This window comes from Rhodoferax fermentans, from assembly GCF_002017865.1.
GTDB classification, from domain to species: Bacteria; Pseudomonadota; Gammaproteobacteria; order Burkholderiales; family Burkholderiaceae_C; genus Rhodoferax; species Rhodoferax fermentans.
The window spans coordinates 1,595,483-1,709,540 of record NZ_MTJN01000002.1; the positions used below are offsets into that span (position 1 = coordinate 1,595,483).

107 protein-coding genes (1 of these 107 only partly in view) are annotated in these 114,058 nt (G+C 59.0%); 41 read left to right on the plus strand and 66 right to left on the minus strand.

All coding sequences use genetic code 11. The features are described from left to right. Positions 1-28: 28 nt before the first annotated feature. Positions 29-454 (plus strand): acyl-CoA thioesterase, encoded by a 426-nt coding sequence (locus RF819_RS07625; protein WP_078364439.1) that lies wholly within the window; start codon positions 29-31, stop codon positions 452-454. A gap of 56 nt (positions 455-510) precedes the next feature. On the opposite strand, the gene RF819_RS07630 is transcribed toward RF819_RS07625, so the two are convergent. The 29 genes from RF819_RS07630 to RF819_RS07770 all read right to left on the minus strand — a co-directional run bounded on the left by RF819_RS07630 (position 511) and on the right by RF819_RS07770 (position 32,167). Further along, entirely contained in the window at positions 511-1,611 is a 1,101-nt protein-coding gene (locus RF819_RS07630) for an ABC transporter ATP-binding protein (RefSeq protein WP_078364440.1), read from the minus strand. Further along, positions 1,599-3,296 (minus strand): ABC transporter permease, encoded by a 1,698-nt coding sequence (locus RF819_RS07635; RefSeq protein ID WP_143541628.1) that lies wholly within the window; start codon positions 3,294-3,296, stop codon positions 1,599-1,601. The genes RF819_RS07630 and RF819_RS07635 overlap by 13 nt, the downstream gene beginning before the upstream one ends. Positions 3,297-3,327: 31 nt before the next feature. Beyond that, positions 3,328-4,344 carry an ABC transporter substrate-binding protein gene (locus RF819_RS07640; protein WP_078366830.1) on the minus strand — a complete coding sequence of 339 codons (1,017 nt, stop codon included), beginning with the start codon at positions 4,342-4,344 and terminating at the stop codon, positions 3,328-3,330. 126 nt (positions 4,345-4,470) lie between these two features. Then, positions 4,471-4,959, minus strand: coding sequence for a thioesterase family protein (locus RF819_RS07645; protein ID WP_078364442.1), 489 nt, complete (start codon positions 4,957-4,959; stop codon positions 4,471-4,473). A gap of 169 nt (positions 4,960-5,128) precedes the next feature. Beyond that, entirely contained in the window at positions 5,129-5,893 is a 765-nt protein-coding gene (locus RF819_RS07650; RefSeq protein WP_078364443.1) for an enoyl-CoA hydratase, read from the minus strand. Positions 5,894-6,317: 424 nt separating this feature from the next. After that, positions 6,318-7,514, minus strand: a complete 1,197-nt coding sequence (locus RF819_RS07655) for an acetyl-CoA C-acyltransferase (RefSeq protein ID WP_078364444.1) — start codon at positions 7,512-7,514, stop codon at positions 6,318-6,320. 35 nt (positions 7,515-7,549) lie between these two features. Beyond that, complete coding sequence (locus RF819_RS07660; protein WP_342351592.1) at positions 7,550-8,137, minus strand: endonuclease domain-containing protein; 588 nt, start codon at positions 8,135-8,137, stop codon at positions 7,550-7,552. Between the two features lie 15 nt (positions 8,138-8,152). Continuing rightward, the gene (locus RF819_RS07665) at positions 8,153-10,588 is read right to left on the minus strand and encodes a 3-hydroxyacyl-CoA dehydrogenase/enoyl-CoA hydratase family protein (protein WP_078366832.1); all 2,436 of its coding nucleotides are present in this window, start codon (positions 10,586-10,588) and stop codon (positions 8,153-8,155) included. A 16-nt stretch (positions 10,589-10,604) separates the two neighbouring features. Continuing rightward, positions 10,605-11,063 carry a DUF2147 domain-containing protein gene (locus tag RF819_RS07670; protein WP_078364445.1) on the minus strand — a complete coding sequence of 153 codons (459 nt, stop codon included), beginning with the start codon at positions 11,061-11,063 and terminating at the stop codon, positions 10,605-10,607. A gap of 50 nt (positions 11,064-11,113) precedes the next feature. Further along, positions 11,114-12,910: an acyl-CoA dehydrogenase C-terminal domain-containing protein gene (locus RF819_RS07675; protein ID WP_078364446.1), complete on the minus strand. Its 1,797-nt coding sequence runs from the start codon at positions 12,908-12,910 to the stop codon at positions 11,114-11,116. A 12-nt stretch (positions 12,911-12,922) separates the two neighbouring features. Further along, complete coding sequence (locus RF819_RS07680) at positions 12,923-13,606, minus strand: TetR/AcrR family transcriptional regulator (protein ID WP_078364447.1); 684 nt, start codon at positions 13,604-13,606, stop codon at positions 12,923-12,925. Between the two features lie 192 nt (positions 13,607-13,798). Then, complete coding sequence (gene argB / locus RF819_RS07685; protein ID WP_078366833.1) at positions 13,799-14,689, minus strand: acetylglutamate kinase; 891 nt, start codon at positions 14,687-14,689, stop codon at positions 13,799-13,801. Positions 14,690-14,757: 68 nt separating this feature from the next. Continuing rightward, on the minus strand, positions 14,758-16,632 hold the full coding sequence (locus tag RF819_RS07690; protein WP_078364448.1) for a polysaccharide biosynthesis protein: 1,875 nt from the start codon (positions 16,630-16,632) through the stop codon (positions 14,758-14,760). Between the two features lie 22 nt (positions 16,633-16,654). Further along, entirely contained in the window at positions 16,655-16,969 is a 315-nt protein-coding gene (locus RF819_RS07695) for an H-NS histone family protein (RefSeq protein ID WP_078364449.1), read from the minus strand. Positions 16,970-17,026: 57 nt separating this feature from the next. After that, positions 17,027-17,587, minus strand: a complete 561-nt coding sequence (locus RF819_RS07700; protein ID WP_078366834.1) for a sugar transferase — start codon at positions 17,585-17,587, stop codon at positions 17,027-17,029. Further along, positions 17,587-18,516, minus strand: a complete 930-nt coding sequence (locus tag RF819_RS07705) for a UDP-glucose 4-epimerase family protein (RefSeq protein ID WP_078364450.1) — start codon at positions 18,514-18,516, stop codon at positions 17,587-17,589. Before RF819_RS07705 ends, RF819_RS07700 begins: the two co-directional genes overlap by 1 nt. Beyond that, positions 18,513-19,262, minus strand: coding sequence for a glycosyltransferase family 2 protein (locus RF819_RS07710; protein WP_078364451.1), 750 nt, complete (start codon positions 19,260-19,262; stop codon positions 18,513-18,515). Before RF819_RS07710 ends, RF819_RS07705 begins: the two co-directional genes overlap by 4 nt. An 18-nt stretch (positions 19,263-19,280) precedes the next feature. Next, the gene (locus RF819_RS07715; protein WP_078364452.1) at positions 19,281-19,991 is read right to left on the minus strand and encodes a glycosyltransferase family 2 protein; all 711 of its coding nucleotides are present in this window, start codon (positions 19,989-19,991) and stop codon (positions 19,281-19,283) included. Positions 19,992-20,006: 15 nt separating this feature from the next. Beyond that, a complete protein-coding gene (locus tag RF819_RS07720) occupies positions 20,007-20,729 on the minus strand; it encodes a glycosyltransferase (protein WP_078364453.1) in 723 nt (240 codons plus the stop codon). Positions 20,730-20,985: 256 nt separating this feature from the next. Then, the gene (locus RF819_RS07725; RefSeq protein WP_078364454.1) at positions 20,986-22,272 is read right to left on the minus strand and encodes a glycosyltransferase; all 1,287 of its coding nucleotides are present in this window, start codon (positions 22,270-22,272) and stop codon (positions 20,986-20,988) included. A gap of 16 nt (positions 22,273-22,288) precedes the next feature. Next, positions 22,289-23,266 (minus strand): polysaccharide deacetylase family protein, encoded by a 978-nt coding sequence (locus tag RF819_RS07730; RefSeq protein ID WP_078364455.1) that lies wholly within the window; start codon positions 23,264-23,266, stop codon positions 22,289-22,291. Then, positions 23,266-23,895 carry a methyltransferase gene (locus RF819_RS07735; RefSeq protein WP_143541631.1) on the minus strand — a complete coding sequence of 210 codons (630 nt, stop codon included), beginning with the start codon at positions 23,893-23,895 and terminating at the stop codon, positions 23,266-23,268. The genes RF819_RS07730 and RF819_RS07735 overlap by 1 nt, the downstream gene beginning before the upstream one ends. A gap of 44 nt (positions 23,896-23,939) precedes the next feature. Continuing rightward, entirely contained in the window at positions 23,940-24,731 is a 792-nt protein-coding gene (locus tag RF819_RS07740; protein ID WP_078364457.1) for an FkbM family methyltransferase, read from the minus strand. Continuing rightward, positions 24,728-25,660, minus strand: coding sequence for a glycosyltransferase family protein (locus RF819_RS07745; protein WP_078364458.1), 933 nt, complete (start codon positions 25,658-25,660; stop codon positions 24,728-24,730). Before RF819_RS07745 ends, RF819_RS07740 begins: the two co-directional genes overlap by 4 nt. An 11-nt stretch (positions 25,661-25,671) precedes the next feature. After that, positions 25,672-26,367, minus strand: coding sequence for an FkbM family methyltransferase (locus RF819_RS07750; RefSeq protein ID WP_078366835.1), 696 nt, complete (start codon positions 26,365-26,367; stop codon positions 25,672-25,674). A 104-nt stretch (positions 26,368-26,471) separates the two neighbouring features. Next, a complete protein-coding gene (locus tag RF819_RS07755) occupies positions 26,472-27,869 on the minus strand; it encodes a flippase (RefSeq protein WP_078364459.1) in 1,398 nt (465 codons plus the stop codon). Positions 27,870-27,895: 26 nt separating this feature from the next. After that, positions 27,896-28,996 (minus strand): GDP-mannose 4,6-dehydratase, encoded by a 1,101-nt coding sequence (gene gmd, locus RF819_RS07760; protein WP_078364460.1) that lies wholly within the window; start codon positions 28,994-28,996, stop codon positions 27,896-27,898. A gap of 67 nt (positions 28,997-29,063) precedes the next feature. Then, the gene (fcl, locus tag RF819_RS07765) at positions 29,064-30,035 is read right to left on the minus strand and encodes a GDP-L-fucose synthase (RefSeq protein ID WP_078364461.1); all 972 of its coding nucleotides are present in this window, start codon (positions 30,033-30,035) and stop codon (positions 29,064-29,066) included. Between the two features lie 146 nt (positions 30,036-30,181). Beyond that, positions 30,182-32,167 (minus strand): SDR family oxidoreductase, encoded by a 1,986-nt coding sequence (locus tag RF819_RS07770; RefSeq protein ID WP_078364462.1) that lies wholly within the window; start codon positions 32,165-32,167, stop codon positions 30,182-30,184. Positions 32,168-32,375: 208 nt separating this feature from the next. On the opposite strand from RF819_RS07770, the gene RF819_RS07775 reads away from it, so the two are divergent. Genes RF819_RS07775 through RF819_RS07790 form a run of 4 tightly spaced genes read left to right on the plus strand, consistent with a single transcriptional unit; the run spans position 32,376 to position 35,733 of the window. After that, a complete protein-coding gene (locus RF819_RS07775; RefSeq protein ID WP_078364463.1) occupies positions 32,376-33,002 on the plus strand; it encodes a phasin family protein in 627 nt (208 codons plus the stop codon). A gap of 26 nt (positions 33,003-33,028) precedes the next feature. After that, on the plus strand, positions 33,029-34,279 hold the full coding sequence (locus RF819_RS07780) for a patatin-like phospholipase family protein (protein ID WP_078364464.1): 1,251 nt from the start codon (positions 33,029-33,031) through the stop codon (positions 34,277-34,279). Beyond that, a complete protein-coding gene (locus tag RF819_RS07785; RefSeq protein WP_078364465.1) occupies positions 34,273-34,929 on the plus strand; it encodes a TetR/AcrR family transcriptional regulator in 657 nt (218 codons plus the stop codon). The genes RF819_RS07780 and RF819_RS07785 overlap by 7 nt, the downstream gene beginning before the upstream one ends. Before the next feature lie 30 nt (positions 34,930-34,959). After that, the gene (locus RF819_RS07790; protein ID WP_078364466.1) at positions 34,960-35,733 is read left to right on the plus strand and encodes a tetratricopeptide repeat protein; all 774 of its coding nucleotides are present in this window, start codon (positions 34,960-34,962) and stop codon (positions 35,731-35,733) included. A 75-nt stretch (positions 35,734-35,808) separates the two neighbouring features. Here the strand turns inward: RF819_RS07790 and RF819_RS07795 are convergent, their stop codons facing one another. Further along, on the minus strand, positions 35,809-37,260 hold the full coding sequence (locus tag RF819_RS07795; protein ID WP_078366836.1) for a wax ester/triacylglycerol synthase family O-acyltransferase: 1,452 nt from the start codon (positions 37,258-37,260) through the stop codon (positions 35,809-35,811). Positions 37,261-37,408: 148 nt separating this feature from the next. Here RF819_RS07795 and RF819_RS07800 point away from each other — a divergent pair, with 148 nt between their 5' ends. Beyond that, on the plus strand, positions 37,409-37,663 hold the full coding sequence (locus RF819_RS07800) for an acyl-CoA-binding protein (RefSeq protein ID WP_078364467.1): 255 nt from the start codon (positions 37,409-37,411) through the stop codon (positions 37,661-37,663). Positions 37,664-37,725: 62 nt separating this feature from the next. Here RF819_RS07800 and RF819_RS07805 read toward each other — a convergent pair whose 3' ends face one another. Together RF819_RS07805 and RF819_RS07810 are read right to left on the minus strand one after the other, a co-directional pair. Beyond that, the gene (locus tag RF819_RS07805) at positions 37,726-38,049 is read right to left on the minus strand and encodes a polyhydroxyalkanoic acid system family protein (protein WP_078364468.1); all 324 of its coding nucleotides are present in this window, start codon (positions 38,047-38,049) and stop codon (positions 37,726-37,728) included. A 17-nt stretch (positions 38,050-38,066) separates the two neighbouring features. After that, positions 38,067-39,167, minus strand: coding sequence for an aminopeptidase (locus tag RF819_RS07810; RefSeq protein WP_078364469.1), 1,101 nt, complete (start codon positions 39,165-39,167; stop codon positions 38,067-38,069). A 93-nt stretch (positions 39,168-39,260) separates the two neighbouring features. Here RF819_RS07810 and RF819_RS07815 point away from each other — a divergent pair, with 93 nt between their 5' ends. Then, a complete protein-coding gene (locus RF819_RS07815; RefSeq protein WP_078364470.1) occupies positions 39,261-39,596 on the plus strand; it encodes a DUF1840 domain-containing protein in 336 nt (111 codons plus the stop codon). A gap of 16 nt (positions 39,597-39,612) precedes the next feature. On the opposite strand, the gene RF819_RS07820 is transcribed toward RF819_RS07815, so the two are convergent. The 7 genes from RF819_RS07820 to RF819_RS07850 all read right to left on the minus strand — a co-directional run bounded on the left by RF819_RS07820 (position 39,613) and on the right by RF819_RS07850 (position 48,514). Next, positions 39,613-40,869 carry a phenylacetate--CoA ligase family protein gene (locus RF819_RS07820; RefSeq protein ID WP_078364471.1) on the minus strand — a complete coding sequence of 419 codons (1,257 nt, stop codon included), beginning with the start codon at positions 40,867-40,869 and terminating at the stop codon, positions 39,613-39,615. Between the two features lie 224 nt (positions 40,870-41,093). Further along, positions 41,094-41,906, minus strand: a complete 813-nt coding sequence (locus RF819_RS07825; protein ID WP_078364472.1) for an ABC transporter ATP-binding protein — start codon at positions 41,904-41,906, stop codon at positions 41,094-41,096. Positions 41,907-42,107: 201 nt separating this feature from the next. Then, positions 42,108-43,418 carry an ABC transporter substrate-binding protein gene (locus tag RF819_RS07830; RefSeq protein ID WP_420853872.1) on the minus strand — a complete coding sequence of 437 codons (1,311 nt, stop codon included), beginning with the start codon at positions 43,416-43,418 and terminating at the stop codon, positions 42,108-42,110. Between the two features lie 85 nt (positions 43,419-43,503). After that, the gene (locus RF819_RS07835) at positions 43,504-44,580 is read right to left on the minus strand and encodes a branched-chain amino acid ABC transporter permease (RefSeq protein ID WP_078364474.1); all 1,077 of its coding nucleotides are present in this window, start codon (positions 44,578-44,580) and stop codon (positions 43,504-43,506) included. A 77-nt stretch (positions 44,581-44,657) separates the two neighbouring features. After that, entirely contained in the window at positions 44,658-45,587 is a 930-nt protein-coding gene (locus RF819_RS07840; RefSeq protein ID WP_078364475.1) for a branched-chain amino acid ABC transporter permease, read from the minus strand. Between the two features lie 162 nt (positions 45,588-45,749). After that, positions 45,750-46,535, minus strand: a complete 786-nt coding sequence (locus RF819_RS07845; protein ID WP_078364476.1) for an ABC transporter ATP-binding protein — start codon at positions 46,533-46,535, stop codon at positions 45,750-45,752. A 32-nt stretch (positions 46,536-46,567) separates the two neighbouring features. After that, positions 46,568-48,514 carry an AMP-dependent synthetase/ligase gene (locus RF819_RS07850; RefSeq protein WP_078364477.1) on the minus strand — a complete coding sequence of 649 codons (1,947 nt, stop codon included), beginning with the start codon at positions 48,512-48,514 and terminating at the stop codon, positions 46,568-46,570. A gap of 196 nt (positions 48,515-48,710) precedes the next feature. On the opposite strand from RF819_RS07850, the gene RF819_RS07855 reads away from it, so the two are divergent. The 7 genes from RF819_RS07855 to RF819_RS07885 all read left to right on the plus strand — a co-directional run bounded on the left by RF819_RS07855 (position 48,711) and on the right by RF819_RS07885 (position 54,585). Further along, positions 48,711-49,418, plus strand: coding sequence for a Crp/Fnr family transcriptional regulator (locus tag RF819_RS07855; protein WP_078364478.1), 708 nt, complete (start codon positions 48,711-48,713; stop codon positions 49,416-49,418). An 81-nt stretch (positions 49,419-49,499) separates the two neighbouring features. Continuing rightward, the gene (parS, locus tag RF819_RS07860; RefSeq protein ID WP_242472810.1) at positions 49,500-49,931 is read left to right on the plus strand and encodes a type II RES/Xre toxin-antitoxin system antitoxin; all 432 of its coding nucleotides are present in this window, start codon (positions 49,500-49,502) and stop codon (positions 49,929-49,931) included. Further along, a complete protein-coding gene (locus RF819_RS07865) occupies positions 49,931-50,404 on the plus strand; it encodes an RES family NAD+ phosphorylase (RefSeq protein ID WP_078364480.1) in 474 nt (157 codons plus the stop codon). Before parS ends, RF819_RS07865 begins: the two co-directional genes overlap by 1 nt. Before the next feature lie 70 nt (positions 50,405-50,474). Beyond that, positions 50,475-51,452 (plus strand): pseudouridine synthase, encoded by a 978-nt coding sequence (locus RF819_RS07870; protein ID WP_078364481.1) that lies wholly within the window; start codon positions 50,475-50,477, stop codon positions 51,450-51,452. A gap of 210 nt (positions 51,453-51,662) precedes the next feature. Next, on the plus strand, positions 51,663-52,190 hold the full coding sequence (locus tag RF819_RS07875) for a TRAP transporter small permease (RefSeq protein WP_078366837.1): 528 nt from the start codon (positions 51,663-51,665) through the stop codon (positions 52,188-52,190). A 28-nt stretch (positions 52,191-52,218) separates the two neighbouring features. After that, a complete protein-coding gene (locus tag RF819_RS07880) occupies positions 52,219-53,517 on the plus strand; it encodes a TRAP transporter large permease (RefSeq protein ID WP_078364482.1) in 1,299 nt (432 codons plus the stop codon). A 33-nt stretch (positions 53,518-53,550) separates the two neighbouring features. Then, positions 53,551-54,585, plus strand: coding sequence for a DctP family TRAP transporter solute-binding subunit (locus tag RF819_RS07885; protein ID WP_078366838.1), 1,035 nt, complete (start codon positions 53,551-53,553; stop codon positions 54,583-54,585). A gap of 248 nt (positions 54,586-54,833) precedes the next feature. On the opposite strand, the gene RF819_RS07890 is transcribed toward RF819_RS07885, so the two are convergent. After that, positions 54,834-55,349: a GFA family protein gene (locus RF819_RS07890; protein WP_078364483.1), complete on the minus strand. Its 516-nt coding sequence runs from the start codon at positions 55,347-55,349 to the stop codon at positions 54,834-54,836. A gap of 280 nt (positions 55,350-55,629) precedes the next feature. On the opposite strand from RF819_RS07890, the gene RF819_RS07895 reads away from it, so the two are divergent. Together RF819_RS07895 and RF819_RS07900 are read left to right on the plus strand one after the other, a co-directional pair. Next, positions 55,630-56,895, plus strand: a complete 1,266-nt coding sequence (locus RF819_RS07895; protein ID WP_078364484.1) for an esterase/lipase family protein — start codon at positions 55,630-55,632, stop codon at positions 56,893-56,895. A gap of 38 nt (positions 56,896-56,933) precedes the next feature. Continuing rightward, positions 56,934-57,560, plus strand: a complete 627-nt coding sequence (locus RF819_RS07900; RefSeq protein ID WP_158081246.1) for a copper homeostasis protein CutC — start codon at positions 56,934-56,936, stop codon at positions 57,558-57,560. A gap of 38 nt (positions 57,561-57,598) precedes the next feature. Here RF819_RS07900 and nagB read toward each other — a convergent pair whose 3' ends face one another. From nagB to RF819_RS20950, 3 genes are read right to left on the minus strand one after another with little or no spacing between them, the layout of a single operon-like run. After that, entirely contained in the window at positions 57,599-58,369 is a 771-nt protein-coding gene (gene nagB, locus RF819_RS07905) for a glucosamine-6-phosphate deaminase (RefSeq protein WP_078364486.1), read from the minus strand. A gap of 13 nt (positions 58,370-58,382) precedes the next feature. Then, positions 58,383-59,501, minus strand: coding sequence for an N-acetylglucosamine-6-phosphate deacetylase (nagA, locus tag RF819_RS07910; protein ID WP_078364487.1), 1,119 nt, complete (start codon positions 59,499-59,501; stop codon positions 58,383-58,385). A gap of 54 nt (positions 59,502-59,555) precedes the next feature. Continuing rightward, complete coding sequence (locus RF819_RS20950) at positions 59,556-59,765, minus strand: hypothetical protein (RefSeq protein ID WP_143541634.1); 210 nt, start codon at positions 59,763-59,765, stop codon at positions 59,556-59,558. Between RF819_RS20950 and ptsP the strand changes: the two genes are divergently transcribed. The 5 genes from ptsP to RF819_RS07935 all read left to right on the plus strand — a co-directional run bounded on the left by ptsP (position 59,764) and on the right by RF819_RS07935 (position 66,295). Further along, the gene (gene ptsP, locus RF819_RS07915) at positions 59,764-62,337 is read left to right on the plus strand and encodes a phosphoenolpyruvate--protein phosphotransferase (RefSeq protein WP_242472808.1); all 2,574 of its coding nucleotides are present in this window, start codon (positions 59,764-59,766) and stop codon (positions 62,335-62,337) included. The genes RF819_RS20950 and ptsP overlap by 2 nt on opposite strands. Before the next feature lie 65 nt (positions 62,338-62,402). Then, a complete protein-coding gene (gene nagE / locus RF819_RS07920) occupies positions 62,403-63,893 on the plus strand; it encodes an N-acetylglucosamine-specific PTS transporter subunit IIBC (RefSeq protein ID WP_078364488.1) in 1,491 nt (496 codons plus the stop codon). 275 nt (positions 63,894-64,168) lie between these two features. Then, on the plus strand, positions 64,169-64,948 hold the full coding sequence (locus tag RF819_RS07925; protein ID WP_078364489.1) for a GntR family transcriptional regulator: 780 nt from the start codon (positions 64,169-64,171) through the stop codon (positions 64,946-64,948). A 108-nt stretch (positions 64,949-65,056) separates the two neighbouring features. Continuing rightward, positions 65,057-65,545, plus strand: coding sequence for a nuclear transport factor 2 family protein (locus tag RF819_RS07930; protein ID WP_078366840.1), 489 nt, complete (start codon positions 65,057-65,059; stop codon positions 65,543-65,545). 6 nt (positions 65,546-65,551) lie between these two features. After that, positions 65,552-66,295, plus strand: a complete 744-nt coding sequence (locus tag RF819_RS07935; protein ID WP_242472805.1) for an SDR family NAD(P)-dependent oxidoreductase — start codon at positions 65,552-65,554, stop codon at positions 66,293-66,295. A gap of 50 nt (positions 66,296-66,345) precedes the next feature. Here the strand turns inward: RF819_RS07935 and RF819_RS07940 are convergent, their stop codons facing one another. From RF819_RS07940 to argS, 10 genes are all read right to left on the minus strand, one after another. Beyond that, a complete protein-coding gene (locus RF819_RS07940; RefSeq protein WP_078364491.1) occupies positions 66,346-67,149 on the minus strand; it encodes a YecA/YgfB family protein in 804 nt (267 codons plus the stop codon). A gap of 134 nt (positions 67,150-67,283) precedes the next feature. Further along, positions 67,284-67,463, minus strand: a complete 180-nt coding sequence (locus RF819_RS20955; protein ID WP_143541635.1) for a hypothetical protein — start codon at positions 67,461-67,463, stop codon at positions 67,284-67,286. Between the two features lie 277 nt (positions 67,464-67,740). After that, positions 67,741-68,193: a putative toxin-antitoxin system toxin component, PIN family gene (locus RF819_RS07945; RefSeq protein WP_078364492.1), complete on the minus strand. Its 453-nt coding sequence runs from the start codon at positions 68,191-68,193 to the stop codon at positions 67,741-67,743. Further along, entirely contained in the window at positions 68,190-69,566 is a 1,377-nt protein-coding gene (locus tag RF819_RS07950) for a THUMP domain-containing class I SAM-dependent RNA methyltransferase (RefSeq protein ID WP_078364493.1), read from the minus strand. The genes RF819_RS07945 and RF819_RS07950 overlap by 4 nt, the downstream gene beginning before the upstream one ends. An 84-nt stretch (positions 69,567-69,650) precedes the next feature. After that, entirely contained in the window at positions 69,651-71,249 is a 1,599-nt protein-coding gene (gene rpoN / locus RF819_RS07955) for an RNA polymerase factor sigma-54 (RefSeq protein ID WP_078364494.1), read from the minus strand. Between the two features lie 105 nt (positions 71,250-71,354). Further along, the gene (lptB, locus tag RF819_RS07960) at positions 71,355-72,161 is read right to left on the minus strand and encodes an LPS export ABC transporter ATP-binding protein (RefSeq protein WP_078366841.1); all 807 of its coding nucleotides are present in this window, start codon (positions 72,159-72,161) and stop codon (positions 71,355-71,357) included. 11 nt (positions 72,162-72,172) lie between these two features. After that, positions 72,173-72,799 (minus strand): lipopolysaccharide transport periplasmic protein LptA, encoded by a 627-nt coding sequence (gene lptA, locus RF819_RS07965; protein WP_078364495.1) that lies wholly within the window; start codon positions 72,797-72,799, stop codon positions 72,173-72,175. Between the two features lie 104 nt (positions 72,800-72,903). Continuing rightward, positions 72,904-73,554, minus strand: a complete 651-nt coding sequence (locus RF819_RS07970) for a thiol:disulfide interchange protein DsbA/DsbL (protein ID WP_078364496.1) — start codon at positions 73,552-73,554, stop codon at positions 72,904-72,906. A gap of 56 nt (positions 73,555-73,610) precedes the next feature. After that, on the minus strand, positions 73,611-74,219 hold the full coding sequence (locus tag RF819_RS07975; RefSeq protein WP_078364497.1) for an SPOR domain-containing protein: 609 nt from the start codon (positions 74,217-74,219) through the stop codon (positions 73,611-73,613). A gap of 33 nt (positions 74,220-74,252) precedes the next feature. After that, positions 74,253-75,950: an arginine--tRNA ligase gene (gene argS / locus RF819_RS07980; RefSeq protein WP_078364498.1), complete on the minus strand. Its 1,698-nt coding sequence runs from the start codon at positions 75,948-75,950 to the stop codon at positions 74,253-74,255. A gap of 142 nt (positions 75,951-76,092) precedes the next feature. Here argS and RF819_RS07985 point away from each other — a divergent pair, with 142 nt between their 5' ends. Then, positions 76,093-76,401, plus strand: coding sequence for a PsiF family protein (locus RF819_RS07985; RefSeq protein ID WP_078364499.1), 309 nt, complete (start codon positions 76,093-76,095; stop codon positions 76,399-76,401). 21 nt (positions 76,402-76,422) lie between these two features. On the opposite strand, the gene RF819_RS07990 is transcribed toward RF819_RS07985, so the two are convergent. Further along, complete coding sequence (locus tag RF819_RS07990; protein ID WP_078364500.1) at positions 76,423-77,118, minus strand: dienelactone hydrolase family protein; 696 nt, start codon at positions 77,116-77,118, stop codon at positions 76,423-76,425. A gap of 80 nt (positions 77,119-77,198) precedes the next feature. Between RF819_RS07990 and RF819_RS07995 the strand changes: the two genes are divergently transcribed. The 19 genes from RF819_RS07995 to RF819_RS08090 all read left to right on the plus strand — a co-directional run bounded on the left by RF819_RS07995 (position 77,199) and on the right by RF819_RS08090 (position 99,750). Beyond that, on the plus strand, positions 77,199-77,945 hold the full coding sequence (locus tag RF819_RS07995; protein WP_078366842.1) for an SDR family oxidoreductase: 747 nt from the start codon (positions 77,199-77,201) through the stop codon (positions 77,943-77,945). 33 nt (positions 77,946-77,978) lie between these two features. Beyond that, positions 77,979-78,599: a MarC family protein gene (locus RF819_RS08000; RefSeq protein ID WP_078364501.1), complete on the plus strand. Its 621-nt coding sequence runs from the start codon at positions 77,979-77,981 to the stop codon at positions 78,597-78,599. A gap of 202 nt (positions 78,600-78,801) precedes the next feature. Continuing rightward, a complete protein-coding gene (locus RF819_RS08005) occupies positions 78,802-79,803 on the plus strand; it encodes an FAD:protein FMN transferase (protein WP_078364502.1) in 1,002 nt (333 codons plus the stop codon). Positions 79,804-79,852: 49 nt separating this feature from the next. After that, positions 79,853-80,731, plus strand: coding sequence for an RnfABCDGE type electron transport complex subunit B (locus RF819_RS08010; RefSeq protein ID WP_078364503.1), 879 nt, complete (start codon positions 79,853-79,855; stop codon positions 80,729-80,731). A gap of 56 nt (positions 80,732-80,787) precedes the next feature. Then, complete coding sequence (locus RF819_RS08015; RefSeq protein ID WP_078364504.1) at positions 80,788-85,749, plus strand: 2-oxoacid:acceptor oxidoreductase family protein; 4,962 nt, start codon at positions 80,788-80,790, stop codon at positions 85,747-85,749. Positions 85,750-85,769: 20 nt separating this feature from the next. Beyond that, a complete protein-coding gene (gene rsxC / locus RF819_RS08020) occupies positions 85,770-87,143 on the plus strand; it encodes an electron transport complex subunit RsxC (RefSeq protein ID WP_078364505.1) in 1,374 nt (457 codons plus the stop codon). Beyond that, a complete protein-coding gene (locus RF819_RS08025; protein ID WP_078364506.1) occupies positions 87,140-88,285 on the plus strand; it encodes an RnfABCDGE type electron transport complex subunit D in 1,146 nt (381 codons plus the stop codon). Before rsxC ends, RF819_RS08025 begins: the two co-directional genes overlap by 4 nt. Next, positions 88,282-88,983, plus strand: a complete 702-nt coding sequence (locus RF819_RS08030; RefSeq protein ID WP_242472800.1) for an RnfABCDGE type electron transport complex subunit G — start codon at positions 88,282-88,284, stop codon at positions 88,981-88,983. The genes RF819_RS08025 and RF819_RS08030 overlap by 4 nt, the downstream gene beginning before the upstream one ends. Continuing rightward, a complete protein-coding gene (gene rsxE / locus RF819_RS08035; RefSeq protein WP_078364507.1) occupies positions 88,980-89,639 on the plus strand; it encodes an electron transport complex subunit RsxE in 660 nt (219 codons plus the stop codon). The genes RF819_RS08030 and rsxE overlap by 4 nt, the downstream gene beginning before the upstream one ends. A gap of 2 nt (positions 89,640-89,641) precedes the next feature. Then, positions 89,642-90,223 carry an electron transport complex protein RnfA gene (locus RF819_RS08040; protein WP_078364508.1) on the plus strand — a complete coding sequence of 194 codons (582 nt, stop codon included), beginning with the start codon at positions 89,642-89,644 and terminating at the stop codon, positions 90,221-90,223. Positions 90,224-90,475: 252 nt separating this feature from the next. Beyond that, complete coding sequence (locus tag RF819_RS08050) at positions 90,476-91,336, plus strand: FAD-binding oxidoreductase (protein WP_078364509.1); 861 nt, start codon at positions 90,476-90,478, stop codon at positions 91,334-91,336. Between the two features lie 299 nt (positions 91,337-91,635). Then, positions 91,636-92,865, plus strand: coding sequence for a tyrosine-type recombinase/integrase (locus RF819_RS08055; protein WP_078364510.1), 1,230 nt, complete (start codon positions 91,636-91,638; stop codon positions 92,863-92,865). Positions 92,866-93,132: 267 nt separating this feature from the next. Continuing rightward, positions 93,133-93,771: a helix-turn-helix transcriptional regulator gene (locus RF819_RS21665; protein ID WP_078364511.1), complete on the plus strand. Its 639-nt coding sequence runs from the start codon at positions 93,133-93,135 to the stop codon at positions 93,769-93,771. 46 nt (positions 93,772-93,817) lie between these two features. After that, positions 93,818-94,849, plus strand: coding sequence for a hypothetical protein (locus RF819_RS08065; protein ID WP_078364512.1), 1,032 nt, complete (start codon positions 93,818-93,820; stop codon positions 94,847-94,849). Positions 94,850-95,140: 291 nt separating this feature from the next. Further along, positions 95,141-96,400, plus strand: a complete 1,260-nt coding sequence (locus RF819_RS08070; protein WP_143541637.1) for a hypothetical protein — start codon at positions 95,141-95,143, stop codon at positions 96,398-96,400. Positions 96,401-96,464: 64 nt separating this feature from the next. Further along, positions 96,465-96,692, plus strand: a complete 228-nt coding sequence (locus RF819_RS08075) for an AbrB/MazE/SpoVT family DNA-binding domain-containing protein (RefSeq protein ID WP_143541638.1) — start codon at positions 96,465-96,467, stop codon at positions 96,690-96,692. A 240-nt stretch (positions 96,693-96,932) separates the two neighbouring features. Next, on the plus strand, positions 96,933-97,925 hold the full coding sequence (locus tag RF819_RS08080; protein WP_078364515.1) for a PD-(D/E)XK nuclease domain-containing protein: 993 nt from the start codon (positions 96,933-96,935) through the stop codon (positions 97,923-97,925). Continuing rightward, positions 97,925-99,055 carry a hypothetical protein gene (locus tag RF819_RS08085; RefSeq protein WP_078364516.1) on the plus strand — a complete coding sequence of 377 codons (1,131 nt, stop codon included), beginning with the start codon at positions 97,925-97,927 and terminating at the stop codon, positions 99,053-99,055. Before RF819_RS08080 ends, RF819_RS08085 begins: the two co-directional genes overlap by 1 nt. A 2-nt stretch (positions 99,056-99,057) precedes the next feature. Further along, entirely contained in the window at positions 99,058-99,750 is a 693-nt protein-coding gene (locus tag RF819_RS08090; RefSeq protein ID WP_207160730.1) for a hypothetical protein, read from the plus strand. 63 nt (positions 99,751-99,813) lie between these two features. Here the strand turns inward: RF819_RS08090 and RF819_RS08095 are convergent, their stop codons facing one another. From RF819_RS08095 to RF819_RS08145, 12 genes are all read right to left on the minus strand, one after another. Further along, positions 99,814-100,749, minus strand: a complete 936-nt coding sequence (locus RF819_RS08095; protein WP_078364518.1) for a site-specific integrase — start codon at positions 100,747-100,749, stop codon at positions 99,814-99,816. A gap of 134 nt (positions 100,750-100,883) precedes the next feature. Continuing rightward, the gene (locus tag RF819_RS08100) at positions 100,884-101,258 is read right to left on the minus strand and encodes a hypothetical protein (RefSeq protein WP_078364519.1); all 375 of its coding nucleotides are present in this window, start codon (positions 101,256-101,258) and stop codon (positions 100,884-100,886) included. Between the two features lie 2 nt (positions 101,259-101,260). Continuing rightward, the gene (locus RF819_RS08105) at positions 101,261-101,650 is read right to left on the minus strand and encodes a hypothetical protein (protein WP_078364520.1); all 390 of its coding nucleotides are present in this window, start codon (positions 101,648-101,650) and stop codon (positions 101,261-101,263) included. Between the two features lie 238 nt (positions 101,651-101,888). Next, complete coding sequence (locus RF819_RS08110; RefSeq protein ID WP_078364521.1) at positions 101,889-102,380, minus strand: hypothetical protein; 492 nt, start codon at positions 102,378-102,380, stop codon at positions 101,889-101,891. Further along, positions 102,377-105,145 carry a DEAD/DEAH box helicase gene (locus RF819_RS08115; RefSeq protein ID WP_078364522.1) on the minus strand — a complete coding sequence of 923 codons (2,769 nt, stop codon included), beginning with the start codon at positions 105,143-105,145 and terminating at the stop codon, positions 102,377-102,379. The genes RF819_RS08110 and RF819_RS08115 overlap by 4 nt, the downstream gene beginning before the upstream one ends. Next, complete coding sequence (locus RF819_RS08120; protein ID WP_078364523.1) at positions 105,142-107,937, minus strand: TrlF family AAA-like ATPase; 2,796 nt, start codon at positions 107,935-107,937, stop codon at positions 105,142-105,144. The genes RF819_RS08115 and RF819_RS08120 overlap by 4 nt, the downstream gene beginning before the upstream one ends. Then, positions 107,934-108,908, minus strand: coding sequence for a DNA methyltransferase (locus tag RF819_RS21670; RefSeq protein ID WP_244899880.1), 975 nt, complete (start codon positions 108,906-108,908; stop codon positions 107,934-107,936). The genes RF819_RS08120 and RF819_RS21670 overlap by 4 nt, the downstream gene beginning before the upstream one ends. Beyond that, the gene (locus RF819_RS21675) at positions 108,887-109,582 is read right to left on the minus strand and encodes a site-specific DNA-methyltransferase (RefSeq protein ID WP_244899881.1); all 696 of its coding nucleotides are present in this window, start codon (positions 109,580-109,582) and stop codon (positions 108,887-108,889) included. Before RF819_RS21675 ends, RF819_RS21670 begins: the two co-directional genes overlap by 22 nt. Then, on the minus strand, positions 109,579-110,850 hold the full coding sequence (locus RF819_RS08130; protein ID WP_078364524.1) for a three-Cys-motif partner protein TcmP: 1,272 nt from the start codon (positions 110,848-110,850) through the stop codon (positions 109,579-109,581). The genes RF819_RS21675 and RF819_RS08130 overlap by 4 nt, the downstream gene beginning before the upstream one ends. Before the next feature lie 8 nt (positions 110,851-110,858). Next, the gene (locus RF819_RS08135; protein WP_078364525.1) at positions 110,859-111,605 is read right to left on the minus strand and encodes a DUF5131 family protein; all 747 of its coding nucleotides are present in this window, start codon (positions 111,603-111,605) and stop codon (positions 110,859-110,861) included. A gap of 75 nt (positions 111,606-111,680) precedes the next feature. Continuing rightward, on the minus strand, positions 111,681-113,492 hold the full coding sequence (locus RF819_RS08140; protein ID WP_078364526.1) for an AIPR family protein: 1,812 nt from the start codon (positions 113,490-113,492) through the stop codon (positions 111,681-111,683). Further along, positions 113,492-114,058, minus strand: partial view of a KilA-N domain-containing protein gene (locus RF819_RS08145; RefSeq protein WP_078364527.1) — the 3' portion only. Its footprint extends 276 nt past the window's final position; only the last 567 of its 843 coding nucleotides appear in the window; the start codon falls outside the window, past its right edge; the stop codon is at positions 113,492-113,494. The genes RF819_RS08140 and RF819_RS08145 overlap by 1 nt, the downstream gene beginning before the upstream one ends.

The following is a 114,058-nucleotide window of genomic DNA, read 5'->3' on the forward strand; positions in this document are numbered from 1 at the left end:
CTTGTTTTTATCACCCTGGATTGTGCCCATGTCTGAAAACCCTCGCCCCGCCACTAACCCGGCGCAACTGCCCACCGACGAGAAGCTGGTGCTCAAGGTGATCCCAATGCCGCGGGATGTGAACGCCAATGGCGACATTTTTGGCGGCTGGGTGATGGCGCAGGTGGATATGGCCGGTGCGGTGATTGCCGCCACCTACAGCGCCGGGCGCATGGCCACGGTGGCGGTCAATGAGTTCATCTTCAAACAGCCGGTGCGGGTCGGCGACATCCTGAGCTTTTATGGCAAGCTGGTGCGTATCGGCCGCACCTCGATCACCGTCAAGGTCGAGGTCTACGCGGAACGTTTTCTGGAACAGGGCAGCTATACCAAGGTGACTGAGGCGTTGCTGACCTATGTGGCGCTTGATGAGAACGGCAAACCGCGCGAAGTGCCCAAGCCAGCGGACGTTTGACGCTACTATTAAAGCAGCAGTTAGCCCTTGATATATAAGGGCTAGAGGCCGATTTCTTATATAAGTTGGCTTGTACCACGCGCCTCGGGCATCACCCAGGCGTCGCGCACTTGCAGCCGCAACACATCGCCACGCCGGGGTTGTGCCTCAAACGGCAGCACCAGGCTCAGCGGCACGGCCAGGGCGCCTTGCAGCACCGCATCCACCGCGTACGAGCTGCCCTGAAAAAACACATGCTCGACCAACACGGACAGGCCTGGGGCGTTAGGCGCAGCCACCACAAAGGCAGTGGGTGCCAGACACAGCCGCAGCTCGGTCTGGGTGCTGCCCGCGCTGGTGTCGCGTGCGGCAAAGTGGTAGTCACCGAGCGCCACCTCGGCCAAACCACCCTGCGCTGCACTGATGCGCCGGGCCGGTAGCAGGTTGCCCGCGCCGACGAACCGGGCCACCATTTCGGTCTGCGGTTCGCGGCACAGACGAATGGGGGTGTCGACCTGCTCGATGCAGCCTTCACTCAGCACCACCACGCGGTCGGCCAGCGCCAGCGCTTCTTCCTGGTTGTGGGTGACATAAACCATGCTGCTCTGGGTGCTGCGCATCTGGTCGATGTGGCGCATCATGTCGCGGCGCAATTCCACATCCAGGCTGGCCAGCGGTTCATCAAACAAAATCACGCGCGGGCGCGCCACCATGGCCCGCGCCAGTGCCACACGCTGCTTCTGCCCGCCCGAGAGTTCACCGGGCGTGCGCCGGGCCAGCGCCTGCAAATCGACCTGGGCCAGCGCCTCCATCACACGCGGGCTGGCCTGTGCTGCGGACAGGCCGGACTCGCGCAGCGGGAACAACACGTTGTCAAACACCGTCATGTGCGGCCACAAAGCGTGGCTTTGGAACACCACACCGACGTTGCGCCGCTCTGGCAACACATGGCGTCCAGGCGCGGCCACCAGATCGTCACCAATCTGGATGCAACCACTGTTGATGCTCTCCAGCCCCGCGATCGCGCGTAACAGCGTGGTTTTGCCCGAGCCCGATGGCCCCAGCAAGGCGACAAACTCGCCCGAGTGCATCTCCAGCGACACGCCGCGCAGCGCATGGAAAGCATTGGCGCCACTGCCGTAGTGTTTGTGGATGTCTTGTAGTTTTATGCGCGCCACGGCAACACACCTTCAGGTAAACGGCGACCCAGCCGCGATGCCAGCAGCATGCACAGCAGCGTGATCACAATGGAAAGGATGCCCACGGCCGAGGCGGCTGCCGACTCGCCGCCCTGCTCCAGCCCGAACACCAGCACACCCAGCGTCTCGGTGCCTGTGGCCCACAACAGGGCAGAGACGGTGAGTTCGTTGAGCGACAGCAACATCACCAGCAGCGCCCCGGCGGTGACCGAGGGCAGGATCAGCGGCACCACGATGTGCCACATACGGCTCACAAACGAGCCGCCAAACACCTCGGCCGCCTCCAGCATCTCGCGCGGCATCTGCATAAAACCGCTGAGCACCGGTCGCAGCTGGATCGTCAGAAAACGCGCCAGGTAGGCAAAAAAGATGATCCAGAGTGTGTTGTAAAACGACCAACCCAAGAGCGGCAACGGCTTGAGGTAGAGCAGGATCATGGCGATGGCCAGCACCACGCCCGGAATCACATACGGCACCTCAATCCAGGGCATCAGCCGGCGCAGCAGCACGTTGCGGCGGTAGGCCATCTGGTAGGCCAGAAACAGCGACACCACCGCCAGCACCAGCGCGCTGCCAACGGACAGACTCACGCTGTTGACAAAGGCGCGCAGCGTAGCGTCGTTGTGCAACAGCACATAGCTGTAATGCTCCAACGAGAGGTTGGCCCAGGTGAGTGCAATGCCCAAGCCAGGCGACACCGACTTGGCCAGCAAGGCAAGCAGTGGCGCCAGCAGCAGCAGGCTGACCCACAACGTCAGGCCCATAGCCACCGGGGTTTGCCAGCGCCCCAGATGAAACGGCGGCACTTTCAGGCGCGTGGCAATCACCTCGCTGCTGCCACACCGCAAAAACACCCGTTGCACCCCCATGCCCAGTGCGGCCAGCACAGCCACCAGGGCCGACAACACCAGCGCACTCGGGATGGCGGCCGGGCCAAAGCCTGACAACTCGCGGTAGATCAGTGTGGGCAGCACCAGGTAGTCGCCCGGAATGCCCAAAAACGCCGGGATGCCGAAGTTACCGATACACGACACAAAGGCCAGCGCGCCACCGGCCACCAGCGCAGGCAGCACCAGCGGCAAGATCACCCGACGCAGGATGCTGCGTGGCGATGCGCCGCACACGCGGGCCGCCTCAATCACCTCGGGCGACAGGTTCAGCAAACCGGCACGCACCGTCAAAAACACCAGCGGCGCGTAGTGGATGCCCAGCAGCAGGATGATGCCTTCGCGCGACTGCAGCGGGTTGCTGATGGCCTGCCAGCTGTCCCAGCCCTGGGCGATCAGCGTGTTTTTGAGTGGCAGCCAGAGTTGTGTCCAGGCCAGCGCCACCACCTGCGGCGGCAGCAGCGCCTGCACCACAAACGCAAACACCAGCCACTGCCGTGGCCGCGCCGGGGTCAGTGACACAAACAATGCAAACACCAGGCCGTAGATCAGCGCCAGCGTTGCGCCGCCCAAGCCGACTTCCAGCGTGTGCTGGCTGGCACGCCAGGCATCGGGGGACATCAGCGTGGCCAGCACGGCCTGCCGCGTGGGGCCCAGCAGCGCCAAGCCCATCTGCAGCGCCAGATAAGCGGCTGGCAACAGGCTGAACACCGCCAGAAAGGCGAGCGCGAGCCAGAGCAACCAGCGCTCTTGCGCGGGCGCGCGTGACCCCGACATGCCTGACCGACCCACCAGAAAACTCAAATGTTTAACCGCCAAAAATGTCCGAGAAACGTTTGCGGTCAGCTTCGGCACCCTTCAGCAAGGCGTCCGCATCCATGGGCAAAAAGCGCAGGCTCTCGACCTTGGGGTAACCCGCCGGCGGTGTGATGTTGCCCTGCAACGGGAAGTACCCCAGCGTGGTGGAGAACTTCTGCCCCTGCGGTGACACCAGAAAACTCACAAAGGCCTGCGCTGCAGGCAAATTGCTGGCCGTGTTGAGGATGGCGGCGGGCTCGGTCACATAGGTCAAGCCCTCTTTGGGCGTGATGAACTCGACCGGCGAGCCTTTGGCTGCAGCGTTGAAGGCCATGAAGTCCACCAGCACACCGACCATCTTCTCACCCGTGGCCACCTGTTGTAACACCGCGCCATTGCCCTTGACCGCAATCGCCTTGTTGGCCTTGAGGCCCTCGATGAACGGCCAGCCCAGATCAGGCGTGCGGCTCCAGGCGCCCACGATGATGGCGGCCGCACCCGAGTACAGCGGGCTGGGCATGACGATCTGGCCTTTGAGCGCGGGGTTGAGCAGGTCTTTCCAGGACTTGGGTTTGAACGGCGCCTTGCTGTTCACCACCAAGCCGGTGCTGATTAACTTGGTGCCGATGTAGGTGCGCTCGTTGTCAAAATAACGCGCAGGAATCTGCTGGGTATTGAGGTGGGTCATGCGCAACAGGCGGCCGTCGGCCTTGAGCGCCTCCATCGAAATCGCATCGGCAATCAGCAACACATCAGCACGCGGACTGCCAGCGGCTATCTCGGTGCGCAGGCGGTTGAGCACCTCGGTGGTGCCAGAGCGAAACACATTGACCTTGACGTTGGGGTACAGCGCGTTAAACGCCTCAATGGTGCCGCGTGCATCACGCTCAGGCTGCGAGGTGTAGAGCGACAAATTACCCGACACCGCGGCCTGGGCGTGCAGCAGACCATGTGGCAACAAGGCCGCCAGACCGGCAGCAGGCGCCATGCCGAGGACGCGACGGCGGGAAGGAAAAAGGGTGGACATGCAGGAACTCCAAAACAAAAAAGGCGGTGGTTTGACGGCAAAGCGCAACTATGCACCGCAGAGCATGTCACCGTTATGACAAATGGCAGACATATTTCGGAAATTATCCGCCGGGCGCCGGGCCCATCAGGACACGATGTACGCCGCCGCTGCGGTCGACAGCAGCTTGCCGTCGGCACCCAGAAACTCCATGCGGGTCGAGGCCACGCGTGAGCCCAGGCGCATCACTTCAGCGCGCAGCTCAAACCACTCACCGATGCCCGGGCGCAGGTAGTCCACACGCAGGTCGATGGTGCCGAGTTTGGCAAAACGCTGCAGGCGCTGCGGCACCGGCTCGTCCATGTGGCGTGCACCAATCGCCACCATCACCGCCAGCCCACCCATGGCATCCAATCCGGCGCTGATGACACCGCCGTGGATGCGGTTGTAGGCGTAGTGGCCCACCAGCTCGTTGCGCATCTCAATGCGCGCCTTGACCTGGCTGGGCAACACCGAGGTGATCTTCAAGCCCAGCAGCTGGTTGAAGACAATTTTTTCTTCAAACACCTGTTTCACCCCGGTGATGAACTCGGGTTCAAACTGAATATCGGCAGCGGGGGGAGTGTGGTGGGGCATGGTCAAGGTGTGATGGAGACGGTCGGCACAAAGGCTTGTGCAGCAAAGGCATCAGTTGGGCGGACTCGGCGCTGTCAGCTCCGCGCCACCACCTTCTGCCGAGGCACCAAACACTATTAAAACAACAGCTACCAGCTCAAGCAACATAAGGGCTAGAGGCTGATTTGTCTTACAGGTTTGAAAAGTCAGGCTGGCGCTTGGCCATAAAGGCGCCAAAGGCCTCTTTGGCAGCGGGCTCGCCGAGCATGCGGCCAAAAATGACGGCTTCTTCGGCAATACGCTGGTCCACCGCGCTGGCCTGGCCAAGCTTCATCAGGCGTTTGGTGGCCAGTACCGAACTGCTGGGTTTGGCCGCCAGCCGCTGCGCCTGGCGCTGCGCCAACGCACTGGCCTCGGTCGGCGGCACGATGCGGCACACCAGCCCCATCTCGAGCGCAGCCTCGGCCAAAAATGGATCACCCAGCAGCAGCGCCTCGGCCGCGCGGCCGTAGCCCATGCGCTGCGGCGCCAGCAGGCTCGACGCCGCCTCGGGGCACAGGCCCAGGTTCACAAACGGCATGGAAAACGCGGCGTTGTCACCGGCATACACCAGGTCGCAGTGGAACAACAACGTGGTGCCAATGCCCACCGCCGGGCCACACACTGCCGCCACCACGGGTTTGCTGAAGCTGCTGATGGCGCGCAAAAAACGGAACACCGGCACTTCGGGCGACACCGGAGGTGCCTGCAAAAAATCGGCAATGTCGTTGCCCGCGCTGAATACCGTTTCATGGCCCTGGAACACCAGCACTCGCACGGCATCGTCGGCCTGCGCGCTGGTCAAGGCGTCGGCCATGGCAGCGTACATGGCGGCGGTGAACGAGTTTTTTTTGTCCACGCGGTTGAAGGTGATGGTCATCACCCGGTCGGTGGTGTCGATCAGAAGGTCGGTCATGGGCGGTCCTAGTTAAAGAGCTTGGAATTCTGGCACACGTGCTGTGGTCAGGGTGGCCAGGTTTTGGCGCTTGTCATTCTTATGCGAACGTTCTGGCTGTGACCCGCAAGACAGGCCCTTGGGGCGACTTCCTCATACTGGGGGTACCAGAAATCGTCAGCCGCCCCAAGGGCATGTCTCGCTGGCGATGGTGGCCAAGAAGAAGTCGAACAACCTAACCAGAGACGTCCCCGGCGCCGGTCTTCAAACCCAGCATCAGCGTCCACGTGATCCGCGCGGTAGCCGCTTGGGGTGGCCCCCGATTTCTGGTACCCCAGTATGAGGGGGACGCCCCAAGCGGCTACCGCGCAGCGACGTGCCAACAACGTCACGCAGATCACGCGACCACCTGCATGTCGTTGCAGCGAAGGCTACCCGGCAAACTTCAAACCCGCTCAAAAATCCCCGCCGCGCCCTGCCCCATGCCGATGCACATGCTGACCATGCCGTACTTGAGTTGTTTGCGTTGCAGGGCGTGGATGACGGTCGCGGCGCGGATGGCGCCGGTGGCGCCCAGCGGGTGGCCCAGCGCAATGGCGCCACCCATCGGGTTCACCTTGGCCGGGTCCAGCCCGAGGGTGTTGACCACGGCCAGAGACTGCGCGGCAAAAGCTTCATTGAGCTCGATCCAGTCAATGTCCGAGAGCGTCAGACCGGCGTTGCGCAAAGCCACCGGAATCGCCTCAATCGGGCCGATGCCCATGAACTGTGGCGGCACACCCTTGGCGGCAAAACTCACGAAGCGCGCCAGCGGTGTCAGACCGTATTGTTTGAGCGCTTTTTCGCAGACCAGGATCAATGCACCCGCACCGTCCGAGGTTTGGGAGCTGTTGCCCGCCGTGACCGAGCCACGCGCAGCAAACACCGTTTTGAGCTTGGCCAGACCTTCGAGCGAGGTGTCGGCACGCGCACCTTCGTCCAGGCTGACCACACGTTTTTTCTCGATGACCTCGCCGGTGTCGAGATTGGGCGCGCGGTCGATCACCTCAATCGGCGTGATCTCGGCGGCAAATTCACCAGCGGCCTGGGCGGCCAAGGCTCTGCGGTGCGACTCCACCGCAAACGCATCCTGCGCCTCGCGGCTGACCTTCCACTGGTTCGCCACCTTCTCGGCGGTCAGGCCCATGCCATAGGCAATGCCAATGTTCTCGTCGTTGCCAAACATGGCGGGCGACATGGACGGGGCGTTGCCCATCATCGGCACCATGCTCATACTCTCCACGCCAGCGGCGATCATCACGTCGGCCTCACCCACACGGATGCGGTCGGCCGCCATCTGGATCGCACTCAGGCCCGAGGCGCAAAAGCGGTTGACGGTGATGCCACCCACACTGACGGGCAGCCCGGCCAGCACCGCACCGATGCGCGCGATGTTCAGGCCCTGCTGGCCTTCGGGAATGGCGCAGCCGCAGACCACATCCTCAATGGCGTTGGCATCCAGCCCCGGCACTTGTGCCAGGGCCGACTGCAGCACCTTGACCAACAGGTCGTCCGGCCGGGTGTTGCGGAAAAACCCGCGGTGCGACTTGCCAATGGGCGAACGCGTGGCGGCAACGATGTAGGCGTCTTGAACTTGTTTCATGGTGATATTCCGATCTGAATAGTCGATACAAAGGTTTACCGCCTGCTGCGGCTCTTAAGAGGGTTGGGGTGAGGGCCATCCTGATGCACCGCAAGGCCGCTCACTCCCTCTCCTTCTGGGAGAGGGCCGGGGTGAGGGCAACGCTCACGCAACCCACACAAAATGCTCTCCAAAACCGCCTCCGTCTGCTGCAGTACATCGTGGTTCCAAAACCGCAGGACAAGATAGCCCTGGGAGGCCAAAGCCTCGCTGCGGCGCTCATCACTCAGCAGTCCTTCGGGCGTGGCATGTTGGCCACCATCAAGCTCCACCACCAAACGGGCTTCAATACAGGCAAAGTCTGCAAAATAAGGACCAATGGGATGCTGCCGCCGAAACTTGTAACCCGCTAACTGGCGGCTGCGAAGACGCTGCCAAAGCAAAGTCTCGGCGTCTGTGGCTTTGGCGCGGAGTTGCCTAGCCCTCACCCCGGCCCTCTCCCGTGGGGAGAGGGAGGAAACGGACTGGTGCAGCTTCACTGTGGCCCTCACCCCGGCCCTCTCCCGCTTGCGGGAGAGGGGGCCAAGACCCACTTCGTCCAGCCTCGTGGCGGAGGTACTTGGTGCGGCTTGTGACATTGTCATGGCGCTACCGCGAACTCAGTTGCGGACAGGTTTACCCGTGGACATCATGCCCATCACCCGTTCCTGAGTCTTGGGATGGTTCAGCAGCGAGCAGAAGGCTTGCCGCTCCAGCATCATCAAATACTCTTCGGTCACTTGGCTGCCCGCGTCGACATCGCCACCGCAGACCACGTTGGCGATCAGGCTGGCAATGTGGAAGTCATGCTGGCTGATGAAACCACCGTCGCGCATGTTGACCAGTGAACCCTTGATGGTGGCCACACCACTGCGGCCCAGCACCGCAAACGGGCGTTTGTGGGGCGGACGGTAACCGGCATTGGCCATCGCCTTCGCTTCCGACAGGGCCACGTAAAGCAGCTCGTCCTTGTGCGGCACGATCACGTCGCTGTCCAGCAAATAGCCGAGCTTGCGCGACTCGATGGCGCTGGTGCCCACCTTGGCCATGGCAGCGGCGGTGAAGCCTTCGGTCAGGAACGGCAGCAAATCCTTGCCGGTGGACGTTGCTGCGTTTTCTGCAGCACGCCGGGCAATGTAGGTGAGGCCTCCAGCCCCAGGAACCAAGCCCACGCCAACTTCCACCAGGCCGATGTAACTCTCCATCGCGGCGACACGTTTGGCACTGTAGATGGCCAGTTCACACCCACCACCGAGCGCCAGACCACGCACTGCGGACACCACCGGCACGCTGGCGTAACGGATCTTGAGCATGGCGTTTTGCATCTCGGCCTCGGCACCGTCAATGGCTTGGGCGCCGCCCATCATGAAGGCGGGCAACATGGCCTGCAGGTCGGCGCCAGCTGAGAACATCTCGTCGTTGGACCAGATCACCAGACCCTTGTAGCTGGCTTCGGCCAAGTCCACCGCCTGCACCAGGCCCTCGACCACGTCGGGGCTGATAGCGTGCATCTTGGTTTTGATGCTGGCAATGACGATCTCGCTGAACTCACCATCTGGCAGCGTCCACAGGCGCACGGCGTCGTCTTCAAACAGCGTCTTGCCAGCGGTCGCGGCCGACGGTGCCTGGGCGCCGAGCACACTCTCGGGGAAGTGTTGGCGCGCATAAACTGGCAGCGAACGCACCGGCACAAACTTGCGCGTGGTCGGGTTCCAGGAGCCTTGCGGCGTGTGCACACCACCGGCCTCGGCCACCGGGCCGGTGAACACCCAGTCGGGCAGCGGTGCGCTGCACAAGGCTTTGCCAGCATCGATGTCTTCCTTGACCATGTTGGCCACGGTCAGCCAGCCAGCCTCTTGCCAGAGCTCAAACGGGCCTTGTTTCATGCCAAAGCCCCAGCGCATACAAAAGTCCACATCACGCGCGTTGTCGGCCACCTCGGCCAAGTGCACCGCAGCGTAGTGGAAGGCGTTGCGCAGGATGGCCCACAAGAACTGGCCTTGCACACCTTCGCTGTTGCGCAGCAATTGCAGGCGCTCGGCGGCGGGTTTCTTGAGCATACGAGCGTAGACCTCGTCGGCCTTCTCACCAGCAGGCACATAGGATTTGCTGGCCAGATCAAAGCGCAGGATGTCGCGCCCGACCTTCTTGAAAAACCCAGCCTTGGTTTTCTGGCCCAGGTTGCCCATCTCGAGCAGGGTTTTCAATACCTCTGGGGTGGCAAAGCTGGCGTAGAACGGATCAAACTTGCCAGGCCCTGCGGCTGCGTCGCCGCTCAGCGTGTCTTGCAAGGTCTTGATGACGTGCGTCATGGTGTCCAGGCCCACCACGTCGGCGGTGCGGAAGGTGCCGGAGCTGGCGCGACCGAGCTTCTTACCGGTCAGATCGTCCACCACGTCGTAAGAGAGGCCAAAGTTCTCGACCTCTTTCATGGTGGCCAGCATGCCGGCCACACCCACGCGGTTGGCGATGAAGTTGGGCGTGTCTTTGGCTCGTACCACACCTTTGCCCAGGCTGCTGGTGACAAAGGCCTCCAGGTCGTCGAGGATCTGCGGCTGGGTGGTGGGGGTGGTAATCAGCTCCACCAGCAGCATGTAACGCGGCGGGTTGAAGAAGTGGATGCCGCAGAAGCGGGGCTTGATGGCTTCGGGCAGCACTTCGCTGAGTTTGGTGATCGACAGGCCCGAGGTGTTGGAGGCAACGATGGCGTGCGGCGCAATGTACGGCGCGATCTTTTTGTAGAGATCGAGCTTCCAGTCCATGCGCTCGGCAATCGCTTCGATGATCAGGTCGCAGTCACGCAGTTGCTCCAAGTGCTCTTCGTAATTGGCCTGGCCAATCAGCGTGGCATCTTCGGGCACACCCAGCGGTGCGGGCTTGAGTTTTTTGAGACCGTCCACCGCACGGCTGACAATACCGTTCTTGGACGGTGATTTGTTATCGGGCAGGTCAAACAGGATGACCGGCACCTTGACATTGACCAGATGCGAGGCGATTTGCGCACCCATGACCCCCGCGCCGAGCACGGCGACTTTTTTCACATTGAATCGAGACATGTTGGTTTCCCCGTAATTACTGAACACGTAGCCAGGTTTGGGTGCGGCTGATGAACAACACCGAACCCCGCACTTCGAGCTTTTTGCCGTCTTCAATCGGTGTCAGGCGCAGGGTGTAGCTCTTGCCGTTTTCGGGGTCCAGGATCTTGCCGTCTTCCCAGACGTCCTTGCCCTCGGCTTTCTTGACGCCGCGAATGATCTCCATGCCCAGCGTGCGCTGGTCTTTGCGGTCGTCAGTGCACTCTTTGCAGATGGCGTTCTGGTCGGCGTTTTTGCGCAGCAGCTTGTCGATGCGCCCGGTCAACACACCGTCTTTTTCAGTGATCACCACCAGGCTTTTGATCTCACCGGTCTTGTCGTCGATGCTGTACCAGCTGCCCACGGGTGTCATCTGGGCGGCAGCCAGGCCGCAGGAAGCTACGGTAACAATAGCTATCAACCCTTTATAAATAAGGGCTAGAGTGCGATTTTTCATAGATAGTCTCCGGTGCGAGTTAAAAATAGCGCTGGGGGCTTGGCCGGGTTTTAAGCCAGGGCCGCGTCAGTGTCCATCAAGACTTTGACACCGGTGCGTGCGGTGCGCATCAGGGTCGAGGTCTCGGGGAACAGCTTGGCAAAGTAGAAGCGTGCGGTCTGCAACTTGGCGGTGTAGAACGGGTCGGTGCTGCCTGCAGCGATCTGCTGCAAAGCCACCTGCGCCATACGCGCCCAGAAGTAACCAAACACCATGTGGCCAGCCACACGCAGGTAGTCCACCGCAGCGGCGCCCACCTCGTCGGGGTTCTGGAAACCTTTGAAGCCGATTTCGGTGGTGAACTTGGTCATCTGATCCCCCAGCATCGCAATAGGGTTGATGAACTCGGCCATCTTCTCGTTGACACCTTCCTCGGCCACCAGGGCGGCAATGAGTTTGCCGAATTTCTTGAGGGTGGCGCCCTGGTTGCCCAGCACCTTGCGGCCCAGCAGGTCCAGGCTCTGGATGGTGTTGGTGCCCTCGTAGATCATGTTGATGCGGTTGTCGCGCACAAACTGCTCCATGCCGTTGTCGCGGATGTAGCCGTGGCCGCCAAACACTTGCATGCAAGCGTTGGTGGCGATGTGACCGTTGTCGGTGATGAAGGCTTTGACGATCGGGGTCAGCAGCGCGAGCATCTCGGCGGCGTCTTTGCGGGTTTTCTCGTCGGGGTGGTTGTGCTCTTTTTCCAGCAGCATGGCACTGAAGCACAACAAGGCCCGGCCGCCTTCGGCATAGGCTTTGGCGGTGAGCAGCATCTTGCGTACATCGGGGTGCACGATGATCGGGTCGGCAGGCTGGCCCTTGGCTTTGGGGCCAGAGAGGCTGCGCATCTGGATGCGTTCCTTGGCGTAGGCCAGGGCGTTCTGGAACGCCACTTCAGTCAGGCCCAGCGATTGGTTGCCGACCCCCAGGCGCGCGGCGTTCATCATCACAAACATGCCGTGCATGCCCTTGTTGGGCTCACCCACCAGGGTGCCGATGGCGCCCTCCAACTCGATCTGGGCGGTGGCGCTGGCCTTGATGCCCATCTTGTGCTCCAGGCGCGAGGCAAAAACGCTGTTGCGTGCACCCAGGGAGCCGTCCGCATTCACCAGAAATTTGGGCACGATGAACAGGCTGACGCCTTTGATGCCGGGTGGCGCATCGGGCAGGCGCGCCAGCACCAGGTGGATGATGTTGTCGCTCAGGTCGTGTTCACCGGCGCTGATGAAAATCTTGGTGCCGGTGATCTTGTAGGTACCGTCACCCTGCGGCTCGGCCTTGCTGCGCATCAGGCCCAGGTCGGTGCCGCAATGCGGTTCGGTCAGGCACATGGTGCCGGTCCACTCGCCGCTGGTCATCTTGTGCAGGTAGGTTTCTTTTTGCTCCGGCGTGCCGTTGGTGTAGAGCGCGGCGTAGGCGCCGTGGGTCAGACCAGGGTACATCGCCCAGGCCTGGTTGGCCGAGTTCATCATCTCGTAGAAACATTGGTTCACCACCAGTGGCAGGCCCTGGCCGCCGTAGGCCGGGTCACACGCCAGCGCGGCCCAGCCACTTTCGATGTACTGCTTGTAGGCGGCCTTGAAACCGGTGGGGGTAGTGACCTCGTGGCTGACCGGGTCGAGTACACAGTGCTCTTCGTCACCGCTGCGGTTGATCGGCAGCAGCACCTCGGCGGCGAACTTGCCACCTTCTTCGAGCACCGCGTTGATGGTGTCGGCGTCCATGTCGGCATGCATCGGGATGGCCGCCAGATCGCGGGTGACATTGAGCACTTCGTGCATGACAAACTGCATGTCACGCAGGGGCGGGTTGTAGATGGTCATGGTGGTCTCCTGTTAAATCTGAGGGTTGGGGCTGGTGCGTTTGCCGTAGCGCAGCAGGATGTTTTCGAAGCCGATGTGGGCCCGCTCCAGGGCACCAGGATTCTTCAGAAAGCGTTCTTCGTAGTGCAAGGACAGAATCAGGCCGTGGATCTCAAAGGCCATCTGTTGCGCGTCAGCGTCGGGCACCAAGTGGCCCTCTTCACGTGCTTGCTCAATGGCGCGGGTCAGGGCATGGAGCCAGGTCTGCACCGCGCTGGCCAAGGCATCACGCACCGGGCCGGGCCGGTCATCAAAAGCCACCGCACCACTGATGAAGATACAACCGGACTGCAGCTCCACCGCAACACGGCTCATCCAGTTGGCAAACAGCGCCCGCATGCGCGGCAGGCCACGCGGCTCTTGCATGGCCGGGAAAAAGACCTCGTCAGAAAAGCGCTGGTAATACTCACGCACCACCGAGAGCTGCAACTCCTCACGCGAGCCAAAGTGGGCAAACACGCCCGACTTGCTCATGTGGGTGACCTCGGCCAGCACACCGATGCTCAGGCCCTCCAGGCCAATCTGGCCGGCCAGGCGCAAAGCCGCTTCGACGATGAGCTGTTTGGTTTGCTGGCCTTTTTGCAAGGCCCGGTCATGGCGTGATTTGCTGACAGACGGGCTGCTGTCAGGCGATAAAAGAGAGGTGGAACGGGTCATGGTGCATAAAAGAACGATCGTTCTATTTTGCAGCATTTCCCGAACCGCAGACAGCGCGAACCCGTGACAAAAGCGGGTTTCGGGTCGTTTCTAGGGAAAACCCCTAGTTTTGCTCAACTTCAGCTGATCTACATCAAAAGTGGCTCCAGCCCTTTATCCAAAAGGGCAGATAGCTACCATTTTGTTAGCAATTTAATGCGAGCGGATCATGGTGCCAAAAGCCTGGTCCGTGAGGATTTCAAGCAACAGCACATGCGGCACGCGGCCATCGACGATGTGGACTGCGTGCACACCACTCTTGGCCGCGTCCAGCGCACCCGCAATTTTGGGCAACATGCCTCCACTGATGGTGCCGTCGGCAAACAACTCATCAATGCGCCGCGCGGTCAGGTCGGTGAGCAACTCACCGGCCTTGTTGAGCACGCCACTGATGTTGGTGAGCATCAGCAGTTTTTCAGCCTTGAGCACCGTGGCGAGTTTGGCGGCCACCACGTCGGCGTTGATGTTGTAACTCTCGTTGGCTTCCCCAAAACCAATCGGGCTGATGACCGGGATGAACGCGTCGTCTTGCAGCGCCTTGACCACGCTCGGGTCGATGCTGACGATGTCTCCGACCTGGCCCACGTCGTGTTCCTTGGTGGGGTCGGCGTTGTCGAGCATCTTGAGCTTTTGGGCGCGGATCATGCCGCCGTCGCGCCCGGTCAGGCCCACGGCCTTGCCACCTGCCTGGTTGATCAGGCCAACGATGTCCTGTTGCACCTCGCCGCCCAGCACCCATTCGACCACTTCCATGGTCTCGGCATCGGTGACGCGCATGCCCTGGATGAATTCACCTTTTTTGCCCAGGCGCTTCAGGGCCGTCTCGATCTGCGGACCTCCGCCATGCACCACCACCGGGTTGATGCCCACCAGCTTCAGAAGCACCACGTCTTCGGCAAAGTCCTGCTGCAGGGCCGGATCGGTCATAGCGTTGCCGCCATATTTGATGACCATGGTCTTGCCGTGGTACTTGCGGATGTAAGGCAGGGCCTGTGCCAGGATTTCGGCTTTGTCGCGTGGCTGGATGTGGGTGACGTCGGTCATGGTGGGTTCGTGGTTCACTGAAGAAAGGAACAAAACAAGCTGCAAATTGTGCAGCAAGTCGACCCGACTCAGTCCAGAACCGCTGGCTGCGCCTGATAGCCCTGCACACAGGTCTGCAACACGGCCTTGATGGTTGCCACATCCCCCTCAAGCCCGGCCTGCTGCAAGGTCTGCAAATGGGGTTCAAGACGTGGCCAGTCCAGGTAATCCTCGTGCGCCTTCATGATGCGCGGGTGGCTGGTGGGCTCGGGGTTGTCACCAATCAGCAGCTCTTCATAGAGCTTTTCGCCGGGGCGCAGGCCGGTGATGGCGATCTCGATGTCGCCCCCCGGATGGGCCGCGTCGCGCACCCGCAGGCCCGAGAGTTCGACCATGCGGCGTGCCAGGTCAACAATCTTGACCGGCTGGCCCATGTCCAGCAAAAACACGTCGCCCCCCTGCCCCATGGCACCGGCCTGCAACACCAGCTGCGCGGCTTCGGGGATGGTCATGAAATAACGGGTGACCTCGGCATGGGTCACCGTGAGCGGCCCACCGGCGGCCAACTGTTTGCGAAACAGCGGCACCACACTGCCGCTGGAGCCCAACACATTGCCAAAACGCACCATACAAAAGGTGGTGCCGTGGGACTGGGCCGCCAGCGCCTGCAGCACCAGCTCAGCCATGCGTTTGGTGGCACCCATGACATTGGTAGGGCGCACCGCCTTGTCGGTGCTGATCAATACAAAACGCCGTGCACCATGCGTGGCCGCCGCCTGCGCCAGGTTCAGGGTGCCAAAGACGTTGTTACGCACACCTTCGCCAGGGTTGTCTTCGACCATCGGCACATGTTTGTACGCAGCCGCGTGGTAAACCGTAGCGGGTTGATAGGTGCTGAAAACAGCTTTCAAGCGATGCGGGTTGGCGATGCTACCGAGCAAGGGCACCAGTTCGACCGACAGCCCGGCTGCCAAACAGATCGCTTGCAACTCCTGATGAATGGCATACAGCCCAAACTCGTTGTGTTCGAACAGCAGCAATTGGCGCGGCCGCTGCTGCAGAATCTGGCGCGTGAGCTCACTGCCAATGCTGCCCCCAGCCCCAGTGACCAGCACCACCTGGCCCATCAGATCCTGTTCCAGTAGCTCAGCGTTCGGCGCAACCGGTGCGCGACCCAGCAAATCTTCAATGTCCAGCTCGTGAAAATCCTGCACGGTGACACGGCCGCTGGCCAGATCAGAGAGGCCCGGCAAGGTGCGGACGTGAACCGGCAAATCACGCAGACTTTCCAGAATGGCGTTGCGCCGCTCTCTGGAGGCACTGGGCATGGCCAGCAGAATGTCGGTGACGCCTTGGCTGGCGACGAGTGCACTGACGCGGGATGGTGGGTAAACCGGTATGCCATTCACACTGCGGTCAATCTTGGTGACATCATCGTCAATAAATCCGACCAATCCATATTGGCGGGAGATTTGCAGCGCCGCCGCCGTTTGGGCGCCGGCGGCACCCGCACCATAAATTAGCAATCGCCCACTCTGCATCACACTGGTGTGCCCCATGTCGGCCAACCATAACCGCGCCCAGGCCCGGCTGGCGCCCACCAGAACCAAAAAAATGAGGGGCTGCAGTACACCCAAGCTGCGCGGCACACCAGGCCAACGTGCCCACAGCAGCACAGCACTCAACAGCAGCGCATACAGCAATATGGCTTTGGCCGTCGCCTGCAAAGCGGCCTGCCCCGTGTAACGAAAAATGGCGCGATACAGGCCATTTTTCACAAAAATTGGAATGGCAAGAAGCGGCGCCAAGCCATACACCCACCACTGTCCCGCATAGGGCCAGTTCAGTTGCTCAAGCCTGAGTGTGAACGCCAGCCAGGTGGCAAAGAGGGCGAGGAAAATATCAACCGCAACAACGACCAAGCGTTTGACCGAGCGCGGCCAGTCCAATACCCTGCTTTGCATTCATCCACCTAAAAACTGCGGATTAGACCGCAAAGCTCTCCTTGGTCTGACCTTCTGCCACTTTGGCAGCCAACCAGCGCGGCATCAGGCCACGCCCGGTCCAGGTTTCACCATTTGGCCCACGGTATTTGACAGGGGCCGGATTGCCCGATTTGCCAGTAGCCACTGGTTTGCGAGAACGGCCCTTGGCACGGTCCAGATCTTCGACGGTGATACCAAAAGCTTCCATCTTGGCCAGAATATCGGCAATAGTCGCAGCCAATTCGGCGGCCTTGATTTCTTCGGCCTGCTTTTGCAACAGGGCAATCTGGTTCTGGATTTCGATGAGAGATGACATTTTTTATTACCTATTTGGAAGTGATTACAACACCCTGACCACACGTTAGTCGTGCTTTTAGTGGACAACATTATCTCTTACCAGAACCCTCCATGCCGTCATGAGAATAATTTTTACATCGAACACGAGAGATTTACAGTGCATATACTCAATATCCAGTGCGACTTTTTGCGAAATTGACAACTCATCGCGCCCGTTGATTTGCGCCCATCCTGTCAATCCTGGTGTGAGGCAATGTACCCCGGCAAGAGTCCGTAAATCCACAAGATCATGCTGATTAAACAAGGCGGGCCTCGGCCCCACAAAACTCATATCTCCCTTGAGAATGCTCCACAACTGCGGCAATTCATCCAAGCTTGATTTCCTCAAGAAGCTGCCGATCGGTGTCAGATACGAGTCTGGATTATTGAGTAAATGTGTCGCCACAATTGGTGTCCCTATTCGCATACTGCGAAATTTAGGCATCCTGAATATCTTGTTATTGGCACCTACGCGATCCGACCAATACAAAACAGGGCCTCTTGAAGTCAGGCGAATCAAACACACCACCAACACAATGGGCATCAATGCCATCAATCCAATGACAACCACCAAAGTCAGATCAAATGTTCTTTTGATCACAGCGCATTCCCGGTCATAGCCCGTCGCAAGCCTTCTTCTACAGTGATTTTTGGCATCCAGCCCAATAATTCTCTCGCTTTTTTGCTATCAATTTTCAAGCTTCCACACAAACGTTGGACGGCCCCCTCTTGACCTGTCAAACGACCAGCCCATTCCAGCAAACTCACAGGCACAGGCAGCAAACGCGCAGGCACTCCAGCAGCCTGTGCCATTGCGCGCACCAGTTCCGTCGTGGACAAATCTTGTCCATCGCTAATCAGAAATGTCTGGTTGGCCGCTTGAGGGTGGTTGACGCAGGTGATGATGAAATCGACCAGATTGTCGAGCGCGACCAGGCTGCGCTGGTTACGGATAGCGCCAAGGGGCAGGGGCCACCCCTTTTGAACAGCATGTATCAAGAACGCAAAATTAGCCTTTACGCCTGGGCCGTAGACCAGAGGCGGGCGAATGATGACCACTTCCATGCCCGTTTGCCTGGATATCTCGCACAGGCCCTGTTCCGCTTCCCACTTGGACAGCGCATAGGCGTCCGCGGGTCCCGCGATATCCGTGTCGCGGTAGCACGCACTGCCCCCCTCTCCATTGACTTTGATCGAACTCACAAACACAAAGCGACGAACCCCGAATGCCGCAGCTTGACGGCCCAGATTCAACGTTCCGTCAGCATTGACTCGTCGAAATTCGGCGATAGGACTCGATGCCGCGTCCTGCATATGGTGTACCCGAGCAGCGAGGTGGACTACTGCGCTGCATCCTTCTAGCGCCCCTCTCCAATCCGTGCCGCCACAAACATCTCCAACACTAAAAACGCCTGGCGCAACTGGGCTGCTACGAATGGCTGAAACAACAACTTCCCCACGCGTTTTGAGGTCAGCGCACAGTGCTTTCCCTACAAACCCGTAGGCTCCAGTTACAAGAATCTTCATTTGTGAAGGAACTCGAGTACTTTTGCTGGATATTTGGACAAAATTTTCCAGAGATTGGTTGGAATATCGTTTTCTCGACAAGCCTGCAAAACCTCACGATTGAGCAGGAGCGAATTTCGCCACCCTCCGGTGCTGACTCCGCCGGTGCGCATCCGCACAAGTACATCAGGTAAATACCTGTATTCAAGCGTCCCTGAATGGAACACCCGTGCAATCAGTTCAAAATCTCCGGCAATACGATAGTCGGTCTTGAACGCGCCAAAGCGCTCATACACATGGCGCCCCAAGAACAACGAGGGGTGCGCTGGCATCCAGCCCCACGCAATGAGTTCGGGGCGGAAACGCGCAGATCGATAAAGCCGCAAGGGTCGATTTGGTCGATCAGGACTGAAGAACTCTGCATCACCAAATATTGCATCGAGCTTGTCTTTTTCAATAATTGCAGACACTCGCTCCAATACCGTTGGCCCAGCATATACATCATCAGCATTGAGAAAACCGATAACCGATCCAGTTGCCATACCAAGCCCCTTATTCATGGCATCGTAAATGCCCCGATCCGGCTCAGAAATCGTCTGGGATACATGCTGACCTCGTTGTCTGATGATCTCCAGTGTGTCATCAGTCGATGCACCATCGACCACGATATGCTCAATGTCAGGATGCGTTTGACAAGCCACAGAGGCAAGCGTATCCGCAATGGTTCCGGCAGCATTGAACGTCACTGTGATAATGCTGATTTTCATATTGCAGCCTCCGTCCGGTCAGCGTAGATGCCGAAAAGGCTGTGTCAGAAGGTATAGCGCCATATCCAGTCGCCAGCGTAGCTGCATCATGAGCGAGGCCGTTGAGTGCATGGTCGCTTGACTGGCGTTACCTCCATGTCGTCGATACAGCGAAAGAGTCTCGTCGAGAAAATGTACTGCTCCCACGCGTTCAGCAACTAAGCCAATCCACCAATCGTGCATAGCGATATGTGCCGGAAAGGGCAACGCAGCATCTAGCACAGAACGACGCATTGCCATGCAGCAGCCCAGATAGCTATTTTTCCAAAGATTGCGCAGCAACCCTGGGCCAGAACGCCGTAGACTAAAAAAAGAAGGTGCTATTGTCGTCAACTCACTGTTCACAACAGCACAATCGGTGACGACTAGGACACACTCGGACAGCACTGCCAAGCAACGGTTAACTTTGTGAGGTAGCCACACGTCATCTTGATCACAGAGAAAGATCGTATCGCCACGCGCTGCCCGCAATACGCGTTCAAAATTGGGGATCACTCCGGTTTGACCGCTGTTTGTGAGTAGCCGCAACCGAGGATCGTTGAGCCTTGCGATTTCTGCAAGTGTGTTGTCGGTCGAACCATCGTCGGATACAACCACTTCGTCATCCGGCCCCAATTGCATCAATACTGAGTGCAGTTGCTCCCCTACATAACGGCCGCCGTTGTAGGTGGCAAGACAAACCGAGATCACGTGTCAAGTCTCCTGTCAGCGCTGCCCGAGCACATTGCACTTTACAAAACGGTACAGCGGGTGCAGCAACAAAATGGCTGCAACGGCAATGCGACTGCGGCGACCAAACAATAACTCAACAGCCATGCGTTGGTGAAAGTGGTTCGGTTGACCCGAAGCACCGGCTCTGTCGCAAATGGAAATCGGGTGCGCACAATAGACCCATTGTTTCCCAGCGATCGACAGAAAAAAGATGAAATCAGAAATCGTCACCCCCCTGCCGACCAGATACAGCCCATACACCTCGTGTAGCGACTTGCGGTACAGCACCGACTGATGGCGGACGTTCATCCGCGCAAGATCGGCTTTCGCCAGCTTGCGATCCTCTCGGTAAATCCAGTCTGAATAAACCACATCTACTTCCAACGCAGTTGCCGCAACCGCAGCTGACAGGGCTCCAACATCTGCAAATTCGTCTCCAGCATTCATGAACAGCAGCCACTCGCCATCTGCCATTGCTACGCCTTTGTTCATGGCGTGATAAATGCCAATATCCGTCTCACTGAGCCATAGGCTGATCCTTGACACGTTCTGGCGAAGCAATTCAAGTGTATTGTCGGTCGAAGCACCATCAATCACGATCAACTGGAAATTGCAGTAGTCCTGGGTCGCCACGCTGGCCATCGTACGCACAAACCCTATCGGGTCGTTTCTCACAACCATGATGACTGACACGCGGGGCGAATTTGACTGATTCATCTTTCAATAAAGATTATCAAAACAGGAGACAAAATGGCCAAATCCCACCCACAAGTCAACCAACGAGTTGTTCAAATATTTTGAGTATTGAGATCGGTTCGACAGCAACGATTGCCAGACCGTCGCTCGGTCAGGCACCAAGCTTACCAGCCAAATCAGCAGGGCTTACAGCCTCAGGAGGTCGCGGTCTGTTTTGATGTCGCCAAAACGTGGTGAACACGACGACGCCATTTCTCCCAACTCCGCATGACCAAGCTCATTGAGAACGGCGAGTTTTGACCCGCGCAACATCTTCGATCGCCAACTGGTACTGCTGGACATATTCGGGAACTACTACACGTGCATGCCAAAGACGGACTGCTCGGTCTCGCGCTGATCTACGCAACGACGAAAGTTGGCAAGAATTGTCGGTGACCCAGCGAATTCCCTGATAGAGATCACGTGCATCATAGGGATCGGCAAGGTATCCGGTTATCCTGTCGTCAACGACTTCCTTCAGGCCGGAAACGCGGAATGCCACAACAGGGCACCCACAAGCTTGGGCTTCAGTCGCAGTTTGTGGCAAATTTTCGATTCGGGACGGAACTACCATCACATCCGCCGCACTGTATATTCTTGCCAGAGTGGCCTCATGGTCGATATGTCCAAGCCAATGCGTCCTCACAGGCAATGATCGGTCAATTGTTGGTTCTTTTTGACCAAACACGACACACTCCACGTTAAAAGACTCCGCAAAAGTCTTGCAATGACCAAGCGCCTCCTTCAGCAAGTCGTAACCTTTATTGGGATCGGAACTACCTTGAATGGCTCCGAACAAAACGAGCACTTTGTCCTGTGGCAACCCTAGCTCAGATCGGCATTTGACACGATCAAGCGGGCAATAGCACTCTGTATCCAAAACATTTGGGATGACTGACACAGGTGACTCTGACATCAATGCACTGCGATTGACGCAATCGGCCATCCATTTGCTCGGTGCGATGATACGCATCGGCAATCTCCAAGCCTTTTTTTTGCGAAGCCAAACCCCCCGATCCAGATCCAGCCCCATGTCTTCGATTCGGCGATTATTGCGCGTATACCCTTGTGCCCAGCGCGTCTCATCCGGCTCCACATGCTCAGAACCACAAAATGCCCACATGTCATGTAGTGTCCAAACTATCGGTCGCTTAATTCTGGCAACGTCTTCAATCGACATGGTTTCGGCTCCTATCCAGTGAAGGTTCACCACATCCGGGGCAATGGATTCAATTCGACTCGCCCAGTCGGAAGGCAAAAAATTTCCCGATCTGGGTGCCCTGCGACTCGAACCTTGCAGTCGCATAACTGCCCGCCCAACGGGACTCCGAAGTTGACTGAGAGCCGCTCCGATTGGCGAGCGTGGACCAAATAGATATGGGGCTTTCGTTCTCACCTGCCTCAGCAGCATGGATGAATCAAACCCAGCGGCATCAAGGGCAAGGTGTAGTCGCAACGCGGCACGTGCGGCACCACCACCACTGTCAGAGTGGTTGATATGCAATATGCTTGGATCTGATGCCACAGACAGGCAGCCTGAACTAAAGGCCTGCGAAACGCCTGAGGCGTGACATTAGCTCGTCTGCCGACCAGTCCCGAACCAAAAAACGAGGGACTCGATAGGGATCGGTCCAGCTTCTGACGACTGCTGAGTGGTTGGCGGCAACCCGATCAAATCCAGCCCGCCGGCAAATGGCAACCGTCTCAGGTGTGTAGTCAGATTTAGCACCAAAAGGATAGGAGAACACTTGCACCGGTCTACCTGTCCACTCCTGCAATTGCGCACGGGAACACTCAATTTCCTCACGTTGATCCTCAATGCTCAAACTCGAGAGTGGTTGATGACATACTGTGTGAGCACCAACCGTTGCCATTGGACTCGCTGCGAGTTGAACAAGTTCCTGAGTGGCTAGCACCCGATGTGACGAACGTGGCTCAGGAATACCAATCACCAATCTCGCCAATTCGGCCATTGCGCCCTCCCGCTCCTTGACACTAAGCGTTTTCAACTGCGGATGTAGAAATTGGTATAAGGCTTCACGCTCTCGCACCTGACCACAGTCATATGTTCGATCCAAGTCGACCGCACCAACCCGGTTTAACGCTTGCCCACCAGAACTGCACAGCAGTATTCGCTCCAACTCATCCCACCAGAATTCGCGTTCGCCCCCAATGTAGCCAGTTGCGATGAAGAAAGTAGCCGGGATATCCAACTCCTCAAGTATTGGAAGGGCGAATTGAAAATTGTCGGCGTAGCCGTCGTCGAAGGTGATGACGACGGTCGGTCGCTGAACATCAGCCCAACATTGTTCAAATCGCAATATGTCAAAAGCTGCTTGCAACGCCTGCAATTGCTCCCGAAAACGGGTCGGGGGGACCGCCAACATTTGTGGATCTGAAGGCAACTCAATCACTCGGTGATAGATAAGCACCACCAAAGGCACAGAACCCAGATTGAGTAACATCTCGCGTCTTGAATAAGTCAACTCACGTAGCAATTTGATTTTTTGACGAAGCATCAAGCTTTCCTCGCCACGATACCTATGATGACCTGATAGTTTGGATCATGCTCGTCGAGTACAGAACGCGATGGCAGATCTTCGACCGAAAACCCGCGCAACAGCGCCACCGCAGCTGACAAATTGCCATAGGAGATAACAGTTACTTCGGAGAAATTGTCCGAAAACAGGCGCTCACATGCGGCCGAGCTCAAGCGCCAAAAATCCCCCCAGCGATCCATGTCAAAACGACTGATTTGCGAAACACCACCCACTGTCGCCAGCAGATAGCCGCCTTCATTAAGAAGATGACATGCACCCTTTACGGCTGCATCGAGCTCATAAATGAAGTTGAAGGTCTGCGTACAGATAAAGCAGTTAAAACGACCATTCGGCAGAGTTTCAGGGCGGGTCAAATCTCCAACCACGGCCGTTGCCAGCGCCGTAGGAGTTGTGTAAAGCTCGAAAGAGCGAGCTGCAGAATCGCCAAACTTGCGGGTGTATTCATTGGCAGCAACTTCAAGCACATCCCCGGTAATCAAATGCCGATGCTGCGCAATAAAGGCCTCGATGTAATAACGATCAATTGGCTGCCCGCGGTCGATACCAAAGATCTCCGAGGTCGGGCGCATTGCTCTTTGGTCAAACAACGAGCCCGCAGGTCGCAGTTTGCGCTCTATCCAGCGTCTTAGTCTCATGTGGGCTGTCTGTAGGCAAATATATTCACTTGGTTGTCAAAACGTCCGGGCTTGACAGGAGCAAAAGGACTGCGTACAAAATCAGCTGACTGCAAATGCAGACGAAAACCTGACGCCTGTAAAACCGAGAGAATACGAACAATCGACTGCGCCTGGTCCGGGGAAGAGTGATATTCAATGAAAATGCGCTCAATCCGATCAAAAGCAGGGACGCAGTGGGGCACAACCAACGCCTCAGCTCCCTCAATATCAATTTTCAGCAGCGCGATTTTCTCAAAACCCAGCAAGAAGTCGAGCAAGTCAATACTCGGAACGTTATACGAACTTTGCTCATTTGTCAGATGGCTAATCTGCCCCCCATCAGCCCCGTCGCAAGCAAAACCGATTGTCCCGTTTGCAATGTATGCGGCAGCGTTGACCAGATGAACATTGGCTCGTGGTGCGTAGCACTCAACGTTACGCTTGAGCTTTTTAAAAACTGTCGGATCGGCCTCAAAAGCATGGATTTCCGGCTCATCCAACGTGTCACAGAAATAAAGTACTGATACGCCAACGTTCGCCCCAACGTCAACTATCACCGGCTTGTGGCCAGAATTGGCAAGTTTGTATTCCTGCTCAACAAAAATGTCCCGGAACTGATATGCCACAGAAAGGGGGTCCGTCACCTCCAACTCGTATCGGAATGCCTTCAGCCTTCCTGCCTTGTAACGAGTTCTAAAACGATTTTTCAGCCAAACCATCAGCCAATGCCGATATGCCCTATCTTTGATGATACGTGCTGGGTTCATTCACACATCCTAGCTCGACTGCGATGCGGAAAACTGCCAAGTATTGTTTCGCACAACATCCGCGCCTTAACCCGAAATGATGTAACGCTGCGGAAATACGTCTTCAATCGCGTCAAGGCAAGATCGTTGCAGGAATACGTCTCACACCAATTTTCGACCCGACAGGAATTCAACACTACATCGAACACGCTCGACTGAGGCGTGTGTGTGCCGGAGTCATCATGACCAATGTTCTGAACGTAGGACTGACGCGGATGCAGACAAAGCCCTTTGCGCCGAAAAATGGAGGCGTACCAAAAAACTGCCCAGGTATTCATGCGCCCCTGTGCGTTCAGCATAACTTGGGTCCAAAACGGAAACGCTCCATCGAGATTGAATACCCGGCGCTGTCTAGCAGAGAAGACTCGCGCCAGTTCGCTTGGGTCTTTGCTGAAATGCTGCCATGCGCGCGCCCACGTCGCCCACCCCCAACATGAGGCAGGGGGCAAAAAAAACGTCTCGGGCAATCCATCCGTCCTCATCGGATAGTTATAGCCAGAGATATGCATGACATCATCGTTGTCACAATAGCGATCAAGTGCCTCATTCATAAAGGTCAGAAAAAGTGGTGATGTCACCATGTCGTCTTCAAGCACGATGACACGTTCGCTCTGGCGCAAAACCTCGCTGACACCCTCAATGATGTTGCGTGCCAACCCATAGTTTGTTGCTCTTTCGATCAGTAACACGCTACGAAACCCGGAAACGCCTCGAATCAGTTCACGCACTGCGTGCACGGCCTCTGAATCATGTTCACTGCGCGCAGCGTCAGCGTAGACGACCAGATCACTCTGGTCAGCAAGCGTATTAACACTGAGAGCGTTGAGCGTTTGCCGCACATGCTCGGGGCGAGAATAGGCAAATAGAACAATAGGTGCGAGAGATGGCATGGTGACTTGACTCAGCTTCGCTTTAGCAGGGCAACAACATTTTGGTAAGCGAAGATCTCACAAAAAACCGGGCTGTACTGGTCAAGTTTGACCATACCGTCCGGTAGCAATCGGTAGAAATCGTAATTTGGCAGTATGTCCCAAAAGTCCCGAAAAAAAACTCGACTCGCGACATTCATCTCATTGAACTCAAAATGGATGGCATCAATCGTTCCTTCGCAGAGATAGTCCCCCAAGCCTTTTAGAACATTCAGTTCGTTGCCTTCCGTATCGATTTTGAGCAGGTTTATGCGGGTGACATGGTTTTCATGCGCAAACTCTCCCAAAGTAACAACTTTGACCTTGTGATGCGTCGACGGAGCATGATGGATGCTTTCAATCACATCCTGATAAAGCGATGCATGGGACGAGCCATCATTGGCTGCATAGTCAAACAGATCGGCAATTCCGGCGCTTGCCCCCACGGCTGCATTGATGGCGGTGAAATTTAAATGCCGCACGCTCTTTTCGAGTGCCGAAAAGGTGTGTGGATGAGGCTCAAATGCGTAGACCGTCAACAATGGGTTGATCTGCAACACCCTGCTTGAGTACTTGCCCACGTTTGCGCCAACGTCAATAACAACACCACCTGTCCGGCCGGCAAGTATCTGCTTGAGAAAACGATGCTCGCCACTAACCTGATCATTTTCGAAATTCAGAACACCCATACCGCTCAAGCTACAGTGATACAGGAGCCTATTGAACCGATGAAAAATCCGCCTGGCGAAGATCAGACGATATATCTTGACTATCAGAATAGAAAACGGGGCCGTCATTTAAAGCTAACTCTATAAAAAGACACGAAGGATTTTGTTTTCATCCAAAAATGTTTTCGAGTCTTGGGATGGAACAAGTCAAATAGGTAGGCGGCTGACATTTGAGCAACAAGCGTTCCCATTGCGGCACCCAGAATGCCGAACGACGGGATCAGAATATAGTTGGCAAGCAGGTTCACAAAGGCACCCAGCAACGTCCGCCCCAAAGCCAGCATTTGCAGATGCTCGGTCAGATAACCACTGCCGCTTGCGACACCGAGAAACACAAACAAGGCGCTCCAGACATGAAGTGCCAACACCGGACCCGCTTCCGCGTAGGCACTGCCAAACAGCAAATTGACTACCCAGCCAGAAAAAAAAGTCATCGGCAGTGCAACACCCAGTGCCAATGTAACCATGGTGTTGTAGAGATTCTGCAAACGTTGGTGGTACAGCTGCTCGCTGAGCTTCCTGGTTGTCACGATCGACGGAAATACGGAGGCGACAATGGTCATCGGAATAAAGTACCAGACTTCGCTGATACGGACGGCTGCGGAGTAGATGCCCACTGACTCATCACCCAACATCTGCCCGAGCATGATCTGGTCAATGCGCATGTACACCATGATCGCCAAGCCCGAAAGAATCAATGGCCAACTGTCATTGAGCAGTTCCTTGGCGCGACCAAACCGAATCCGCCACGCGCCAAGCCCGCCCGCGCGCCAGACATAGACAACAAGCAACCCGACGGCAACCAGCGCGCTCTCGACAAAGGCTGCCCAGACAAATGCCATCAGTGGTGCCCCCATGAGGATGAGTGCGCCCTTGACAATTGCCAACACCAAAAATATGCCGTTCTCCATCCAAACAACATATTTGGATTGAACCTTGAATTCAAACCAGTACCTGACGACATCGGTGCACTTGAGCACTATGGCAAATCCAAGTACCGCAACCAGCAATTTAGTCATGCTGTCGTCGGGTCTTGCAAAATTGATGGCAAAGACAACCAGTCCGAATGACAGCCATCCGCCTAAAAACTGAAGCAGGAAGGTGGTTCCCAGTGTCTCGTTGGCACTTCCTGGGTTCGTGACCAGATCCCGGACCACAACTCCATTCAGCCCCAAACCTGCAAACACACCGAACAAGGCAACAAAAGCCATCGCGTAGTTCAGGATACCGAATTGCTCTGGTCCAAGGTATCGCGCCACCCATACACCAACAAGCAACCCCACGCCCATGCGCAACACCTTGTCACCAATTAGCCAAAACACATTGATAAGCGCTCTACGCAGATTGGGACGATGTACTATGCCAGTCAGCAACCTGGCATGCAGCCACTTGAGCCAAACGGGATTCACTTGTTTGGCTAGATCAAAGTAGGCGTCATGTGCGCCGAGTTCGAAGCAACGCATTTGGCGACACAGACGCACATTCTTTGTTACTCCACACTCACGCTGACGTCATACCCAAACTTTTTAAGCAAAGCATGCTTTTTGGCTTCCGCCAAGTCGGAGGTGACCATTTCTTTGCACATATCTTGAGTCGAAATCTCCGGCACCCAGCCAAGCTTCTGCTTGGCCTTTGCTGGGTCACCCAACAAGGTCTCGACTTCAGTCGGGCGGAAGTAGCGTGGATCAATGCGGACCACTACTGTCTCTTGGGCGCTGCCAGGTACGACGGCGTAGCCCACTTCATCAACACCAGTGCCTTCCCAACGAATCGGCATGCCCAATTCGTTGGCAGTCCACTCGATGAACTGCCGCACACTGTATTGCACCCCGGTGGCAATCACAAAGTCCTCGGGCTGGTCTTGCTGCAGCATCATCCACTGCATGCGCACATAGTCCTTGGCATGGCCCCAGTCACGCAGTGCGTCAATGTTGCCCATGTACAGGCAGTCTTCCAAACCCTGGCTGATGTTGGCCAGACCGCGGGTGATCTTGCGGGTGACAAAGGTCTCACCCCGGCGCGGACTCTCGTGGTTGAACAGGATGCCGTTGCAGGCATAGATGCCATAGGCCTCACGGTAGTTCACCGTGATCCAGTAGGCATAAAGCTTGGCCACCGCATAAGGGCTGCGTGGGTAAAACGGGGTGGTTTCCTTTTGTGGGGTTTCCTGCACCAGACCATACAGCTCACTGGTGCTGGCCTGGTAAAAGCGGGTTTTCTTCTCCAGCCCCAGGATGCGGATGGCTTCCAGAATGCGCAAGGTGCCCATGCCGTCCACATCGGCGGTGTATTCAGGACTCTCAAAGCTGACCGCCACATGGCTTTGCGCGCCAAGGTTGTAGATCTCATCGGGTTGGGTTTCCTGCACGATGCGCACCAGATTGCTGGTGTCAGTCAAGTCGCCGTAGTGCAGCTTGAAGTTGGCGTTATCGATGTGCGGGTCCTGGTAGATGTGGTCAACCCGCTGGGTGTTGAAAGAACTGGCGCGGCGTTTGATGCCGTGCACGATGTAGCCTTTTTCAAGCAGGAATTCAGCCAAGTAGCTGCCGTCCTGGCCTGTGATGCCAGTGATGAGGGCGACTTTGGGCATGTTGGTTGGATGTGTTGACATTTGTTGAATAGAAATTTGATAGCTGCTTGCCCCTGGTGCAAAAGGGCTAGAGGCCTATTTGATGCTTGAAGTCCTGGTAGGCTGCGGCCAGGCCCTCGGTTAACTTCACCTTCGCCTGCCAGCCCAGCGCATTAATGCGGCTGCTCTCCATCCATTTACGTGGTGCGCCATCGGGCTGGGTCGGGTCATAGGTGATATGCCCCGCATAACCCACCACCTGGCTGATGGCTTGCGCTACCTCGGCAATGGTCACATCGCTGCCGTAACCCACATTGATATGGCTTTGCATGGGGCTGGTTTGCTGGTCGTAAGTCGTTTTGTCCAGATTCATGACAAACACACTGGCCGCCGCCATGTCATCCACATAAAGGAACTCGCGTTTGGGGGTTCCGCTGCCCCAGATCGCGACCGAAGGTGCACCAGATACCTTGGCCTCATGAAAGCGGCGGATCAGTGCCGGAATGACATGGCTGTTGGTGGGGTGATAGTTGTCGCCCGGGCCATACAGGTTGGTGGGCATGACGCTGCGGTAGTCCACGCCGTGGCTGGCACCATACTGGCGGTTGTAACTCTCGCAGAGTTTGATGCCGGCAATTTTGGCAATGGCATAGGGTTCGTTGGTGGGCTCCAGCAGACCGGTGAGTAGGGCGTCTTCACGCATGGGCTGAGGAGCGTTGCGTGGGTAAATGCAGCTGCTGCCCAAAAACAGCAGTTTCTTGACGCCGTTCTTGAAGGCGGCATCGATCACGTTAGCCTGCATCATCAGGTTCTGGTAGATGAAGTCGGCCGGGTAAGTGTTGTTGGCGTGAATGCCGCCTACTTTGGCCGCCGCCAGATAAACCTGAGAGGGTTGCTCCGACGCGAGGAACGCCTGGACCGCCGCCTGGTTGGTCAAATCCAGCTCGGCATGGGTGCGGGTGATGATGTTTTCTGGCGCACAGCCGCCTGCCAGCAACTGGCGCACGATGGCAGAACCCACCATGCCACGGTGGCCTGCTACATAAATCTTTTGATGCATAAATCCTCGATATCAGACCGACAGGCGCCACAACAAACCGGAAATACGGGGACTCTCACCTTCAGCCTGTTTACCCGTTGATTATCCGGCAGTCTGCTCCACCCTGACATCCCTTGCCCGCAGTGCACGGGCGCCCTCGGGGCAAGTCAAAAATGGATTCCCTGCATCATCTGCTGCAGGGCAACTGCCTCGGCAGACAACTTGGGCTTGGCGGCCTTGTCACCCTTGGCCGCAGATGAATCGGGAAACATCCTGAACGTGGTGTTCATCACAATTTGCGCCACACGCGGCACCAAGGCGTGTAACACCTGGCCAAAGATGCCCAGTCGGGTCGCCACCCGCACCGGCTTGAAGATACAGGCCTGAGCGATCATGTCGGCGGCCTCTTCGGGGGCCAGCGTCGGCACATTGTTGTAGATGCCGGTGGGCGCGATCATCGGTGTGCGCACCAGCGGCATGTTGATGGTGGTGAAGGTCACCCCCTGGTCGGCAAACTCGCTGCTGGCACAACGTGTCCAGGCGTCCAGCGCGGCCTTGCTGGCCACATAAGCAGAAAAACGCGGGGCATTGGTCAACACACCGATGCTGCTGATGTTGACCACATGGCCCTTGTGCTTGGCCACCATGCCGGGCAAAAACCCGGTGGTGACGCGCAGGCTGCCGAAGTAGTTGAGCTGCATGGTGCGCTCGTAGTCGTGAAAACGGTCATAGCTGGACTCGATGGCCCGGCGGATGGAGCGCCCGGCGTTGTTGATCAGGAAATCGACACCGCCGTGGTCACGCGTGACTTGCTGGACAAAGGCCTCGCAGCCCGGCTGGTCGGCAATGTCCACCGCGTAGGCAACAAAGGTGTAACCCCTGCCACGGGCCTCGGCACACGCCGCGTCGAGTTTGTCCTGGTCCCGACCACATATCAAAGTAATAGCACCTGCCTCAGCAAACTTGTGGGCTGCAGCCAATCCAATGCCTGAAGACCCACCAGTCACCAACACCACCTTGCCAGCCACGGTGCCGCGCAAGCTGTGGTCGATGTGCAGCTCCGGATCCAGGTGCCGCTCCCAGTAGTCCCAAAGGCGCCAGGCGTAGTCTTTGAGGTTGGGGCACACCACCCCGGTGCCTTTGAGCGCGGCCAGTGTCTCGCGGCAGTCAAACCGAGTGGGGTAGTTGACAAAGCTCAGCATGTCCTCGGGCAGGCCCAGGTCGCTCATGATGGCGTTGCGCACCCTGCGCACCGGGGCCAACGCCATCAGGCCCTTGGTCACGCTGCGGGGAATGAACCCCAGCAGCGCGGCGTTGACAAATAGGCTCATCTTGGGCGCGTGTGCCGCGCGGCTGAAGATGTCCAGCACATCCCCCACGCGGTACCCCACCGGGTCGACCAGGTGGTAACACTTGTGGGTGATCTCTTTCTGGTGGCTGATGGTTGCCAGTGCATCCACCACAAAATCCACCGGCACGATGTTGATGCGTCCGCCCTCCAGGCCGATGGTTGGCATCCAGGGTGGCAACAACTGGCGCATGCGCTGGATCAGCTTGAAGAAGTAGTACGGCCCGTCAATCTTGTCCATTTCACCGGTGCTGCTGTCACCCACCACCATCGCAGGGCGGTACACCGACCAGGGCAGCTTGCATTCCTGGCGCACGATCTTTTCACTCTCGTGTTTGCTCATGAAATACGGGTGCTCGTAGTTCTCGGCCTCGGCAAACATGTCTTCGCGGAACATGCCCTCATAGAGCCCGGCTGCGGCAATCGACGACACATGGTGGAAGTGCCCGGCGTCGATGGCCTTGGCCAGCGCCACCACGTTGCGTGTGCCGTCAATGTTCACTGCCACCTGGCTGTCGGCATCGGCCTCCAGGTCATACACAGCGGCCAGGTGAAACACATGATCGATCTGACCTTTGAGTTGCTGGATGTCTGCACCAGACAGCCCCAGTTTTTTGGCAGTCAGGTCGCCCCACATCGGCACCAACCGCGCCGCGCTGACACCACAAAATTCACGCAAGGCAACCACCTTGTCTGCACTGGCCTGACGGATCAGAAAGTACACCACCGAACCCTTGCGCTGCAGCAGTTTTTTCACCAGCCGCTTGCCAATCAACCCCGTTGCTCCGGTCACAAAATACCGCATACACGTCTCCAGAATGAGCTTGTCATTCTGGTCTGAAAACGCGGCATCTGGCTTTCACGTAAACCCGAGCTCGGGTGGTTTAGGCCAGCTCAAATTAGGAAGTGTCACCTACACCTTGGCGTCATAGCGGCCTACAGTGGCGCCCATGCAAGCTGGACACAGCCAAGCACCCTCTTTACCCTTTTCTTTGTTTTAACTGGAGAACATCATGGTCACCAAACTCAGCAAAACCACCCCCGTCAAAAAAACCGCTGCACCCAAAAAGGCAGCTGCTGGCAAGAAAGCCACAGCCAAAAAGTCCGGCAAGCTGTTGAGCAACTCGGTCAAGGACTCGGCACAACAAATCTGGCAAGCCGGCCTGGGCGCGTTCACCAAAGCCCAGACCGAAGGCACCAAGGCTTTTGAAGCCCTGGTGAAAGAAGGTGTGAACTTCCAGCGCAAGACCCAGTCCGCTGCCGAGGACAAGATCAACGAAGCCACCCAGAAGATGACCAGCATGGCCACCGACATCTCGAGCAAAGCCTCGGGCCAGTGGGACAAGCTGGAAAGCATTTTTGAAGACCGCGTGGCCAAGGTGCTCAACAAGATGGGTGTGCCCTCCGCCAAAGACATCAATGCATTGATCGCCCGCATCGACGCGCTCAACGCCAGCGTGCAAAAACTCACCCCCAAGGCCCCCGCCAAAGCTGCGGCCAAACCCGCCGCCAAAGCACCCGCCGCACCGGCCGTTAAAGCGGAGGTAAAACCGGCTGCCAAAAAAGCCGCGCCACGCAAAGCGACCGCCCCCGTGGTCCAAGAGGCCCCTGCTGCTCAGGTAAACCCTGACTCAAAATAGCACGACCGGTCGTAAACTGACGACCCATGAAGAAGCCCACTCCGCCCTCGCCCAGGATAGCTTTGGCGTTGGCGGGTGGCGGGCCATTGGGGGCCATTTATGAAATTGGTGCCCTGTGCGCCTTGCAGGAGTCGCTCAGGGGCATCCACTTCAACCGCCTGCAGCACTATGTGGGGGTGTCCGCCGGTGGTTTCATTGCTGCCGGGCTGGCCAATGGCATCACACCGATGCAGTTGTTTGGCCTCTTCATCGAAGACCGGAAGCACCAGACCGAGGCGTTCGATCCGGCGTGGCTGCTCAAACCCGCCTTCTCCGAATTTTTCTCGCGCTCGCTGTTGCTGCCGGAGCTGATGCTCCAAGGTATTTGGCACGGCACGCTGGGGCGCAAATCCCTCATGCGTGCACTGGAGCGCCTGAGCCCGGGCCTGCCCACCGGTATCTTTTCCAACGCGCAGATTGATGTGGAGCTGACCAAGCTGTTCTCGCGCCCCGGGCGCAGCAACGACTTTCGCCAGCTCAAAAACCGCCTGACGCTGGTGGCCACCCACCTCGACAGCACCAGCGCCATCGCGTTTGGCCGCACGGGCTGGGACCATATTCCGATCTCCAAGGCGGTGCAGGCCAGCGCGGCCTTGCCTGGGCTGTTTCCGCCGGTGGAAATCGAGGGCCAGCATTTTGTGGATGGTGCACTGACCAAGACCATGCACGCCTCCATCGCGCTGGACGAAGGTGTGGACCTGATGTTGTGCCTGAACCCGCTGGTGCCGTTTGATGCCTCGGACCCCTTGCGCAGCAACGAGTCGGCCACCCCCTGGGCGGCGCCTGAGCCGATTCCCCACATTGCCGATGGTGGCCTGCCCGCGGTGTTGAGCCAGACCTTTCGCTCACTCATCCACTCGCGCCTGCTGCTGGGCTTGAAGAGTTATGAACAGGCTTACCCCAACACCGACATCGTGCTGATCGAGCCCAACCACCGCGACCCCGAGCTGTACCTGGCTAACACCTTCAGCTACAGCCAGCGCCGCCACCTGGCCGAACACGCCTACCAGCAAACGCGGCAGTTGCTGCGCTCGCGCCAGACCAAACTGGCGGCCAAGCTGGCCTACCACGGCATCAGCCTGAACCATGCCGCGCTGGATGACGAACACCGCCACCTGGCCTACCCGGCACGCCCGGCTGCCCGCGTGGGCCAAGCGCTGACCAAGCTGCACTACCTGATGGACAACCTGAGCCAGGTGGTACAGAGCGCCGAATTGCAGGCCAAAACCACATGCTGAAAAAGGCACCCCGGCGCACCGCAGAGCGCATCCTGGAGGTCACGCTCGCACTGTTCAACCGCTTTGGTGAGCCCAATGTATCGACCACGCTGATCTCCAACGAGCTCAACATCAGCCCCGGCAACCTGTACTACCACTACCCGGCCAAAGACGAACTCATCAACGCCTTATTTGACCGTTTTGAGCACAGCCACAACGAGCTGCTGGGCGCCGGTGACGAGGTGCGCAACATCGAAGACGCCTGGTTTTTTTTGCACACCCTGTTTGAACTGATCTGGCAATACCGGTTTTTATACCGCGACCTCAACGACCTGCTCAGCAAAAACCGCCGCCTGGAGACCCATTTTCAGACCATCCTGAAAAACAAGACACGAGCACTCAAGGCCTTGCTCGACGGCATGCGCCGCAACGGTGCCTTGCAGATCGACTCACGCGAGATGGAAGTCACCGCCACCAGCATGGTGGTGATGCTGACCTACTGGCTGAGTTTTGAGTATGTGCGCGACCCACGCCATGCGTTGGAGCCCAGCAATGCCCAGACGGCCTTGTTGCGGGGTGCCCAGCATGTGTTGAACCTGATGAGTCCTTACCTGGAGACTGGCCAAAGAGCACATCTGCTGAAATTGTCGGATGCCTACAATAAGGAATAGAAACAAAAAAACAGGTTAGAGGAGACAGACATGGCCAAATGGACCGCTTTCCCTTACGCTGGCGACTACCACTTTGACGCCGCCAGCGTCAAAGAGAATTGGGCCAGACTACACGCCGGTGACCTGGAACCCCTGCCGCAAGACCCCTCGGTGTTGCAAGCCTGGGCCCATTTTCACAACGGTGAGTTTCAGCAGGCCGCCATCATGGGCTTGGGTTTGGGCGCGCCTGGCCTGAGCGTGGCCAGCAAAGCCACCTGCGTCTATGCCACCTACCTTGAAAAACACGAGGTGCGCCGTCTGGACCTGTTCCTGGAGGTGGCTGGCCAAGCCGGTGAACTGGCCGAGGACCACCCGGACACACTCAACGCCCGCTACTGGCGCGCCTACGCCTTGAGCCGCTACAGCCAGGGCATCAGCGTGGCCAAGGCCCTGGCCCAGGGGCTGGGCACCAAGGTCAAGACCGATCTGGAATACGTGATCCGCCATGCACCACAGCACGCCGATGCGCATGTGGCGCTGGGCAGTTTCCACGCCGAGGTGATCGACAAGGTCGGCTCGCTGATTGGTGCCATGGCCTACGGCGCCAACAAGGACATCGGCCTGCACCTGTTTGACCAAGCCATCAAGCTCCATGCCGAGTCGGCCTACGGCCTGCTCGAATACGCCCACGCTTTGCTGATGCTCGAAGGTGAAGACAAGATGGACGAGGCCAACCGCCTGTACCAACAAGCCGCCCAGCTGCAGCCCCTGGACGCCACCGAACGCCTGGATGTGGAAATGGCCCGCTCACAGCTAGCGGACTGATCACGCCCACAAGTTAAAGGCACTTTATGCCTCTAGCCCTTATTCAACAAGGGCTGATAGCTATTGATTAGATAGCTATTCCTCACCCCAGGGCAGCATCAATGTGAGCCATTTGAGCTTGTCAAACTCCGGCGCAAACTGGTCGATGATGGCCTGCGGATCAGGGCACAAGCTGCTGTCGGTGATCACACCAAACTGCACACCCCCGCCATAACTCAGGATCGACACACCCAGCCCCACCGTGCCCGACTGCGGCACCCAGAACAGCGCCTGCTCCAGCGTGGCACCGCAAAAGCTCAGTTTCTCGCGCGGCCCTGGCACATTGGTCATGACCGCGGTGGTTTTTCTGGAAAACAGGCTCAGCATCGCGTCCTGCACCGGTTTCACCAGAATACCCGCCACCGCCAGCAGCGCAAAGGCCAGCAACGGCTGCAAACTGCCTTTGAGTTCACCCATACGGCGGCGCACCTCCAACACCCGCTCAATGGGGTTGTCCATACCAATCGGCAACACCACCGGCGCCAGGCCAAACTTGTTGCCCAGCTTGTAGGCCTGGGTCATCGGGCGCAGGTTGACCGGCACCATGGCGCGGATCTCCTGGCCGTCCACCGCGTCGCCGTGGCCCTTGAGGTACTGGCCGATGGCACCCGCCACGCAGGACAGCAGCACATCGTTGATCGAGCAGTGCAGCGCCTTGCCCACCGCACGCACCTCATCAAGCGGGATCGGCTGGCACCAGGCCACCCGTTTGGACTGGCCAGGCATGCCTTTGAGGCGGGTTGGGGAATCGTCGGCCATCAGGGCCAGCGCGGCACCGTCGCGCAACACCTGGTAGGCCAGGCGTGCGGCCTCGGACGAGCCTTCCCGGCTTTTGTGCAGCCCCAGAGCCAGCCATTTCTCCAGCACATGGCGCGGGTCACCCACCGCCTCAAAAGCCTGTACCGCACTCTCACCCGCCACCTCCAGCGCCTTGACAGCGGCCACCGTCAGCGGCTCGATCAGGGCATGGCTCATCCATTCCTCGGCCGCATCCAGACCCGAGAGCGGCGCCGGTTTGGACGACCGTGTGGGTGGCTCCAGGCCACCGTCCACCATCGACTGGATCACCGAGATCAGCGCCAGCCCGTCGGCAATGCAGTGGTGGATGCGCACGATCAGCGCCGAGCCACCGTCAAAGTGCTCAATCAGCCGGTACTCCCACAGCGGGTAACGCATGTCCAGCGGCTGCATCGCCAGCTCGGCCAGTCGGGCCTGCAAGGCCTGCTGCGGGTGTTTTCTGGCCGAGGCGGGCAGCTTCTCCAGGCGCACATGGCGGTGGATGTCAAAGCGGGTGTCGGTGACCCAGTTGGCACCGGTGGCGTCCAGTTGCACCCGTTGTGAAAAGCGCGGGTACTTCAGCAGCCGGTCAGCCAGGCGCTCACACACCTGCGGGTACTGCAAGCCAGGTTTGAGGATCCAGACCCCCATGATCATCATCAGGTTGCAAGGGCTGTCCATGCGCAGCCAGGCGGTGTCGACCTTGCTCATGCGCTCAACGCGGTAGGGAATGGAGTGAATGGTCACGGTGGCAAAGGGGTTTGGGGGGCTGTCTCTATTCTGGTAGCAAAACGCCCCGTAAGATAGTCTGGTTTCCCCCTGCTCAAGCCCTTACAACCGCCTCCCAGAGACCCACGCCATGTCTGATCTGCAAAAGAAATTTGAAGCCGCCGTTGCCAACTCCAAAAACTTGAGCGAACGCCCCGACAACATGACCCTGCTCAAGCTCTACGCCTTGTACAAGCAGGCCAGCACGGGCGACAACGCCGAAAAACGGCCTGGTTTTACCGACATGGTGGGGCGCGCCAAATGGGATGCCTGGAACCAACTCAAAGGCACCGATAGCGCGCAGGCCATGCAACAGTATGTGGACCTGATCGAGTCGCTGAGCTGACCCAGCTGACAGACATCAAACAGCACCGTGCCCCGCGTGCCTGCGGGACGCGGCTGGCCGGTTCAGACCGCCTTTTTGCTGCTGCGTTTTTTGACCGGTGCGGCCAGCAGGCTGTCGAGGTTTTTCACAATCTCGGCTTCAATCCGGTGTTTGAACGCGCCCACCAGAAACCCCAGCTGGGCACGTAACTCAAAACGGCTGGCGTCCACCTCCAGCGTGCCTTTGACGCCTGAGCGCGAGAAGCTCACCTCATCGGCCGTGTCGCCCTCGCTGTAGGCACAGGCCATGCCAAATTCGGTCTCGGCCTGCTCGGCCCATTGGAAGGCAATTTTGCGGGCTTTGGGCAAGCCCAGGGTGTGTTCGCGAACGATGTGTAGATCAGCCATGGTGTCTCAAAGTGGGTTCAATCGGGAAAGGCTTGGGCTTGGCGGGTGGCGGTCTCCAGCGCCTGCAGCTGCGCCCGGCGTTGCTCGGCTGGCAACTCGGCCAGCGCCTTGACCGCAGCAAAAAACCGGGGCCAGCTGCGCGCTTCGCGGGCAAACAGGGCCTCAAACGCAGGCACCAGCTCATCATAAGCGGCTTGTGCGCCAAAGCTGGCGTTGTTGGCCTGGGCCACCCAGCTGTCATAACCGCTGTAACCGCCCCAGCTCTGTTTGAGGGAGGCGTAGCGCGCTCTGAAGTCCTCAAATACTTCATTTTTCATAGCTATCAGCCCTTTTGCATCAATGGCCAGAGCATCATTTTTCTTGTAAATCTGGGCCAGGCGCTCGCGCGTGTGACGGGTCAACGCGCGGAACTCCTGGCGGCGCTGGTCGTACACGGCAAACGCCTGCCGTGCATGCGGGCTGGCCTGGCTGGCCAACCAGGCCTCACCCCCCAGCCGCTCCACGGCGGTGGCGAAGGATTCGTTGAAGGGGGTATCACCCGGTACATACAACACCTGATGCGCCAACTCGTGGAACATCAGGCGCGCCAGTTCACCGTCGGGCAAAGTGACGAAGGTGTTGAGCAACGGGTCCCCACCGAGCCAATTCATCCAGCCCAGGGTCGAATACGCAGGCACACCGTAGACCTGGGTCTCCAGCCCCTGGGCGCGCAGCTCAGACGCCAGCGCCTGGGCATCACCTTCGTCAAAATACCCCCGGTAGCCGACACAGCCCGCCACCGGCACACACCAGGTTTTGAGCTCCAAAGACAGCTCAGGCGCCGCCACCACATTCCACACCACATAAGGGCGCTGCAGATCAGCAAAACGCCGGTAGCTGGCGTTGTCGGGCAGGTGTAACTCACGCACCGAGAAATCACGCAATGACTGCGCCAGACGCAGGCGTTGGCGCAAAGATTCAGGGGTTTGGGTGTCCAGCAGCCAGTCGTCCAGCGGCCGGGCTGCGGTCATCAGCTTGAGATGTCCACCCACGGACTGGGCGTAATAACGGGTGTCAGCACAGCCGCTGAGCCACAGACACAGCAATACAGCACACACACTGCGCCACCAGCGGCTCATACCGGCCTCGCACAAGGCGGAAATCTTGCGTCTCCGCCCCGCAAAGGACTACCATGGCTATCAGCCAGATCCATTGACACACAAGGAGACCACATGCTCTACCAATTCAAATCCAAAGTCACCGGGAATGTCATTATGTTGCAGCCCAATGGGGAACAGGTGCTGCAGATCATTGGCAAACACAGCGCCGCAGATCCCAGCACCAAGGGCATCCTGCTACCCGAGCAGATGCCCCAGGCACTGGCCGATCTGGAGGCGGCCATTGCCCGAGAGAACGCCGCCCGCGCCGAGGCGCTGGCTCAGGCCAAGGTCGACCACGTCCCGGTGGCAGAGACCAACATCGTGGGCCTGCGCCAACGTGCGCTGCCGCTGATGGAGATGATCCGCGAGTGCCATAAGGCCAACGAGGTCATCACCTGGGGGGTGTGAGCTTCGGCGCTGAAGCTCACTTGTAGCTGCGCGCGTCTTCGATCACCTTGCCATCGTTGGGCAAACTGCCGGGCGGCAACAGCTCGACCTGGCCGCGCAATTTGGTCACTTCGCGCATGGCATCAAGCAGCTTGTTCGACAGGTTGTCGGGGCCGCTGCAAGCCGTCTCGACCTTCAGGGTCATGACGTCGTTGGCCATCTCACCCGTGACCACCAGGCGCGCGCGTGTCACCTCGGGGAAGCGTTTGGCGATTTGATCAACCTGACCGGGGTGGACAAACATGCCGCGGATCTTGGTGGTCTGGTCGGCACGGCCCATCCAGCCCTTGATGCGGGTGTTGGTACGCCCGGTCGGGCAGCTGCCCGGCAACACGGCCGACAAATCACCGGTGCCAAAACGGATCAGCGGGTAGGTTGGGTTCAAGGTGGTGACCACCACCTCACCCACCTCCCCGTCTGCCACCGGGTCGCCGGTGCCGGGGCGGACAATCTCCAGCAACACCCCTTCGTCGAGCACCAGCCCCTCGCGCGCTGTTGTTTCATACGCGATGGAGCCAACATCAGCCGTGGCATAACACTGGTAGCCCGCCACCCCGTGGGCGCTGAACCAATCGCGCAGGGATGGCGGGTAGGCCTCGCCGCCAAACATCGCCTTGGTGACACTCGGCAGGGCCACCCCCATCTCCAGCGCTTTCTCCAAGATGATTTTCAGAAAACTGGGTGTGCCGATGTAGCCCGCCGGTTGCAGGTCGGCCATGGCCAACACCTGCTGCTCGGTCTGACCGGTGCCGCCCGGAAACACGGTGCAGCCCAGCGCATGGGCGCCGGTTTCCATCATCGAGCCCGCAGGCACAAAGTGGTAACTGAAGCTGTTGTGGATCAACTCGCCAGACCGAAACCCCGCCGCAAACATGGCGCGCGCCATGCGCCAGTAGTCACGGGCCGTGCCCTCGGGCTCGTAAATCGGCCCCGGACTGGCAAACACCCGCGGCATCCGGAGCCCAAAGCTTTCGACACTGAAGCCCCCAAAAACATTGCCTTGGGCGCTACGACTTTTGAGTTGTTTTTCCAGCAACTCGTGTTTGCGCGTGACCGGCAACCTGGCCAGCGCGGCACGGCTGCTGACCTGCGCTGGGTCCACGTCCTGCAGGATCTCGGCCAGAGCCGGTGAGGCCAGTTTGGCATGCGCCACCTGGAGCGGCAGCATCTGGAGCAAATCCGCTTCGCGGTCGGCCGGGTCACGCGTTTCCAGTGCGTCAAAAAAATCGGTCATGGTCAGATTCCTGAAATTGAAGACTTGACGTGAAATAAGCATTCGTGATGCCTGGGGCTTCAGCTTTCACCCGCAGATTGCGTTGGGTGTCCGACGCAGCGAAATAAAGGAGGAGGTTTGGGGCGAAGCCCCAAACCGGGGGACATTCGCGGAGTTGGATACCCAACGCAGGCCGCTTGACGCTGTGGTGTATGCCATGTATCGGGGCCGCACTTGTCATGCTTTCAGGCCAACCAGCGTTTGCGCCGCTTGTAACTTTTGACATCCTTGAAACTCTTGCGCTCGCCGCCACCCATGCCCAGGTAAAACTCTTTCACATCCTCGTTGTTGGCCAGTTCACTGGCGGCGCCGTCCATCACCACCCGGCCGCTTTCCATGATGTAGCCGTAGTCGGCGTATTTCAGCGCCATGTTGGTGTTCTGCTCGGCCAGCAAAAAGGTGACTTTTTCGCGGGTGTTGAGGTCTTTGACGATGTTGAACACCTCTTCCACAATCTGCGGCGCCAGGCCCATCGAGGGCTCGTCGAGCAGCACCATGCTAGGGTTGGTCATGAGCGCGCGACCAATCGCACACATCTGCTGCTCGCCACCCGAGGTGTAGGCGGCCTGGCTGGTGCGCCGGGTTTTGAGGCGCGGGAAATAGGTGTAGACCTTGTCCAGGTTGGCAGCAATTTCACCTTTGTCCTTGCGGGTGTAGCTGCCGGTGAGCAGGTTTTCCTCGATGCTCAGGTGGGCAAAACAGTGGCGCCCTTCCATCACCTGCACCACACCACGCTGCACCAGATCGGCTGGCGACAGGTTGTCGATGCGTTCACCACGCAACTCGATCGAGCCTTTGGTGACCTCACCGCGCTCTCCGCGCAACAGGTTTGAGATGGCACGCAGCGTGGTGGTTTTACCAGCCCCGTTGCCCCCCAGAATGGCCACGATCTTGCCCTCAGGCACATTCAGCGACACGCCCTTGAGCACCAGGATGACATGGTTGTAAATGACCTCGATGCCATTGACGTTGAGAACAATGTTTGCTGTATCAGTCATAGTGTTCGTTCCATAGAAACCAGATGAAAGAACCGTGAGCCGACTCTTTCATCTGGCGGCGACAAGATGCGCTAGCCGATCAGCCAACGCACCGAGCCACCGTAGCCAGAAACACCGCGGAACCGGCTCCGCCGGGCCGCAGGTGTTGCCCCCTGCAAGGGGGAAAGCGGCCACACGAAGTGGGCAAGCCTGGGGGTGTGCCTAAGACTGACAATCGGTGCCAGTGCGCCGCGTCATCTTCTTGTCGGCCAGGTACTTGTCAGCACCCGCTTTGATCATGGGTTTGAGGATCTGCTCGTCGGCCTGGATGAAGTCAGAACTGAAGCTCCACTTGCTGCCATTCCAGGTCTGAACGCGCGCCGAGAACGAGCCCATATGGTCCGCACACGAGGTGGACAAGGGCTGCATCACGCCAGTGAAGCCCAGCGCATCCAGCCGTTTTTGGTCCAGCACCAGGTTTTCCATACCCCAGCGCACCTGTTCCCCAGTCATGACCTTGCCTTTGCCAAAACGCTCCTGGGCACGGCGCACCGCTTCCACACTGAGCATCGAGATGATGGCGCCACGGGTGTACAGCACCTGACCGACCTCGTCTTTCGGACCGCTGCCCTGGCCCTTGGCGTGCACATGTTTCAGGATGTCCTGGATCACCTTGGGGTCCTGGCCCGAGGTGTTGAGCGCCAGCGCGTTGTAACCCTTGGCGCCATCCCCCACGTCCTTGACATCGGGCTCGGCACCGGCCCACCACACGCCATACATCTTGTCACGCGGGTAACCGGTGGCCTGGGCTTCTTTGAGCGCGGTGGAGTTCATCACACCCCAGCCCCACAACAACACATAGTCCGGGCGGCTTTGGCGCACCTGCAGCCAGGTGGCTTTTTGATCAACACCTGGTGCCGTCACCGGCAGCAGCTGCAAGTCAAACCCATGCATACGAGCACGCTCCTGCAACAGCGGGATGGGTTCCTTGCCAAACGGTGAGTCGTGGTAGACCAGGGTGATCTTTTTACCCTTGAGTTTGTCCAGGCCACCTTCTTTCTTGCCCAGGTGCTGGATCAGGATGTCGGCGCCAGTCCAGTAGCTGCCCATCAGGGGGAAGTTCCACTTGAAGGCCATGCCGTCCTGCGCCACCGACAGGCCATAACCCAGGGTGATCAGCGGGATCTTGTCGGTGGGCACCTTTTCGGTCAGCGCAAAGGTGATGCCCGTGGCCTGCGGGTCAAAAATGGTCACACCCGGACGGGTTTTCAGACGCTCGTAACACTCCACACCCCGGTCGGTGGCGTAGCCGGTTTCGCATTCTTCAAACGTGATCTTCACGCCGTTGATGCCACCGTCACGGGCATTGATCATCTTCAAATAGTCCTGCTTGCCATTGGCCCAGGGTGTGCCGTTGGGCGCATAGGGGCCGGTGCGGTAGGCCAGCAACGGGAAAAACTGCTCCTTGGCCTGCGCAAAGGCACTGCTTGAAAACCCGGACAGACCCGCCGCCAGCGCAGCCACGGCCAACATCACATTGCGAACTTTCATGCTTGTCTCCTGAATAATTTGATAGAACCAACACCCCAAGAACCCCACCCAAACACACGAATCACCCTCAGTGCGGAAACGGCCACAGCCGCAGCTTCTGCTTGGCAGTCGCCCACAACTTGGCCAGCCCATGCGGCTCCACAATCAAAAACCAGACGATCAGGGCGCCAAAAATCATCAGCTCAGCGTGAGAAATGCCCGCCGTCGAGATCTCGATGCCCACCAGCCCCAGCACCAGCGGCAAAAACTGGTTCAGAAAAATCGGCAACACCACGATGAAGGCCGCGCCAAAAAAGGCGCCCAGGATCGAGCCCAGGCCACCAATGATCACCATGAACAGCAGCCGGAATGAGGTCTCCACCGAAAACGCCGCCGGCTCCCAGGAGCTCAGGTAAACGAACGCCCACAAAGCGCCAGCCACACCCACGATGAAAGAGCTGACGGCAAACGCGGTGAGCTTGGCGTACATCGGGCGGATGCCGATCACAGCGGCGGCCACGTCCATGTCACGAATGGCCATCCACTCGCGGCCAATCGCTGAGCGCACCAGGTTTTTGGCCAGCAGTGCCAACACCGCCAGCACACTCAGGCAAAACAGGTATTTGCTGACCGCGCTGTCAATGGGCAGGCCAAACACCTGCAGGCTAGCCACCGAGACCGAACCCGACGGCGCATCCAGCGTGAACCACTTGATGCGCAGGAACATCCAGTCGGCAAAAAACTGCGCCGCCAGCGTGGCCACCGCCAGGTACAGGCCCTTGACGCGCAGGCTGGGCAGCCCAAACAGGATGCCAAACACCGTGGCACACAAGCCGCCCAGAATCAGCGCGGGGATCAGCGGCAGGCCAGGAATACGCACAAAAAAGTTGTACGCGCCATAAGCACCCACCGCCATGAAAGCGCCCGAGCCGAGCGAAATCTGGCCGCAGTAACCGACCAGGATGTTCACGCCCAGGGCAGCCAGCGCCATGATCACAAACGGGATCAGGATGGCGCGGAAAAAATAGTCGCTGGCCAGCATTGGCACCACGGCAAAAGCGATCACCAGAATGATGGCCATGGCCAGCCGGTCCTGCGAGATCGGCAGGATCTGCTGGTCAGCGCGGTAGCTGGTTTTGAATTGGCCGTTTTCGCGGTAGAACATGCTGGTCTCGGTCCTGGGTTTTATATAAAAAAATGGCTTCTAGCCCTTGTAAAAACTGGGCTGGCTGCTACAGAAGATCACACACGATCAATGATCTTCTCCCCAAACAATCCCTGCGGGCGGATCAGCAGGAAACCCAGCGCCAGCACATAGGCAAACCAGATCTCGATGCCGCCGCCCACATACGGGCCCAGATACACCTCGGACAACTTCTCGCCCACACCAATGATCAAACCGCCGATGATGGCGCCGGGCACCGAGGTCAAACCGCCCAGAATCACCACCGGCAAGGCACGCAGCGCCACCGTGGTCAGCGAGAACTGCACGCCCAGCTTGCTGCCCCAGATCATCCCGGCCACCAGTGCCACCACGCCGGCCACACACCACACAATGACCCAGATGTGGTTGAGCGGGATACCAATGCTCTGCGCCGCCTGGTGGTCATCGGCCACCGCACGCAGGGCACGGCCAGTGATGGTTTTCTGGAAAAACAGACTCAGTGCGGCCACCAGCACCGCGGCAATCAGCGCGGCGTAGAGGTCTTCTTTGTTGATCAGAATGCCGCCTTGGAACACCGACTCCAGCCAGAACACCGGGTCTTTGGGCATACCGATGTCGATCTTGTAGATGCTGCCGCCAAACAGGGTCTGGCCCAGGCCTTCGAGAAAGTAGGCAATGCCCAGCGTGGCCATCAGCAGCGTGGTGCCCTCCTGGTTCACCAGATGGCGCAAGGCCAGCCGCTCGATCAGCCAGGCCACGATAAACATCACCCCACCCGCACCGACAAACCCGATCAGGTTGGCCAGAAAAAGCTGGTCGCCACCCAACCAGACCCCGGCCCACTCTGAAAAACGCGCCATCGCCAGCGCGGCAAACAGCACCATCGCACCCTGGGCAAAGTTGAAGACACCAGAGGCCTTGTAGATCAGCACAAAGCCCAGCGCCACCAACGAATACAACATGCCGGCCATCAGGCCACCCAAAAGAGTTTCAAGAAAAAATGCCATGGTCCTAGCTCCCCCCCGTTGCTTGCTCGCTTCGCGTAGCCGCCTCCCCCCTCAAAGGGGCGATGCCAGTGGCCCGGCGAAGCCGGTTCCACGGCATCTCTGGCTTCGTGTGGTGGTGGCGCATAGGCTTCATATTTGCTTCCGTGTTTGTGTGCTGCATGGTTAATGCCCGGTACCCAAATAAGCGCTGATGACTTCTTCATTGCTGCGCACTTCATCCGGCGTGCCGTCGCCGATCTTCTTGCCGTAGTCGAGCACCACCACGCGGTCGCTGATGTCCATCACCACACCCATGTCGTGTTCGATTAACACGATGGTGGTGCCAAACTCCTCGTTCACATCAAGCACAAAACGGCTCATGTCCTGCTTTTCCTCGACGTTCATGCCGGCCATCGGTTCGTCCAGCAGCAGCAGTTGCGGCTCCATCGCCAGGGCGCGGCCCAAGTCGACGCGTTTTTGCAGGCCGTAGGGCAACTGGCCAACCGGCGTCTTGCGAAAGGCCTGGATTTCGAGGAAGTCGATGATGTGTTCCACAAACTCGCGGTGTTGTTCTTCCTCGCGCTGGGCCGGGCCAATGCGCAGCGCCTGCAGGAACAAATTGCTTTTGATCTTGAGGTTGCGCCCGGTCATGATGTTGTCGATCACACTCATGCCCTTGAACAGCGCCAGGTTCTGGAAGGTGCGCCCGATACCCATGCTGGCCACCTGGTAGCTGTCCATGTGGCTGAATGTCTGCCCTCTGAAAGTGATAGCGCCCTGCTGAGGACGGTAAACACCGTTGACGCAATTGAGCATCGAACTTTTACCTGCACCATTGGGGCCGATGATGGCGCGCACCTCATGCTCGCGCACGTTGAAGCTGATGTCGGTCAGCGCCTTGACACCACCAAAACTCAGAGAGATGTTCTTGACGTCCAGAATGACGTCGCCGATGTGTTTGCTTGCCATAGGTTTGCTTTATCTCGGGTGAGGCCAGTCGCTCAGGCCGCCGCCTTGACGGGGGCAAAGGTCTTGGCATCGTCGATGCGTAAGGTGGCGCTGACCTTGCCGGTGCGGCCGTCTTCAAACTTGACCTGGGTCTCAATGAACTGGCTGGTTTTGCCACCGTAGAGCGCGTCGATCAACACGTTGTACTTTTCGGCGATAAACCCCCGGCGAACCTTGTTGGTGCGCGTTAACTCACCGTCGTCGGCGTCGAGCTCCTTGTGCAAGACCAGGAAACGGCTGACCTGTGAACCGGCCAGCAAGGCGTCCACACTCAAATCGGCGTTGACCTTTTCCACACACTCCTTGACCAGCTGGTAGACCTCGGGCTTTTGCGCCAGATCGGTGTAGCCCGCATACGGCAGGTTGCGCCGCTCGGCCCAGTTGCCCACCGCGTCAAAGTCGATGTTGATCATCACGCAGACCTTGTCGCGCCCATCACCATAGGCCACGACTTCCTTGATGTGTTGAAAGAACTTGAGCTTGTTCTCCACATACTTTGGCGCAAACATCGCGCCGTCATTCGTGCCGCCCTGGATACGACCCACGTCCTTGACGCGGTCGATGATCTTGAGGTGGCCATGGGCGTCCAGAAAACCGGCGTCACTCGTGTGATACCAGCCATCTGGCGTCAGCACCTCGGCCGTGGCTTCGGGGTTTTTGAAGTAACCTTTGAGCAAGCCTGGGGACTTGACCAGAATCTCGCCGTTGTCCGCCACCTTGATCTCGACCCCGGCACACGGCACCCCCACGGTGTCGGCGCGCGCCTCGTGGTCGGGCTGCAGGCAGACAAACACGGCAGTTTCGGTGGAGCCGTAGAGCTGCTTGAGGTTGATGCCAATCGAGCGGTAAAAGCTGAACAGATCCGGCCCAATCGCCTCACCTGCGGTGTAGGCCACACGCACCCGGCTGAAACCCAGGTTGTTGCGCAAGGGGCCATACACCAGCACGTCACCCAGCGCATACAGCAGCCGGTCGACCACACCCACCGATTTGCCGTCCATCAGCGTTGGCCCCACCCGTTTGGCCAGGTCCATGAAGAACTGGAACATCTTGCGTTTGAGGACTCCGGCGTCTTCCATCCGGATCATCACGCTGGTGAGCAGGCCTTCAAACACGCGCGGTGGCGCAAAGTAGTAGGTCGGACCGATTTCTTTGAGGTCAATCGTCACTGTGGCGGCCGACTCGGGGCAGTTCACCACATAACCACAACTGAGCCATTGGGCGTAGCTGAAGATGTTTTGCCCGATCCAGGCCGGTGGCAGGTAGGCCAACACGTCTTCCTGGTGGGTCAACTTGTCGAAGTCGGCCCCGGCGCGCGCGCGATTGAGCAAGGTGTCGTGGGTGTGCACCACCCCCTTGGGGTTGCCGGTGGTGCCGCTGGTGAAAAACATCGCCGCCACATCGTTGGGCCGGACCTTGGCCACTTCACTCTTGAAAAAATCGGTGTGGATGGCCGCAAAGGCTTTGCCAGCCGCAATCAGCTCATCGAGCGCGGCCAGGCCCGGTTCGTCGTAATTGCGCAGACCGCGCGGGTCGTCATACCAGAGGTGCTGGAGCTGCGGGCAGTGCTCGCGGATCTCCAGCAGTTTGTCGACCTGCTCCTGGTCCTCGGCAAAAGCAAAACTCACCTCGGCGTTGTTGATCGGGAACACACACTCCATCGCCGCCGCATCCTGGTACAGCGCAATCGGCACCGCACCGAGCGACTGCACCGCCAGCATGGTGGCGTACAGGCGCGGGCGGTTGGCGCCGATCACGATCATGTGCTGGTGCTGGCGCAAGCCCGCTTGGTGCAGACCACAGGCCAGGTGTTCGACCAATTGCGCCATGTCGGCCCAGCTGGTGGCCTGCCAGATGCCGTATTCCTTCTCGCGCATGGCGGTATCAGAGGGCCGCAGGCTGGCGTGTTTGAGCAACAGTTGAGGGAACGTCGTTTGCATCTCGGTACCTTGTCTCTATGGCCTTTTTTGGCTCTGCCCGTGAGCGCCGGGGGCAGGCTGCATTGGCTGTAATGATAGGACTCACTTTGACGCTTGTTTGTCGTTTGGACGACAATTCAGCGTTTTACCGATAGGTGTTTTCCCTGTTCAACCGGCCCCCGCAGACACCGCCGTATCACCCACACACAGATCGTTTATGACCGCTGATGCCCCACTGCTGCAACGCCGCCGCCCCCTGACCGCGACCGAGCTGGAGGTGATCCCCTGGCTCAAGCTGCTGCTGCCCGAGGAGCGTGAACGTGCGGTGCAGGACCTCAAGATCGCCGAGACCCTGGCCGGTGAACTCATCTGCCGCACCGGGCGACCGGTGACCTACTGGTTTGGCCTGGTCGATGGCCTCTTGAAAATGAGCGCCGACAACATCGACGGCCAGACCATGACCTTCACCGGCGTGCCCCCCGGCGGCTGGTTTGGCGAGGGCACCGCCCTCAAACGCGAGGCCTACCGCTACAACATCCAGGCGCTGCGCAAAAGCCTGGTGGCCGGCCTGCATGTGGACACCTTCCACTGGCTGCTGGACCACTCGCTCGGCTTCAACCGCTTTGTCATGAAACAGCTCAACGAACGTCTGGGCCAGTTCATTGCCGCGCGCGAGATCGACCGCATGAGCAACCCCAACATCCGCGTCGCGCGCAGCCTGGCCGCGCTGTTCAACCCGGTGCTCTACCCGGGCCTGGGCACGGTGTTGCGCATCACCCAGCAGGAGCTGGCCTACCTGGTGGGCCTGTCGCGCCAGCGTGTCAACCAGGCCCTGACCACCCTGGCCGCCGAGGGCGCCATTGCCGTGGAGTACGGCGGCCTACGGGTGGTGAACCTGCAGGCGCTGCGCAGTGGTGTGTTCTGACGACCCTGTCGAATCTGCCATATTTGCATACAATCAATGCCATCTGGCAATTTTTGGAGAGATGTCGTGGGTGTTGCAAGCTTGTCTGTTCTGTCTGCGGCCACGGTGCTGGGTGGTGAGCCGGTGCTGCGCGGGCTGCCGCAGTCGGTGCTGGAGTGGGTGGGCCTGGTGCGCCAGGGCATCCCGGCCAGCGCGGTGGACGCTGCGCTGCGTGTGGTCGGTATTGGCCAGGCCGAGCTGGCGCGTGCGCTGGACATTCCGGAGCGCACGCTGGCACGGCGCAAGAAGGAAGGTGTGCTGAGCCGGGACGAGTCAGGCAAGCTGGTGCGCCTGGCCCAGGTGGTGCAGCGTTCGGTGGAGGTGTTTGAGGACCAACGCGCCGCACTGGACTGGTTAAAAAGCCCGAACGCCTCGCTGTCTGGCAGCACCCCGCTGGCGCTGCTGGATACCGAGCCAGGCTCGGCCGCCGTGCTGAGCGCGTTGGGCCGCATTGAACACGGTGTGTTTGCCTGATGCTGGAAACCGGGCAGACGGTCTGGCGCATCACCACACGACGGTTTGTCGACGGTGCGTTTTCGGGGGAAGGTGCACGCCTGTTTGGCGGGCGCTGGAACCGGCTCGGGCAGTCGGTCATCTACACCGCCCAGAGCCGCTCACTGGCGCTGCTGGAGATGTTGGTGCAAGACGACCCGTTACGCGCCCACTATGTGCTGATCCCGGCGCACCTGCCGCCCCATGTCTCCATCCACACCCTGTTGCCCGCCGACCTGCCGCCTGACTGGCGCACACCCAACGCCCGCGTGGCCTTACAGTCCATCGGTGCGCAGTGGCTGCGTGAACTGCGCAGCGCGGTGCTGGTGGTGCCCAGTGCGGTGGTACCCGCCGAGAGCAATTTTTTGATCAACCCGCTGCACCCGGATTTCCAGCGCATCACCATCGGCCCGCCAGAGCCGCTGGAGACAGATAAACGACTGCTGCGCAGTTAACTCTTGTTTACAAGATAAATCCGCCTCCAGCCCTTATATAAAAAGCATTCATAGCTACATATTTCATACCATGACCACACCTCAACAGCCCCCTGTGTTCCGCCGTGCCGCCCCCCCTGCCCCCAAGGCGCCTATTCCTGCCGGGCAAAACAACACCGCAGCTTTTGGTGCCAACGGCACACTGCGTCTGAACAAACGCATGGCCGAACTGGGCCTGGCGTCGCGCCGCGAGGCGGATGACTGGATCAGCAAAGGCTGGGTCAAGGTCAACGGCCAGGTGGCCGAGATGGGCATGCAGGTCAGTCCCGATGTGAAGATCGAAATCGACAAACAGGCCAAGGGCGCGCAGGCCAAACAGGTCACGGTGCTGATCAACAAACCGCTGGGTCTGGTGAGTGGCCAGGCCGAAGACGGCCACCAACCCGCCATCACCCTGGTGCAGCCGCAAAACCGCTGGGTGGATGACAACGCCCGTTTTTTCTTCCACCCCAGCCAGCTCAAAAGCCTGGTGCCTGCCGGGCGGCTCGACATCGACTCCACCGGCCTCTTGGTGCTCACCCAAGACGGGCGGGTGGCGCGCCAGCTGATTGGTGAAGACGCCACCATGGAAAAGGAATACCTGGTGCGGGTGATCTACACCGGGGTCGAGAACACCGCTGCTGCCAACTCGGCCGCTGCCACCTACGCAGCGCGCCCGGTTGCACGCGCGCCGCTGCCAACTGGCGCCACCCAGCAACTCAGCCGCATCGACGATGACGACCCCATCAGCACCGATGTGCAGTCGGTGTTTCCCGCAGCCAAACTGGCCTTGTTACGCCATGGCCTGAGTCTGGACGGACAAAAGCTCAAACCGGCCCTGGTTGAGTGGCAAAATCCAGAACAGCTTCGCTTCGTCCTGACCGAGGGCAAAAAGCGCCAGATCCGGCGCATGTGCGAGCAGGTTGGCCTGAAAGTGGTTGGTTTAAAACGCGTGCGTATTGGCCGCGTGATGCTGGGGAACCTGCCCGTTGGGCAATGGCGCTACCTGGCACCACACGAGCAGTTTTGAACCCGGCAAGTGCCGGACCTGGGTGATGTGACGGACAGGGTTTGCCTCTGCGTGGGGCCTGCCACCGTCTCGCGCCACCACTGTTGCACACGGCAACAGCCCCAAAACGCCCTGAACCTCTTCAAAAAACAGACATGACATGGCCAACCCGCACACTGAACGCCTGGTGTTGTCATGCCTGGGCCTTTGAGCACCAACCCCCTTTTGACCATGCACTTGCCCCACGAGCCAAGCCACCTGCCCCTTGAGGTCCATGACCCCAGCCAGCCGGAAGAAAAAACCCGCGTCCCACTCAAGATCGAAGACTGGCTCACGGTCATCGTGATGGCGCTGCTGGCGCTGATCACCTTCAGCAACGTGCTGGTGCGCTACTTCACCAACGAGTCCTTCGCCTGGACCGAGGAGTTCTCGGTGTTCCTGATGATTGTGCTGGCGCTGGTGGCGGGCTCGGCCTCGGTGGCGCGCAACCGGCAGATCCGCATCGAGTTTTTTGCCGACAGCGGCCCCGCCGCACGCCAAAAGGCGTTGGCACGTTTTGGCGCACTGATGATGGCGCTGCTGTTCACCCTGATTGCGGTGTTGAGTGTGCGTACGGTGTACGACGACTTCCAGTACGGCGAGACCTCGCCGGGCATTGGGGTACCCCAGTGGTGGTACACGATCTGGCTGCCTGTGCTCTCCATTGCGATTGCGCTGCGCGCCTTGGGCTTGTTCATCCGCCGGGGCAAACAGCCATGAGCGCCGCGCTGCGTTTGAGGAGCAGATCATGATCGCCACGCTTTTGTTTGTGGTGTTCCTGGGGATGATGCTCGTTGGTGTGCCGATTGGGGCGGCACTGGGCCTGGCGGGTGCCGGGGCGATTGCACTGGCCAACTCGGACGCCCAGTGGTTTGGCCTGTTGGCGGTGCCACAAAATTTTTACGCCGGGCTGGGCAAATACCCACTGCTGGCGATCCCGATGTTTGTGCTGGTGGGCTCGATCTTTGACCGCTCGGGCGTGGCGCTGCGCCTGGTCAACTTTGCGATTGCCATCGTCGGACGTGGCCCGGGCATGTTGCCCTTGGTGGCGATTGTGGTGGCCATGTTCCTGGGCGGCATTTCGGGCTCGGGCCCAGCCAATGCGGCAGCCGTCGGGGCGGTCATGATCGCTGCCATGTCGCGCGCCGGTTACCCCGCAGCGTTTTCCGCCAGCGTGGTGGGGGCAGCTGCGGCAACCGACATCCTGATCCCGCCCTCGATTGCCTTCATCGTCTATTCTGTGCTGGTGCCGGGTGCCTCGGTGCCCGCGTTGTTTGCAGCGGGCATGATTCCAGGCGTGTTGGCGGGTATTGCGCTGATCGTGCCAACCGTCTGGCTGGCACGCAAACACCACATGGGTGCGCTGGAAGCCAGCCTGCCACGGCCACCGTTCTGGGCCAGCTTGCGCGAAGCCACCTGGGGCCTGGTGGCGCCGGTGCTGATTCTGGGCGGCATGCGTGCGGGTTGGTTCACACCCACAGAGGCGGCGGTGGTGGCGGTGTTTTACGGCCTGTTTGTGGGCATGGTGATCCACCGCACTATTCAAGTGCGCGACCTGTATGACATCCTGCGCGAGTCGGGCGAGTTGTCGGCGGTGATCCTGCTGGTGGTGGCACTGGCGGGCATTTTTGCGTTTTCACTGTCGACCCTGGGGGTGATCGACCCGCTGACCACGGCCATCGTTAACTCGGGCCTGGGTGAATACGGGGTGCTGGCACTGCTGATTGTGTTGCTGATCACCGTGGGCATGTTCCTGGACGGCATCTCGATCTTTTTGATTTTTGTGCCGCTGCTGTGGCCCATCGTGCAACATTACCAGTGGGACCCGGTCTGGTTTGGCGTGATCCTGACGCTCAAGGTGGCGTTGGGCCAATTCACCCCGCCGCTGGCAGTGAACCTGATGGTGTCATGCCGCATTGCCGGTGTGCGCATGGAGGCCACGGTGCGCTGGGTCGGCTGGCTGCTGTTGTCGATGTTTTTGGTGATGCTGGCGGTGATTGCCTGGCCAGAACTGGCTTTGTGGCTGCCACGTCAAATGGGATATTGAAGGATTTGTTTAACAAAAAGGAGACTGACCATGATGAAGATGCGTAGAACATTGATGGGTTTGGTGGCAGTGGCGGCCGCGCTGGGCGCGATGTCGAACACGGCACAGGCCCAGTCGTACAAATCGGAATACCGCATGTCGCTGGTGCTGGGCACCGCTTTCCCCTGGGGCAAAGGGGGCCAGATCTGGGCTGACCTGGTCAGGGAGCGCACCAAAGGGCGCATCAACATCAAGCTCTACCCCGGTGTCTCGCTGATCCAGGGTGACCAGACGCGTGAATTCAGCGCGCTGCGCCAGGGCGTGATCGACATGGCGGTGGGCTCCACCATCAACTGGTCACCGCAGGTGAAACAGCTCAACCTGTTCTCGCTGCCCTTCCTGATGCCTGACTATGCCGCAGTGGACGCGCTGACCAAGGGCGAGGTGGGTGAGAAAGTGTTTGCCACGCTCTACAAGTCCGGCGTGGTGCCATTGGCCTGGGGCGAAAACGGCTACCGTGAACTCAGCAACTCCAAACGCGCCGTGCGCACCCCGGCTGACCTCAAGGGCCTGAAGATCCGGGTGGTGGGTTCCCCGCTGTTTCTGGACACCTTCTCCGCGCTTGGCGCCAACCCCACCCAGATGAGCTGGGCCGACGCCCAGCCCGCCTTTGCCAGCGGTGCGGTGGACGGCCAGGAAAACCCGCTCTCAATCTTCACCGCAGCCAAGTTGCACAACGTCAGCCAGAAAAACATCACGATGTGGGGGTATGTGGCCGACCCGCTGATTTTTGTGGTCAACAAAGAAATCTGGGGCAGCTGGACACCGGCGGACCAGGCCATCGTGCGCCAGGCGGCTGTGGATGCGGGCAAGCAAGAAATTGAGATCGCCCGCAAAGGCCTGGCCGAACCCGGCCAGCCCCTGCTCAAGGAAATTGCCGGCCTGGGCGTGACCGTGACCCAACTCAGCCCGGCCGAGCGCGACGCCTTTGTGGCCGCCACCCGCCCGGTCTACAACAAGTGGAAAGCCACCATTGGCGCCGATCTGGTGACCAGCGCCGAGAAGGCGATTGCGGCACGCGGCAAATAAGCGGCTGAACAAAGCGTCGGTGCATGGGCAACAGCTTGGGCTGTTGCCCTTTTTTTTCGGGGTACGAACCCCGCAGTGGCATGTGTGGAACCACCACCTCTGCAGGTCGTTTTGATACATAAAAATACCCTGTAGCCCTTTTCCAATAAGGGCAGACAGCTACAACTTGCATAGTTATTGCAGCCACTCAACTGGACGACATCAGGTGAAGCGCCTTCGTCAACGCCGCTGGCGCGTGGCGCCAAACCTCAACGCTTCAACGAAGCCCGGTAGGCCTGAAAAGCAGGCAAAACGCCCTGCCAACGCGCCAGGCTCTCGGGCGGCCAGTGCTGTTCGCGGTCGTAGTACTCTGGCACCACAGGCACAGCGTCACCAAGGACCAGCCAGGGCTGTTTGGACTGGGTGAAGATGTGGATGCCTGGCGGCAACAGGTCGGGCTGGTCTAGCGTGCCAACACGCACAAACGTGAGCACCGGCCCGGCGCCTGCGTAGTGGCTCCAGAGCGCCACACGACAGCTCGGGCAGCGTGCGATCTTTTGCCCCAAGCCGCTGTTGGACGGGGTGTGCACCAGCTCGGGTTCAACACCCAAGTTGGTGACCCGGTCCGCTTCGATCATCGCGTTGAGCGCAAACGCAGCGCCCGACTCGCGCTGGCACCAACGACAGTGGCAACAATGCACAAACAGCGGCGCCGTCTCCAAGCGATACCGCACGGCCCGGCAATCGCAGCCGCCTTCAAGGGGAAATGGGGTTGTGTTGGTCATGATTGCTTCCCTTGCAACTTAACAGGTTGTAGATCATCGGACATGATGACCCCTCAGTTTGCCCGCACAAATCAGCCAGACTAAGGAACGAAGATTGGCTGTGCTCATGTGGTTGGTGCTGCGAACTCCGTCACACATCTCCCCAGATCAAGCGCCTGCCTGACCAGGGGGCGAGATACTTTGCCGCAAACACTATAGCGCCTGAGCCGCGCTGGAGAGTCCAACCCACCCCTGGTATCCCCGCCCTAATCAAACGTCCCAGCCTTTGCCACAATGGCACATGAGCACCGCACGCCCCGCCAACAAACCCAGGCATGTGCGCGCCTCCGATTTACGGGCGGCGGCGGCGCTGGCGGTACAGGCCACACACGCCATCACCGGCATCACCGAAGGGGTGCACCAATCGGTCTGGCGCACGCTGGGCGCATCCCATGGGGCCACGCCCGCGCACACCACCGGACTGACCGGACTGGTGTACCAGGGCATCCACGGCGTCACCGCACTCATCGGGCGCGGACTGGCCAGCGCCCTGACGCGCCTGGAGCCGCTGCTGCAGGGTGTGGAAGACCAAAGTGACGAATCACCCGAACGCCTGGCGGTGATTGCGGCCCTCAATGGGGTGATGGGTGACCGCCTGGCTGCCAGCAACAACCCGCTGTCACTGCCGATGACGCTGCGTTTACCAGAGCAATCTACCCAGGATAGACAAGGGCCAGAGGCCAATTTGGCATCCAACCTGATGCTCACCAACGCAGAGCCCAAGCTGCTGCTGGTGATCCACGGCCTGTGTATGAACGACCTGCAGTGGACCACCCAGCGCCAAGACCACAGTCTCAACCACGCCAGCAGCCTGGCCAACGCGCTGGGCTACACCCCGGTGTACCTGCGTTACAACAGCGGCCTGCATGTGTCGCAAAACGCCCAAACACTGGCCCAGCAGTTGGAAGCGCTGGTGGCGCGCTGGCCCACGGCTCTGAGCCAGATCACCGTGCTGGCACACAGCATGGGCGGACTGCTGATCCGCAGTGCGCTGTTTTATGCGAGCCAGGCCGGGCTGACATGGCCCGAACGGGTCAAACACATCGTGTTCCTGGGCACACCCCACCACGGCGCGCCGCTGGAGCGGGCCGGCAACTGGGTCGATGAGCTGCTGGGCAGCACACCCTACAGCCGCCCATTTGCCAAGTTGGGCCAGCTGCGCAGCGCCGGTGTCACCGACCTGCGCTACGGCCACCTGCTGGATGTGGACTGGCAGGGCCATGACCGCTTTCGCCGCCAACCCGACCGCCGCCAGCCAGTGCCGCTGCCCGAACGCATCGCCTGTTATGCGGTGGCGGCCACCACCGCGACCAAACGCGGCAGCCTGGCCGACCGCCTGCTGGGCGACGGTCTGGTGCCGCTGCCCAGCGCTTTGGGACAACATGCCGACCCGGCGCGTTGCCTGGTGTTTGCGCCGTCACACCAGATGGTGCTGTACAACACCCACCACATGCAGTTGCTCAGCAGCCCGCTGGTGACGCGGCAGTTGTTGTTGTGGCTGGCCTGAACCCGTCATTTACCAACAAAAACCAAACAAGCATGGCAATGCATCTTCCTTCTCTGCTTTTTGAGGCCTGTGTCGAATCGTTCGAGGCGGCACTGACCGCCCAACAGCGCGGCGCGCACCGTATCGAGTTGTGCTCGGCATTGGATCAAGACGGCCTGACGCCGTCACACGAGCTGGTGCAGCGTTGTGTGCAGGGCCTGTCGATTCCGGTTTTGGCCATGATCCGCCCGCGTGGTGGCGACTTTGTGTACACCGAGGCGGAGCTTGATCAGATGGAACGCGACATCAAAAGCTGCCAACAAGCCGGTGTGGCTGGCGTTGTTTTTGGACTTTTGACCGAGGACGGCGAGATTGACATGCACAACACCGAGCGCCTGGTTCGCACCGCGTTACCGCTGGCTGTGACCTTTCACAAGGCCATTGACTATTCAACTGACGTGCAGGCGTCGTTCAAGCGACTCAACACCCTCCACGGCATCACCCGCGTGTTGACATCTGGTGGGCAAACAACGGCCTGGGAGGGGCGCGACGCGCTCAAGGCCATGCATGCGTTGCCGGGGCGGCAAATCGAAATCGTCGCGGCTGGCAAACTTTTACCGGCCAACCGGCGCCAGTTGGCCGACTACACCGGCGTGACAGAGTTGCACGGCAAAAACATCGTGTGATTGTCGATTTGGAGACGGAATAGTCCGCCTTGACGCCTTCACAGATGCTGCCAATCCGGCTTGTTGTCGTAGACCCAGCGGTAGTACTCGGCCCGCTTTAACTGGGCTGCGGCTTCGGCGTCCAGGCAGACCTTGGCGTCCGGGTGCATCTGCAGGATGGAGGCCGGGTTGATGGTTGTGATCGGCCCTTCCACCGCTTCGGCAATAGCCCGCGCCTTGTTGTTACCGAAGGCCAGCATCAGGTTTTGTCGCGCCTCCATGATGGTGCCAATGCCCATGGTGATGACGTGGCCCGGAACCTCGGCCTCGCTGCCAAAGAAGCGTGCGTTGTCTTTGCGGGTTTGCGGTGTCAGGGTCTTGATGCGTGTGCGCGAGGCCAGTGACGATGTGGGTTCGTTGAAGCCGATGTGGCCGTCGGTGCCAATCCCCAATATCTGCAGGTCGATGCCACCCGCATCGCGGATGCGCTGCTCGTAGGCCGCACAGCAACCAGGAATGTCACTGGCGTTGCCGTCCGGGATGTTCACGTTTTCTTTGGGAATGTTGATGTGCCGGAACAGGTTTTCCCACATGAAGCTGTGGTACGACTGCGGGTGGTCTTGTGGCAGGCCGATGTATTCGTCCAGGTTGAAGGTGGTCACACGGCGCCAGTCGAGTTTCATGTCAATCAGCGCGCGGTACAACAGCAGCGGTGTGCTGCCCGTGGCCAGCCCAAGAACCGCGTTGGGTTTTTCCCGCAACAGGCGGGCAACAATGCGCGCGGCAACGCTGGTGGCGCTTTCGGGGGTGGCTTGGATGATGATTTCCATCGACTATTCCTATTCAGTGAGATGCGGGCGACCGCTCGATGGGTTCGCCTTCAACAAAGACCTGGGTAATTTGCAGTTCCGGCGACATCACAACAATGTCAGCGTAGGCGCCAGGCAGCAGACGCCCGCGTTCGGTTTCGCCAAGATAGTCCGCCGGATGGGTGGAGACATGGCGCGCCGCTTCATGCGCGGGGATACCAATCGACACCAGATTGCGGAAAGCCTGATCCATGGTCAGCACGCTGCCGGCCAGTGTGCCATCGGCCAGCCTGACACCGCCCAGGCACTTGGTCACGCACTGCGAACCGAGGTGGTAGCTGCCGTCGGGCATGCCCGCGCCAGAGGTTGAATCGGTCACGCAATACAGCTTGGGAATCGCCCGGCGCGCGGCGCGGATGGCACCTGGGTGCACGTGCAACAAGTCGGGGATGATCTCGGCAAACTCGGCATGTGCCAGCGCCGCGCCCACCATGCCCGGTTTGCGGTGGTGAAACTCGCTCATGGCGTTGAACAGGTGCGTGAAGCCGCCTGCGCCTGCGTCGAGTGCAGCCACACCCTCTTCGTAACTGCCGTTGCTGTGGCCAATTTGCGCAATGATGCCGGCAATCTTCAGCTGACGGATGAAGTCAAGGTGCCCCGAGATTTCGGGCGCCAGGGTCAGCACGCGGATGGGGGCCAGCGCATGTAAGGCGCTGAGTTCTTCAATTGTGCCGGTACGTGCTTCGCTGGGTTGTGCCCCCAGTCGGCTGGCGTTGATGAACGGCCCCTCCAGGTGAACGCCAAGAATACGAGCGGTACCGGGCGCGCGTTGGCGCATCGCCCGGCCAACATCGGTGAGTGCCTGTTCGATGCTGTCACGTGGCGCGGTCATCGTTGTTGCCAGCAAGCTGGTGGTGCCGTGGCGGGCATGCAGACGCGCCACCGTCTCAACGGCACCGTGTCCGTCCATCACGTCGGCACCACCACCACCGTGCACATGCAAGTCGATGAATCCAGGCAGGATCAGGGCGTCGTCAGGCTGCGGGGTGGCAACGTTGTCTCCGGTGATGGTCGCAATGCGCTCGTCAAAAGAGAGCGTGCCGCGAACCCAGCCGTCAGGCGTCAGGATACAGCCGGTGAGAGATGTCGACATGAAAGTGGGTTCCTCATTCAGATAATGCCACTATAGAACCACAATGGCACCAGGTCAAGTAGCCACACTGTGATCATCATGCGCCTCGCAGACCGTAGTCAAAGTCAATGCACTTGTTTTCAAAGATAAATAAGCAATTTCCACCAAGACAAACTGTTGACAGCCAGATTTAACTGGTACTACACTGGTTTTAATATCAACACATGTTGGCATGTGTGCCGTGCCCGAGCCCCGCTGTTCGGCGATGGTGTCTGGAGAATTCATGGAGACTTTGATGGGCTTCCCGCAACTGAATTTGTTGGCGTTTACCAGTGGTCGTGTTGTCGCGATAGAGAACGTTCCCGACCCGGTATTTGCTGGTCGCATGATGGGCGACGGCTTGGCCATTGACCCGGCACACGGTGCTGGGCAAGGTGTGCTGAGCGCACCTTGCGCCGGACGCATCGTGCAACTGCACTCGTCGCGGCACGCCTGCTTTCTGGAGGCAGACAACGGCGCACGGGTTCTGCTGCACATCGGTGTGGACACCGTGCTGCTCAAGGGTGAAGGCTTTGTCACACGTGTTGCGCAGGGTGACGTGGTGCGGGCCGGCCAGACCTTGATCGAGTTCGACATCGACCTGCTCAAGCGCCAGAACAAACCAGCGATGGTGATCCTCGTGGTTGAGAACGGCGACGACTTTCACATCAGCTCGCGTACCAGCAGCAGCAACGTATCGACAGGCGATCCACTTCTGACCCTGGTTGCCACCAACACAGATACCGCCTTGCCGGTCAGTGCTCCGGTTGATACCGGTGACGTTGAAACGGCCAAAGGCTGGGCTGTGGTGCGCCATGGCGGCGGCTTGCATGCGCGCCCGTGTGCACTGCTGGCCAATGCGCTGAAACCCTTTGCGGCTGCGGTCGAGGTGCGTGTGCGCGGCGCCAGTGCCAATGCGCGCAGTGCAACGGCGATGATGGGCCTGTCGGTGGCGGAGGGTGAGGAAGTGGAGCTGCGCGCCACCGGCCACCAGGCGGGTGATGCCATCGAGGCGGCCATCAAGGCGCTCGAAACCGTCAGTGTTGCAGCACCCGTGGCTCCGACACACACAACGTCCATCCAATCAAGCGCAAGAACAGACCTGCTACCGACCCAGTTCGCCGGTGTGATTGCCTCGCCGGGGCTGGCCATGGGACTGACCGCTCGTTTTGAACATGCGATCCGTGCCATCAAGGAACAGGGTGACAGCGAGATCGTTGAACAGCGCGCTCTGGCAGCAGCGCTGCAAGCGCTTGTGGGAGAACTGGCAACCGCCGTCGCCGATGCCGAGCAGCGCCAGCTTGTCGAGCAAGCCGAGATTTTTGCCGCCCACCGCGTCCTCGTCGAAGACCCCGAATTGCTGGCTGCGTCCAAAACGCTGATCGCCGCCGGGAAAAGCGCCGCTTTCGCCTGGCAGACCGCCATAGAAACCCAATGCCGTATCCTGGTGGCAAGCAACAGCCCGCTGCTCGCCGGGCGGGCTAGCGACCTGCGCGACATCGAACGCCAGGTGCTGCGCAAGCTGGCCGGTGACGATGGGGCCGCGCCGGTGTTTGCCCGCGATGCCGTGGTGCTGGCCGACGATCTTTTGCCGTCAGACTTCACCGCGCTTGAACAAGCCGGGGTGGCCGCCATCGTCACGGCGCAGGGCGGACCCACCTCACATGTGGCCATACTCGCCCGTGCCCGGGGAATCCCCACGCTGGTCGCCGCCGGGCCACGCCTGGCGGGTGTGCCCGCAGGCGTCCAGGTGGTTGTGGATGCCAACAACGGCCTGCTCGACACCGCGCCGAGCCCCGAGCGCCTTGCCAGCGCGCTGACAGAGATCGGCCAGCGCCGGGAAGCACAAGCCCAGATGTTGGCCCGTGCCCACGAACCAGCCGTCACCATCGACGGCGTCCGTATTGAAATTGCCGCAAACATTGCAACGGCCGCCGACGCGGCCAAAGCCGTGACACTCGGCGCCGAGTCCGTCGGCCTGCTGCGTACCGAGTTGCTGTTCCTTGATCGCCAGACCGCACCCACGCAGGACGAACAGCGCGCCGCTTACCAGGCGGTGGTCGACGCGCTGGAGGGGCGCAGCGCCATCATTCGCACGCTCGATGTGGGTGCCGACAAATCCTTGCCCTACATCCAGATACCGCAGGAAGACAACCCGGCACTTGGCCAGCGCGGTATTCGCCTGAGCCTGGCGCGTGAAGCGCTGCTCACCGAACAATTACGCGCGATCCTGGCCGTGCAGCCACGCTCGGCCGTGAAGATCATGCTGCCGATGGTGACCGACCTGGCCGAACTCGTGGCAACACGTGGTGTGCTGGATCGCCTGGCAGCAGAGATGGGTATCTCCGAGCGTGTTGAGCTCGGCGTGATGATCGAGACACCAGCCGCCGCTGTGCTTGCCGATCAACTGGCGCAGGAAGCCGATTTTTTCTCGGTCGGCAGCAACGATCTGACGCAGTACGCCTTGTGTATGGACCGCACCAACCCGGCGCTGGCCGCGCGTGTGGATGCCCTGCACCCGTCCGTGTTGCGACTGTTGGCACTCGCAGCCCAAGGGGCTGCCGGCAGTGGCCGGTGGCTGGGCGTATGCGGCGCGATGGCCTCAGACCCGATAGCCGTGCCCTTGCTGATCGGGCTCGGCGCCACAGAGCTCTCCGTGAGCCCCGCAGTGATTCCAGAGATCAAGTCCGTGGTGCGCCAACTGAATCTGGCCGAGTGCCAGTCGGTCGCGCAGACGGTGTTGCAACTGACATCCGCCGAAGCCATCCGCGCGTATGTCAGACAGGTTTGGCCGTGGTTGGATGCTGCCAAGGCATGACTGCCGGGCAGTGAGGTAAGTCTGTGGTGAGTCGTTGTTTCGTCAATTTCTGAGAAGGAATCAAAATGAGTGTTCTAGGGTACATGCAACGCATTGGGCGGGCGCTGATGGTGCCGGTGGCAGTATTGCCGGCGGCGGCGATCATGATGGGTATCGGCTACTGGCTGGATCCGAACGGCTGGGGGTCAGATAGCGCCGTCGCCGCGTTTCTGATCCAGGCGGGTGCGGCGATCATCGACAAGATGGCGATTCTCTTCGCCATCGGCGTCGCTTACGGCATGTCCAAGGACAAGGACGGCGCGGCCGCGTTGGCCGGGCTGGTAGGGTATCTGGTGGTGACGACCTTGCTCAAGCCGAGTGTGGTCGCGCAGATCCAGTCGATCCCGCTGGAGCAGGTTCCGGTCGCCTTCAAGAAGATCGAGAACCAGTTCATCGGCATCCTCTGCGGCGTGATTGCCGCCGAGTTGTACAACCGGTTCAGCGGCGTCGAACTGAACAAGGCGCTCGCCTTCTTCTCTGGCCGCCGACTGGTACCGATCATCACCTCGGTCGTGATGATCTTCGTCTCGTTCGCGCTGATGGCGATCTGGCCAGCCATCTACGGCGGCTTGGTGCATTTTGGTGAATCCGTCGTCAGCCTCGGCTCCTTCGGCGCCGGCATTTACGGCTTCTTCAACCGCCTGCTGATTCCGGTCGGTCTGCACCACGCGCTCAACAGCGTGTTCTGGTTCGACGTGGCTGGCATCAACGACATCCCGAACTTCCTGGCTGGCGCCAAGGGCCTGGCTGAAGGCAAGTCCGTCCTGGGCGTGACCGGTATGTACCAGGCTGGCTTCTTCCCGATCATGATGTTCGGCCTGCCGGGTGCCGGTCTGGCGATCTACCACGCCGCCAAGCCTGAGAACAAGGTGCGTGTCGCCTCGCTGATGATGGCCGCCGGTTTTGCCTCCTTCTTCACCGGCGTGACCGAGCCGATCGAGTTTGCCTTCATGTTCGTGGCCCCCTTGCTGTACGTGATGCACGCCTTTCTGACCGGTATCTCGGTTTTCATCGCCGCACAGATGCACTGGATGGCCGGTTTTGGTTTCAGCGCAGGCCTGGTTGACTTGGTGCTGTCCGCACGCAATCCGCTGGCGATCAACTGGTACATGCTGATTCTGCAGGGCCTGGTGTTCTTCGCCCTCTACTACTTCTCTTTCTCCTTCGTGATCCGCAAGATGCACCTGAAGACACCAGGCCGTGAAGACGACGTCGAAACCCCAGCGCAAGAGGTCAAACCGCTGGCACCCGCTCCCGCCCCCGCATCCAGCGGCAGCGAGGTCGACCATCTTGCCCAGGCCTACCTGAGCCTGATCGGTGGTGCAGCCAACGTCACCAACATCGATGCCTGCATCAGCCGCCTGCGTCTGACGCTCAAAGACACCTCCAAAGTGGACGAAGCCGCCGCCCGGCGTGCCGGTGCCAGCGGCGTCATCCGGCTCAACAGCGAGAGCGTGCAGATCATCATCGGGCCCAAAGCTGAACTGGTCGCCTCGGCCATGCAAAAGCTGGTGTAAGCCTAAGCGGCCAACCCGTCGTTCCGGGCTTGGGGCGACGTGGCAGCTTTCGACAACTGGTATCACCCCGTTGTCCGTGCCAAGCAGGGGCCAGGATGCACCATCCTGGCTTTTGCACCAATGAAATGAAGCCATTTCCCCAAGAACACGCCTGAGGCACAGGTGGTGCAGTGGTATCATGCTTCGCCTCAAAGCCATGCACATGATCAGTGGCAAGCGATTCATCCGATCCGAGCTTTTGTGGATCATTCAAACGTACGACCGGTGCGACTGATATGACCGAAACAAGCCTTGCTTCCGACAGTTCTCATGCCGAACCCATCGATTCGCTGGTCGCCGAGATCAGCCTCGACTCAGCCGCGTCTTCTCACCTGTACCTGCAGGTCCGCAACGGTCTGGCGCGCCTGATCCGCGAGCGCCGCTTCAGCGTGGACGATGCGCTGCCCTCAGAGCGTGTGCTGGCTGATCGGCTGGGCATTTCACGCGTCACGGCGCGCAAAGCCATTGCCGCGCTGGTTGACGAGGGCTTGATCGTGTCTCGCCACGGCTCGGGCAATTACATCGCGCCGATGCTTGAGCAGCCGCTAACGCGCCTGACCAACTTCACCGAAGAACTCAAGCAGCGCGGGTTTGTGCCGCGTTCGCGCTGGATAAGGCGCGTCATCAACGCCGCGATGAGTGAAGAAATGGTGGCACTCGGACTGTCGCCCGGCGCGCGTGTGGCTCGGCTGGAGCGTGTGCGTCTGGCTGACGAAACGCCGATGGCCTACGAGGCCAGCGCCTTGCCAGTTTCAGTGGTGCCAGACCCCGAGGCCGTCGAGGACTCGCTGTACACCTATCTCTCTGCGCGCGATTCGGTGCCGGTGCGCGCCCTGCAGCACATCCGCGCCGCCAACGCGACGGCACGGCAGGCCGAACTCCTATCTATCCCGCTCGGACAGGCGCTTCTGTTCATCACCCGCGTCGGCTACCTCGACGACGGGCGTGCGGTCGAAATCACCCATACCTGGTGCCGCAGCGACTACTACGATTTTGTCGTTGAACTGAGGCGCTGATCTGCGCCCAAGCCCAAGCGAGCGTACGTGGTGCGCAAAAATGGTTGTTTTGTGCAGCCGCTTCAAGAGACACTCTCACTGCTTGAACATCAAAACGCAGACCCCACCATGCACACCCCAACCGACACCCTGACGCGCTTTTACACCGCTTTTGCCGCCCTGGACGCTGATGCCATGGGCAGCTGTTACAGCCTGACCGCCACGTTTGATGACCCGGTTTTTTCGCTCCAGGGTCAGCACGATATTGCGGGCATGTGGCACATGTTGTGCGCTGCTGCCAGCGGCCAGGGTCGGCAAGACTGGCGGCTGGACTTCAGCCAGCTGCAGGCCGATGCCCACACCGGCCGTGCACATTGGGAGGCGCATTACCGCTTCAGCGTCAGCCAACGGCTGGTGCACAACATCGTGGAGGCAGACTTCACGTTCACCCCCGAAGGGCTGATAGCCAGCCACCGCGATGCCTTTGACTTCTGGCGCTGGTCACGCCAGGCGTTGGGCCTGGGTGGCTGGATGCTGGGCTGGGCACCGTTTTTCCAGCGCCAGGTCAGCCAGCAGGCCAGTGCCAATCTGGCGCGTTATCTGGCCAAAAACCGCTGACACCTTATGTCATTTTTTTATAGCAACATGCCCAATACCAACAAGGGCTACGGCGCACTTTCCTTGGTCATCGGTGCCAGCGGTGGCATCGGTTCGGCGCTGCTGGCGCAGTTGCAGGTCGACCCGCGTTATGCGCGGGTGCTGGGTCTGTCCCGCCGCAGCAGCCCGGCGCTGGACTTGCTGGATGAAGCCAGCATCGCCGCCGCCGCCAGCCACGTCAAAACCCTGCTACACGACCAGTCGTTGACGCTGGCACTGGTGGTGGACGCCACCGGCATGCTCCACACCGCAACCCACCAGCCCGAAAAAAGCTGGGCGCAGCTGGATGCCACACAGATGGCGCGGGCCTTTGCGGTGAACGCCATTGGCCCGGCGCTGTTGATGAAGCATTTTTTACCGCTGCTGCCAGCCCAGGGGCCCGCGTGTTTTGCCACGCTGTCGGCCAAGGTGGGCAGCATTGGAGACAACCGGCTGGGTGGCTGGTACAGCTACCGCGCCAGCAAGGCGGCACTGAACCAGCTGGTGCATACCGCAGCGATTGAGCTGCGCCGACGTGCGCCGCAGGCCATTTGTGTGGCGATACACCCGGGCACGGTGCACAGCGCCCTGTCGCAACCCTTTGCCAAAACCGGGCTCACGGTGCGCCAGCCCGAGGTGGCCGCCGCCGAGTTGCTGGCCACCCTGGCGCGGCTGACGCCGCAAGACTCCGGCGGATTTTTCAGTTACGACGGCGAAGTACTGCCTTGGTAAGCTAAAGCCCTTATAGATAAAGGGCTGATAGCTACCAAATCAAGAGTGGCTTAGTTCGCGCCGCAGCACTTCTTGTACTTTTTGCCGCTGCCACACGAGCAGACATCGTTGCGGCCGGGGGTTTCCTCACGGCGCACGGTCTCGACACGTGGGCCAAACTGGCGCCAGACTTCGCGCAGGTCGTAGACCGCCCACAAGGCGTCGGCAAAGTCGTTGAGGCGCTGCTCGCTCATGGTCGGTTCGCCGTCTTCCTCAAACGCGCCCACGGTGGCCTCGCCAGTGTCGTCTTCGGTCAGGGTGACGATGCATTGCAGCGCGGCGTCGAGCACCTTGGCGGCCTCGCGGTCACGCGGTGCTGCCCACTCTTCGGGCCAGTTCTCCACCGCATACATGAAACCGATGGCCCAGATCTGGCCAAAGGACGGGATCGGTGCGTCACCCATCTCGGCGCGCTGCTCGGGGCTCAGCGCGGCAATTGCGCCACGCAGGTCCATCACCTCGGGCTGGTAGGCACGCTCGTCGTCGAGCGCCTCGATCGGGATGTTGAGCGCGGTGGCCACCTCGTTCCAGCGACGGGTCCAGAGTTCCATAAAACGCTCAAATTGGGCGGTGTCGGCAAACACCGAGGTGCCGCAGGCGCCTTCAGGTTCAATCCCCAGCAGCACCGGCAGGTATTCGGAGGGCAAGATGACCCGGCGGCAGCAGATCAGCGCGGCCAGGAAACCCTCACAAAACTCCCACTGCGGGATTTCGTCGTCGCGGGTGCGCAGGTCGTCCAGGATGGTGTCGAGTTCGTCGAATTGTTCAACGGACAAGGGTTCGCCGGATTCACCGGACAGGTCTTCGATGCGCATGGTGTTCAAGTTTGAAAGTCGGAATAGCCCGATTTTGCCTTGTAACCTGTGCATCACGCTGCCAACATGGCGCTGGCTGGTGTCTGAAAACCATGCCCCAGGCCACCCAGCGGGTGACCCGAGGGCTCAGGACATCAGATGTATTTGTAGTAGCCGTGTTTCATGGCATGGGCGCCACGATGGCGACCCGTGGATACCAGGAAGTTCCAGACAGCACCGCGAAGTTGGGCCCAGAAGCCGGACGTGGAGGTGGTGATGGATGGCGAAGTGCTGCTTGAAACGGGGTGCAAGCTGAGGGTGTGTGCAACGGACATGGAAAGACCTTTCTAGGTTAAAACTTAAGCCACGAGAAGGTGGACCGAGGGTTTTCCCTAGTAGTTTATCCAGATGAATCATGTATTGACGTAAATCAAAGAATACCCTTGCGAACAGCGTAGGTGAATCCAGGAAAGTGCCGCCGCTGCGCGGATGTGTGATATCCCCTGCTGGACATCACACGGGGCGGGACTGCAGGCTCAGCCCTGCTGATGGTGTGCTGCGGTGTGCAGCGTCTGTCAGGTGTTCAAGCTGGCTGGCAGACCCAGCCGCTATTTATTCAATAGCTTTGAGCACTTTGACTGAAAGGGCTAGAAGCCTTTTCTTCATACAAAGCACGGCTTTGTCCTTGCTCAGCAGACAAGCCTGATGGTCCACCGCAAGGTCAATGAAGATCTGATCGTCGGCATCTTTGCAGACCGCACTGGCGCGCGGCGCCGCAACATGGATCTGGGCCTGGGCGTCGAACCCGGCCAGCACCTCGGTCGCGCTGATGCCATGGTGCTGCAGGCTTTTGACAATGTAGGGGTAGGTCAACACCCGCGCCAACTCGTCGCGCATGGGCACGGTGGCGATCCATTGCAGGCGGTTCCCGGCCAGCTCGGCCCGGAGTGTGAGGGTTGCCGGGTCCTGGAACAGCAGCAGGTCGAGCACGATGTTGGTGTCCAGCACCACCGGCGCGACCACTGGCCCATGCGGGCTCGGTTGGGATTCAGCGCCTTGGCTCACGCTGCGGGCTTGGGGCTGCGCTCACGTGCGGAGCCGGCCACCATGTCAAAGCGGAACAAGCGGCATTCGATCGGGCCGTTCCACATCGGCACGCGGCGGGATTCTTTGAGGCGCATCTTGCTGGGTAATTTGAGGTCGGGCGTGAGCATCCAGGCGGTCCAGCCCGAGTAGTTTTTCTTCCAGTGGGTGGCGAGCTGGCTGAAGAACTCACCGCCATTCTCGGTTTGCGGCAACTCTCGGGCGCCAAAACGGCCCTGCTGTACATCACCGCCCTCGTCTGTGCCACTATCGTCTTCGTAGCTGTCTGCCCTGTCGTTATAAGGGCTAGAGGCCTGTTTGGCATGCAAAGGGGCACGTTCCATGCGACCACTGCGGGCGACACCGGCGACTTCGATCCGTTCACCATAGGGCGGGTTCAGCAGCATCACGCCACCACCGGTCTGGCTCACGTCCATCGGCGGCATCCGTTGTAATGCGTCACCCCCCCGGAATTCGATGACCTGGGCGACGCCGGCGCGCTCAGCATTGCGCTGGGCAAAGTCGACCATACGGTGGGCCACATCGCTACCAAACAGCAGGGGCTTTTGGTCGGCGTCGGGCATCACCACGGCGTCAGCCGCTTCTTGTTTCATCGCGTCCCAGTCGGCCTTGCGGAACGGCAGGTATTTTTCGAAGGCAAAACGACGCTGGCCACCGGCGGGCATGTTGCAGGCCATTTGCGCGGCTTCGATCAGGATCGTGCCGCTGCCGCAACACGGGTCGTACAGCGGCTGCAGGTCACCCTCGCCGTCGAGCCAGCCGCTGGCGGCGATCATCGCGGCGGCCAGGGTTTCTTTCAAAGGCGCGTCGCCCTTATCCACACGCCAGCCGCGTTTGAACAGCGGTTCACCCGAGGTGTCGATGTAGAGGGAACAACTGTCGGTGGTCAGGTGGGCGTAGATGCGCACATCGGGCCACTGGGTGTTGACGTCCGGGCGCACGCCGTTGGCCACCGTGCGAAAACGGTCACAGACGGCGTCCTTGATCTTGAGCGCGGCAAAGTTCAGGCTGTTGAGTGGGCTGTGCTGGGCGGTGATCTCGACCTTGATGCTCTCACGCGGGGTGAACCAGCGCTCCCAGGTGACTTCGCTGGCGGCGCGGTACAGGTCCTGCTCACTGCGGTATTCGGTGTAACTCAGCAACACCAGCACGCGCTGCGCCAGACGGCTGTACAGGTTGAGCAACATGGCGTGGGCAAAACCAGTGCGCACCGCCACCCCACCACGCTGTTTGGTGATGCAGCCGGGCGGCAGTTCGGTGATGCGCAAGACCTCGGTGGCCAGGTAGTCTTCCACGCCAGCGGCGCAGGGCAGGAACAGTTGGAGTTGGTTCATAGGTATTCTTTCCTCAGGGTCGTCGAGGGGATGGCTTCGCGCCCCATGCCGCCTCGAGGGCACAGCAGGGTGGCGCCAAAAATGTCACAGCTCCTTGCGCAACGATGCCGGGGCAATGCGCAGGCCTTCGCGGTATTTGGCCACGGTGCGGCGGGCGCATTCGATGCCTTGCTCTTTGAGCATGTCGGAGATCTGGTTGTCGGACAGCGGTTTTTTGGGGCTTTCGGCGGCGACAAATTGTTTGATCAGCGCCCGCACTGCGGTGCTGGAGGCGTTGCCACCGGATTCGGTGCCCAGGCCCGAGCCAAAGAAGTACTTGAGCTCGAAGGTGCCGTAAGGCGTGGCCATGTATTTGGCGGTGGTGACGCGGCTGATGGTGGACTCGTGCAGGCCCAGCTCATCGGCAATTTCGCGCAGCACCAGCGGGCGCATGGCCAGCTCGCCGTGGATGAAGAAGCTTTTTTGCCGCTCCACAATCGCGGTGGACACCCGCAAGATGGTGTCGAAACGCTGCTGGATGTTCTTGATGAACCAGCGCGCCTCTTGCAGACGCTGCTGCAGTGCCAGCGCACTGGAGGCCTCGCTGCCACCAGCCTTGTGGCCCTTGAGCGCGTTGGCGTAGATGTCGTGCACGCGCAGGCGCGGCATCACCTCGGGGTTCAGGCGCACGCTGAAGTTGGCGTTGCCACCGTTGCCCACCCTGACCACGAGCACATCGGGCACCACCACATTGCGTTCCACATCCACAAACCGCCGTCCGGGCTTGGGCTCCAGGCGGCCAATCAGGGTGATGGCGGCACGCACGGCGGGGTCGCTGGCACCACACAAGGGCATCAGGTGTTTGATGTCGCGCCGGGCCAGCAGGTCCATCGGCTGGCGGCAGATGGCCAGCGCGACCTTGATCACGTCGGGGTCGAACTCGTCGCTGAGATCGGTGTTGCGCTGCAGGGCTTGCAGCTGCAGGCTCAGGCACTCGGCCAGGCCACGGGCACCCACGCCAGTGGGCTCCAGGCTTTGCAGCAGGCTCAAAGCCACGGTGAAGTGGTGGACCAGTTGCTCGATCTGCTCCGGGTCGTCCTCACCGGCCAGGCCACGCGCCAGCTCGTCGAGTGTGTCTTCCAGGTAACCGTCGTCATTGAGCGACTCGATCAGGAAACGCAGCGCGGCACTGTCCTCAGCCCCCAGGCGCAGCGCCAGCGCCTGGCGGTGCAAAAAGCTCTGCAGCGACTCCTGGTTGCGCGCCAGCTCGGTGGCGTCCATTTCGTCGTCACCGCTGAGGTTGTTGCCACGGGCCGCGGCCTCACCGCCCCACTCGCCGTCGTCGGGCGCCATGCTGACGGTGCCATCACCGTCCCAGCTCGGGATGTCGTCAGACGACACACCGACTTCTTCATGGTCATTTTCGGACTTGGCCCTTGTAGTGTCTGGATACTCTGCTGCTGAATAAGTAGCAACTTCAGCCTCACGGTCCGCCGCACTGACCGGTGCGTCGGCCTGCGCCAGACCAAAGGACTCCCGCTCGGCCTCTTCGACGTTGCGGTCCAGAAACGGGTTTTCGTCGAGCATCTGGTCGACTTCCTGGCTCAGCTCCTGGGTCGATAGCTGCAGCAGACGGATCGACTGCTGCAACTGCGGTGTGAGCGCCAGATGCTGCGAGACGCGTAAGGACAGGCCTTGTTTCATGACTGATCAGGGGTCATGTTTTGGCGACGGGCCGCCCCAAGCAAAAACGCGGCCCCCTCGGGGGGCAGCGCAGTACACATCGTGACAAGCGTGGGGGTCATAGCTTCACATGCGGAAATGTTCACCGAGGTACACCCGGCGGACATCAGCGTCGTTGACGATGTCGGCGGGGGTGCCCTGCGCCAGCACCGTGCCGTCGCTGATGATGTAGGCGTGGTCACAAATGCCCAGGGTTTCGCGCACATTGTGGTCGGTGATCAGCACGCCAATGCCCCGGTTTTTCAGGAAACTGATGATGCGCTGGATCTCGATCACCGCAATCGGGTCAATGCCCGCAAAAGGTTCATCCAGCAGGATAAACCGCGGGTTGGTCGCCAGCGCCCGGGCAATCTCGACCCGGCGGCGTTCCCCCCCCGAGAGCGACAAAGCGCTGGACTGGCGCAGGTGGTCCACCCTCAGGTCTTGCAGCAGCGCAGTCAGGCGTTTTTCAATCTCGTCGTTGCTCAGGCCCTTGCCGCGCTCATCGAGCTGCAACTCCAACACCGCACGCACGTTGTCCTCCACATTGAGGCGGCGAAAAATCGACGCCTCCTGGGGCAGGTAACCCAGCCCGAGGCGGGCGCGCCGGTGGATCGGCATGTGTTCGACCGACTGGCCGTCGATGGTGATGTCGCCACCGCTGGCACGCACCAGACCCACAATCATGTAAAACGAGGTGGTCTTGCCCGCACCGTTGGGGCCGAGCAGCCCCACCACCTCACCTTTGCGCACCGACAGCGACACATCCTTGACCACCTTGCGGCTGCCGTAAGACTTTTGCAGGTGGTGGGCTTGCAGGCAGCTGTCTTGTCCACCCGTGTCCGAGGAGCGATGCCGGTCACCGGCGACCGTTGCTGGCGCAGCAGGAGCCATGTCCAGGGGGGTCATGGCTTGCTGCCACCCAGGGTGTTGGTGTCGCGCAAAGGCGTGGACGACGCTGGTACCGACGCATTGTCCGGGGTCGGCGTCAGCATCGCCTTGACCCGGCCGGCGGGTGCACCGGGTTGGCCGGTGCTGCTGTTTTTGCCAGCGGCAGGTGCACCATCCAGCGTGAACACGCTGGTGACGTTGTTGTAGACGATCAGGCCACCATTGAACTCGTCGGCCAGGGTGGCCCCCCGATAACGGCGCAACTGGGCTTTGGAAATGAACTTGACGGTGTCCAGGCGACCGTCGTAGTCGATGGTTTCGCCCTCGCCTTCGATGAACTCATCCACCCCTTCGCGCTTCTGGCGGAAAAACGCCAGTTTGCCGGGCTCGGCGGTGACCACACCGTATTGGAAGCCATCCGGGTCTTGCCGCACATCGAGCCGTGCGCCGCGAATCAGGATGGTGCCCTTGGTCAGGACCACCTTGCCGGTGAACACGCTGACCTGCCGTGCGTCGTCATAACGCAAAGCGTCAGACTCCACATTCATGGGTTTGTCCTTGTCCGCCTTTTCACCCCAGGCGACAGGAGCCACCAGGACCAAAAGGACCGAGACCAGGCGCGACAAAAGGAAGTTGTTCATAAAGGCACGAATCTTGCATGTTTATGCATGCATTGTAGCGACCTTGCTGCCCGTTCCCATCGGCCCGCAACGAAGCCAGATGTGGCGCCCGACAAGCGCCAGACTCAACGTCCCGCGCGGACCTCGGCCACCAGGAAATCCACCACCTGCAGCGCCCGGTCCATGGCTTTGGTCATGGCACCGTCGGTGTAAAAACGCCCGGCCACACCGAGCGCAGGCACACCTTCGACCTCGTAGGCATTCATCAGCTGGCTGGCCCGGCGCGCCTTGGCCACCGTGGTGAACGAGTTGAAGTGGCTGGTAAAGAGCGCCTTGTCCACCCCTTGTTTGGCCATCCAGTCGGTGATGGCCGCTTCCGTTGACAGGTTTTGCCGCTCCACATGGATGGCGGCAAACACGCGCTCGTGCAATTTGGTGGTCAGATCCATCGCCTCCAGCGCGTAAAAAAGCCGCTGTTGTGGCAGGTAGCTGTCCTGGAACGCCACCGGCACACGTTTGAACACCACGTCTTTGGGCAGGCGCTGCGCCCAATTGTTGAGCACCGGCTCAAACGCGTTGCAGTGTGGGCAGCTGTACCAGAAAAATTCGATCACCTCGATCTTGCCTGCCGGGGCGTCCACTGGCGCGGGCTTACGCAGCTTCGCATAGTCGCTGCCCGCCTGGGGCACTTTGGCCTGGGCCAACAGCGGGGTGGTGGTCAGGGCGGCGCCAGCCAGGGTGGCAGCGGCACAGAAATCGCGTCTTTTGAGGGGCATGGGGTTCGGTCCTTGTCAACAATGACAGCGTCAGAGCAGCACACGCCCCAAAAAGTTCAACGTGCCGCGCGCACCATGGCCGCCTCCAAGCCGGTGGCCTCCAGCTTGGTTTTGGCGGCTTCAGCTTCGTCACGGCGTTCATACGGCCCCATCCGCACCCGGTAGACTGTGCGCCCGGCTTGTTCACGCTCACTGACCTTGGTCTCCAGCCCGGCCAATGACAGCTTGGCACGTTGGCTCTCGGCATCTTCCTGGGTGCGGTAAGCACCCACCTGCACAAAATACACAAAAGGATCGGCAGCCGCCGGACCAGATACCGCAGCCTTGGCCGCCGACTTGGCTTTGACCAGGTCACCCAGGGGGTCGGCGGTGACCGCTGGCTTGGCAGGCTCGGCGTCCGAGGCGGCAGCTTTGGCGGGCACCGGCTCAATCTGCTCAGCCGAGGCCGGGCGAGCCGGGTTCTTGCCATACAGCGGGGCGTTCGGGTCCCAGTCCTTGTTTTTCTGCTGCTCGACCGCGTCCTGGTCAGCTGGGCGATTCATGCCTTTGTCCAGGAACGGGACCGGCACCTTGGTGACATACACCGCCACCGCCAGCGCCACGCCCAGCCCAACCACCAGGCCCAGCACAAACCCCAGGAATGTTCCGCCGCGTTGTTGTTTCATGTTTCACCTTCGATACCTGTTGTTATTGCGTGATCACATTTTGCGCGGGGCAGCCACACCCAGCACCGCCAGGCCGTTGGCCAGCACCTGCGCGGTGGCCGCCACCAAGGCCAGCCGAGCCAGCTTGACAGCTTCGTCGTCCACCAGGATGCGCTCGGCGTCGTAGTAGCTGTGGTAGCAGGCGGCCAGTTCACGCAGGTAAAAGGTCACATCATGCGGGGCAAAACCGCTGGCGGCGTCACTGAGCATGGCCGGGTATTTGGCCAGCAACAGCATCAAAGCCTGGGCCTGCGGACTGTCCAGCGGGCTCAAATCCACACCGGCCAGGGTGGTCTCGTCGCCGCCCCAACCTGCGAGCACCGAACAAATGCGCGCGTGGGCGTACTGCACGTAATACACCGGGTTGTCGTTGTTCTTGGCCACGGCCAGATCAACATCAAAGGTGTATTCGGTGTCGGGCTTGCGGCTCAACAGGAAAAAGCGCACTGCGTCCTTGCTGGTCCACTCAATCAGGTCGCGCAAGGTCACATAACTGCCTGCGCGTTTGCTGATCTTGACCTCTTCACCACCCTTGACCACGCGCACCATGGTGTGCAACACGTAGTCGGGGTACCCCTTGGGAATGCCCACGTCAGCCGCCTGCAGCCCAGCGCGCACCCGCGCAATCGTGCCATGGTGGTCAGTGCCCTGGATGTTGATTACCTTGGTGTAACCCCGCTCCCACTTGGCAATGTGGTAGGCCACATCGGGCACAAAGTAGGTGTAGCTGCCGTCTTTCTTGCGCATGACACGGTCTTTGTCGTCGCCGTAGTCGGTGCTTTTGAGCCACAAGGCGCCGTCTTGCTCATAGGTCTTGCCGTTGGCCACCAGTTTGTTGACCGTGGCCTCGACCCGGCCACTGGTGTACAGGCTGGACTCCAGGTAGTACTCGTCAAACTTGAGGTTGAAAGCCTGCAAGTCCTTGTCCTGCTCGTTGCGCAAGTAGGCCACGGCAAACTGGCGGATGGAGTCGAGGTCATCCACATCACCACTGGCGGTGAAGGTGCGGTCGTCGGCCTGGACGGTTTTCTTGGCAAGGAAGTCGTTGGCGATGTCCTGGATGTAGTCGCCGTTGTAGAAGGCCTTGCTGGCGGGGTTGTCGGGGTCGGTCGGCCAGCAGTCGTCACCTGGCTTGAAACCTTTGGCGCGCAGCTGGGTGCTGTTGGCCAGGGTCTGGATTTGGACACCGGCGTCGTTGTAATAGAACTCGCGGTGCACCTGGTAGCCCTGGGTGGTGAACAGGTTACAGATGGCATCCCCCAGCGCGGCCTGGCGGCCATGGCCGACATGCAAGGGGCCGGTCGGGTTGGCCGAGACAAACTCCACCAACAACCTTTGACCATTGGCGGCCTGCGTGCCATAGCTTTGGGTCTGCGCCAGCACCTCACGCACCACCTGCTGTTTGGCAGCCGGTTTGAGCTTGATGTTGATGAAGCCCGGACCGGCAATCTCCAGTGCCTCAACCCAGGTCTGGTAGGGCGGCGTGGCCCGCAGGCTGGTGCACAGGGTTTCCGCCAACTGGCGCGGGTTGAGTTTGAGGGGTTTGGCCAGTTGCATCGCGGCGGTGGTGGCCAGGTCACCATGTGCCGCCACTTTGGGCGACTCAAACGCGGCACGCGCGCCCGCACCGGGCAAAAGATCTTCCAGCGCTTGGCGCAGGGCTTCAAGGAGTTCGGTTTTGACAGTCAGCATGGGCCGATTTTAGGCGGCAGGCCAGGCCCCCTCTTCCTTGACGCGTGGGCCACACCGGTTGACTCACACCTTGTGTTGTTTTGGTCAAGCTTATGTGGTCGAATCGCCCACGGTCATTTCCACAACAAAGAAAGGTGTTCAGATGAAAACAGTATTGGCAATTCTGGGTTTGGGCTTGGCGCTGTCCCTGGGTTCGGTACAAGCCCAAACCGCGCAGCAAAGCAAGATGGCAAGCTGCAACAAAGAAGCCGGTGACAAGGCCCTCAAAGGCGATGAGCGCAAGGCCTTCATGAAAGATTGCCTGGGCGCCAAACCCGCCGCAGCCAGCAGCGACAAAAAAACAGCGCAGCAGGAGAAGATGAAAACCTGCAACAAGGAAGCCGGCGACAAAGCCCTCAAAGGAGATGAGCGCAAAGCCTTCATGAAGGACTGCCTGAGCAACAAGGGCTGAACCCGTGTCACACGCGAAGCCTCACTGGCGCAGGGATTGCTCTAAGAACGAGAGTGTTCTCCCCAATGCCAACGAGGCTTCAGGGGCGTTATAAGCAGATCGGCAGTCACAGTTGAAACCGTGGCTGGCGTTGTACAGATGCAGCGCCACCTCGGGGTGCGCCAGCCGGAAGGCCTCGACACCTTGCAGCGGAATCGAGGCGTCGTGCTCTGCAAAGTGTGCCAGTACCGGCACTTTGGGGCGCCTGGCGATCTCGACCGGCTGTGTCATGCCGCCGCCGTAATACGGTACGGCAGCCGTGACGTGATCGAGCTCACACGCGGCGCGCCAGGTCAACAACCCGCCCCAGCAATAACCGACCACCGCGACCTTGCCCGAGGGCAGCTGGCGAGCCGCATGATCTACCGTGGCCTGGATGTCGGCCAACACACCGGGCGCGGGCAACCCTTCGACCTGCGCCTTCAAGGCCACACCTGCAGCGATGTCCTCAGGTGAGTAACCCATGTCCACACCCTGCCGAACCCGGTGAAAGGTCGACGGCGCCAGCGCCAGATAACCCTGCGCTGCAAAGCCGTCAGTCACTGAACGGATATGGCGGTTGACACCAAAAATCTCCTGCAACACCACCACGGCGCCGCGCACCGGACCCATTGGTGTGGCCTGGTACACCGGAAACTGAAAACCGTCGGCGGCGGTCAACGCAAGCAAAGACGTCATGGGCGTTCTCCGATCCAGGGAAACGGCCATTTTCCATGTTTTGCCAAAACGCGCCCCAGCAAACCGAATACGATGGCTGCATGCAAAAAATACTCTTGATCACAGGTGGTTCGCGCGGCATTGGCGCTGCTACCGCTTTGCTGGCGGCACAACACGGTTTTGCTGTGGCCATCAACTACAGCTGCAATGCCGAGGCGGCCAACACGGTGGTACAGCAGATTCAAACCAGCGGCGGCAACGCCATCGCGGTGCAAGCCGATGTAGCCCAAGAAGACCAGGTGGTCGCCATGTTTAAGGAAGTTGATGCCAAGCTCGGGCGATTGACAGCGCTGGTGAACAACGCCGGCGTGGTGGACGTGGCCAGCCGGGTCGACAGCATCACGGTGCAGCGCCTGCGCCGCATGTTTGACACCAATGTGCTGGGCAGTTTTGTGTGCGCCCGCGAGGCCATCCAACGCATGAGCACACGTTTTGGCGGCAGCGGCGGCGCCATCGTGAATGTCTCCAGCATCGCCGCCAGTCTGGGCAGTGCTGGTCAGTATGTGGATTACGCGGCCAGCAAAGGGGCCATCGACAGCTTCACCATCGGGTTGGCGCGGGAGCTGGCGCAGGAGGGTATCCGGGTCAATGCGGTGCGCCCCGGCATCATCGACACCCACATTCACGCCTCAGGCGGCCAGCCCGAACGCGCCCATCAGCTGGCATCCACGGTGCCCATGCAACGTCCAGGGACAGCACAGGAAATAGCCCAATCCATTGTCTGGCTGCTCTCGGATGCGTCCAGTTACACCACCGGCGCTTTGCTCGACGTGGCCGGTGGACGTTAAGCACTTTTTCAAAACCCGCAATACCTACACACCATGGATTTCAAACCCCTCGTCACCCTGCTGGCCATCGTCAACCCGCTGGCCATCGTGCCGTTTTTTATCCACTACACCCAGAACTTTGACGACGAGCAGCGTCGGCGCACGGTCCTGATTTCTGCCTTCAGCTGTTTTGTGGTGATTGCCGTCAGTGCGCTGATGGGCTTGCAGATTCTGAAGTTTTTTGGCATTTCGCTGGCCAGCTTTCAGGTCGGCGGGGGCATGTTGTTGCTGACCTCGTCATTGGCCATGCTCAACGCGCAACCGGCCGAGGCCAAATCCAATGCCGAGGAAATGCATGACGCCGCTGCCCGCGCCAGCATTGCCGTGGTGCCTCTGACGATTCCGCTGCTGACTGGCCCAGCCACCATGTCCACCGTGGTGATTTATGCCGACAAGGCCAAGACGGTGCTGCAACTCACCACGCTGGTGGGCTACGGCGTGGTGGTGGCCTTGGCCACCGCGCTGTGTTTTTCTCTGGCAAAACCGATTGCCCGCAGGCTGGGCAAGACCGGCATCAATGTCATGACCCGGCTGATGGGCCTGATTCTGGCTGCGCTCGCGGTGGAGGTGATGTCTGACGGCCTGGTGAAACTGTTTCCCATATTAGGAAAATGACCCAGGGGCTACAGGCCCATCACACACGGCCGGAATTTCGTCTTTTTGACTAAAACGCATCACAACTTCTTTTAAATCAAAGACTTACGTTGATTTTGACAAGTGTAACGAAAGATTTACACTTGTATGAAAACACCTGTAACGAACTTAAAATGTCTGCAAATGTCCGCTACTTCGGACAAATGTCTACAGGGGGTTACGGATGCGTCGACGTACTTTGCTTTCGGCTTCATTGGGTCTGGGTTCATTGGCGGCCTTGGCCTGTTTCGACAGGCCTAACAGCGCACGCTCCGATCTGCGGCCCTATTCAGGCTCGGGCAAAGCTTTTGGCACCACCGTGAGCATTGCGCTGTGGCATGACGACGCCACACAAGCACAAGCGGCCATCACCGAGGCCTTGGCCCAGGTCAGCCAGGTGGATGCCTTGATGAGCCTGCATCAGGAACACAGCCAGGTCTACCAACTCAATCTGTTGGGGCGCATTGAGAAACCTGACCCCCATCTGGTCAAGGTGCTGACTTATGCCCGACAACTCTCCGAACAGACGGCAGGGGCGTTTGACATCACCGTGCAACCCTTGTGGCGGGTTTTCACACAAGCGCAAGCGCGCGGCGAACTGCCCAGACCAGAGGCCATAGCGAGCGCCAAGGCCCTCGTCAACTGGCAAGGCCTGAGTGCAGGCGGACAACAAGTCAGCCTGGCACAGCCCGGTATGGGCATCACCCTCAATGGCCTGGCGCAGGGGTATGCGGCCGACCTGGTGCTGGCGAGTTTGCATGCACATGGGATCAGCCACGCCCTGGTCGACACCGGCGAATTCGGTGCACTGGGCCACAAAACGACCGGTTTGCCCTGGGTTCTGGGCATCAAGAACCCGCGACACACCGATGCACTCGCCGCCAAGGCCGCGCTGGATGGTCGCCAATTGGCCACATCAGGCGACTACGAAACCTTTTTCAGCCCGGACTACATCCATCACCATATTTTTGATCCCGCCACCGGAGACTCCCCCACCACCCTGGCCAGCGCCACGGTGCTGGCGCCCACCGGTTTGATGGCCGACGGGCTGTCAACCGCATTCATGGTGATGGGGGCCAACAAGGCACTGGCACTGGCCCAACAACTGCCACAGGTGGATGCCTTGCTGATCCACAAAAACGGTGCCATCCAGGTCACACCCAAATTCCCGGCGTTGTCTGCCTGAGTGGCGCCCAGGTGAACCTGTTGTTGAACACCCGACTGGAGGACTGACGTTGGAACTCATTGGCACGATTGGTAGCGCAGGGCTTTTCATGGCAACGCTGGGGGTGTTGCTCGCGGGTGTGCTGGCTTTTGCGAATCGTCGGCTGTATGTGTATGAAGACCCTCGGATTGAAGAGGTGGAGAACCTGCTGCCCAAATCCAACTGTGGCGCCTGTGGTCTGGCGGGTTGCCGCAACTTTGCCGAGAAAGTGATTGCTGGCGAGATTGTTCCAGCACAGTGCACGGTGAGCAGTGCAGCGCAGGTTGGCATGATTGCCACGATGCTGGGCGTGGATGCGGGAGACGTTGAACGCCGTGTGGCGCGCCTGGCCTGTGCCGGGGGCAAACATGTGGCCTACACCCGAGCGCGGTACGCAGGTTTGTCAACCTGCCGGGCGGCTGCAGTGGTCAGTGGTGGTGGCAAGGAATGTGCCTGGGGTTGCCTGGGGTTGGGCGATTGTGTCAATGTCTGCAAACAAGGAGCCCTGCACCTGGATCGGCACGGCCTGCCGGTGGTGGACCCGCTCAAATGCACAGCATGTAATGACTGTGTGGCTGTCTGCCCCAAAGGTCTGTTCTCTCTTCAGGAGCTCAGCCACAAACTCTGGATCGCCTGCCGTAACCGGGCCGATGGTGATGCGGCCCAAGCTGCCTGCGAGGTTGCCTGCACCGCCTGCGGCAAATGTGTGGCGGATGCGCCACCCGGCCTGCTGACTTTACGCAACAACCTGGTCGAGATCGACTACGACTGGCACGACCAAGCCACCCAACACCTGACCGACCGTTGCCCAACCGGTGCCATCGTTTGGTTTGCCGACCCAGATCATGGGTCGCGAGGACACGCCGCGAAAAAGATCCTGCGCAACGATGCCTTACCCATCAAGCACTGACGCGGCCGCCACCTGCTCAAACTCACAAGGATTCGTCCTTTTACCGGGAACACACCATGCTCAACAAGGTCCTCGATTATTTGAAACGTGACACCCACGCAGCCCACTCAGATCGCCCTGCGGCGAAGTACCCAGGCATCCGTGACGCGGTCGACGGCAACACAGCAGTCATCCACGTCGAACGCGAAGCGTCCGATGCAGCAGGGGCCTACCCGATCACGCCCTCTACCCAGATGGGGGAGTACTGGGCCGAGGAGGTTTCTTCAGGGCATCTCAACATCTCAGAACGCCCTCTGATTTTTGTCGAGCCGGAATCCGAGCATGCCGCTGCAGGTGTCACCGCGGGCATGTCGATGACCGGGCTGCGCGCCACCAACTTTTCATCAGGCCAGGGCATTGCGTTCATGCACGAGTCGCTCTACGCCACGGTGGGTAAACGCCTGCCCTATGTGCTCAACATGGGATGCCGGGCCATCACCAAGGCCAGCCTGAACGTGCATGCCGGGCACGATGACTACCACTGTATCGACGACACTGGTTTTATCCAGGTGATGGCCAAAAACGCCACGGAGGCGGCCGATCTCAACCTGATAGCACGCAAGGTGGCCGAACTCTCGCTGACCCCAGCCATCGTCGGCCAGGATGGGTTCCTGACCACCCACCTGATTGAGTCCGCACGTCTGCCCGAGCGTGAGCTGGTGGCGGAGTTCCTTGGCAAACCGGATGACCTGATCGACACACCCACACCCGCCCAGGCCATGCTGTATGGCCCACAGCGCCGCCGTGTACCGGCCATCTGGGATGTGGATGCACCAATGCTGTCAGGCTCGGTCCAAAACCAGGACGCCTACATGCAGTCGGTGGCAGGCCAGCGCCCCTATTTCTTCGACCACATCGCGGCCATGGCCGACCAGTGCATGGCCGAGTACGCGCAGCTCACCGGCCGCAGTTACCAACGTGTCAGTGGCTGGAAAAGTGATGATGCGGACTACCTGATCCTCGGCATGGGCAGCATGATCGTGCAGGCCGAGGCTGTGGCCGACTACCTGCGGACCACACGTCAACTCAAAGTCGGGGTGGTCAACCTGAGCATGTTCCGCCCCTTCCCCGGCGACCTGTTGGGCCATGTGTTGCGCGGCAAAAAAGGGGTTGCGGTGTTGGAGCGCACCGACCAGCCCCTGGCGGAAGATCTGCCGCTGATGCGGGAAGTCCGCGCCACCCTCTCCAAATGCCAGGAAAACGGCCAGGCTGAGGCCGACCGCAGTAGTTCCAGGGACGGCGCCCTGCCCTATCCCGGTTATGCCAGCCTGGCTGCGGGTGAGATGCCGCGCTTGTACTCCGGCTGTTACGGTCTGGGTTCACGCGATCTGCAGCCTGAGGGCTTGATTGGTGCGTTCGAAAACATGTTGCCGCAGGGCCAACGTCGGCCCTTCTTCTACCTCTCGGTCGATTTCGCCCGCGACCCGCTCAACCCCAAGGATGAGTTGCACCAGGAAGCCTTGCAGGCGGCCTACCCGCGTTTGCGTGAACTCTCCGTGCGTGGCTCGGAAAACCCGAACCTGATGCCCCCCGGTGCCATCACCGTGCGTATGCACTCGATTGGGGGCTGGGGCGCCATCACCACCGGCAAAAACCTGGCCATGACACTGTTTGACCTGCTGGGTTACGAGATCAAGGCCAACCCAAAGTACGGCTCGGAAAAGAAGGGCCAGCCCACCACCTATTACCTCTCGGCTGCACCGGAGCTGATTCGCGTCAACAGTGAATACGTGCACCTGGATGTGGTGTTGTCCCCCGACCCGGCGGTGTTTGGCCACTCCAACCCTCTCACGGGGCTCAAAAAAGGCGGCGTATTCATCATCCAGAGCAATCTGGGTGAGGCCACCTGGGGCGCGTTCCCGTTGTGGGCGCAAAAGCAGATTGTGGAGCAGGAGATTCGTGTGTATTACCTGGATGCGTTCCAGATCGCCCGCGAGGAGGCCGGCAGCGCCGAGCTGATGCTGCGCATGCAGGGCAACGCCTTCCAGGGCGCCTTTTTTGCAGCCTCACCGGTGTGTGCCAACGCTGGCCTGAGTGAAGAAACCCTGTTTCGCGCCATTGAAAAACAGCTGGAAACCAAGTTCGGTGGCAAAGGCGGCCGGGTGGTGCAGAACAACCTGAGCGTGGTCAAACGGGGGTATGTCGAAACCAGGGAGATCACAAATAAACCTCTGGGCACCAGCCACAAGGCGCTGACCAAGACCGGCGCCGGGCTGCCGATCATGCTGATGCGCACACCTGTGGCCGACGCCAAACACTTGCCACCGGTGGCTGATTTGCACCGCTTCTGGGAGCAGACCGGCCATTTTTATGCCACTGGCAAGGGCAACGACAACCTGGTCGACCCGTTCATCGGCGCCTCGCTGGTGCCTGCAGCCACCGGCATCTACCGCGACATGACCGGCATCCGGTTTGAGCACCCGGTCTGGCAAGCTGAGAACTGCACCGCCTGCGGCAAGTGTTACACCGTCTGCCCTGACAGCGCCATTCCGGGTCTGGTCAACAGTGTGGCCGAAGTGTTCAACACCGCGCTGCAACGTATCGAGACCGGCGGCACGCCGACCCGTTTCCTGCGGCGCGCGGTTCGGGTTGCGGAGAAAAAACTGCGTGTTTTGATCACGGGTGATGGTGTGGCTGTTCGGCCGCTGATCGACCAGGCCATCGAGGCCACCATTGCTGAGGCCCCAGAAGACGATCAGCCCAATATGATCAAGGAGTTCCAGCTACTAAAAACAGAGCTTAGCGACTTCCAGTTTGCGGCCACCAAACCGTACTGGACGCAAAAGGAAAAGAAAGCGCCCGGCAGCGGTGGCCTGTTCTCGATCACCGTCAACCCACTCACTTGCAAGTCCTGCGCCCTGTGTGTCACCGTGTGCGATGACAAGGCTTTGAAGATGGTGACGCAGACCGAGGCGTCGATCAAGACGCTGCGCCAGGACTGGGATTTCTGGCTGGACCTGCCCACCACACCGAAGGAGTATGGACGCATCGACAGCCTGGACGAAAAAATCGGCGCACTGGAAACCCTGCTGCTCGACAAAGCCAACTACAACTCGATGAACTGTGGCGACGGCGCCTGCCTGGGGTGTGGCGAGAAGACAGCGATTCACCTGTTCACCTCTGCCGCTGCGGCACTGATGCAGCCACGTGTGCGTGATTACGTGGCCCGACTTGACTTGCTCATTGTCAGTCTGGAACAGCACATGCGGAACCGTCTGGCCGATGCAATTGATCTGTCGGACGCCAGCGCCGTGGTGTCTGCCGTCAATGCCAGTAGCAGCCAGGACCTGACTTTGTCGACCCTGGCGGCCAGCCTGTCGGCCAACAAACCTTCACAACCGCTTGATCCAGCCTGGATCAAACGCACCGCTCAGTTGCTGGACAAACTCAAGGACCTGCGCTGGCGCTACGTCGAGGGCCCCAGCAAACGAGGCCGCGCCGACATGGGCCTGGTCAACTCCACCGGGTGCACATCGGTCTGGGGGTCGACCTACCCCTACCACCCCTATCCGTTTCCGTGGACATCCCACCTGTTCCAGGACTCGCCCTCGGTGGCCATGGGTCTGTTTGAGGGGCACATGGCGAAGATGGCCGAGGGTTTCAAGGCGGTGCGCATCGCCGAGATGGAGCTCAAGGGCGAGTACATCCATGAGCGCGATGCCGACTTCTTCAAACGTTTTGACTGGCCCCAGTTCAGCGATGACGAGTGGCATATGTGCCCACCCGTCGTGAGCCTTGGCGGTGACGGCGCCATGTACGACATTGGGTTCCAGAACCTGTCGCGGGCCATGATGTCGGGCAAACCCATCAAGGTGCTGGTGGTGGACACCCAGGTGTATTCGAACACCGGTGGCCAGGCCTGCACCTCAGGCTTCATCAGCCAGGTGTCTGACATGGCGCCTTTCGGCAAAGCCATGCATGGCAAAACCGAGATCCGCAAGGAGATGAGTGTCATCGCCATGGCACACCGCACATCCTTCGTGTTGCAAAGCACCATCGCCCACGTCAATCACCTGCTGGAGGGCTACATCGACGGCCTCAACTCGCGGCGACCGGCTTTGTTCAACATCTATGCGGTTTGCCCGCCGGAACATGGGGTGGGTGATGACAAGAGTGTGGCCCAAAGCAAGCTGGCGGTGGAAAGCCGGGCCTACCCCTTGTTCCGCTTCGACCCGGACGCGGGTATCACTTTTTCGGAAAGCATCAGCTTGGATGGCAACCCTGCCATCGAGTCTGACTGGCCAAGTTATTCGCTGGAATACCTTGACGAGAGTGCTCAGAAGCAGCGTATGGATCTGCCGGTGACCTTTGCCGACTTTGCTGCGACGGAAGGCCGTTTCAGCAAGCAGTTCCGCAAAGCGCCTGCAGAAACCTGGAACGACGCCATGTTGCCGCTGGCTGACTTGCTGGCTTTGCCGCAGGACGAACGCGAGGGCAGGTTCCCCTACATCTGGGCCACAGACAGCAAGAACCACCTGATGCGGCTGCTGGTCTCCAAGGAACTGGTGCTCGCCTGTGAAGAGCGGCAGAACTTCTGGCAACAGCTCAAGGACATCGCCGGTTTGTCCAGGCGCGCATCGGAGGTGGATACCCAGGCCGTCACCGAACGTGTGCGGGCCGAGTTGATAGAAAAGATCACGAACAGCCTGACCCTCCCCGGCAGCCAAACTGCCCCCCTTGCACCAGTGCTGGATACCCATGCCACCGTCGCACCCGTTCCTGGCGGTGGTTATGAGGCGTGCTGGGTGGACACGCCTGAATGCACAGCCTGCGACGAATGCACCTCCCTGGCACCCAAGGTATTTGCCTACAACGACCAAAAACAGGTGGTTGTGCTCAACCCCAAAGGCGCCAAATTCAAGGATTTGGTCAAAGCCGCAGAGAAATGCACGGCAGGCTGTCTGCATCCGGGTACCGCCTGGGACATGACCGAAGCTGGTGTCGACAAATTGTTGGCACGCGCGGCCAAATACAACTGACAGACCGACCCACCCAAGTTATGAAGTTCCTCAACTTCCTGCGTGGTGAGACGTTTGCGCGCGGCATCCATCCGCCGCAAAACAAACACACGGCCCACACGCCGATCCGCCGCCTGCCCTTTGCACCCGAGCTGGTGGTCCCGCTGTCGCAACACATTGGCAAAGCCCCTCGCCCCATGGTTCAGGTGGGGCAAGAGGTGGTGCGCGGTCAGCCGATTGCCAAAGGTGAGGACTGGCTGTCGGTGCCACACCACGCGCCGGCAACCGGTGTGGTGGAAGCCATTGAACTACGGCCCAGCGCACGCGGCCCCTGGACCGAGTCGATCATCATCCGCCCTTATGCCGGGGCCACGCAGGAGGATCTGTGGGGCGTGCCGCGTGACACCAGCGTCATGGATGGTCCAGAGATTCTGCAAGCCGTCTGGGACAGCGGCTTGGTGGGCCTGGGCGGTGCAGCCTTCCCGACCCACGCCAAGCTGATGGTGCCCAAACAGGCCAAAGTCCACACACTGGTGGTCAACGGTTGTGAATGTGAACCGTATCTGACCTGTGACCACCGCGTGATGCTGGAAAACACCAAGGAACTGATCCTGGGGATGCAGCTGGCCATGCGTGCGACGGGTGCGGTGCGCGGCATCGTTGGTGTCGAGGACAACAAACCGGATGCGGTTGCGGCCATCCAGTCGGTGATCGACGCCACGCGCCTTGACAACATTTTTGTGGAAGCGGTGCCGACCAAGTACCCGCAAGGATCCGAGAAGATGTTGCTCATGGCACTGTTTGGTGTCGAGATTCCCTCTGGCGCGCTGCCGGTTTCCCTGGGCATGGTGATGAACAATGTCGGCACCCTGGCGGCTCTGGGACAACTGCTGCCTGCTGGTCAGGGGCTGACCGAACGTGTGGTGACCATCGCCGGGCCGGGTGTCAGCCGACCAGGGGACTACCGGGTGCCACTTGGCACACCCATCTCCTTTGTTCTTGAATGGGCGGGGGCATCAGCACAACCGTCCAGCCATGCGCCCAGCGCCTGCCAGCTGGTGCTGGGTGGCCCCATGATGGGGCAGGCCGTGGCCTCACTCGACACACCGATTACCAAGGGGGTGTCAGGCATCCTGGTTTTTCATCCGGAGGACATGGCCGACCGCGATGGCCGCCGCACCTTTCCCTGCATCAAATGCGGCGAGTGTGTTGAATCGTGCCCAATGGGTCTCAACCCCTCGGCCTTGGGCATGCTGGCCGCCAAACGTGAGTACGAATTGATGGGGCAGCGTTACCACCTGGGTGACTGTTTTGAGTGCGGCTGCTGCACCTATGTGTGCCCGTCCAACATCCCGCTGGTCCAGCAATTTCGCATCGCCAAACAGGTGCTGCGTGAAAAGGCGAGCGCCTTATGAGTACCGCTATCGAAATCCGCAGTGCCCCGCACATCAAGGCGCCACGCACCGTGGAGCAGATCATGCGCAACGTGGTCGGCTCCCTGCTGCCCGTGTGTGCCTTTTTTGTCTACCAATACGGTGTCTCGGCACTGGCGTCCCTGCTGTGTGTGACAGCGGCCTGCCTGTTCACCGAACGCTTGTTTGTCAAGACCGGCACCCAGTCGGGTTCATTGTCTGACTGGTCTGCGGTCATCACAGGATTGCTGCTGGCGTTAACCCTTCCGCCGGGTTTCCCGCTATGGATGGGTTGTGTGGCGGGTGTGGTGGCCATCGCGCTGGGCAAGGCCCTGTTTGGCGGCATCGGCTTCAATGTGTTCAACCCGGCGCTGGTGGGACGAGCTTTTGTCCAGGCGGCCTTTCCCGTGGCCATTGCCAGCTACACACCGTCGTTCCTGCCCGGTCGTTTCATCAACTTCATCCCTAGTACGCTGGCCTGGCCCATGATGCAACCACCGGATACCACGGCCTGGTTGCAAAACATGCAGATCGACGGACTCAGCGGCGCCACCCCCCTGGCCAAATGGAAGTTCGACGGCCTGATGGTGCTGCCGCAGGATTTGCTCTCGTCTTTGGCTGGCCACATGGCCGTGGGGCCATCGCCCCTGTTGATCCTGGCCTGTGGTGCGTATCTGGCTCTACGACGGTTTATGGACTGGCGCATCCCGGTTGCCATTCTGGGCAGCGCAGGCCTCACCGCCTGGATGCTGTATGGCCTGGACCCGGTGCGTTACCCCAACCCGTTTTTCATGATGTTTTCCGGTGGTCTGATGTTGGGGGCGATTTACATGGCCACCGACATGGCGACATCACCGGTCACACCGCGCGGCATGTGGGTTTATGGTGCCTTGATTGGTGTGTTGACCGTGGTGATTCGCTACTACAGCGGTTTGCCCGAAGGGGTGATGTACGCCATCCTCATCAGCAATGCCGCCACGCCGCTGATTGAGCGCATCACCCAACCGACGCCGTTTGGCAAATCCGGTTTGCTGCAACCCAAACGCGGTGCCAGCTACCCCTTGCACCCGGAGTACATCTCGCGTGAGGAAGCCAATGCCGTCACACCCAAAAAGCGCTTGTTGAAAAACAAACCCAAGCCATGAACACACCGCACACACCGGCCATCCCCCCGTCAGTGGCGCAAACCCCCACCCGTGCCATGGTGCTCACCCTGGGGCTGGTCGCCGCCATTTGCGGCCTGATCATCGTGAGCGCCTACGAAGGCAGCCTGTCTGCGGTGCGTGACAACCGCCGGGTCGCGCTGGAGCGCGCCATCACCAAGGTATTGCCTGGCGCCCATCAGACCCTCTCTTACCTGGCTCTGTCCAACGGCGCCATTGAGCCCGCCAACAGCGATGACACACCAGTCGGCGCTTTGCGTTTTCATGCGGCCTATGACACCACCGGGCGCCTGATGGGCATCGCCGCCGAAGGCTCGGCCAAAGGTTATGCCGACACGGTGCGCATCCTCTTCGGGTACTCGCCACCCTGTGCCTGTGTGGTTGGCATCGGTGTGATCAGCATGCGCGAAACACCCGGCATTGGTGACAAGATCCTCACCGACACGGCCTTCCTGGCTAACTTCAAGTCACTTGACACAAGGCTCAACGGCGAACTCAAGGCTTTGGCCAACGAAGTCAAAACGGTCAAACACGGCACCAAAACTCAAGCATGGCAGGTGGACGCCATCTCTGGCGCAACCATCACCTCCCGTGCTGTTGGCCGTGCCATCAACGACGCAGCGCAGGCGCTGTTGCCGCGCCTTGTTCCCCAAATCGACCAGATTCAGAAGGCACCATGAACGCACCCATCGCACCCAACACGGTCTCCTCATGGGACAACCTGCTCGAAGGTCTCTGGCGGCAGAACCCGGTTTTTGTCATGATGCTCGGCATGTGTCCCACGCTGGCGGTCACGGTATCTGCCATGAATGCACTGTCGATGGGCTTGGCCACCACGCTGGTACTGGTCGCGTCTTGTGGTCTGGTCTCGATGTTGCGCCACATCGTGCCCAAAGAAGTCCGGATCGCCACGTACATCGTGATCATCGCCACCTTTGTGACAGCGGTCGACTATGGCATCCAGGCCGTCAGCCTCACCCTCTACGATGCGCTGGGCGCTTTCATCCAGCTGATTGTGGTCAATTGCATCATTCTGGGTCGTGCCGAGGCGCACGCGTCCAAAAACCCACCCACCACCGCGATGCTCAACGCCCTGGGCATGGGTGCAGGGTTCACGCTCGGCTTGTTGGCGCTGGGTACCGTGCGCGAGATCTTGGGTACCGGCGCCTTGTTTGGCGTGTCACTGTTCGGCGCCAACTTTCAGCCCTGGGTGGTGATGGTCTTGCCGCCGGGCGGCTTTTTTGTACTGGGGGGGTGGCTGCTGGTGTTTGCTTGGTGGAAAAAGCGCCAACCCAAGGTCTCGGCCAAGCCGAGCACAAGCTCACAAGGAGCCTGACGATGGCACACGAATCAAGCTTCCAGATTTTCATAGGTGCCCTGCTCGCCAACAACTTCGTGCTGGCGATGTTCCTCGGTCTGTGTCCCTTTTTGGGGGTTTCCGGCAAGTTGGACACGGCTTTCCCGATGGGGGTGGCCACCACCTTCGTGATGGCGGTTGCAGCCTTGTGCGCCTATGGGCTGAACTGGTTGCTGGGTGTGATGCACCTGGAGTTTTTGCGCCTGATCGCCTATATCGTTGTCATTGCCTCGGCCGTGCAACTGGTGGAGATGGTGCTCAAGAAACACAGCCCGGTGTTGTTTCGGGCGTTGGGCATCTACCTGCCGCTGATCACCACCAATTGTGCGGTGCTGGGCGTGGCGCTGATCCAGACTGCGCGTGACTACACCCTGTTGCAGTCGATGGCTTTTGCCATAGGAGGTGGCGCCGGTTTCACCCTGGCTTTGGTCTTGATGGCGGGCTTGCGAGAACGGGTCCAACTGGTTGAAGTGCCTGACATCGCCCAGGGTGCAGCCATGGTGTTGATGATGGCGGGCATCCTGTCACTGTCGTTCATGGGTTTTGCCGGCCTCGGGGGCTAAGCATGCTGACACACTTTCTGAGCAGCGTTGCTGCGTTGCTGTTGTTGCTGGCGGCGTGGATCACGGTACAGGCTGTGGCACGTCGGTTTGCACAACAACACCCTGAATGCGGCCCCTACCAAGAAGCGGGAGGGGGCTGTGGCGGCGGTTGTGGCGCTTGCGCTCAGCCCTGCAACAACCAGCCAAACGGCTCGCCCAACCCTACCGATGCCATCTCTGGACCAAGCAAACACCCTTGATGAATGGAGCCCCATGCAGACCCCAAACCATGACACCACCACCGACACCGCCACACACTCAGCCAGGTTGATCGGCAGCAGCCGCATCACCCCTCCTGATTCGTCAGAAGACGTGCGACACATGATTTTTGAAACGGACGACGCCGGGTTTGATGCTCGGGTGGGCCAATGCATCCGGGTCATGGCACCCGGCCAGTTTGGCAACATCCACCACACACGGCTGTACTCGTTGGCCCATATTGACCACACTGACGCACAGTGCACCGAGTTTTCCTTGCTGGTGCGGCGTTGCACCTACCTCGACGACTTCAGCGGGGAGCGTTATGACGGTGTGGCATCCAACTACCTGTGTGACCTGCCGATGGGCAGTGTGATGACATTTTCCGGCCCGGTTGGGCACCCGTTCTCCATTCCTGCCAATCGCCGCGCACCGCTGCTGATGGTGGGCATGGGCACCGGCATCGCCCCATTTCGGGGGCTGGTCAGCCGAATCTACGACGCACGAGGGGGCTGGGAAGGCAAGGTCCGGCTGTTTTATGGCGCCCGCAGTGGCCTGGAAATGCTGTACATGAACACCGAGAACGCTGACCTGGCCAACTATTTTGACCAGGCCACCTTCAAGGCGTTTCAGGCACTCAGCCCGCGACCCCATTTCGACGAACCACCGGCCTTGGGCGCCGCCTTGGACCAGCACGCCAGCGAGCTCAAAGAGATGCTGCAAGACCCGCAAACACACATCTTCGTCGCCGGGCCACAGGCCATGCTGGGCCAGGTCGAGAACAGCTTCGCACAGATTGTGGGTAGCACCGGGGACTGGCCCACGCTGTATCAACACCTGCTTGACAGCGGCCGCTGGAACCAGGTCTTGTATTAAAAAAGCCGATCAGGCAAAGCGTGATCGGCTGGGATGGACGGTTGATGTGTCCTTCAGAAGCGGCCAAGCAGAAAACTGATTCAGTTCAACAGCTCGGGCATATGATTTGGCGGAGACTGTGACAGTGCAAGAAGCTTCCGTTATTCTCCGCGAGTGTACTGCAACCCATGAGATTCAACGGGTTACGTGCATTTTGAGTCCGCCATTCACCGCGACCATCCGGTAGAAATCGCACGACTTTGATATGTGGCTTGATAGTTGGGGTTGAGTCGAACAGAACTTCACCCAAAATACCTCACATGGCGATCCACAAACTTACCGACCTAAAGATCAAAGCAAAAATCCGAGAGATCCAAGACCTTGCATTTAGTAAGCCCAAGAATGCATTGGTTGGTGACGGGCAAGGGCTCTACCTGAGCATCGCAAAGAACGGCACGGCCAGTTGGTTGTTCCGGTACATGGATCATGGCAAGGCCAAGTCCGTTGGTTTGGGTGCGTACCCCGGCACGTCGCTGCAAAAGGCCCGTGAAAAGGCGCAAGCTCTGCGGGATGCCAGAGCTGGCGGTGTTGATCCCATGGCTGCCAAGAGGGAGGCTGTACGGGAGCAAAAGCTGCAACAAGCCAAGTCCAAGACGTTTCAAACCTGTGCCGAAGAATTCATTGCGCTGTCCCGGTCATCTTGGAAGAATGCTAAGCATGCACAGCAATGGGAAAACACCCTGTCCCAGTATGCGTATCCGTTTATTGGTCAGTTGCCTGTCGGTGCAGTGCATGCAGCAGATGTCGTTCGAGTCCTCAAACCAATCTGGGTAAGTAAGACGGAAACGGCCATGCGCTTGCGTGGACGCATCGAATCAGTGATTGACTGGGCAACCGTGCATGGTCTGCGTGAAGGCGATAACCCTGCGAGGCTCAAAGGGCATCTTGAGCACATGCTTCCCAAGTTGCGGGACGCTGAACGTCACCAACACCATCCCGCCTTGCCATATGAGGAACTGCCGACCTTCATCGTTGGACTGAATGAGCAGAGCGGTATGGCCCGCTACGCACTCGAATTTTTGATCCTCTGCGCGTCGCGTACTGGTGAAGTGATTGATGCCACCTGGGATGAATTCGACTTGCCAAAAGGCCTCTGGGTCATTGGCAAGGAGCGAATGAAGGCAGGCATTGAGCACCGTGTTCCTCTGGGCAAGCGGGCACTCGAAATCTTGACTTTGGTTCGCCCGTTTTCGGGAAAGAAGTACGTCTTCGCCGGAAGGAAAAAGGACTCGCCACTCTCCAATATGGCGATGTCTATGCTCCTGCGACGAATGGGTTACACCGACATCACAGTTCACGGGATGCGCTCGACCTTCCGAAACTGGGCGGGGGAGCAGACCACCTTTCCGTTCGAGGTCTGCGAGCAGGCGCTGGCGCATAGACTGCCTGATGCGGTCGCGGCGGCGTACTTGCGTACAGACTTCTACGACAAGCGGGTCAGCCTCATCTCTGATTGGGAGAGTTTCTGCCTGTCAGCGTGCCCAACATAAAAGCACTAACTCGCCCGCAACCGCTTTGAAGATGCACCAAATTTGACAAGCCAGGCCCTCTGAGCGGAGAATATGCTTGTGACGCGTCCGTATGTGGCCGTCACTCCTCGTCACTGCATCCTTCGACGAGGCGTCCCGCAGCTTTTTCAAAGCTGAGGCATGGCTTGATTCCACCGCAGTAGTGGACTTGTCCGAACGACGCCAACTATCCCTTAACCGGGTTGGTTGGCGTTTGCCTTTCCAGCCCTCTAACCAACGAGACTGGAAATGCACATTGATTCTGATTCCCCGAAACTATCTCTGACGAGTAAGGCACAGCGCCCGCGTGTTGCCAACATCTATGGCGTGCCGAAAGCTTGCGCAACCTCTGTCGCAGGCGCTTTGGCGGGGATGCCCAAAAGCTGCTTGGTATTCGTCAGCGCCCCCTACGCCAAGCACTTCAAACCCGTACCAAAAGACGGCCACACCTATGTGGTGCAAGACCCTGATCGTTTGTGGGTGCATCACATGCTGCAACCAGACGGCAAGCACGTCGTTTTGGACAAGAAAAAGCTGCCCTCCGGCCCTGGCTACTCCGGCAAGGTCTCCATTCACGTCAAAGACCTGAGCGGAAAGGCCAAGAAGAAGGCCCCGCGCTACTCCACGAAGCTGACCATCGGCGTTTCCGTTGAGCGGGGATCGGACGATCCTCCTGTCATTCAATTGATCGACATCCAGCGCGTGATGTCCATCGTTGGGTTCGCCAAATCATTTATCTACGCCCAACCTGACTTCCCTGAACCCGTCCGCTTGGGTGCCTCTCGCCGCGCTGCCGTGAGGTGGGTCGCGAGTGAGGTGGAACTGTGGGTGCAAAAGCTCATGGCCAAGCGCAGCACGGCCCGCGCCACGAGCGCCACCGTCGGTTGATCCAAGGCCTCATCGACATTCACACACCATCAGGAAAGCTATTGCCATGACCTCTCCCAAAAACGACCACTCCAACATCACGCGCTTCCAATTGCGCAGTCTGGACGAGCTGGCCCAACGCCCGAAGCACCTTCAACCTCCGCTGATGCATGGGATCATCAACGCTGCCGAAATCACCGTCATCCGTGCCGACGCCGGCGTGGAGACGTCGCCCTTCATGTACTTGTTGGGGCGCAGCCTCGCCACGAACAGCGACCTGGGACCGTTCGTGACCGCAGGCGCGGTCGATGTTCTTCTGCTTGACAGTAGCGGACACGCAGCGGCGGACGCAGCCTTCCTCCATGTTCTGCAGCAGTACGACCGCGACTGGACCTGCGCCGACACCCAAAAGCACTTGACCGTCTACCACCGCCATCACGAGAAAGACAGCGCCGTCTACTTGGACACGCTCGAAGGCCGCAATGCGCTGCGCGAGACGCTGTTGGCCCGCCCTCACACCAAGGTGGTGATCCTCGACGACCTCGAATCCTGGCTTGCCCCGAAGCGAGATCGCCGCGATGACAACGTCAACCTGGAGTGGGTGCTGGAAGACTTGTCCAAGCGCAACATCGCCCTGGTGGTGTTCGACCATGCCACGAAGGCTGGCGACCGCTTCTGCGGCCAGTTCTTGGCGCATACCACGAACCTGATTCGCCTCACGCCCGATAGCTGTGCGCCGACCGAGATCGGCGGCGGCTTCAACATCGTGCGCAACAAGCTGGGGCTGAGCGACAAGCTCCCCGCCAAGATCCAATGGTGGTGGGCGGTGGTCGATGGTGAATTCAAGACGGGCTGGGAATGGCGTGACCCCGAGTCCGAACTCTCGGCGAAGGAGATTGCCATCGCCGAACGCCGGATTCAGGTGTGCAACATGGCCGCCCAGGGTATGAAGCAAAAGGAGATCGTCCTGGCGCTGGGCATTCCCCAGTACACCGTCTCGCGTGATCTCGCCGGGGCAGCGAAAGGCGCACCTGGACCGCGGCGGTCTGAAGTCATCACGAAGCCCTTGTCGTCGGGTGGGGAGACTGGCCTGCATTGAAGCGGGGTGTGACATGCATATGGGGGAGTGCCGATGCATCCCCTGCATGCGTGCATAAATGCATAAGTGCATAAATCCGGAGTGGGTAGTGCTTGCGGCGGTGTTCGCCTAGTCTTCGGTTGACGGGACATGTGCCTGCTGGGAGGGAGCATTACGTCATATCTGGGGCTCTCGATATCGCGCCAGTCGGGCTCCACTGCTGGAAAGCCAAAACCACTGGTGAACCCGTCAGACCGAATGCAATGTTGGCGCTATTCACCGAATACACCAATTCAACCATTTTTAGCAATCATGATAGATCGAATCATCGTCAACAGCCTGTGGGGGCCAGTCCACGAACGTCATTGGAAACGTCTTGCTCAGGTTTCATACCACCGGTTTTCGCAAGCAAAAACCAAGCAAACCACGACATACATGCAAAGCCCACTGACCGGGGCTCAGATTGAAGTGACCTACCTCATCAAAGAGGTGGCTGGCTCAAGGCTGGGGTATGTAGAAATCAGCATTCCCGTCGCCTCTGCATTGATCGGGCACAACTGCTTTCATGCGGGGCTGGAGGTGCTGCATTGGGAGCTGCAATGCTTGGAATTGTTGCTCAAGATTGTCTTGCTTTCTATCGGCATGGTCGAACATGAAATCCAGCGTTACTTGGAACACGCCCTGGTCATGCTGGTGGAGTGCACTTGGGATACGCAGACTGCCAGCTCGAAGGCTCGGCATGCACTCCAGTTGCGGACGCATGCCCACGCCCTTGCATTGCGGTCGCTGAGTGCCCGCCGTGACATCGGCGTTGAAGATGCTGATCCTCGCAATACCAAATCCGGGACCAGTTTGCTGGTAACGCTCAAGAGTGGTGACTTTTTCCGCCAGTACTGCAAACCTGAATTGATGCGCTCAAAAAGACGCAGCCGCAGGGCGAACCACGATCACTATGTGTCTGACGCCATGAAGTCGGTGATCTCGCCCCACATGCCGATTCTGGAAAGTCATGCCCGCAATGAGCTGCTGGCAGGAGCCAATACGCTCAATTATGCCGGGATTCGGTATCTGCGCGACATGACACCAGAGACCCTGGAGCATGCCATGGTGACGGTGTGGCGCTCGCTGGGATTTTGTCGCCGTGGAGATTTGAATGTGGAAGCTCTGAAAGGCAGTACGGCGCTGGACACGCTGAAACGTTTTGAGGCCGGTGAAGATGTAGTGGAAACCTTGCCCGAGTACCGAGTCAGTCGGGACAGGTTGGCGATTCTGGCGGCACACGGCCCAGACATTGCAGACAAGCAAAGAAAGAAGCTGCGTTTCAAGTCCGCGAACTTGGGGCGGCAATTACAGTATCCGAGGCGCTGGTCGTTGCCAGATGAAATGCGTAATCTGGTGGTGTCTGAGCGCACCGCTCCCGCGATCATTGAGGAGCTACACCAGGGGCTGGCGTTTGTGATGGATGGGGTGGTTCCGAAATTCGACGATGAGGCCCAAAAGCAGGCCTGGCTTGGCCGATGGATGTTGTTTGCCAAGAGTGAGCAGTTGGCCAGCTTGCATGCTGCTAACTGAATGGCACCAGCGGGTAGTCACTGCCAATTTGACGGTATTCATCGACTATTCGGAGCATCCTGCCATGAGCAACACCCGTTTGAATCGCTGGGGCCACTCGGTGGGCCTCAGACTGCCCAAGTCCGTTTTGGAAGCTGCAGGGCTGAGCGCACGCAGCGCCGTCTCCATCAGACTATTGGACAGCGGCGATATCCGGATTCGACCTGTACGCAACATCACCCCAGCCGAGTCTGACGGTACGGAGGCTGTCAATGCATCTTCCTCCACCGAATGGGAACCTGAGCAATGGTGAGCCTGTTGCTGGAACTCACCGCGCCATCCAGCCGACTGTGGATCATCGGGCAGCCCGCCAAAGTTGCGGCACGGGACGCAGTGCATCTACTGGTGCGAGTTGCGCTGCTGTGCGTCTGCACCGTTTGCAGATGAATCTTCGCTCTCGAACTGGCGGCCTTTGTTCAAAGGTCAGCGATATACTGAAAGAGTAAATCGTCCGTCATAACAGAAAAGCGGGGCAACCCGACAGGGAGCGCGAATGTCAGCGGAGAACGAGAATACAGCAAAACTTGCAGAGGTCGCAGCGACAGACTTGTTCAGCGAGTTTTTTTGGGACAAAACGGGGCCAACAAACCATGACTGGCCTTGTGAAGATCAAGGGCGTCACGACGTAAAGACACACCCCTGCGATGTTGTCTATTACTACGACGAACCATATTCTCCGGTCAGAACGTACGTCCATTGCGACCTAAAGAGTTATGCCAAGGGGACTATCCGCCCGGCATCGGTTAAATCCGCCGTGGAAAGTCTTGCAAAACAGATTGCCTGCGCTGATAAAAGCGACCGATGGCGGGAATTGCACGGTCACGACCATGTGACAGCTTCAATCTGTGGATTACTGTTTGTATACAACCATGATGGGGAATACGAGGCAGATTTTCAGAAAAATCTGATTGGCATTAGCCCGGAATCCCTACACCTTCCCAGAGACGCAAAGCTTTTCGTGCTGGGGCCAAAGGAAATTTTCTGGCTAGACAACATTCGCGACGAAGTTCAGAGAATGCGAGGTAAGCGGCCCGCAGAGCTTCCATCGCATGAGTTTTGCTCCTACTTCCATCCACAGTTGAATCGGCGTGCGAATCTTCAGGCGCGAACCGCCAAAGCCGCAACGCTTGAAATGCTGACATCGCCCATAATTATTCTGGAGCATCGCGACCCGAAAGGCAGTGCGAAGCGGGGTGTCGTGGTCTTTTATTCCAGAAAAGGTGAGACGGCCGACGAGTTCATGTACTTGATTGATACGCTTCGCAAGTACGAGCTGTTGGACGATAACACGGCAGTAACTATCAAAACGCTTGGAGCGTCACCAATTTCCTCTCCGACCTTTCAGCGTGCACAACAGCAATACATCGAAGGCATCAACGTTGATGCCAGCAAGACCGATTTGGCTGGGTATGTGAATGCAATCAAGTATGAGCCGATGAATAAGGTCAAGAGCACCTATTCGGCAATTGATTTGGGGACATGGTAATGGCTGAGTTTCTCGACCACCTGAGCGCCAACGACAACGACATTTACGATTTGTTGATTTCTGGCAAGCAGCGGCTTACCGCATCGGTGCTTCGTGAACTTGCACGGGATAGAGGGATTTTTTACTCGCCCGAGGACACCCGAGAGGAACTGGCTGATCGCCTGTCTCTCTTGCCGCATGATTTCCACGACATCGCGGGCATTGTCCAAAAGCGAGAACCGGCACATCGACGTGAAAAGACCACCTTCGTTCGGTTAGGGTCTCAGCTCTCTGTTGAAGAGATGAAGGAGGCAGCGACGGCCTACGCCGAGGCCGTAGGCGTCAGCGAGAACGTTACGCATCGACCCAAGGGTGGAACGGGCTACGCAGTTAACATTTCCTATGAGGAATTCAATCACACGCGGACTCGATTGCTTCAGCGCGAGCGCCACGAGGCCGGGATCGAATTTTTCGTGGAAAACGGCCAGACCGTGGTCAGGCTCCCTGCGACTGACAAGGCGAAGCGGGTTGTTGCTGCCATCAAGGAAACGGTGGAGCAAAAGCGGAAGGAAATGATCGTTGAAGAAACGATTGAACTGACGGGCCTTACCACACCTGCGTTGCGCTCAAAATTTTTCACGCGATTGATTTCGTCGTTGCCGGGATACAAGCTCAAGAACGTGATGAACCTTAAAGTGTCTTCGCTGCAAACCAAAAGCGAGGACGAGGAAGACAGTCTTGATTTGGAAGAAGACCTTGAGGACGGGGTTGCAAAGGAAATGTTTGCAGCCGTTGTGCACAGTATGGCGTTGTCGGGACAGAACCTCGTTCAGTCGCAGGAGTACAAAGACCTGACTGCACGAGGCTTCTTCATTACGGCGATCACATGGCGTTCGGAGCACGAGCGCGAACCAAATGACATCATTCAGTTTGATGCAGGATTCGAGAACCGTAAAACGGGCACTGGCTTCCGGTATCAAGCGCAAGGCGCCTTTCGCGCGCACAAGGGGACGCATCGGAAGTCGATTGTCCATGTAACCGATGCAGAGAAAGCTCAGCTATTTTCACTCGTTGAGGAAACCGCCAGAAAAGTGTTGGCTGACCTGCTGAAAGAAGCTGCCGATGACGAATCCGGTGATTCCAAGGAGTGACCATGAAAAGATTTCGCTGGTTCCAAGTTGAATGGCCTACCTCGATTCGCACACTGGCGAAGCGAATCAAGATGCGTACATTCGAGGGCGAATCGGGGCACGGATTTTTCATTGACCGGGTGCGCGATGACTACCTTGAGGCGCGCTACGTGGAACGGGTCGAATACACCGATGTCGTCGTTGATCCCTTTGGGAAGGAGCTGACTTTTGAACGAGTTGAGTTCCGACAAACGCTATTCAGGGCATCGTCCGCGGCCCCCGGCCTGGAACTGATTGATCCACCGCGCAATGTTCAGGCATTGATGAATCGGCTGTCTGAGGCTGTGGATTTTGAGGTTGCAATCACGCCTGCGGTGGTCGATGTCTTGTCGTGGTCGGCACTGCTTCAGAACGTCTGCGGAGTTTCGTCAGTTCTCGACTCCCTGCAGATCGGCGCCCTAGAGATTGAGCCGGGCATCGTTGCGAAGGTGGTCATCAAGGGTGACAGGGACGTTCGTGCCGCCTGTACCGCGCTCACCCAGGACAGGAAGTTCGCGATGGAGAAGATCCAGCTTCGCCTTACAAGTCCTCACCGAGGTACGGTGGTGCTTTCGTCAGGTGGGTCTGCCGCGCTGAGCTCTGAAGACTCCATTGAGTATCTAATGCTGCCTTTGCGCATGGCGTTAGCTGATGCCACAAGAGGCCACCAGCGGTAGCCCTCCTAAGTTTGGTTTGGGGACGAGGCAAACCCTACAGCGGCACGACCCCATTTCCACCATTCAAAGGAGTGACTTTGTTCGCCGCTGATCCACCACCCGCAGGTATTTTTGTAGGGACTGAATGCCCCGGTGTTTTGTCACCTGGGCGATTTCGGCCAAGGGCATTTGAGCAACTGCTGCAGAGCTGACAAATCCGGCCCGAGCCGAGTGAGAACTGTATTGGCTGGCATCCCTGCCAGACAGTGCCACCGCATGCTTGATGATGCGGCAGATCGAACCAACGTCCAGCCTCGTGGTACCGACAACCTCAGAGTGGCTGACGCTGCGGAACAAGTAGCCTGATTCAATTCCTGCAAGCTCCCGCCACTTGGCAATAGCCTTGACCGGACACTTATCGCCAAACGCAAATGGGATGCTGACCACCAGCCCCTTGCCCGATTGGTCAGTCTTGCTCTTGCGCAACAAGATGTCGATCCCATGTTCGTGCGAGGTGATGTCATCCACACGAAGGTCAGCGGCTGACTGACGCCGTAACGCTCCACTGAACATGACCAGCAGCAATGCTGCATCCCTTGCAGCACGTAGCGGCCTTTGACGCTCCACTGCTGCCAAAACTGCCAGCAGATCGTCTCGCATCAAGGGCTTGACGGCACGTTGCACGCCCCCTCCAACGGTACGAGTGATGCCGGAAAACACTTGCTTAACCCGGCCATCCAGAATCGGCGAAGCGTGCCCATTCTGCTTGTGCCAGGCGTGCACGGCGATCATGCGCCGCTGGATTGTGGCCGGTGCCAGCTTGCTGGCAACTTTGGCAAGCCAGTCCGCCACCATAGTGGGCGTAGCCGGTAGCGAGCAGTCTTGCTGGAAGTAGGCCACATCCTTCGCATACTCTCGGCGCGTGGATGCAGCCAAAGATGCCTTTGCGAAGTCGTCCGCCGTCATAGAAGCGATATTGGCTGAAGAGTCGTCCAATCGGGTTGTCGACGTTTTAGACATGGTTGGCCCTCAAATTCATGCACGTTTTGCGCAACGAAGCACGCCAGCAAATATGTGTTTTGCTGGCGTGGTTCGGTTGAAAAAATGCCGCGACGGTGCGCGGCTCGGTGGTGGTGTTCCGGTGACTTTCGTTGTCAAAATCTGGCCACGGGCGCCCTATCGGGTTTCGGCAGCGTGTAGTCAGCGGTGTGGTGCCTGCACGCGATGGCAAAGCTCAACAAGGTTGCAGCCATGTCGGATGCTTCCCCTATGAACCAGCCCAGTGATTCGATGGTGTCGCTGCCGATCTCACTTCCGACCTCGGGCGAAGCATGCGCCAGAATGATTCCTACCGCAGACAGCCCGTGGTTCAAGGTAGCGATTACCGTCTCTGCGCTGTCGGCCAGCGCCAGCAGTACATCCGGGTTTGCAGCCTCGTAATCAATGCGGAGGTCTGGCGAAGTGGGCAGCAAAGGTAGTCGAAGCAACAGTTCCCGTGCTGGTCGCGTTTGGATGAGGTCTGCTGCCATGGTCAATAGCAAGCCGGGGTCAGGATGGTCGTTACGGCGTACGATTGAACCGGCTCATGCCCCTCAGAAATGATCCAAATCTTGGCCGATTCACCTGCGGGACTGGCTGAGGAAATGTTGTATGCGCTCAGAACACGCCCACCCGCAAAGACAGCGTGCCAATTTGCATCCCGGTCTTCCTCGCACAACTCCTGCCAGTCACCGGTTTGATGGCGGTTCAGCAATTGTGGAATGGACGCGCCGTGCTTTTCAATCAGCGCCAATGCTGCCGGAGTGGCGACCACATGCCCCAATGAGAACAATGCAGGAGCGTCCAGGCATATCTGATTGGCGCGAAGGGTGTGTGGCTCAACGCCTGCTATAGGGCGCGAGGGATCCAGAGGTTCGGTCATGGCTGAGTTCCAGTTGAGGGTTCAGCCGCATGAGCGCGACGCCAGAAACGACAAAGGGCCACGACGTATGCCGTAGCCCTTTGGTTTGGATGGATTGAATGTGCCCGCGACTCACGCGGCACGGCCTATACCGCCGCCAGCATGGCAAAACGGTGCCGTGTAGTCACTGTAGCCAGTGGCAATGTCAGCTGTCCAGCACGGTGAAACTTCGTCACAGGCAGTCCGATTTTCTTCTTCATCAATCCTGCTTGAATGCCAGGCATCCAAAAAACTGGGCCAAGCGTTTGGCCTCAAACTCGGTCAGATCGGCTGGCAATTCAACATCCAAGGTGAAGTCTGGGCGAAGGTTGAACGAATGCTCAATGGTCTCGGTGTACCCGTGCTCGGACTCCTCTTCCAGTTCGTACTCGATCACGTCGAGTTCTTCGCCGGCCAATAGGCGAGCAATGACCGTGACTCGCTCAGCAAACACGAATCGCGACTCCCAGCCCTTGCGGCCAGTGACAAAGGTTCCAAGCCCAAGGCCTTGGAGCTTCTTGAATGCGGCCGTAACCTGTGATCGCTTCAGGTCATACCCAGCATTTATCAAATGGATGCAGATGCGTGTGGTGGTGGTTTCCCAGCGTCCCCGCTGATACCCGCGCAGCACCTCACAAACGGCCGCAACATCCGAATCAGTATCGCAGAGCTTGCGCAGCTCTTTCCCTACGTTCTTTTTCAGTTCAGTCATTCCACCACCTCGTATCTGGCCCGCAAGGCTGACAACGTCACATTGGGAGCCACCGCATCGTGCGGGATCAGCAGATAAGCCCACGGCTTGCCGCCGACCTTGGCGGCGTAGTCCGAAGCGTTCTTGCACCAGATGACGGCTTGATCGGCCTTCGCCTTCACTTCGGTCTCTGACTCCTGCGCCTCGGCAACCTCTTTTGCCTTCTTCGTTTCGATCATCAGCGTGATGTCGTCCAGCGCCACCACGAAGTCTGGGATGTACTCGGGCTGATTCACGCCGGCCCGGTAGTAAATGTTGAACTGGCCCGAAACCGGACGGAACCAGCGGCGCGCTTCACGCTCCAGGACGGTGGCCAGGATGCGCTCAGTGTCTGAGTGGAATTTCTGGAAGCCAAAGGCGCAACGCTGAAAGCCGCCGTAGACGTACTGACCGATGGTGCGCTTGTCGTCCGGCGTCCAATGCAAAGGCTTCACATCGTCTTTAGCCGTGAAGGCGCAGGGCTTCAACGGCATGAAGCCCTGGCTGACGATGACCTCGGAGCCGGCTGAATCTTCCTCATAGTGCTTTGCCATCTGAAGATGGATGTTCTCCGCGATGGCCCGCCCATGATTGCCCAAGATGTTGTGAACCGCCGCGTCGTCAGGCTGCTTGCTACGGAAATGCGCCACAGCCTGACCTGCGAGTTCATAGATCAGATCGGCATGATCGTCATAGGAAACGTCGTCATAGTTGATGAGTTCGCGGACGATGTAGTCCTCAAGGCGGGATTCTTCGATCACGGCCGCCTCGCCATAGGTCAGTTGACGGCCCGATTGCAAACCTTGAGACAGCAGTTGTTGATCTGTCGCCTGATAGTTCATGCGTGACACATCGAGAGTGAAGCTACGATAGCCGCCCTTCACCGGGCCGACCGGGACAACGGTGATGCGCGGAATGTCGATGGTCTGGTCGATGAAGACCTCGACCGACTTCTTCACCACCTCGGCCACTGCCTCGGCATTGGAGGCCATGGTGTCCAGCAGCTCGCCCTGCTGCGGCACTAGTCGCTCCATGACCAATTGGGTCAGCTTCTCTTGGACGGTGGTTGTCCCTAGCGCCGTACTGGTGGGTACAAGGATTCGATCCTTGCCCAACTCTGCAACAGCATCCATGGCCACCATGGCGATTCTGCGTTCTTCGCCGGTAAAGACTACCGCAGGTGATTGAGCCGAACCGCCTGCACCTTGCCCATATCCTGAGGAGACAATTGCCGCGCCATCGGCACCGGAACCCTTCACGCCAGAAATTCCGAGCATCACTGATGTGTTGGATGGCACTGAAAGGCTAGTCAACCGGCTTCCGTTGTTATCGGTCGGCTCCAACTTCAACTCTTTCAGCCGTATCGGCGAGTCACCTTTGCCTGCCTCGTCGATGACTTCCTTGAACCTATCGTGCGCGATGATGTTCAGGCGATCCACCACCTCAACGCCAGTCTTGCGACCATAGGGCAAACGTAGACCACGCCCAATGGACTGCTCGATCAAGGTGCGAGCATTGGCGGCCCGCAAAGGCACGATGGTGTAGAGGTTCGTCACGTCCCAGCCTTCTTTCAGCATATTGACGTGAATCACGATTTCGGTCGGCTCGGTGTAGCTCTCCACCAGCAGCAGGCGACGGATCATTTCTTCCTCTTCCGCGCCAGATTTGCTGCTATCGACCTGAATCACCTTGCCCTTGTATTGCCCATCAAACAGGCCTTCTATCGTGCCCAACAGTGCGGCAGCATGGGTGGTGTCGCGGGCGATCACCAGCATGAAGGGCTTCACGGGCTTCTGGCCTGTCTGCTCTGCATAGGTCAGCAGATGCACCTTGGTCTCTTCATGAACACGGATGCCGTCCATGAGCTTGATGCGCTCCAATTGCTCCGCACTGTGGTCGGCAGGGTTAAAGTTCTGCTGCGTCACCACGGCGGGCTCTTTGACGAAGCCGTCTTCGATGGCGAGCGCCAAGGGATAGTCCATCACCACGTTCTTGAACGGTACCGGGCCTTTTGTCCCTTCGGTAAAAGGCGTCGCCGTCAGTTCAAGGCCCAGCAACGGTTTCAGCTCGTTTAGTGCCCGTATTCCAGCACTGGCACGGTAGCGGTGCGATTCGTCCATGATGAGCACAAGGTCTGGTAAACCAGCCAGGTACTCGAAATAACTTTGACCGAGGTACTCAGAAAGCCGCTTTATCTTCGGTGCCTTGCCGCCACGAACTTCCGAATTGATCTTCGAGATGTTGAAGATGTTGATCTGAACGGGCGCATCAATCGCCTGTGAAACCAAGTCACCCTTTTGTTCGTAGGTCTCGCCCGTAATCACCTCCGGGGCTTCAACGGCAAAGTCCGCAATGCCCTTGAAGACGTACTTCGGCCCGGTTGTGTCACTGAAATCCCGAATCAACTTGTCGTAGATCGTGAGGTTTGGGGCAAGCACAAAGAAGTGCTTGTATCCGTAGGCTGCATGCAGGTAGCTGATGAACGCCCCCATCAGGCGCGTCTTGCCGACACCTGTTGCCAGCGCAAAGCACAAGGATGGAAAGTCCCGCTCGAAATCCGTCAGCTTCGGAAACTCAGCTTTCAGAGCTTCCTGCATGGCCTTCAGCTCTTCCTGCGAGCGTGCTTTCGAGTCACGCAACGCGGGCACAGACTCCAATGCAGTGTTCAGTCGCTCCAGGCTGATGGTCTGCGGCTCGCGCAGGCTCAGGCGCCCGGCCACCGTGCGCACGATTTTTTCTGTACTCATGCCGTGCGCTCCATATCTTTCAAAATCCGCTTGTAGCGTTGCTCGAAGGCCTTTTCCCCGCCCTCCATGATTTCACAGACTTTCTTTCTCACAGACCTCTCCTGTAGCCCACCCGCTGTGTTGTTCACGATCTGGCCGCCCACGAATTCCATGGGCATGACCAGCTCGGCATCGCCGTTCACGACGATGTTGGCGTTATGGGTAATGACAATCAGTTGGCGACGATTTTTGTTATTCCTGAGCTGGGCGACCACCAGTTGGGAGACCAGTGCGTTATCCAAGTCATCTTCGGGCTGGTCCATCAGCAGCGGCTCGCTACCGTGTGCCAACAGGAACGACAAGATTGCCGCGGTCTTCTGGCCTGCCGATGCCTGCTGAAGGCTCTGGAACGAACTTGATTCGTCACGCTTGTACTGAAGATCAACGGCATCTTCGGGGAACCACGCCGCCAATTCGTCAAAGACCACCGAAGCGACCTCCGGCTTCATGTCCTTCAGCTTTTTGACAAACTTCCCGTGCAGTTTGGTGTTCAGCACCTGCTCGTTCATCTCTTCAAGAGATTGCTTGATCTCCTGCAACCGCTCAGGCACAGACGAGGCCAAGGCCGGATTCACCAAATCCCAGACCATGCCGCACGGCTTGGGCGGATCGTCATCGGTCTCACCATAGATTTCCTTGGCGAAAGTACCTTCCGTTTCAATGCGAAGAATCTCACGCAAACTGGTGGCGCCAGCTTCGGCGTCCGCCATGCTGTTCAGTGTGATCTTCAATGCGGGCACATTCACCAGAACTTGATTGAGAAAGTCCTGCCGCAGTGTGGTCAACCCTTGGCGCTCCTGGTGCAGCGCGGCTTGTGCATCCACAACAGCTTTCCGTGCTTGCTCAAGATCGGTGTTGACGACGTTGAACTGATCTAGCTGCTTCTTTAGCTTTTCTTCCAGCGCCACGGCCTGAGATGCATCTTCGGCATTAGTGATGCCTTGGGCCTTGAGTTCCGCCACGATGCGTGCGTACTCATCCAGATGTACTTTATTTTCTTGATGCCATGTGCTCGCATCACTGGCTGCCTGCGCTGCCGCAAGGTCTGCCTGCATGCTGGCGACCAAGGCCGTGATCTGGTCAAAGCTGCCAACCAGCTTCTGAGTCAAGGCTTCCGTCGCAGCCTTTTCCGATTGTTCGGCGGGAGTAGTGGTCTCGAAGTCGATAAGTGCCAGATTCTTCAGGCTCGCTGCTTCCGCAGCACTGGTTTGTAGTGACTGAACATCCTCACCAAGCTGCTTGAAAAATCCCTGTACCGCCCGCTGCTGTTTGCCTGCGCGCTGGTACGCCTTGAGGGCATCGCCAAAGTTCGAGGATGCGAAGACCTTAGCCTTGCGCGATGCCTCCTTGTACTGAAGCTCGACAGCGGGCTTCTGTGCAATCTCAGCCTCCAACGAGCGAACACGTTTTCTGGCAACGTTCACGGCCTCGCGCCTGACGGCAAAGCCTTGTGCCCAAGCCTCCTTGCTGCCGCCCAACACGTCGTCGATGTACTGAATCAGATGCTGCGGGTTATCGGCCAACGCGAGAATCTGCTTCTGGCTGAAGAGCTTCACCGGAAAGTTGCTGCGGGCCTGGTCTTCGGTCAGTTGTGTTGCCTGCCATCCGCCGCTGTCCCAGCGCCGCACCGACACTGCGAACTTGGCATCAGCCCCCTTCATCCAACGGTACTCGAACCGCTCTTCCAGATCGCCTTGGCCCTTGGACACTTCAACCGTGATGCGGGAATCGTGGAGCATCATGCCCGGCTGGTTGCGGCCTGTCTTCTCCTTCTTAAAGTTCTCGAAGGATTGCTTGAGCGCCCCGTCAGAACGCCCGGTTAAGAGTTCGTTTTCGCGTGCCAACCCCAAGCGCAGGCATTCAAGTATGGTGGACTTGCCACTACCACGGCCGCCGATCAAGGCGTTGTAGCTGGGGTTGAAATGAATCGTCAGTGGGTCTTTCTGACGTAGCCGCAGCTTCTCGACCGTGATGCTTTTGATCTTCGAATGATTCAGTTGCTGCGGGTAGTTGGTGCATTGGTTGCTACGGCGGATAGCTGACTCAGGATCAAGCAGCGCCAGCTTCAAGCCCTCGATGGAGGGGGCTGACATCTTCACCCACGTGTAGCCCCGGCCGATGTCACTGGGTTGATGACTGTCCGAACCGAGTACAGATGCCAGGTTAGCCAAGGCAGCAGAATGCGGTTGCAAACAGCTTGCTGTCGGATCAATGATCTCGATGGCATCCAACAACTTGAAAATGGGCCGAAGAGTGTTGTGATCGGACAGTGCGGTCAGCAAGCCTTTGGGTTGATCGACGTGCGCTGCGCAGGCGACCCCACCCGCTGACTGAATGGCACGGATAACTTGCTCGACGCTTTGGCTGGTCACAGCATCGCTGTCACCCGGCGTACCCGTGTAACCAACGCTGCCACGGATGGCGTCAATGTCCGAAGTGCCCTTGCTCGGGTCAAGAATCACCATCAGATGCACGCCACCGCTACACGACAACTCCATTCCCGGAAAGATCGTCATGCCTCCCCACGTAGCAGCATCTTGCTGCTGCAACGTTGCCAGCTCCGCTTTCAGCTTGTCAATCCAGCCACCTGTGTTGTGGTCTGTAACGACAATGCACTGAATACCCTTGTCCAGATAGCCTTGCAGCCACTGGCACGGCGTAATGGCCTTGTCGCCCCGGTAGTCCAAGGACGCGGGCGTGTGATTGTGGAAATCGAACTTCCACCAGCGCGAGCCGGGGTAACTGTGGGTCATGCGTGGTCCTCCCCATCGCCGAACAGGCCACCTTGACGCGGCGGCTCAACTTTCGGTTTCTGCTGCATCGGCAGATTTTCAACATTCAGGCTGTAGTCGTCGTGACCCCATTCGCACTTGCTCAGAACCATCTTCGGAATCTTCTTGAGCGTGAGATTGGCAAAACGCTCCGCCGAGCCGCGATAGGCCGCGCAACACACCAAAAGACTGCGCCCTTCGCCCACCTCGTCACTCAAAGCCTGTAGCTGGTCGGCGTTGAGCGTCTGCGTTGTGACGTAGATGAAGTCTGTCTCGGTGCTGTAGCCGTGCTGCCAGTAGTGGGCATCATTGGGCGCGTAAGTGAAGCCTTCCAGCTTGCAGATCGCCGCCGCAAGCATCTCAGCGTTGTATTCCTTGTTGATGACCCAGTGGCCCCAACGGTCTTGCTGCAACATACTTGAGGCAAGGCGATAGTACCTAAAGCCACCACCGCCCTCCCAGGCCACCTCACTAGTTATTCCCCCAGAATCCTCTCCATCAATAACTTTTTTCAATCTTGGAATGACGTGTGTATGGCACGTGTCCTCCAACTCAACCATGATCCAGCGCCTGCCCATCTTGTGAGCGACTGCACCAGTAGTCCCAGAACCTGCAAAGGAATCCAAAACCAAATCACCTGGGCTCGTCGAAATTGTCAGTATTCGATGAATAAGCCCCTCCGGCTTAGGAGTGGAAAATGGCTCAATTCCGGCAAGTAGCTTTCTCAGATGATCGCGCTTTGCCGCTTGGTTCGATCCGACTTCATCTGCGGGCCACCAAGTTTTCGGAACAAACCCATCTTGAACCTCTGACAGATAGCTCTTAATGATGGGAAGTCTATCGCCATCCTTGCCAAAATAGACGCGACCTTCTTCTTGGGCCTTCTTTAAGGTCGCCTCAGAAAAGCGCCAGTAATTTCCGGGCGGCGGGACTATTGATCGACCTGACGGCAATGAAACAGGGTATCTATTTTTTCAGTACCACTCTTTGCTGTGCTGCATGCACCTTGAAGCCACGGGCCTCTGGGATCGTCATCAGGATTCTTATAACGACCATTATTCGACGCCTCTCGCGGAAGGAGGTTGCGAATTCGCCTCCAAATGCTCATATTCTTTGCATACAAAAGGATATGGTCATGCGCACCAGAGATAACAGCGTCGTTGTGACGAGCTTGATCCTTTTCCCAAGCTATCGAGGCAACAAAATTCCCCCTGCCAAAAATCTCATCACAAAGAACTTTTAGATAATGGCACTCGTTATCATCTATCGTTATCCATAAAGATCCATCCTCGGACATTAATCGACGAATTAACTCAAGTCGATCACGCATTAAACCGAGCCAAATGGAGTGCTCTAGCCCATCATCGTAGTGCGTAAATGCTGTCCCGGTGTTGTATGGTGGATCAATGAAAACGCATTTCACCTTGCCGGAGAACTCCTGCTCAAGAGCTTTCAGAGCGAGCAGGTTGTCACCAAAAATCAAGTGATTATCGAAACAGTCCTCATCTGAAACGCGGTGTTTTGCGTGATAGCTAAGTTTCGGATCAGCCAATAGAATGCGTGGCTCTAGCTTTGGCCGGATATCTTTGCCGATCCACGTTAGTTCAAGTTTTTGTCTTTTTGTCATAGCGTAAATAATCCGCGTTGCTGTGGAGCAATGATCTGGTCATTCGGCTTGATCTGCTGAGCCGACCGGCGTTTCACGCCATCCTCACTGACCACCTCAATCACCTTCTCTTCAATTAGAAATCCGACCGACTCTCTATAAATCGCAGCAGAAGCCGGGGAATCATTGCAAGTCGTGGCAAACAGAATCCCAAAGCTCACGCCCTCGTCATTGGCATACACCCGCTTCGGAATCTGCTCATTGAGTGCGCTGATGCTGGCCTTCCGCGCCACATCATCAAACTCGAAGCCCAGCACGTTCTGATTTTTGTGGTCAGCGTCATGGTCAGGGTCGTAGCCCACCATCTGGAACATATCCAGACCTGCGCCGCCGTAGTGGATGAAATAGTTGTTGTTGTCCCAATGCACCTCAGTCATGACATCACGCGCTTTGTGGTGCTGCGAGAGGTGAATCAACCAATAGTCACCGTGCCCCTTGTTGTTCCGAATAAAGAACGGCGTGAAATGCTTGGCGCCACATCGAGTGACCAGCGTGCGATACAAGCCACTCTGGATAAACAAGCGCCAATCGCGTTCAGATGACTTGATGTCTTCCATCGAACGGCCGTTCAGAACGTCTGGGATTCCGATCTCGTCCAACAGCGACTGCGTGAGCTTTCCATCACTTGCGTAGTTCAGAAAAGAATCCACTCCGAAGGTCAGGATGACTTCGGCACTCGGCAGTTTCGCAAATATCTTCTGAATAAGTTGAGTCGGCACTTCCTTGTAGCCGTATTGATCGAGTGCGAAGATTGAACGCCCATTCCTTGGACTCTTGCGCTTCACGAAATCAATAATGCTATCGGCCTGATCCTGAAACTTTGCATGTTGCAGGTGAATGGTGTTGCCGATCTGGGTGCCGTACCCATCGTCACGCAGCACCTTGTCTAAATGTGAGTGTGCATGCTTGTCGGCTTCCACAAAAAAATAATCAACCTCCAGCCGGACAGGCTTTCTGCGGTCTTTATTAATCAGATATTCCGCTTCACGCGTCGCATTCAGAAATATGAACGGCGATCCTTTGACCAGTTCACGGGTATCGTTGTGAACATAGAGGCCGCCACCAGCGAAACCATCAACCAGTGTTAAGCGCAACAGATCTTGATTTGGCGAACTGACCAAAGTTTTGAAATAAGCCGCAAGGTAGGACTGCAATATCCTGTGCTTGGCGACACTGTGCTGCTGAATGAAATCAGGCCCGTTCTTCCAGTTGTATGGTTTGCGTGACATAGAAGCCCTTAGACGTGGGATGAAAATTCGGGCATGTCGTCCCACGTCCGACCGTCAAGCAGCCTCCCGTTGGCTTTTTTCGAGCGTTTCTTGCCATCAACACCCCAGCCGCCCCATTGCTTGAAGAAGAACTGTACTGATTGCTCTACGCATTGCTGCTGGATACTCTCGACCCATTCGAGCTTCATCGGACGTGCTTTGGGGCCAGACTCGCCGCCAACGATGACCCAATGAATATCCGTCAAATCGAGTTCGCCAACATCATCCAAGAGCGGCTCCACTGAAAGGAAGCGAATTCTTGCATCGACTTTTCGGAGGTGATTAATTCGGGGGACACCGTATTCTTTATCTTCAACCGATACGCCAATCCACGCATTGGTTGGAACAGCCCGATGCTTAAAGAAAGATGCAAGCCGCTCCGCACGTTTCGTGAGAACTTGAAAGGTATGGTGTGGGCAACGCTGAATGACATCAAAAACTTGCTCGATGTATTCATCAGATACGCTCTTGTGAAACAGGTCTGACATGGAGTTGACGAAATACACCGTCGGCTTCTTTCGGCGCAGTGGTTCTTCCAACCTCTCCGGTAGAACTGTGAGCTTGAAGCCATTCGCATATCCGGGCGTTCCCATTGCCTGCAGCCGCTTTGACATTGCCTCTGCATAGCAGTTCTTGCAACCGGGGGAAATCTTGGTGCATCCCACCGTGGGATTCCAAGTTGCCTCAGTCCATTCAATTCGGCTTAACTGTGTCATTTCATCCGTCTCCGATTTCGTTCTCGCAGCCGCGAGAGCGATCCACAGAATTTGTCTAGTGCGCCTGTCAGCATTTCAAATCTGCGGGGCTTGCGTCGCCAGATAACGGAATACTCTTTCCTGTGGAAAGGCTTCTCTCCGATCTGCGATCTGTTTCACAGCGTTGTATGCCTCTGCCTGCTCAAGACCGTAAATAGCAGACATGCAACTGTCCAGCAAACGCACCGTGCTGCCCTGACTTTGAAAGTAGGACAGTACGCTGCGCCCTTGTCCCACTAGCGGTCTGGCTTTGTCCCAGCACACCTGCCGACATTGGTCGAGGGGAGCACTCAGCAACTCATTGAGCTGTGTCTGTCGTAGTACATCCGCCTCATTGACCAGGGTGCGGCAACGCTTGGCTAAGACGGCCGCCACCACAAAGGCACCATGCTTGTAGAAAAGCCCCTCTGCGCCTTTTGTTGCTGCTGCATTGGAGGCGAGGACATCTCGAACAAAGCGAAAGAACTTCACCTTGTTGACAAGTTGCGCCCCAGTCAGCGTATGCGTGAACAGCGACTGGTATTCACTGGACTCAGCGTTTTGGAACCGGGAAATTTCGTTCTTGAGCCAGAACGGATAACGCGAATCGACCTCGAACAAGGCCAAAGCCTTCATGGCTTGCTCGATGGTGATGATGCTGGTTGATACCTCAGCGTTGCGAGGCGTTGCTTCGGGCCGATAGTGGTAGCTGTAGCCCAAATATGCCAACTCGCGGCGTAGCTCTTCTTGCCGAGGATCAAGGGACGCGAAGTTGCCAGTCGAAACGGGGTTCTGATGGTTGCGTGCCCGAGTCACAGACCGGCCGAACCTGCCCTCCGAATCAGCCTTAATGATTGTTATCAGAACCTTGGCATCGGAAATGTCACAACCTGGGTTCTGTGCGACGAACTCTGCGGCAGATGAAATCGTCTGGGCTCCGTTAATTACTGAGAGCCCTCGGAATTCCAATAGCTTGGAAACCTTGCTTCCGCGAGGCGACTCGATCAAATCTGCTAAAGCAGTTACGCCGTTATTCAAATAGAAGAATTCGTTTGGCGCTGTTCGCAAAGTTTCCTGGATGGCCTTGTTCACATCCGATTCACGTGAACCAAGGAAGTATCGAATATTGCGTTCATACAGCGCCTTCTTGTGATCGTTGTGCAGCGCCACCAATGCGGAGACCTGTACGATGCCTATATGCGTATCCCGGTGTCCGTCGAGGTGCTGCCACTTGCTCAGACGGAGCTTCCCGTTTACGACACCGACACTTTGTTCCGCCAGTAGGTCGGCTTGAACTTTGTCCGGGCCGTACTCAGCAATATCAGGCTGCAATCGCTCAGCCTGAACCTCGTGATGTTCTTCGTTTTCGGTCAGTTCTTTGAGCGCAGCGTTGGCATGCGCCGAAAATCCAGTGCCAATGTAGGCTACAACCAATTGAATGCGTTCAGCTTCGTCAAAGGCATCGTCTAGTTCGTCCTTGCGGCGCTTGACGTTCGTGTTGAAACGGTCGTAACGCTGACCCAGCAACAGATCGGCACCGTTGCGAAAACGTATAGCGTCAGGTTCGTCGAATTGCTTGCCAACCTCGAATTTTGTTTGCACGAGGAAAAGCGTCTTGCTCGTGGCCTCATAGTGGATGGCATCAAGGCCGTTGTCGTCGAAATCATCGACCACGGAATGCGCCGCGTCGGCAATGCCAAGGTTCAGCATCTTGTGCAGGACGAAACCGCTGAAGGCTCGGGAAAGCTGCTTTTTGTCTTGATCTGCTTTCGGGCGCTTTTTCTCGATCAGTTCTGGTAGATGCGGTACGAAGTCCTTCTCAAGTTTGTCCTTGAGAATATTCAGGAAGTTGGTGGCAAGCGCAGGCATCAAGCACGCCCCTTGTTGGCCCTGGGGCCACTTAGCTGCTTGATCTCACTGATACCCACCAGCGACCGCATCTGCGTGATGGCAATGGAGTTCAACTGCGCCAGCCGTTCGGGGGCAGCCAGCCCTTGATGAATTAGCACCGCATTGATGCTTTCGAGGTTGGATAGCACCACCAGTTGCTCAAGGGTGGCCGCGTCGCGCATGTTCCCACTCTGGTCTGGGTTGGCCTGCCGCCACTGGGCCGCCGTGATGCCGAACATTGCAACGTTCAGCAAGTCGGCTTCGCTGGCGTAGATGACGCTGGTCTGCTTCGGCGTGAGAAGCGGCGGAATCAGACGTTCTTTGATGGCGTCGGTGTGAATCTTGTAGTTGACCTTTGCCAAGGTGCGCTGAAAACTCCACTCCAAGGAGGTGGCGCGGGACTCCTCATCCTTGAGGCGCTGGAACTCCTTGATGAGGTAGAGCTTGAACTCCGGGCTCAACCAGGAGCCGAACTCGAAGGCGATGTCCTTGTGGGCATAGGTTCCGCCATACCGCCCAGCCTTGGCATGCAGGCCGACGGCGCC

What these genes read in the sequence shown, in the direction of transcription:
- RF819_RS07885 (WP_078366838.1), top strand. Translation starts at nt 53,551, where the DNA reads ATGAAGATGCGTAGAACATTGATGGGTTTGGTGGCAGTGGCGGCCGCG.
- RF819_RS07750 (WP_078366835.1), bottom strand. Translation starts at nt 26,367, where the DNA reads ATGGGTGTTCTGAATTTCGAAAATGATCAGGTTAGTGGCGAGCATCGT.
- RF819_RS07845 (WP_078364476.1), bottom strand. Translation starts at nt 46,535, where the DNA reads ATGGCAAGCAAACACATCGGCGACGTCATTCTGGACGTCAAGAACATC.
- RF819_RS07995 (WP_078366842.1), top strand. Translation starts at nt 77,199, where the DNA reads ATGCAAAAAATACTCTTGATCACAGGTGGTTCGCGCGGCATTGGCGCT.
- RF819_RS07710 (WP_078364451.1), bottom strand. Translation starts at nt 19,262, where the DNA reads ATGAAAATCAGCATTATCACAGTGACGTTCAATGCTGCCGGAACCATT.
- argB (WP_078366833.1), bottom strand. Translation starts at nt 14,689, where the DNA reads ATGACCGACGTCACCCACATCCAGCCACGCGACAAAGCCGAAATCCTG.
- RF819_RS20950 (WP_143541634.1), bottom strand. Translation starts at nt 59,765, where the DNA reads ATGAATTCTCCAGACACCATCGCCGAACAGCGGGGCTCGGGCACGGCA.
- RF819_RS07645 (WP_078364442.1), bottom strand. Translation starts at nt 4,959, where the DNA reads ATGCCCCACCACACTCCCCCCGCTGCCGATATTCAGTTTGAACCCGAG.
- RF819_RS07970 (WP_078364496.1), bottom strand. Translation starts at nt 73,554, where the DNA reads ATGCCCCTCAAAAGACGCGATTTCTGTGCCGCTGCCACCCTGGCTGGC.
- RF819_RS07975 (WP_078364497.1), bottom strand. Translation starts at nt 74,219, where the DNA reads ATGAAACAACAACGCGGCGGAACATTCCTGGGGTTTGTGCTGGGCCTG.
- RF819_RS07840 (WP_078364475.1), bottom strand. Translation starts at nt 45,587, where the DNA reads ATGGCATTTTTTCTTGAAACTCTTTTGGGTGGCCTGATGGCCGGCATG.
- RF819_RS07635 (WP_143541628.1), bottom strand. Translation starts at nt 3,296, where the DNA reads ATGTCGGGGTCACGCGCGCCCGCGCAAGAGCGCTGGTTGCTCTGGCTC.
- RF819_RS07810 (WP_078364469.1), bottom strand. Translation starts at nt 39,167, where the DNA reads ATGAGCCGCTGGTGGCGCAGTGTGTGTGCTGTATTGCTGTGTCTGTGG.
- RF819_RS07705 (WP_078364450.1), bottom strand. Translation starts at nt 18,516, where the DNA reads ATGAAGATTCTTGTAACTGGAGCCTACGGGTTTGTAGGGAAAGCACTG.
- RF819_RS07740 (WP_078364457.1), bottom strand. Translation starts at nt 24,731, where the DNA reads ATGAACCCAGCACGTATCATCAAAGATAGGGCATATCGGCATTGGCTG.
- RF819_RS08135 (WP_078364525.1), bottom strand. Translation starts at nt 111,605, where the DNA reads ATGACACAGTTAAGCCGAATTGAATGGACTGAGGCAACTTGGAATCCC.
- RF819_RS08080 (WP_078364515.1), top strand. Translation starts at nt 96,933, where the DNA reads ATGTCAGCGGAGAACGAGAATACAGCAAAACTTGCAGAGGTCGCAGCG.
- lptA (WP_078364495.1), bottom strand. Translation starts at nt 72,799, where the DNA reads ATGAACAACTTCCTTTTGTCGCGCCTGGTCTCGGTCCTTTTGGTCCTG.
- nagE (WP_078364488.1), top strand. Translation starts at nt 62,403, where the DNA reads ATGAGTGTTCTAGGGTACATGCAACGCATTGGGCGGGCGCTGATGGTG.
- RF819_RS07940 (WP_078364491.1), bottom strand. Translation starts at nt 67,149, where the DNA reads ATGCGCATCGAAGACCTGTCCGGTGAATCCGGCGAACCCTTGTCCGTT.
- RF819_RS07745 (WP_078364458.1), bottom strand. Translation starts at nt 25,660, where the DNA reads ATGCCATCTCTCGCACCTATTGTTCTATTTGCCTATTCTCGCCCCGAG.
- RF819_RS08075 (WP_143541638.1), top strand. Translation starts at nt 96,465, where the DNA reads ATGAGCAACACCCGTTTGAATCGCTGGGGCCACTCGGTGGGCCTCAGA.
- RF819_RS07820 (WP_078364471.1), bottom strand. Translation starts at nt 40,869, where the DNA reads ATGACCGATTTTTTTGACGCACTGGAAACGCGTGACCCGGCCGACCGC.
- RF819_RS07800 (WP_078364467.1), top strand. Translation starts at nt 37,409, where the DNA reads ATGTCTGATCTGCAAAAGAAATTTGAAGCCGCCGTTGCCAACTCCAAA.
- RF819_RS07655 (WP_078364444.1), bottom strand. Translation starts at nt 7,514, where the DNA reads ATGAAACAAGTTCAAGACGCCTACATCGTTGCCGCCACGCGTTCGCCC.
- RF819_RS20955 (WP_143541635.1), bottom strand. Translation starts at nt 67,463, where the DNA reads ATGTCCGTTGCACACACCCTCAGCTTGCACCCCGTTTCAAGCAGCACT.
- RF819_RS08115 (WP_078364522.1), bottom strand. Translation starts at nt 105,145, where the DNA reads ATGAGTACAGAAAAAATCGTGCGCACGGTGGCCGGGCGCCTGAGCCTG.
- nagB (WP_078364486.1), bottom strand. Translation starts at nt 58,369, where the DNA reads ATGGAAATCATCATCCAAGCCACCCCCGAAAGCGCCACCAGCGTTGCC.
- RF819_RS08120 (WP_078364523.1), bottom strand. Translation starts at nt 107,937, where the DNA reads ATGACCCACAGTTACCCCGGCTCGCGCTGGTGGAAGTTCGATTTCCAC.
- RF819_RS07950 (WP_078364493.1), bottom strand. Translation starts at nt 69,566, where the DNA reads ATGAACCAACTCCAACTGTTCCTGCCCTGCGCCGCTGGCGTGGAAGAC.
- RF819_RS07900 (WP_158081246.1), top strand. Translation starts at nt 56,934, where the DNA reads ATGCATCTTCCTTCTCTGCTTTTTGAGGCCTGTGTCGAATCGTTCGAG.
- RF819_RS08100 (WP_078364519.1), bottom strand. Translation starts at nt 101,258, where the DNA reads ATGGCAGCAGACCTCATCCAAACGCGACCAGCACGGGAACTGTTGCTT.
- RF819_RS07640 (WP_078366830.1), bottom strand. Translation starts at nt 4,344, where the DNA reads ATGTCCACCCTTTTTCCTTCCCGCCGTCGCGTCCTCGGCATGGCGCCT.
- RF819_RS07865 (WP_078364480.1), top strand. Translation starts at nt 49,931, where the DNA reads ATGCTGGAAACCGGGCAGACGGTCTGGCGCATCACCACACGACGGTTT.
- fcl (WP_078364461.1), bottom strand. Translation starts at nt 30,035, where the DNA reads ATGCATCAAAAGATTTATGTAGCAGGCCACCGTGGCATGGTGGGTTCT.
- rsxE (WP_078364507.1), top strand. Translation starts at nt 88,980, where the DNA reads ATGAACGCACCCATCGCACCCAACACGGTCTCCTCATGGGACAACCTG.
- RF819_RS08015 (WP_078364504.1), top strand. Translation starts at nt 80,788, where the DNA reads ATGCTCAACAAGGTCCTCGATTATTTGAAACGTGACACCCACGCAGCC.
- RF819_RS07835 (WP_078364474.1), bottom strand. Translation starts at nt 44,580, where the DNA reads ATGTTCTACCGCGAAAACGGCCAATTCAAAACCAGCTACCGCGCTGAC.
- RF819_RS07665 (WP_078366832.1), bottom strand. Translation starts at nt 10,588, where the DNA reads ATGTCTCGATTCAATGTGAAAAAAGTCGCCGTGCTCGGCGCGGGGGTC.
- RF819_RS08055 (WP_078364510.1), top strand. Translation starts at nt 91,636, where the DNA reads ATGGCGATCCACAAACTTACCGACCTAAAGATCAAAGCAAAAATCCGA.
- RF819_RS07805 (WP_078364468.1), bottom strand. Translation starts at nt 38,049, where the DNA reads ATGGCTGATCTACACATCGTTCGCGAACACACCCTGGGCTTGCCCAAA.
- nagA (WP_078364487.1), bottom strand. Translation starts at nt 59,501, where the DNA reads ATGTCGACATCTCTCACCGGCTGTATCCTGACGCCTGACGGCTGGGTT.
- RF819_RS21665 (WP_078364511.1), top strand. Translation starts at nt 93,133, where the DNA reads ATGCACATTGATTCTGATTCCCCGAAACTATCTCTGACGAGTAAGGCA.
- RF819_RS07770 (WP_078364462.1), bottom strand. Translation starts at nt 32,167, where the DNA reads ATGCGGTATTTTGTGACCGGAGCAACGGGGTTGATTGGCAAGCGGCTG.
- RF819_RS07925 (WP_078364489.1), top strand. Translation starts at nt 64,169, where the DNA reads ATGACCGAAACAAGCCTTGCTTCCGACAGTTCTCATGCCGAACCCATC.
- RF819_RS08050 (WP_078364509.1), top strand. Translation starts at nt 90,476, where the DNA reads ATGCAGACCCCAAACCATGACACCACCACCGACACCGCCACACACTCA.
- RF819_RS07650 (WP_078364443.1), bottom strand. Translation starts at nt 5,893, where the DNA reads ATGACCGACCTTCTGATCGACACCACCGACCGGGTGATGACCATCACC.
- RF819_RS08000 (WP_078364501.1), top strand. Translation starts at nt 77,979, where the DNA reads ATGGATTTCAAACCCCTCGTCACCCTGCTGGCCATCGTCAACCCGCTG.
- RF819_RS07730 (WP_078364455.1), bottom strand. Translation starts at nt 23,266, where the DNA reads ATGCTTCGTCAAAAAATCAAATTGCTACGTGAGTTGACTTATTCAAGA.
- ptsP (WP_242472808.1), top strand. Translation starts at nt 59,764, where the DNA reads ATGGAGACTTTGATGGGCTTCCCGCAACTGAATTTGTTGGCGTTTACC.
- RF819_RS07830 (WP_420853872.1), bottom strand. Translation starts at nt 43,418, where the DNA reads ATGTTGGCCGTGGCTGCGCTGGCGGCGGGTCTGTCCGGGTTTTCAAGC.
- RF819_RS07780 (WP_078364464.1), top strand. Translation starts at nt 33,029, where the DNA reads ATGAAGAAGCCCACTCCGCCCTCGCCCAGGATAGCTTTGGCGTTGGCG.
- RF819_RS07755 (WP_078364459.1), bottom strand. Translation starts at nt 27,869, where the DNA reads ATGCGTTGCTTCGAACTCGGCGCACATGACGCCTACTTTGATCTAGCC.
- RF819_RS07895 (WP_078364484.1), top strand. Translation starts at nt 55,630, where the DNA reads ATGAGCACCGCACGCCCCGCCAACAAACCCAGGCATGTGCGCGCCTCC.
- RF819_RS08030 (WP_242472800.1), top strand. Translation starts at nt 88,282, where the DNA reads ATGAACACACCGCACACACCGGCCATCCCCCCGTCAGTGGCGCAAACC.
- RF819_RS07825 (WP_078364472.1), bottom strand. Translation starts at nt 41,906, where the DNA reads ATGACTGATACAGCAAACATTGTTCTCAACGTCAATGGCATCGAGGTC.
- RF819_RS08130 (WP_078364524.1), bottom strand. Translation starts at nt 110,850, where the DNA reads ATGTCACGCAAACCATACAACTGGAAGAACGGGCCTGATTTCATTCAG.
- RF819_RS07795 (WP_078366836.1), bottom strand. Translation starts at nt 37,260, where the DNA reads ATGAGCAAGGTCGACACCGCCTGGCTGCGCATGGACAGCCCTTGCAAC.
- RF819_RS08105 (WP_078364520.1), bottom strand. Translation starts at nt 101,650, where the DNA reads ATGACCGAACCTCTGGATCCCTCGCGCCCTATAGCAGGCGTTGAGCCA.
- RF819_RS07985 (WP_078364499.1), top strand. Translation starts at nt 76,093, where the DNA reads ATGAAAACAGTATTGGCAATTCTGGGTTTGGGCTTGGCGCTGTCCCTG.
- RF819_RS08095 (WP_078364518.1), bottom strand. Translation starts at nt 100,749, where the DNA reads ATGTCTAAAACGTCGACAACCCGATTGGACGACTCTTCAGCCAATATC.
- RF819_RS07625 (WP_078364439.1), top strand. Translation starts at nt 29, where the DNA reads ATGTCTGAAAACCCTCGCCCCGCCACTAACCCGGCGCAACTGCCCACC.
- rsxC (WP_078364505.1), top strand. Translation starts at nt 85,770, where the DNA reads ATGAAGTTCCTCAACTTCCTGCGTGGTGAGACGTTTGCGCGCGGCATC.
- RF819_RS07930 (WP_078366840.1), top strand. Translation starts at nt 65,057, where the DNA reads ATGCACACCCCAACCGACACCCTGACGCGCTTTTACACCGCTTTTGCC.
- RF819_RS08040 (WP_078364508.1), top strand. Translation starts at nt 89,642, where the DNA reads ATGGCACACGAATCAAGCTTCCAGATTTTCATAGGTGCCCTGCTCGCC.
- RF819_RS08090 (WP_207160730.1), top strand. Translation starts at nt 99,058, where the DNA reads ATGAAAAGATTTCGCTGGTTCCAAGTTGAATGGCCTACCTCGATTCGC.
- lptB (WP_078366841.1), bottom strand. Translation starts at nt 72,161, where the DNA reads ATGGCTCCTGCTGCGCCAGCAACGGTCGCCGGTGACCGGCATCGCTCC.
- RF819_RS07850 (WP_078364477.1), bottom strand. Translation starts at nt 48,514, where the DNA reads ATGCAAACGACGTTCCCTCAACTGTTGCTCAAACACGCCAGCCTGCGG.
- RF819_RS07680 (WP_078364447.1), bottom strand. Translation starts at nt 13,606, where the DNA reads ATGACCCGTTCCACCTCTCTTTTATCGCCTGACAGCAGCCCGTCTGTC.
- RF819_RS08005 (WP_078364502.1), top strand. Translation starts at nt 78,802, where the DNA reads ATGCGTCGACGTACTTTGCTTTCGGCTTCATTGGGTCTGGGTTCATTG.
- RF819_RS08085 (WP_078364516.1), top strand. Translation starts at nt 97,925, where the DNA reads ATGGCTGAGTTTCTCGACCACCTGAGCGCCAACGACAACGACATTTAC.
- RF819_RS07790 (WP_078364466.1), top strand. Translation starts at nt 34,960, where the DNA reads ATGGCCAAATGGACCGCTTTCCCTTACGCTGGCGACTACCACTTTGAC.
- RF819_RS21675 (WP_244899881.1), bottom strand. Translation starts at nt 109,582, where the DNA reads ATGACAAAAAGACAAAAACTTGAACTAACGTGGATCGGCAAAGATATC.
- RF819_RS07785 (WP_078364465.1), top strand. Translation starts at nt 34,273, where the DNA reads ATGCTGAAAAAGGCACCCCGGCGCACCGCAGAGCGCATCCTGGAGGTC.
- RF819_RS07815 (WP_078364470.1), top strand. Translation starts at nt 39,261, where the DNA reads ATGCTCTACCAATTCAAATCCAAAGTCACCGGGAATGTCATTATGTTG.
- RF819_RS07775 (WP_078364463.1), top strand. Translation starts at nt 32,376, where the DNA reads ATGGTCACCAAACTCAGCAAAACCACCCCCGTCAAAAAAACCGCTGCA.
- RF819_RS07695 (WP_078364449.1), bottom strand. Translation starts at nt 16,969, where the DNA reads ATGTCATCTCTCATCGAAATCCAGAACCAGATTGCCCTGTTGCAAAAG.
- gmd (WP_078364460.1), bottom strand. Translation starts at nt 28,996, where the DNA reads ATGCCCAAAGTCGCCCTCATCACTGGCATCACAGGCCAGGACGGCAGC.
- RF819_RS08070 (WP_143541637.1), top strand. Translation starts at nt 95,141, where the DNA reads ATGATAGATCGAATCATCGTCAACAGCCTGTGGGGGCCAGTCCACGAA.
- RF819_RS07675 (WP_078364446.1), bottom strand. Translation starts at nt 12,910, where the DNA reads ATGACCATCTACAACCCGCCCCTGCGTGACATGCAGTTTGTCATGCAC.
- RF819_RS08110 (WP_078364521.1), bottom strand. Translation starts at nt 102,380, where the DNA reads ATGACTGAACTGAAAAAGAACGTAGGGAAAGAGCTGCGCAAGCTCTGC.
- RF819_RS07890 (WP_078364483.1), bottom strand. Translation starts at nt 55,349, where the DNA reads ATGACCAACACAACCCCATTTCCCCTTGAAGGCGGCTGCGATTGCCGG.
- RF819_RS08140 (WP_078364526.1), bottom strand. Translation starts at nt 113,492, where the DNA reads ATGCCTGCGCTTGCCACCAACTTCCTGAATATTCTCAAGGACAAACTT.
- RF819_RS08025 (WP_078364506.1), top strand. Translation starts at nt 87,140, where the DNA reads ATGAGTACCGCTATCGAAATCCGCAGTGCCCCGCACATCAAGGCGCCA.
- RF819_RS07935 (WP_242472805.1), top strand. Translation starts at nt 65,552, where the DNA reads ATGTCATTTTTTTATAGCAACATGCCCAATACCAACAAGGGCTACGGC.
- RF819_RS07660 (WP_342351592.1), bottom strand. Translation starts at nt 8,137, where the DNA reads ATGACAATGTCACAAGCCGCACCAAGTACCTCCGCCACGAGGCTGGAC.
- RF819_RS07990 (WP_078364500.1), bottom strand. Translation starts at nt 77,118, where the DNA reads ATGACGTCTTTGCTTGCGTTGACCGCCGCCGACGGTTTTCAGTTTCCG.
- RF819_RS07670 (WP_078364445.1), bottom strand. Translation starts at nt 11,063, where the DNA reads ATGAAAAATCGCACTCTAGCCCTTATTTATAAAGGGTTGATAGCTATT.
- RF819_RS07720 (WP_078364453.1), bottom strand. Translation starts at nt 20,729, where the DNA reads ATGAATCAGTCAAATTCGCCCCGCGTGTCAGTCATCATGGTTGTGAGA.
- RF819_RS07690 (WP_078364448.1), bottom strand. Translation starts at nt 16,632, where the DNA reads ATGCAAAGCAGGGTATTGGACTGGCCGCGCTCGGTCAAACGCTTGGTC.
- RF819_RS07880 (WP_078364482.1), top strand. Translation starts at nt 52,219, where the DNA reads ATGATCGCCACGCTTTTGTTTGTGGTGTTCCTGGGGATGATGCTCGTT.
- argS (WP_078364498.1), bottom strand. Translation starts at nt 75,950, where the DNA reads ATGCTGACTGTCAAAACCGAACTCCTTGAAGCCCTGCGCCAAGCGCTG.
- RF819_RS07855 (WP_078364478.1), top strand. Translation starts at nt 48,711, where the DNA reads ATGACCGCTGATGCCCCACTGCTGCAACGCCGCCGCCCCCTGACCGCG.
- RF819_RS07875 (WP_078366837.1), top strand. Translation starts at nt 51,663, where the DNA reads ATGCACTTGCCCCACGAGCCAAGCCACCTGCCCCTTGAGGTCCATGAC.
- RF819_RS07870 (WP_078364481.1), top strand. Translation starts at nt 50,475, where the DNA reads ATGACCACACCTCAACAGCCCCCTGTGTTCCGCCGTGCCGCCCCCCCT.
- RF819_RS08065 (WP_078364512.1), top strand. Translation starts at nt 93,818, where the DNA reads ATGACCTCTCCCAAAAACGACCACTCCAACATCACGCGCTTCCAATTG.
- rpoN (WP_078364494.1), bottom strand. Translation starts at nt 71,249, where the DNA reads ATGAAACAAGGCCTGTCCTTACGCGTCTCGCAGCATCTGGCGCTCACA.